Here is a 102,761-nt window from a genome sequence, read left to right as displayed (position 1 = left end):
GCCGAGGCCGACTCCCCCCTCCGTCTGTAACGACACGGCGTCCCCGTATATCTGGCCCCCTTTTTCCCCCAGCCGCGGCTCATGTGCCCAGGGGGGAGCGGGGTGACCGCGCCCGCCGAGGCCGCCGAGGCGCCCGTGACCGCCGCTGAGGAGAACGAGATCGCCGAGCCCGTCACCGCCGCCCAGCCCGTAGCCGCCGAGGCCCCCGCTGAGGAGGCGGCGCCGCGTCGCCGCCGCCGGGTGGTGCGCCAGGCCGCGACCGGGTTCTCCGCGCCCGCGCAGACCGAGGCCGAGGCCGAGGCCGACTCCCCGCGCCGCCCGTCCCGGCCCGCCGTGGCCGTGTTCCAGGCGCCGGTGTTCACCGAGCCGAGGTTCCAGACCCCCGAGCGGGCCGCCGCCCAGGCCGCGGCCGAGGCCGCCGAGGTGGAGGAGACCGAGGAGACCGGTACCGAGGGCTACGCGGAGGAGCGCGCCGAGGCCGGCTCGCGCCGCCGCCGTCGCCGCCGCGGTGCCGCCGACGAGCCGCAGGCCGTCGCGCCCGCCGCCGAGGACGAGGAGCCGGAGGAGGCCGAGGAGGCCGCCGAGGACCTCGCCGACGGCGAGGACGGCGACGAGGCCGAGGGCGCCGAGGAGTCCGCCTCCCGTCGCCGTCGCCGCCGGGGCGGCCGCCGCCGTCGCCGTGGCGACGCCGCCGAGGGCGAGGCCGGTGAGGGCACCGACGCCGACGGCGACGACCTGGCCGCCGAGCAGGCCGAGCAGGACGCCGAGGACACCGCCGAGCAGGAGGAGGAGGACGCCGAGGACGCGCACGGCGAGGCGGGCGGTTCCTCCTCCAGCCGGCGCCGGCGCCGCCGCCGTCGTCGCGCCGGGGACACCTCCGCCGACGCCGAGCCGGACGAGGGCGACCCGGAGCGCACGGTCGTCAAGGTCCGTGAGCCCCGCAAGGCCAGCGAGCCGTCCGACGAGGTGCAGTCCATCAAGGGCTCGACCCGTCTGGAGGCCAAGAAGCAGCGCCGCCGGGAAGGCCGCGAGCAGGGCCGCCGCCGCGTCCCGATCATCACCGAGGCCGAGTTCCTGGCCCGCCGTGAGGCCGTCGAGCGCGTGATGGTCGTCCGCCAGCACGGCGAGCGCACCCAGATCGGCGTCCTGGAGGACGGCGTGCTCGTCGAGCACTACGTCAACAAGGAGCAGTCGACCTCGTACGTCGGCAACGTCTACCTGGGCAAGGTCCAGAACGTGCTGCCGTCGATGGAGGCCGCCTTCATCGACATCGGCAAGGGCCGCAACGCGGTCCTGTACGCCGGTGAGGTCAACTTCGAGGCGCTCGGCATGGCCAACGGGCCGCGCCGCATCGAGTCCGCCCTGAAGTCCGGCCAGTCCGTCCTCGTCCAGGTGACGAAGGACCCCATCGGGCACAAGGGCGCCCGTCTGACCAGCCAGGTCTCCCTCCCGGGCCGCTACCTCGTGTACGTCCCCGAGGGCTCCATGACCGGCATCAGCCGGAAGCTGCCCGACACCGAGCGGGCGCGGCTGAAGACCATCCTCAAGAAGATCGTCCCCGAGGACGCGGGCGTCATCGTGCGCACCGCCGCCGAGGGCGCGAGCGAGGACGAGCTGCGCCGGGACGTCGAGCGGCTCCAGGGGCAGTGGGAGGAGATCAAGAAGAAGGCGAAGAACAGCGGCTCCAGCGCGCCCTCGCTGCTCTACGGCGAGCCGGACATGACCGTCCGGGTCGTCCGCGACATCTTCAACGAGGACTTCTCCAAGGTCGTCGTGAGCGGTGACGACGCCTGGTCGACCATCCACGGCTACGTCTCGCACGTCGCGCCCGACCTCGCCGAGCGGCTGTCGAAGTGGACCTCCGAGGTCGACGTCTTCGCCACCTACCGGATCGACGAGCAGCTCGCCAAGGCCCTGGACCGCAAGGTCTGGCTGCCAAGCGGCGGTTCGCTGGTGATCGACCGGACCGAGGCGATGGTCGTCGTCGACGTCAACACCGGCAAGTTCACCGGTCAGGGCGGCAACCTCGAGGAGACCGTCACCAGGAACAACCTGGAGGCGGCCGAGGAGATCGTGCGCCAGCTGCGGCTGCGCGACCTCGGCGGCATCATCGTCATCGACTTCATCGACATGGTGCTCGAGTCCAACCGGGACCTCGTGCTGCGGCGCCTGCTGGAATGCCTGGGCCGCGACCGCACGAAGCACCAGGTCGCCGAGGTGACCTCGCTGGGTCTGGTCCAGATGACCCGCAAGCGCGTCGGCCAGGGCCTGCTGGAGTCCTTCTCCGAGACCTGCGTCCACTGCAACGGCCGCGGCGTCATCGTGCACATGGAGCAGCCGACCGCTGTCGGCGGCGGCGGTGGCGGTGGCGGCAAGCGCAAGAAGCGCGGCCGCGGCGGTGACGGTCAGGAACACGTGCACGAGACCGCCGCCGTGGCGGTGGAGACCGGTGAGGCCGTCGAGCCCGAGGTGGAGACCGCCGTCGAAGTGGCCGCCGAGCTGGCCGAGCCCGTCGCGCTGCCCGGTCCGGACTTCGCGCCGGACGAGGAGCTGTACAGCAGCGTCGCCGAGGCGGAGGCGGCAGCCGGCCGTGGCCGCGGCCGCCGCCGTGCGAGCCGCCGTGCCTCGGCACCGGCCGGTGCGCCGAAGGCCGAGGGCCGTGCGTCCCGCCGGGACGCCGAGCCCGCCGAGGCGCCCACGGCCCAGGCCGTGAGCGCCGTCGAGGAGGCCGTCCGTCCCGTGCGGCCGGAGCCGGCCGCCGAGGCGCTGGCCGAGCCCGCCGCCGTCGAGGACGCGGTCGTGCCGGCCGGGTCCCCGGTCGCCGAGGCGTCCGAGGCCGCCGAGGACGCCGCGCCCAAGGGCCGTACGCGCCGCCGTGCGACCCGCAAGGTGTCGGCGCCCGCCGGTTCCCCCGCGGGGGAGGCGACGGCCGTGGTGACGGTGGCCGAGACCGCGCCCGCGGCCGAGGCACCGGCGGAGCCGGCGGCACCGGCCCAGGAGGCCGCCGCCGACAGCGCCGCCCCGGCCCGTCCGCGCCGCCGTGCCGTGCGCAAGGCCACCGCGCCGACCGCGTCCGAGGAGACGGCCGTCGTGGTCGTCCCGTCGGCCGCGCCGGAGGAGGCGGCTGCGGAGACGGTGGAGCCGGCCGAGCAGGCGGAGCAGGCCGAGGAGGCGGCTCCGGCCAAGAAGGCGGCCCGCAAGACCGCCAAGAAGGCGACCGCGAAGAAGGCGGCCACCAAGACGACCGCGGCCAAGAAGACGGCCGCCAAGAAGACGACGGCCAAGAAGGCGGCCAAGACCGCCAAGACGGCCGCCGCCAAGTCGACGGCGAAGAAGACCACCACGGTCCCCGCCGCCACCGACGAGGGCTGACACACCCGGGACGGGGCCGGTCCACGTGACCGGCCCCACACCCGGCGGGGCCCGGTTTGACCCCCTCGGCCGTGGCCCCGTAACCTTGACCGTCGGCGTGTCGATCGACACGCCACATCCCCGTAAACCCAATTCCTCCCGGGCGCCATGCGGGCCGGGAGAGGTCACCCATGTTGTTGCTGGGCGGCTGGCCTGCGGGGGTGCCGTTCTCGAGTGAAAGAGAGATCCGCGTGTACGCCATCGTGCGCAGCGGTGGTCGCCAGCACAAGGTTGCTGTCGGCGACATCGTTGAGGTTGACAAGATTTCCACCGCCAAGGTTGGCGACACGGTCGAGCTCTCGACCCTGCTCGTTGTCGACGGCGACGCTGTGACCAGCGACCCGTGGGTGCTGGCCGGCATCAAGGTCCAGGCCGAGGTCGTGGACCACCACAAGGGCCAGAAGATCGACATTCTGCGCTACAAGAACAAGACCGGCTACCGCCGTCGTCAGGGCCACCGCCAGCAGTACACGGCGATCAAGGTCACTGAGATCCCCGCGGCTGCGAAGTAAGGGACTGAGAACAGATGGCACACAAGAAGGGCGCATCGTCCACCCGGAACGGTCGCGACTCCAACGCCCAGCGGCTCGGCGTGAAGCGCTTCGGCGGTCAGGTCGTCAACGCGGGTGAGATCCTGGTCCGCCAGCGCGGTACCCACTTCCACCCGGGCGCCGGCGTCGGCCGTGGCGGCGACGACACGCTGTTCGCGCTGCTGCCGGGTGCGGTGGAGTTCGGCACCCACCGCGGCCGCAAGGTCGTGAACATCGTTCCGGTCGCCTGAATCAGCTGATTCTGCACCGAACGCTTGCGTGAGGCGGACCTCACTTCCCGGTCGGGAAGGCGGGTCCGCCTTTCGCTTGTTGACACCCAGACATACCCGTACTTCCTGGAGGCACTGAACCATGACAACCTTCGTGGACCGCGTCGAGCTGCACGTCGCCGCGGGTAACGGAGGCCACGGCTGTGCCTCCGTCCACCGTGAGAAGTTCAAGCCGCTCGGCGGCCCGGACGGCGGCAACGGCGGCCGTGGCGGTGACGTCATCCTGACCGTGGACCAGTCGGTCACCACGCTGCTGGACTACCACCACTCCCCGCACCGCAAGGCCACCAACGGCAAGCCCGGCGAGGGCGGCAACCGCTCCGGCAAGGACGGCCAGGACCTCGTCCTGCCGGTGCCGGACGGCACGGTCGTCCTGGACAAGGCGGGCAACGTGCTCGCCGACCTGGTCGGCCACGGCACCTCGTACATCGCCGCGCAGGGCGGCCGGGGCGGCCTCGGCAACGCGGCGCTGGCGAGCGCCCGCCGCAAGGCGCCCGGTTTCGCGCTGCTCGGCGTGCCCGGCGACCTCCAGGACATCGTCCTGGAGCTGAAGACCGTCGCCGACGTGGCCCTGGTGGGCTACCCCAGCGCCGGCAAGTCCTCGCTGATCTCCGTGCTCAGCGCGGCCAAGCCGAAGATCGCCGACTACCCGTTCACCACCCTGGTCCCCAACCTGGGTGTGGTGACCGCCGGTTCGACCGTCTACACCATCGCCGACGTGCCCGGTCTGATCCCCGGCGCCAGCCAGGGCCGGGGCCTCGGCCTGGAGTTCCTGCGGCACGTGGAACGGTGCAGCGTGCTGGTGCACGTGCTGGACACCGCGACCCTGGAGTCCGAGCGCGACCCGGTCTCCGACCTCGACATCATCGAGGAGGAGCTGCGCCAGTACGGCGGCCTGGACAACCGGCCCCGGATCGTGGTCCTGAACAAGGTCGACGTGCCGGACGGCAAGGACCTCGCCGAGATGGTCCGCCCCGACCTGGAGGCACGCGGCTACCGCGTCTTCGAGGTGTCGGCGGTGGCCCACATCGGACTGCGGGAGCTGACCTTCGCCCTCGGCGAGCTGGTCGCGAACGCGCGCGCCGCGAAGCCCAAGGAGGAGGCGACGCGCATCGTCATCCGGCCCAAGGCCGTGGACGACACGGGCTTCACGGTCACCCGCGAGGAGGTCGGCGGCGAGCCGCTGTTCCGGGTGCGCGGCGAGAAGCCGGAGCGCTGGGTGCGGCAGACGGACTTCAACAACGACGAGGCCGTCGGCTACCTCGCCGACCGCCTCAACCGCCTCGGGGTCGAGGAGCAGCTGATGAAGGCGGGCGCCCGCAACGGCGACGGCGTCGCCATCGGACCCGAGGAGAACGCGGTCGTCTTCGACTGGGAGCCGACGGTCATGGCGGGCGCGGAGATGCTCGGCCGCCGTGGCGAGGACCACCGCTTCGACGCGCCCCGGCCCGCGACCCAGCGCCGGCGCGACAAGCAGGCCGAGCGGGACGAGGCACTGAACGAGTTCGGTGACTTCGACCCGTTCCAGTAAGAGCCGCCGTGACTCCGTGAATCAGGTGTGAAAACAGTGAGCGGCCCGGGTGCTAATGCACTTCCGGGCCGCTCTCGTGTTTCCGGCCGCCGTGAATCGGGCCGCTTAGCGAGTAGCGGCTCGTAAAGCGGGTAATAGCGATGGCGAATTTCCCTGCAATGGGTGCCCGGTGGGCGCCGTCCGCCGCCGCCGTGACCGCGCACCGCGGGCCGCCGCACCACGCTCGGGGCAGCCCGGCACCCGGCTCCCCGGCACCCCCGGGTAAGAACCGGCTACCACCGGCGCAACTCCTGTGGACTTACTCACAGGAATTCCACGGCCGTTCACGGAACCCGCCGCCCAAGGGCCAGGTGTACAAGGTGAATGACGGGTGGCGCCCACATATGCAGGGGACGTCACTCACCTTGCACTGCGGTTACCCGAAGTGGGACGATTTCACGGTTCCCTGTCGCCCCAAGGTAGGTCAGCCTGTGTCAGAGCACATAGCCAAGCCCCGAACCACCGCAGTGATCCTGGCCGGTGGCACCGGCCAGCGGGTGGGCCTGTCGATCCCCAAGCAGCTGCTGAAGATCGCCGGCAAGGCAGTCATCGAGCACACCCTGACCACCTTCGAGAACGCCGACTCGATCGACGACATCATCGTGCTGATGGCGCCCGGCTACGTGCCGGACATCGAGAAGATCGTCGCCAAGGCCGGGTTCACCAAGGTCAAGAAGGTCATCGAGGGCGGCTCGACGCGGAACGAGACCACCGAGCGCGCCATCTCGGCCCTCCGGGAGGGCCTGGCCGAGGGCGAGGACCTCAACGTCCTCTTCCACGACGCCGTTCGCCCCCTGCTCTCGCAGCGCGTCATCGACGACTGCGTGACCGCCCTGGAGCGCTACCAGGCGGTGGACGTCGCCATCCCGTCCGCGGACACCATCATCGTCACGCGCACGCACGGCGAGGACGGCGAGTTCATCACCGAGATCCCGGACCGCTCCCGGCTGCGTCGCGGCCAGACCCCGCAGGCCTTCAAGCTGTCCACCGTCCGCCGCGCCTACGAGGTGGCCGCCGGCGACCCCAACTTCCAGGCCACGGACGACTGCTCGGTCGTGCTCAAGTACCTGCCGGACGTGCCGATCCACGTCGTCGCGGGTGACGAGTACAACATGAAGGTGACCCAGCCGGTCGACGTCTTCATCGCCGACAAGCTCTTCCAGCTCGCCTCCACCGCGGCGCCCGAGCAGAACGGCGACGAGGCCTACCGCGAACTGCTCACCGGCAAGACCGTCGTGGTCTTCGGCGGCTCGTACGGCATCGGCAAGGACATCGCCGAACTCGCCGAGTCCTACGGCGCCACGGTCTACCCGCTGGGCCGTTCCACCACCGGCACCCACGTGGAGAACCCGGAGGAGGTCGACGACGCGCTGTCCAAGGCGTACGCGGAGACCGGCCGGATCGACTACGTCGTCAACACCGCGGGCGTGCTGCGCATCGGCAAGCTCGCCGAGACCGACAACGCCACCATCGAGGAGGCGCTGAAGGTCAACTACCTGGCGCCGGTGCAGATCGCCCGCTCCTCCTACAAGTACCTGGCCGAGTCCAAGGGCCAGTTGCTGCTCTACACCTCCAGCAGCTACACCCGCGGCCGCGCCGAGTACAGCCTCTACTCCTCCACCAAGGCCGCCATGGTGAACCTCACCCAGGCGCTGTCCGACGAGTGGGCCGCCGAGGGCATCCGGGTCAACTGCATCAACCCCGAGCGCACCGCGACCCCGATGCGCACCAAGGCGTTCGGCCAGGAGCCGGCGAGCTCCCTGCTCTCCTCCGAGGCCGTCGCCCGCACCTCCCTCGACGTGCTGCTGTCGGAGCTGACCGGTCACGTCATCGACGTCCGCCAGCAGGACCCGACGGCCGGCGCCGCCAAGGCCTCCGGCTTCGAGCAGGCTCTCGCCTCCGTCCTTGACCGTCAGGACGGCGTGTAATAATCGGTTCAATTAGCTTCGTGGAATTCAGGCCTCTCCGGGTACCCGTGCAACGGGTATTCGCAGGGGCCTGAATCCTTAGACGCGAATTACCAATTTACCCCCACACCTCTGGCAATTTTGAACAAAACCGGCACTCCCCCTCCCAGAGCAGGTTTCTCCGTGATATCCACCGCTATTCGCGTCGCCCGGGTGGGCAGCGCGGCCGAACTGGCCGCGGCGGCTCTCATGATCCTGGGCTTCCCGGTGCTCATGCTGGCCGCGCTCGTCCCGAGCGTTCCCGCCTTCGCGGCCGCGGCCGCCGTGACGTACCTGGCGGACCACTATCTCCACCGCAGGAACAGCTACCTGATCAACCGCCTCAGCAAGGTCCGGGCGGGCCTGTCGATCCGGTTCCTGATCCGGCAGCTGCTGCTGATCCTGCTGCTGGCCCGGCTGTCCCTCGCGGACAACCTGATCTTCTACGGCGCGGTCGCCTGCTTCATCGCCTTCTACGGTCTCCAGGCCCCGCACGGCGCCCTGGTCACCCTGATCCGTAACCGCCGCCGGATGCCGGTCGCCACCCGCAACATCGACCTCAAGTCGCGCATCCGCATCCCGGACGCCCCGCCGCGCGTGCTGCTGCACCGCTCCGCGGAGAAGATCCTGCACCTCGACCTGTTCGCGGTCGTCGGCATCCTGGTCTCGGCGGCCCTCGACGACTCCGCCGTCGGGTTCGTGGGCATCGGCCTCACCATCGCCCTGGGCTGCCTGTACGTCGTCGGGCTCGTGCCGTACGTGCGCGGCGCGAAGACCCCGCCGAGGGCCGACGCCGTGCTCGCCGCCGTCGACGACTGGCTGGGTGTCTACAAGCCGGAGACGGTCCTGTACTTCTCCGGCTCCAAGGACTCCGCGTACCAGGTCAACATGTGGCTGGAGACGATGGAGCAGCTGGACACCCGGCCGCTGATCATCCTGCGCGAGCGCGCCATCCTGAACAACCTCGCGCCCACCACGGTCCCCGTCGTCTGCGTGCCCGGAGGGGTGCACCTGATGAACATGGACCTGTCGACCGTGCGCGTCGCCCTGTACGCCGCCAACGTCGGCAAGAACATCCACCTGCTGCGCGTGCCCACCATGAAGCACGTCTTCATCGGCCACGGCGACAGCGACAAGCTGGCCAGCGTCAACCCGTACAGCAAGGTGTACGACGAGGTGTGGACCGCCGGCCGCGCGGGCCGCGACCGCTACGCCATCGCCGACGTCGGCGTCCGCGACGACGACATCGTCGAGGTCGGCCGCCCGCAGCTCGCCCCCATCCAGAGCCGGCAGGGCGTGCCCGACGGACGCGTCCCGACCGTGCTCTACGCGCCGACCTGGGAGGGCTGGGACGGCAACCCCGGCAACACCTCGATCGTGCTGGCCGGCGAGAACATCGTGCGGAAGCTGGTCACGGCCGACCCGCCGGTCCGCGTCCTGTACAAGCCGCACCCCTTCACCGGCACCGTCAGCGCCGAGGCCGGCGCCGCGCACCGGCGCATCACCGCCCTGGTCGAGAAGGCCGCCGCCGAGCGCGCCGCCGACGCCCGCTTCACCGCCGACACCGCCGCCCAGACCGCGGCCGGGGCGGAGCTCCAGCGGGTCGAGGCCCGTCTCGCCGAGCTGGCCGCGGCCGGCGGCGACAAGGGCGACGAGGCCGAGGCCACCCGTGACGGGATCGTCGACGTGCAGCGGCACGAGGAGATCGCCCGGCTGCGCGCCGAGTGGAACGACGCCTACTGGCGCTCCTTCCCCTCGTTCGAGCACCGGGTGATCACGGGCGCCGAGCCCCGCCTGTACGACTGCTTCAACGTCTCGGACGGCATGGTCTCCGACATCTCCTCCGTGGTCTCCGACTTCATCGCGAGCGGCAAGCCGTACGCGGTCACCGACTCCGCCGAACTCGGCGTGGAGGAGTTCAAGCGGCAGAACACGGCGGTCCGCGCCGCGACCATCCTGTCCAACAGCGCCGCCGAGCTGGGCGCGCTGCTGGACGCCGTGCGCGACCCGTCCGGCGACCCGCTGGCCGAGGACCGCGGCGAGCTCAAGCGCTATCTGCTGGGCCCGGACGAGCCCGCCTCCATCGACCAGTTCAACGCCGCGGTCGCCCACCTGGGCAGGAAGGCCGAGGCCCGCAACGTGGGCCAGGAGTCCCGGACGGGCGCGGCCAACGCCGACCCCGCCGAGACGGCCGAGCTGACCAACGCGCTGCCGGGCCAGCGGGGCGCGTCCGCCGGTGAGACGGACGGCGTGGCGGCCGGCTGACACGGACACCCGCCCGCAGCGACAGGGCCGGCCCCCGGGAGAGATCCCGGGGGCCGGCCCTTTTCCGTGGGCCCACGGCCGTTCAGGTTTCTTGCCGCGCCCTCTTACCGCGGCGGTGGCCCGGGGCTGAGCAACTCTTACGGACCGTGCGTACTGTCCGATGGCGCCGGTCGGCGGTATCGGCAGCCGCCCGCACCCCCCGGACCGCTGTGACGTACGCCACTCATCATCGGGCGTCAGGCAACCGCCTCAGCGGGGGACCCGTCTAACAAGGTGAGATTGAGCAGATACGGGTGGAATATTCTGTTGGCGAGGGGGAAACGTGACCGTCGAGACGCAGCCTGATGTCAGTGTGATCATCGGGGCGTACGAGGCGATGCCCTACCTGGTCGAGTGTCTGGCGTCCGTCGAGGCGCAGACCATCGACCCGGCCCGCATGGAGGTCATCGCCGTCGACGACGGCTCCACGGACGGCACGGGGGAGTACCTGGAGGAGTTCGCGGCCCGCGCCCCCATGCCGGTCACCGTCATCCGGCAGGACAACTCCGGCGGCCCCAGCGGCCCGCGCAACGTCGGCCTCGACAAGGCGGCCGGACGCTACGTCTTCTTCCTCGACGCCGACGACCGGCTCGGCCCCGAGGCCCTGGAGCGCATGGTCGCCATGGCCGACCGGAACGGCACCGACGTCGTCCTCGGCCGGGTCGAGGGCATCAACCGCGTCCCCCCGAAGTCCATGTGGGGCAAGACGCTCGACCGGACCGACGTCCACTCCTCCAACATCAAGTTCACGCTGAGCGCGCAGAAACTCTTCCGCCGCACCCTGCTGGACCGGCACGGCATGCGCTTCGACGAGTCCCTGTGGACCGGCGAGGACGCGCTCTTCACCATGGAGGCGTACCTGCGGGCCGACGGCGTCTCCGTGCTCGCCGACTACACCTGCTACTACCTGGTGGGCCGTGAGGACGGCAAACACGTGACGAAGAGCGGCGGTTACACGCTCCGCTTCGACTCCGCGCGCGCCCTGATGCGGCTGATCGCCGACATGGTCCCGGCGGGCGCCCGGCGCGACAGCCTGATGGTCCGGCCCTTCCTCATCACCCTGCTGCCGCAGTTCGGGCCGAAGTTCCTCAAGGACGACGAGCACGTCCGCCGGCACAAGCTCGAACTGGCCAAGCCGCTCATGGACGCCTACTGGACGCCCGAGGTGGCCCGCCGGCTCCGGGTGCACGAACGGCTGCGGCTGCACCTGGTCCACCGGCAGCGCGCCGATCTGCTGGTGGACGTCGTGGAGTTCGTGAGGGCGAAGAAGCAGGCGGCTGCCGTCCTGGAACGGCGCGGGACCCGGCTGTACCTCGTCTACCCGCACTTCCGCTCCGCGGCGGCCGGCGTCCCCGACCACGTCTACCTCGCCGAACCCCGCGAGGCCCGCGCCTTCGACGGCTACCGGGAGGCCGCCGCCAACTCCTTCCTGCGCAGGGCGCTGCGCAAGGTCCGGCGGATGCTGCCGAGCGCGGGATTCGGCACGGCGGCGGCCTGAACGGCGGTGCCCGGCGCGGCTACGGGCGGCCCGACTGCAGCGCCCGGCCCACCACCCGGCGGGCCCGCCGGTAGACGGAGGCCGCCGGGGCGGGCACCGTGCCCTGCACCTTCCTGGCCCGCGCCAGCTCCCGCCGCAACTGGGTGTTGTCCTGGCTCAGTTCGCTGACCCGGGTGTGCAGCCAGCCGAACCGGCTGCTGAGCGAGGCGAGGTCGGCGTCGTTCCAGGGGCGCACCCCGGGCGGGAAGGACAGCGACGCCATCCGCTCCTCGAAGGCCGCACCGCCGTCGCCGTGCGTGAAGGTGTTCCGCAGCCCGTTCTTGTCGAGGAACCCGACGAACCGGTCGAAGCGCTCGCGGTGGTTGCCGGTCAGCCCGCCGAAGTCGGCCTGCTCGTACAGCCGGGCCGGGTCGGCCGCCTCCGGGTCCTTGGCGACCTTGTCCAGCCGCTGGTGCGGGATCTCGAAGTACCGGCACAGCTCCAGCGTGCGCGAGTCCCCGCACAGCACCGTCGCCGGCGTGCCCGCGAGCAGCGCCGCGATGTTGCCGTGGATGCGCGAGCCGAAGGAGAAGTCGAAGGGCCGCAGCTCGTCGATCCAGGTGACCGGGTCGACGTACACCCGCACCTTGTCCTCCCGGTACATCGGGTGGTCCGGGTGCGTCGGCATCGCCGTCACCAGGGCGTTCGGGTCGCTGAGGTCCCGCCAGTGCAGCTGCCGCGCGTCGCTGAGGTTCTGCCCCACGAAGCGCAGGTTCGGGTACCGCTCGTGGGTGCGGCCGATGATCCGGCCGAGCCCCTGCTTCTTCACCGCGCTGTGCGAGCCGTTGATCGCGATCCGCGACTCGGCGGTCAGCCCGGGCACCCGCTTGCGGACGTCGAGGGTGCTGCCGTACAGGAACAGCGACGGGCAGCCGATCACCTCCACGTCACGGAAGCCCATGTCGCGCAGGTACTGCTCGGTGAACTCCCCGCGCACCCCGATCGAGGCGCTGCGCTCCAGCACCGCCGAGCAGAACTCGCGCACCGTCGGCTCGATCTGCCGCAGCCGCGCCGGGTCGTAGCTCACGCCGGTCTGCGCGCCGACGCCGAGCACCACGACCGGGATCCTCAGCCGTGTGATCAGCCGGGTGAGGCGCTTCAGGGCGTTCTCGAAGGAGGGCCGGAAGGCGTTGGCGAGCGGTACGACGAACGCGTCGAACTCCGCGTTGATCCGCGCGGCGGCGGCCACCTCGGTGCGCCCGCCGTTGGAGACGACCTCGGTGTCCGGTGTCTCCAGGATCTTGTGCGCCGCGTCCTGGAAGATCAGGTTGCCCGCGTTGGTGGCCATCACGTCCTGGTGGAGAGCCTCCTCCACGGTGTAGACGTCGTAGGGGCTCTTGCCGGATCTGAGCAGGATGCGCTTCACGGGGGGAACGGTAGGAGACACGATCTTCACGTTATGTTTGAGCAGGCTTTAATTTCTATAAGCAACCAACACAACCTTTTTGCCATACGCATCCCGTCACCGAACGGCTACGGAGCGGCCGTCCGGAGGGTGGACCGGTGCGCACCCCCCCGGCCCCCTTCGCGTAGATTGCCGCACAGGCAGCCGGAACCGCGCGAGGGGACAGCAGGCAAGGTGGCTAGGGCAAGGCAGGCCGTGGGCGAGGCCCGCAGGATCGTCGTCAAGGTGGGCTCCTCGTCGCTGACCACCGCCGCCGGCGGCCTGGACGCCGACCGCGTCGACGCGCTGGTCGACGTCCTGGCCAAGAGCCGCAGCGGCGGGGAGCGGGAGGTCGTCCTCGTCTCCTCCGGAGCGATCGCCGCCGGCCTGGCCCCGCTCGGCCTGCGCCGCCGCCCCAAGGACCTGGCCCGCCAGCAGGCCGCCGCCAGCGTCGGCCAGGGCCTGCTCGTCGCCCGCTACACGGCCTCGTTCGCCCGCTACGGCGTCCGCGTCGGCCAGGTGCTGCTCACCAGCGACGACATGAGCCGCCGCGCCCACCACCGCAACGCCTCCCGCACCCTGGACAAACTGCTGGCCATGGGCGCCTTCCCGATCGTCAACGAGAACGACACCGTCGCCACCGACGAGATCCGCTTCGGCGACAACGACCGTCTCGCCGCGCTCGTCGCCCACCTCGTCCACGCCGACCTGCTGGTGCTCCTCTCCGACGTCGACGGTGTCTACGACGGTGACCCCAGCAGGCCGGGCACCTCGCGGATAGCCGAGGTGCGCGGCCCCGCGGACCTCGCCGCGGTCGAGATCGGCAGCGCCGGCAAGGCGGGCGTCGGCACCGGCGGCATGGTCACCAAGGTCGAGGCCGCCGGGATCGCCGCGGCCGCCGGCATCCCCGTGGTGCTGACCAGCGCCGTCCACGCGGCCGAGGCCCTGGTCGGCGGTGACACCGGCACCTACTTCCGCCCCACCGGCAAGCGCTCGGCGGACCGGCTGCTGTGGCTGCAGCACGCCTCCACGCCGCAGGGCTCCCTCACCCTGGACGACGGCGCCGTCCGCGCGGTCGTCGAGCGGCGCACGTCCCTGCTGCCCGCCGGGATCGCCGCCGTCGACGGCGAGTTCAGCGCCGGCGACCCCGTGGAGCTGCGCGACGGCAGCGGACGCGCGGTCGCCCGCGGCCTCGTCAACTTCGACGCCAGGGAGATCCCCCAGCTGATCGGCCGCTCCACCCGGGAGCTGGCGCGCGAACTGGGCCCCGCGTACGAACGCGAGGTCGTACACAGGGACGACCTGGTGCTACTGCACTCGCAACACTCGTAAAACCGCCGGTAAAACGGGACGTAAGGACGGCCCCCGCTGGGGGACGTTCCGTAAAACCGCCACGCGGAGCCCTGCGGCCTGCTCAACTTTGTCTCAGAGGCAGTCGAAGGCAGGTTCCGACAGGTTCCGTCGAGGGGCATAGCGTGAAGGAGGCCGTCGTGAGACGAGTGCGCCCTGGGGCGGCGTCCCGCGGTGCTCTGACGAGCGTCGCGGCCGGGGACACCTACCAGGACTACGAGGAACCCAAGGACCTGCCCCGCCTGTGGCACGTCACCCTCAGCGTCTCCGGCGACAAGGTCCCGCTGCCGGACCTGCGACGCGCCCTCGAACAGCTCGCCCACGACCATCCCTTCCTGCTGACCAGCAGATACGCGAGCGACCACGCCGAGATCCGGTACTGGGAGGAGGCCCGCGACCTGCACGACGCGGCCGCCGTCGCCCTGCGCCTGTGGGGCGAGCACCGGCAGACCGCCGGGCTGCCGGCCTGGGAGATCGTCGGTCTCGAGGTCATCGACCGGGAGACCTACCACCAGCGGATCGCCGAGGGATACGGTCCGGCGCCCGCGACACCGGTCGGCATCCACCCCTTCTGACGCCCCGCCCCGGGCCCGGCCCGCGCCACGAGCGTCCCTTTTCACCCGTCTCGCGGTGTGGGACGACGGCTGAACGGCCCCGGGCCGCGCACTACCCTTCCCCCATGACCACGCTCTCGCCGTACGACTCCATGTCCCCGGTCACCCAGGCCGCCTACCGGGCCAGGGCCGCCGCCGCCGACCTCGCGCCGCTCCCGCGCGCCGCCAAGGACGACGCGCTGCTCGCGGTGGCCGACGCCCTGGAGGTCAGGACCGGCGAGATCGTCGAGGCCAACGCCGAGGACGTGGCCAAGGCCCGGGAGAACGGCACCAGCGAGGCCATCGTCGACCGGCTCACCCTCACCCCCGAGCGGGTCCGCGCCATCGCCTCCGACGTCCGCGACGTCGCGAAGCTGCCCGACCCGGTCGGCGAGGTCGTCCGCGGCTCCACCCTGCCCAACGGCATCGACCTGCGCCAGGTCCGCGTGCCGCTCGGCGTGGTCGGCATCATCTACGAGGCCCGCCCCAACGTCACCGTGGACGCCGCCGCCCTCTGCCTGAAGTCCGGCAACGCCGTCCTGCTGCGCGGCTCCGCCTCCGCCTACGCGTCGAACACCGCACTGGTCCGGGTCGTCCGGGACGCCGTCGGCGGCGCCGGGCTGCCCGCCGACGCCGTCCAGCTCGTGCCCGGCGAGAGCCGCGACTCCGTGCGCGAGCTGATGCGCGCCCGCGGGCTCGTCGACGTGCTGATCCCGCGCGGCGGCGCCTCCCTGATCCGGACCGTGGTCAGCGAGTCCACCGTCCCCGTCATCGAGACCGGCACCGGCAACTGCCACGTCTACGTCGACGCCCAGGCCGACATCGACATGGCCATCGACATCCTGATCAACTCCAAGGCCCACCGGGTCAGCGTCTGCAACGCCGCCGAGACCCTCCTGGTCCACCAGGACATCGCCCCCGCGTTCCTGCCGCGCGCCCTCGACGCCCTCGCCGAGGCCGGGGTCACCGTGCACGCCGACGAGCGGGTGCTCGCCTTCGCCGAAGGCTCCAAGGCCACCGTGGTCGAGGCCACCCCCGAGGACTGGGAGACGGAGTACCTCTCGTACGACATCGCCGCCGCCGTCGTGGACTCCCTCGACAAGGCCGTCGAGCACATCCGGCTGTGGACCTCCGGCCACACCGAGGCCATCGTCACCACCTCGCAGCAGGCGGCCCGCCGCTTCACCCAGCTGGTCGACTCCACCACCGTCGCCGTGAACGCCTCCACCCGCTTCACCGACGGCGGCCAGTTCGGCTTCGGCGCCGAGATCGGCATCTCCACCCAGAAGCTGCACGCCCGCGGCCCCATGGGCCTTCCGGAGCTGACCAGCACGAAGTACATCGTCACCGGCGACGGTCACGTGCGCCGCTGACGGACTGGCGCGAAGCCGTCTCAGCAGCCGGATGAATTTCCATACCGTCTGCCCAAATTGACCCCCCAGGTCTACTCTGGACCCCGTGCCGGAGGACGTGGGGGGCACGCCGTTTCCCGACGGCTGGGACCCCGACGACGACCACGACCACGGGGTGTCGGACGAAGAGTTCGCCTCCGTGGTCTTCGACGAGGCCTTCGTACGGGCGGCCGTGGTGCACGAGCCGACCGCCGTCGAGCGCCTCCTGGCCGCCGCGCAGGCCAGAGCCGAGGCGTCCGAGGCCGAAGCCCGCCGGGCCCACGCCAGAGGCGAGCGCTACGACGACGGGTACGGCTCCGAGACGACCGAATTCGGTCATGATCGGGGCGACGAGCTCGACGACACCTACTTCCTCGGCGACGACCGCCGTGGCGTCTTCGGCCCCCACGGCAAGCAGGCCCGCTGGCACCGGGCCGTCGCCTGGGTCCTCGCCCTCGTGATGGGCGTCGGCATGGTCGCGCTGGCCTTCGCCGCGGTCTACCGCGGCGCCTCCTCGAACACCCGCGACCGGGTGCCCTCGCCCGCCTCGTCCGGCCTGGAACAGGGCGCGGCCTCACCCCCCTCCGCCTCCGCCGACACCGCGCAGCCGGCGGTGTCGGCGGTCCCGCGATCCCCCTGAACAGGCGCACACGGATGTGGTGAGAACCTGTCAGAAGTTGTCGAGCGGCCGGGCGTTTACCCGAGGCTCGTGAGACCTACCCTGAAAGTATGGGCGGGCCTGGAGACCCACCGGAGGGGACACCCGAGGGCGGCCCCGGCGGTGCGGAGGACGAATACCGATCCGTCGTCTTCGACGAGTCGTTCGTCCGCGCTGCCCGCATACAGGAGTACTCGGCCCACGAGCGCATGGCCGACCACACGCCGGCCGTACGCCGCCGCACCCACCTGCGCCGGGGGCTGACCCGGCAGATCCTGATCCTCGCCGTGCTGATCGCCGTCGCCTTCGGCACCGCGATATACATGGGCGTCCGCCACCCCTACAGCTCCCCGGGGACCCGGCGCCCCGTCGAGGCCCTGCGGATGACCGTCATCCCGCTCGTCCCGCAGGGCAAGGTGCCCGGCGCGGCCGACGCCGAGTACCTGTACGCGCACAGCCCCGCCGCACAGTTCGAGGTCGGCGCCACCGGCATCCCGCTGCCCGCCACCCGCAGCACCGCGCACTTCTCCGACAGCCAGGTCACGGCCGCGCTGAGCACCGCCCGGGACTACCTCGTCCGCACCTCGCTCGACCCCGGCGTGCTCACCGGCCGCAAGGTCCGCCCGGCCCGGTCGCTGCTCGACTCCGACCAGCTCGACCAGTTCGACCGCAGCTTCGACCACCCCGCGGCGGACGGCCGGCACGCGCCCACCGGCTGGCTGGTCCGCCTCGACCCCTCCCGCGTGCGGCTGGCCGACGAAAGGATCCGCGTCCAGGGCACCCTGGAGGCCACCGAGGCCGACTCCTCCACCCTGGAGGTAGGCGCCCACACGATCTTCGTCTACGCCCTGCGCCCGGCGGGCGCCGCCGCCACGGCCTCCGCGTCCCTGTTCACCGTCCGCCGCGATCTGACCTTCCGCTTCGACCGCGACGACCTGCGCCTGGGCGCGCTCCAGGTGGTCGCCTCCTCCGCCCAGGCCGGCCCCATGTCCTGCGCCGAGGACGCCACCTCCTACCTGCGCCCCCTGCTCTCCGGGCAGACCGCCCGGGCGGGCGGCCCGGCGGGCACCGACCCCTTCGCGGCCGACAGCGCCACCGCCCTGTGCGGCACGCTGGCCGCCGAGGCGCAGCCGAAGGTCTGAGCGTCGTCCGAGCGCCTCCGGGCGGCAGGCGGGCCCCCGGGACGCGATGCGGTCGGGTCAGGAGGCGGGCGGCGTGTCCCGCGGGCCCTCCCCGTCCTGCGCGTCCTGCCCGCCCCGCGGGTCGTCCTTGGACGGCGGGGCGCTGCGGAAGCCGTCGAAGCCGCGCCGGACCCGGCCGCCCAGGTCACCCGCACCGCCCGCGAGATCCGTCACCAGCTTCATCAGCGGGTCCTTGGAGTCCTTCACGTCCCCGGCGTAGCTCGCCGCGGACTCGCGGAAGGAGTCACCGACCGAGGTGTCCTTGTCCTCGCTGCGCCGCGGGTAGTGCCCGTCCATGATCCGCTGGTGGTCCCGCGACTCGGCCCACTTCTTCAGCTCGGCCGCCCGGACGGTGGCGAAGGGATGCGAGCGGGGCAGCACGTTCAAAATCTTCAGCACGGAGTCGCGTAGATCGCCGCCGGCCTCGTACTCCTCGGCCTGCTCCAGGAACGCGTCCACGTTCATCTCGTGCAGGTGGTTGCCGCCCGCCATCTTCATCAGGCCGCGCATCGAGGCCCGCAGGTCCTGCCCCACCAGCAGCCCCGCCCGGTCGGCGGACAGCTCCGACTTGCGGAACCACTCCCGCAGCGCCGTCACGATCGCCATGACCGCCAGGTTCCCCAGCGGGATCCAGGCGACCTTCAGCGCCAGCGTCGTCAGGAACAGCAGGACCGTGCGGTACACCGAGTGCCCGGACAGGGCGTGTCCCACCTCGTGCCCGACGACCGCCCGCATCTCCTCCTCGTCGAGCAGCTCGACCAGTCCCGTGGTGACCACGATGATCGGCTCGTCGAGCCCGATGCACATCGCGTTCGGCTGCGGGTCCTGCGTGACGTACATCGGCGGGACCTTCTCCAGGTCCAGGATGTAGCAGGCGTCCAGCAGCATGGTGTGCAGATGGGCGAACTGCCGCTCCGAGACCCGTACCGAGTCGGACAGGAACAGCAGTCTCAGGCTGCGCTCCGGCAGCAGCCCGCTGAGCGCCTTGAACACCGTGTCGAATCCGCTGAGCTTGCGCAGCGCCACCAGGGCCGACCGGTCGGCCGGGTGCTCGTACGCGCGCGAGGAGATCCCCGGGAAGCGCCTGCGCTGCCTGCTCGGCACGCGCTCGTGCCCGGTCCGCTCGCGGCCGTCGTCCGACATGTCTTCCCCCATGTGCGTGTGTGAGTGCCCGCTGTCCGTGCCCCCGAGGCAGGGGCCAGCCTAGGCGGAGATACCGTGGACGGGCAGTACAGCCGAAGGAGTCCACATCATGGAGCACCACCCCGCAGCCGCCCGGCTGACCGAGGCCGCCGCCGCCGTCCAACAGCACGGGTCGGGGAATCTGCTCCGGATCGTCATCGTCGTGATGATCCTCGGGTGCGTACTGACCGCCTGGTTCCTGCTGCGCGGGTACAAGCAGAAGGACGACTGAGCGGCGCCGAAGGTTCCCCGGGGGCGGTCCGGCGGGCCCGCGCCGCGCACCGGTGGCGGAGTCGGGGTGATCGCCGGCGGACCGGCCGCATACGATGAGGCGACATCTTTATCCCGCCCACACGCGATTGGTCCTGCCGAAGATGAGCTTCCACCGCGCCGCCGCCCAGTTGGTCACCATCGCCGAGGAGCACGGCGGCAACCACGACAGCCTCAACCCGGCCATCACCGGCGGGGGCGCCCTGGTCATCCTGCTGCTGCTCCTGTGGATCACCACCCGCTTCAACCGCGACCGCTGACCCGGGACACCGTCCCCGGCCAGGGCCCTCAGGCCGGGCCGGTAGGGTCTGCACGCATGGGAGAGCAGGACATGCCTACCGGTCCGGCGCACGAGAGGGCCGCACGCGCGGCCGGCACCGCCGTCGGCGCCGCCGGCAACGCCGATCCGGGGGCCGGCACGGTGAAGACTCCGGCGTACGGGCCGGGCAACGGCCCCGCCCACACGGGCAAGCGCCGCCTCGGCGTCATGGGCGGAACGTTCGACCCGATCCACCACGGGCACCTCGTGGCCGCCAGCGAGGTCGCGGCCCGGTTCCAGCTGGACGAGGTGGTGTTCGTGCCCACCGGCCAGCCGTGGCAGAAGTCCCACCGCAGCGTGTCCCCGGCCGAGGACCGCTACCTCATGACGGTCATCGCCACCGCCGAGAACCCGCAGTTCTCCGTCAGCCGTATCGACATCGACCGCGGCGGCCCCACCTACACCGTGGACACCCTGCGCGACCTGCGGGCCCTCAACCCCGACACCGACCTCTTCTTCATCACCGGCGCCGACGCCCTCGCCCAGCTGCTGACCTGGCGGGACTCGGAGGAGCTGTTCTCCCTCGCGCACTTCATCGGCGTCACCCGGCCCGGACACCAGCTCACGAACCCGGGCCTGCCGGAGGGCGGCGTCTCGCTCGTCGAGGTCCCGGCGCTGGCCATCTCCTCCACGGACTGCCGTGCGAGAGTCGCCAAGGGGGACCCCATCTGGTACATGGTGCCGGACGGGGTCGTGCGTTACATCGACAAGCGCGAGCTGTACCGCGGCGAGTGAGCCGAGAGGGGCACCGGTGAACGACCGATACGACACGGGTGACGCCGGCTACGGCGCCGCACCGTACGAACTCGTCGGCTACGACGAGCACGGCCAGCCCGTGTACCGCCAGATCCCGGCACAGCAGGCGCCGCAGCACGAGCAGCCCTACGACCCGTACGGCCGGCAGGGCTACGGCTACGACCCGTACGCCACGGGCGCCGGACAGCAGCAGACCCCGGCCTACGACCCGTACGACACCGGTCAGCAGCCGGCCGCGGCGCCCGGCTACGACCCCTACGGCGCCGGGAACCCCTACGACCCCTACGGCACCGGCGCGCATCCCGCCGCCACCCCCTACGACCCCTACGGCCAGACGGCCCCCGACGGCCGGCAGCAGCCCCGCGGCGCCGAGCAGACCGCGTACATCCCGCAGCAGGCCGGCCCCGCCGACCGGGCGCGGCACCCGGGCGGGCACGAGGACGACCACGCGGGGCCGGAGGGACCGGACGGACCGACCGGACCGGGGGCACCGGAGGACGGTGACCGGGACTACCGCACCGAGCAGTTCGCGTTCGTGGAGGACCCGGACGGTGACTCCGAGGACGTCATCGACTGGCTGAAGTTCACCGAGAACCGCACCGAGCGCCGCGAGGAGGCCCGCCGGCGCGCCCGCGCGCGGGTCGTCGCCCTGGTCGTCGTCCTGGCCCTCGTCGCCGTCGGCGGGGTCGGCTGGCTCTGGTACACCGGGAAGCTGCCCGGTCTGTCCTCGTCCGGCTCGGGGACGGGCGCGGGGTCGACGCCGGTGAGCGCCCAGAAGCGCGACGTGATCGTCGTCCACCTGCACAACACCGGCAAGGGCGGCACCTCCACGGCGCTGCTGGTGGACAACACCACCACCCAGCAGGGCACCACCGTCCTGCTGCCCAACTCCCTGGCCGTGTCCGGCGACGACGGCACCGCCACCACCCTCGCCAAGTCGGTCGACGACGACGGCGCCTCCGGCACCCGCGACCAGCTCGACACCGTCCTCGGCACCGACATCCAGGGCAGCTGGCGGCTGGACACCCCCTACCTGCAGAACCTCGTCGACCTGGTCGGCAACATCGACCTGGACACCAACGCCGACGTGCCCGACCCGTCCGCCAAGAAGAAGGGCGCCGCGCCCCTCGTCCACCAGGGCAAGGCCCAGACCCTCAGCGGCAAGATGGCCGTCGCCTACGCCACCTACCGCGCCCCCGGTGAGGCCCAGAACGCCCAGCTCGAGCGGTTCGGCCAGGTCATGCAGGGCGTGCTGCGCAAGCTCTCCTCCGATCCGTCGGCCGCCACGACCACCGTGCAGACCCTCGCGCAGATCCTCGACCCGCCGCTGACCGACAAGGACCTCGGCACCTTCCTCGCCCGGCTCGCCGACCTCGCCAAGGGCGGCGACTACCGCACCGCCCTGCTGCCCGTGCAGCCCGACGGCACGCTCACCGCCCGGACCGGCGACAGCGTGGTGAAGGACATCCTCGGCGGCACGGCCAAGAGTCCCGACGCGGGTTCCGCGGTCCGGGTCTCCGTCCAGAACGCCACCGGTGTGAAGGACGACACCGAGAAGGCCCGCGTGGTCCTCCTCAACGGCGGCTTCACCTTCCTGGAGGGCGGTACCGCCTCCGGCACGCAGAGCGCGTCCAAGGTGCTCTACACCGACGCCGCCGACAAGGCGAACGCCTCCGAGGTCGCCAAGACGCTGGGGCTGCCCGCGTCCGCCGTGGCCAAGGGCAGCGTCTCCTCCGGCGCCGACGTGTCGGTCGTCCTCGGCGGCGACTACAAGCCGTCCGCCTCCTGACAGCGGCCGGGGCACCCCAGGTGATGCGGTAATCACGTGGGGTGCCCCAGGCGGTCCGTGAGACCCTTGATGTCAAGTGACCCCTTGACGGAAAGCCGTGTAGTGACCGCCACCGATCGTTCCCTTGAGCTCATCAACACCGCCGCCCAGGCGGCGGCCGACAAGCTCGCCCACGACGTCATCGCCTACGACGTCAGCGACGTGCTGTCCATCACGGACGCATTCCTGCTGGCCTCGGCCCCGAACGACCGCCAGGTCAGGGCGATCGTCGACGAGATCGAGGAGCGCCTGCTGAAGGAGCTGGGCGCCAAGCCGGTACGCCGTGAGGGCGACCGGGAGTCCCGCTGGATCCTCCTCGACTACATCGACATCGTCGTGCACGTCCAGCACAGCGAGGAGCGTGTCTTCTACGCCCTGGAGCGGCTGTGGAAGGACTGCCCCGAGCTGAAGCTGCCCGCCGACGCCGAGGCCACCCGAGGCAAGGCCGAGGAGCACCAGCGGCTGCGGGACGCCGAGGCCGCCGAGGAGCCGGACGGGGAGTGGCGATGAGCTCCACCGGCGAGGTGGGCGACCGCAGGGGCCGCGGCCGCCGCATCATCCTGTGGCGGCACGGCCAGACCTCGTGGAACGTGGAGCGCCGCTTCCAGGGCACCACGGACGTCGAGCTGACCGAGACCGGCATCGGGCAGGCCCGCCGGGCCGCCCGGCTGCTCGCCTCCCTGGGGCCCGACGCGATCGTCGCCTCGGACCTGAGGCGCGCCGCGGACACCGCCGCCGAGCTGGCCGCCCTCACCGGTCTGCCCATCACCCGCGACGAGGGCCTGCGCGAGACCTACGCGGGCGTCTGGCAGGGGCTGACGCACCAGGAGATCCTCGCCAGGCACGGCGAGGAGTACACCGCCTGGAAGCGCGGCGAGGCGGTCCGCCGCGGCGGCGGCGAACTGGAGACCGAGGTCGCCGACCGGGCCGCTCCGGTCGTGCTGCGGCACGCCGACAAGCTGCCCGAGGACGGCACCCTCGTGGTGGTCAGCCACGGCGGCACCATCCGCACCACCATCGGCCGGCTGCTCGGGCTCGAGGCCCGGGACTGGGAGAGCCTCGGCGGCCTCTCGAACTGCTGCTGGTCCGTGCTCGGCGAGGGCGCCCGCGGCTGGCGCCTGCTGGAGCACAACGCGGGCACCCTGCCGGAGCCCGTCCTCGGCGACGACGACTGAGTCCCCCCGGAAGCCCGCCGTTCCGGACCCGGGGACCCGGATTTCACTTTCCGGCAGGTCGCAGGCTAAAGTTCTTCTTGTTCGCCCCGCCGAGCGGGAAGAACACCCGGGGCTATAGCTCAGTTGGTAGAGCGCCTGCATGGCATGCAGGAGGTCAGGAGTTCAATTCTCCTTAGCTCCACTGATCGCCACTCCCGAGTGGCAGAAGATCGGTGAAGAGGATCCCGTCCCTCCAGGGGGACGGGATCTTCTGCGTTCCGACGGTGGATGATCTCGGCCCTCTCTTGAGTCGCCCGGGCCCCGCCGGCGTATAGCTCTGTGGAGGCGTTCCCGGCGAGCGTGCGGCCCCGGCCGCGACGGCCGTCGCGGGGGGCCGTGTCCGGACTGGTACTGAGGCGTCGCTGACCGTATTGGCCCGGCCGTGGCAGAATCAAACGGCCGGAAGGGGGCGCGGCCCGACGGGAGGGAGTAGCGATGCCTGCGAGCATCCTTGAGGAGGTCGGCCACCTCCTCGGTGCGGCGTTGATACGGGACACGACCACCCGGCTCCGCTGCCCTTCCTGCGGTTCCGCGCACGTGGCGCAGGTTCTCGGGGACAACGGCGGGATCTCCTACGTGTGCACGGCCTGCGGCCACAGCTGGAGCTGATCGATGGGTGCACACAGGCGGAAGTGCGACTGGTGCGGGAGTGGTACACCCATCGTCCGTGACATGGAGCCGATCAACCCCGACTACCAGTACTGGTGCGAGGAATGCGCGCGGGCGCTGATCATAAAAGGCGACCCGATCGAGACCTACCGTGAGCTGGAGGGCGAGCCGATCTACGGCCGTCTGCTCGAGGAGCACTGCACGCTCAAGAGGTTCTACTCCTTCGTCACCGCCTGACGCGCGGGGGAGCGCGGCCGGGACACCGGGAGCGATGCCCGGGTGAGGACGAGGAACAGCGCACCGGCTCCCGCGTAGAGCGCCGACAGGGCCGACTGCGCCACCGTCAGGTGCAGTTCGGGTCGCCCCGTGCCGTGCGGCACCCACCAGGGGACGTAGGAGCAGAAGACCAGCGCCGTGCCCACGGCGGCCGCCCGGTGTCCCCGGGTCCACAGCAGCGCCACGACCGGCACGCACCACACCCAGTGGTGCGTCCACGACACCGGGCTGATCAGCAGCGCCGTGACCGCGCAGGCGCAGACGGCCCAGGCCCGCGCACCCCGCAACTCCGCCGCCACCGCCACGGCGAGGCCCAGGGCCGCTACCACGGCCGCGACGGCGAGCCAGGGCGTCCCGGGGTCCGGGGTGTGCGACAGGCGCGCCAGGACGCCGCGCAGGGCCTGGTTGGCGGTGGCCTCCGGATGCCCGGCCCGGTCCGGGCGGAACGCGACGTCCGTCCAGTACCGCCACGAGTCGTACGGCAGCGCGGCCGCGGCGAGCAGTGTCGCCCCGGCGAACGCCGTGGCCGCCCCGCGCGCGTGCCGTAGCCACGGCCCTCCCCGTCCGCCGCCTCTGCGGGCCGTGACGCCCGTGGCGAGCAGGAACGCGGGGAACAGCGCGGGCGTCAGCTTGATCGCGGCGGCGAGGCCGAGCCCCGCGCCGGCCCAGCGGCCGCACCGGCCGGCCGGGTGGCGCGCGAGATCCCACAGGACCAGGACGGCCAGCAGCAGGTTGACCTGGCCGTAACGCACGGTCGTCCACACCGGCTCGCACCACACGGCCGCCGCGGCCACCCACCAGACGCTCTCCACGCGCGCGTGGCCGACGAGTCTCAGCGACAGCCGTACGAAGACCACCAGCAGCGCGAGGTTCCCGGCCGTCGCCAGCGTGCGCAGGACCGTCGTGCCCGGCAGGGTCAGGGCCGTGAACAGCAGCGCCGCGAACGGCGGGTAGGTGGGAGGCAGGTGCGCCGCGGTCGCCCGCAGCGCGTACAGGTCGCCTCCCGCGCGGACGGCGGCGCCCTCGGCCCGGTAGACCATCAGATCGACCATCGTCACGTGCGCGGCCCGCTGGGCCAGCCAGAACGCCGCGAACGACAGCAGGCACGCGCCCACGGCCACCGGCAGCCGGCGCCGGTCTCCGGAGAACGCGGTCACGGTCACGAAAGGGGACATTAGCGCCTGTACGCAGGCAGACCGGAAACCGATTTGGTGGAGCACCCCGGGGACCGTGTAATGTTGGCATCGCCGCCGGGGAAACCGGGCGGAACACCACAAGGGGCTATAGCTCAGTTGGTAGAGCGCCTGCATGGCATGCAGGAGGTCAGGAGTTCAATTCTCCTTAGCTCCACAGAAATCGAAGGCGGATCATCCTGACGGATGGTCCGCCTTCGGCGTGTTCCACGCCACATGGTCCCGGTGCCGTTTCCGGCGTCCGTCGGCCGTGCGGCGCGACGGCGGGTCGTCCGCTGTGGGGTGACCCGCCGTCGGTTCGCTCAGCGTCCGAGGGCGCGGCGGCCGCGGCCCTGGGACAGGACGGGCAGGTTGCGCGCGGGCGCCTGCCCGCGCGTGTCCTCCTCGATGCGCAGCGCCAGCGCCGGGCAGCGGCGCACCGCGCGCAGCGCCTTCGCCTCCGCGTAGCGCGGCACCTGTGCCTGCGCCACGGTCGGGAATCCGTCGGCGCCCAGTTCGAAGACCTCGGGCAGGATGTCGGCGCACAGTCCGTGGCCCCGGCAGAGCGTCCAGTCGACGTAGATCTTCTGACGGCTGTTGCCGGTCTCCTCGGGCTCTCCGCCGCCCGGGATGCCCGTCGGGGCCCTGCCGCCCTCGAAGAGCGGCAGGACGCCCTCCACGGGCCGTCCGCAGCCGTTGCCGAGGACGTGGGCGGCCAGGTCGTCGGTGAACGCCTTGATGGTCGACTCCAGGAACATCGCCGAGCCGTCCGGGTGCGAACACGCCCCGCGCCGCTTGACGTTCTTGGCGACCTGCTTCAGCGCCTCCAGGGCGGCGGGCCCGCCGCCGTTGAGGATGTCCTCCAGGCCGCGCGCCGCCGCGGGCAGTCCGAGGTAGCAGGGGCCGCACTGGCCGGCGCTCTCCTCGGCCAGCCACTGGGCCACCCGCAGCGACTCGCCCAGCGGGCAGGTGTCCTGAGTGATCGGCAGGATCGCGCCGGCGCCCAGGGCGCCGCCCACCGCGTCCAGGGAGTTGCGCGAGACGATGGCCTCGTTGACCGTGGCCGCGTCGATCCACTTGCCGTGGTAGCCGCCGGTGAGCACGCCCTGCGGCACCGGCGGGGCGCCGGCGAGCTGGAGCACGTAGCGCAGCGGCACGCCCGTGGGCACCTCGATCACCATCGGGCGGGCGACCGCGCCGGAGACCGTCAGCATGACGGTGCCCGGCTCGTCGTACAGGCCGGTGTTGCCGTAGCGCTCCGGGCCGATCCGGGCGGCGATGGCGAGCTGGGCGAACGTCTCCGCGTTGGACAGCAGCGTGGGCGCCCCGCCGACACCGCTCTGCGAGGCGCTGATCTTGCGGCCGGGCGGGATCGCCGGGCCGCCGTCGACCGAGCGGATCAGCGACGCGGCGGCGCCGGTGACCATGCGCACCGGGTTGCGCTGCACCCACGCGCGCAGTGCCGACCGGCGGCTGTTGCTCAGGCCGCGCTCGGCGAGCGCGGCCTCCATGGAGCGCTGCGTGGACTCCCGGGTGACCCCGATCACGAGCGTGCGGGCGCCGAGGGCCTCCGCGCACAGCAGCGCGCCGTCCAGGATGAGGTGCGGGGCGCGGTTGATGAGCACCGTGTCCTTGCGGCAGGCCGGTTCGTCCTCACTGCCGTTGACGACGACGACCGGCCGCACGCCCCGCTTGATCGCCGTCTCGGCGACCGAGCGCAGCTTCTTGTGGAAGGGGAAGCCCGCGCCGCCGCGCCCCTTGAGGTTGATGCGCTCGGCGAGCTGGGCGAGCTGTTCGCCGCCGAGCGGGTCGAGCGGCCCGTGCACCTTGAGGTGCATGGGCAGGTCGAGCCGCTCCACAAGGTCGAAGCCCGACGTGAGCACGGGAAGACCGACCACGCGGACTTCGGGTACGTCGGGCAGGGCCTCGTTCACCTATAGCCTCCGGAAGGCGTGTTCCAGGGTTCGCCCGAACCCGGTGCGTCGTACGAGGCGCCGGGGTTTGTCTCGGTGGCGGGACCGCCGTTGAACGTGTCGTTCGAGTTGTACGTCCCATAGCGGTTGTTCGTCTCACCGGTGTCGTACATGTCACTCCGGCCGTAGCCGGCGGTGCCCGGATTGCCGTAGGCCGGGATGTTGTATCCGGTGTCCTGGAGCGGGTCGTACGCCGACGGCGGAGCCTCGCCGACCGGCGGCGGCGACGGGATCGGCCAGCTGCCCGAGGGGCTGGACGGGCCGTCCACGCGCGGCATCGCCTCCGTGGCCTGCAGATCGATCGGCATCTCCATGCGCGTCGTCGGTCCGGGCGCGAACGGCTGCTGGGAGCCGGGGGTCTGCACCGCGCGGTAGGCCGCGGCGAATCCGGACGCCGGCTCGCCGGCCGGGGCCATCGGGGTCTGGTACAGCGGCGCGGAGGCGCGGGGCGGGGCCTCGGCGGGACGCCTCGGCTCGCGCCGGCCCTCGAAGCCCTGGGGGCCGGACTCGGCGACCCGCGACCGGCTCGCCTCCAGGTCGTCGATGCCGGGCCGCTCGGAGCTGCCCAGGAGGGCGACGAGCCGGTCGGCGACCTTGCGCTTGACGGGGCGCGGGGCGGACCGCAGCGCGAGGGCGCCCATGACGCCCAGCAGGGAGAGGCTGTAGAGGATCGTGAAGATCGGCTTCGCCTGGCGGCCCGCGTAAAGGCCGTGGACCAGCGCGGCGCACCAGGCCGGGTAGGCCAGCATGTGCATCGCCCGCCAGCGGGCGGCGACGGGGGCCGGGGCGGCGAAGTTGCTGCGCAGGGCGCCGGTGACGCCGACGAAGACCATCAGCAGGCCCGCGAGCGAGCCCAGGCCGATGAGGCCGCCGATCCCGGTGACGCCCAGGGAGAACGGGATGACCGCGGCGATCACCTGGGTGTGACCGAGCGCGATCTTGGTGGTGATGTGCAGCAGCAGGAACGCGATCGAGGCGACCGCGGTCGTCCGGTGCACCGCCTGGCCGACGATCCGCTGGCGCGTGTTCAGGAAGATCCGGTCCTGGGCGAACAGGCCCCAGATCACCGAGCAGCTGAGCGAGACCAGGGACAGCACGCCCGCGCCGAAGTTCAGGAACTCGCGGAACTGGCTGCCTCCGACCAGCACGATCACGGGTATGAGCAGCAGGACGACAGCGGACGCCACCCCGTAGGCCGACCGGCCGGGTTTCGGGAGCGAGCTGTTACTACGACGAGTGTTCATGGGGGCAACTCCGAGCAGTTTCGGGAAAGCGGTCCCGCTGCCGAACTCTAAGTGGAGCCATACCGATCAGTACGAGCTTTGAGTTATTGCGTTGTTATCAAAGGACAATGCGACCGTGTCGATGTCCCTTAGTGGCTGTTACGCGAAGTAATCCTTGACCTTCGTTCAGTTCTGGTCGGGTTTCTGGCATGTCCACAAGGCATACGGAAGCGCGTCGCGGCTTGCTCAAGGCCTGCGGTACCCTAGCGCCATGCGTGCCGTACGCCTTCTGCTTAGCGGGCCGCGCTGATCAGTACCGACCCCCGGTCGAACCGAGAGGTCGGCATCGGCGCGGCGTCCCCTCCTGTGCGAGGGGCTTTTTCGTTTCTTCAGATGACACAGCCGCAGGCAGAGACGATCGATGGAGCTTTGAGGATCATGAGCGAGACGAACCCCGCTGCCACCGCTGCGGCGTCGGCGGACGCCGCGCCGCACCGCTACACGGCCGCCCTGGCCGCCGACATCGAGGCACGCTGGCAGGACTTCTGGGACGCCGACGGCACCTACGGCGCGCCCAACCCCGAGGGTGATCTGGCGGGCGACCCGGAGCTGGTCGCGAAGCCCAAGAAGTACATCATGGACATGTTCCCGTACCCCTCGGGCGCGGGTCTGCACGTGGGCCACCCCCTGGGCTACATCGCCACCGACGTCTACGCCCGGTTCCAGCGCATGACCGGCCACAACGTCCTGCACACCCTCGGCTTCGACGCCTTCGGCCTGCCCGCCGAGCAGTACGCCGTGCAGACCGGCACGCACCCGCGCGTGTCCACCGAGGCCAACATCGAGAACATGAAGGCCCAGCTGCGCCGGCTGGGTCTGGGCCACGACAAGCGCCGCTCGTTCGCCACGATCGACCCGGACTACTACAAGTGGACCCAGTGGATCTTCCTGCAGATCTTCAACTCCTGGTACGACGAGGAGGCCGGCAGGGCCCGACCGATCGCCGAGCTGATCGCCGCGTTCGAGTCCGGTGAGCGGCCGGTCCCGGGCACCACGCGCGCGTGGAGCGAGCTGAGCGAGGGCGAGCGCGCCGACGTCCTGGGCGAGTACCGCCTGGCCTACGCCTCCGACGCGCCGGTCAACTGGTGCCCCGGCCTGGGCACCGTGCTGGCCAACGAGGAGGTCACCGCCGAGGGCCGGTCCGAACGCGGCAACTTCCCGGTCTTCAAGGCCAAGCTGCGCCAGTGGAACATGCGCATCACCGCCTACGCCGACCGCCTGCTGGAGGACCTGGAGGAGCTGGACTGGCCCGAGGCCATCAAGCTGCAGCAGCGCAACTGGATCGGCCGCAGCGAGGGCGCCCGCGTCGACTTCCCGATCGACGGCGAGAACATCACGGTCTTCACGACCCGCCCGGACACCCTGTTCGGCGCCACCTACATGGTGCTGGCGCCCGAGCACCCGCTGGTCGAGAAGTTCACCCCCGAGGCCTGGCCCGAGGGCACGCACGACGTGTGGACCGGCGGCCACGCCACCCCGTCCGAGGCCGTCGCCGCCTACCGCGCGCAGGCCGCCTCGAAGTCCGACGTGGAGCGGCAGGCCGAGGCCAAGGACAAGACCGGTGTCTTCATCGGCGCCTACGCCACCAACCCGGTCAACGGCGAGCGCGTGCCGGTCTTCATCGCCGACTACGTGCTGATGGGCTACGGCACCGGCGCGATCATGGCCGTCCCCGCCGGCGACCAGCGCGACTTCGAGTTCGCGCGCGCCTTCGAGCTGCCGATCCACTGCATCGTCGAGCCGACCGACGGCCGCGGCACCGACACCGCCACGTGGGAGAACGCCTTCTCGTCCTACGACGCGAAGATCATCAACTCGTCCAACGACGAGGTCACGCTGGACGGCCTGGGCGTCGCCGAGGCCAAGGCGCGCATCACCGAGTGGATGCAGAGCCGCGGCGTCGGCGAGGGCACCGTCAACTTCCGCCTGCGCGACTGGCTGTTCAGCCGCCAGCGCTACTGGGGCGAGCCCTTCCCGATCGTCTACGACGAGGACGGCGTCGCCCACGCGCTGCCCGAGTCGATGCTGCCGCTGGAACTGCCCGAGGTCGAGGACTACAGCCCGCGCACGTTCGACCCGGACGACGCCGACACCCACCCCGAGACGCCGCTGTCGCGCAACGAGGACTGGGTCAACGTCACCCTGGACCTGGGCGACGGGCCGCGCAAGTACCGCCGCGAGACCAACACCATGCCCAACTGGGCCGGTTCCTGCTGGTACGAGTTCCGCTACCTGGACCCGCACAACGACCGGAAGCTGGTCGACCCCGAGATCGAGCGGTACTGGATGGGCCCGCGCGAGGGCCAGCCGCACGGCGGCGTGGACCTGTACGTCGGCGGCGCCGAGCACGCCGTGCTGCACCTGCTGTACGCGCGCTTCTGGTCCAAGGTCCTGTACGACCTGGGGCACGTCTCCTCGGCCGAGCCGTTCCACAAGCTGTTCAACCAGGGCATGATCCAGGCCTACGTCTACCGCGACAGCCGGGGTATCGCGGTGCCGGCCGCCGAGGTGGAGGAGCGCGACGGCGACTACTACTACCAGGGCGAGAAGGTCAGCCGCCTGCTGGGCAAGATGGGCAAGTCGCTGAAGAACGCGGTGACCCCGGACGAGATCGCCGCCGAGTACGGCGCCGACACCCTGCGCCTGTACGAGATGGCCATGGGCCCGCTGGACGTCTCCCGGCCCTGGGACACGCGCGCGGTCGTCGGCCAGTTCCGGCTGCTGCAGCGGCTGTGGCGCAACGTCGTCGACGAGGACTCCGGCGAGGTGACCGTCACCGGCGCCGAGCCCGACGAGGACACCCTGCGCGCCCTGCACAAGGCGATCGACGGCGTGCGCCAGGACCTGGAGGGCCTGCGCTTCAACACCGCCATCGCCAAGGTCACCGAGCTGAACAACCACCTGACCAAGGCCGGTACCGCGGTGCCGCGCCAGGTCGCCGAGCCGCTGGTGCTGATGATCGCCCCGCTGGCCCCGCACATCGCCGAGGAGCTGTGGCGCAGGCTGGGCCACACCGACTCGGTCGTCCACCAGGACTTCCCGGTCGCCGACCCGCGCTACGTGGTGGACGAGACCGTGACCTGTGTCGTGCAGGTCAAGGGCAAGGTCAAGGCCCGCCTGGAAGTGCCGCCGGCCATCTCCGACGAGGAGCTGGAGAAGGCCGCCCTGGCCGACGAGAAGGTCGTCGCGGCCCTGGGCGGCGCGGCGATCCGCAAGGTCATCGTGCGGGCCCCGAAGCTGGTGAACATCGTCACGGGCTGACCGTGCGTCCCCGCGGGACGGCCCCGGCACACAGGGGACACCAGGTGTGCCGGGCGTCGGGGTAGTCCCCTACGGGCAGGTTCGGGGTTCTTCCGGAACCCGGGGCCTGCCCGCTGCGTTTACCGTGGAGAGGCGACGGCTTGTGCCGCGCCGGTCGGAGGAGGAGCGTCATGGAAGCAGTGATCACCGTGTTCGCCCTGATCTTCCTGGCGTTCATCGGCGTGGGCACCTACGTCACGATCAAGGCCGTCGGCGCCGCCAAACGCGGAGTGGACCGCACGATCGCGCAGGCCAGGCGCACGGTCGAGGACCACACCCTGCGCGCCAAATCCTTCGCCCAGATCGGCCCGGCCGGTGAGATCGCCCAGCTCCGGCTCACCCTGCGCACCTCGATGCGGGCCACCCAGGACGCGCTGTACGCGGGCGCGGTGGAGGACGAGTCGCTGAAGGAGTCCCTCGGCCTCTTCGAGCGGCTCAGCGTGCACGGGCGCGAACTGGACGCCGATCTCAAACGACTGGAGTCCGAGCCGGACCGGGCCGCCCTCGCCGAGCTGCTGCCCGAACTGCACCGCCGCACCGAGCGCATCACCAAGGCCGCCGACTCCCTGCGCTGGGCCGCCCGTGACCGGGCCCGCCGCTTCTCCGACGACGACCTGGACTCCCTGAGCACCCAGATCGACGTCGAGGCGGGCGCCCTGCGGCACTGGACCACGCCGGAACCCGCGTCCTCGCCGTGGCCCGACGCCCCGGCACCCTCCACCGCCGCGGAGCGGCCGGCACCCGCGATCACCCCGCCCGTGCAGCGTCCCACCCCCTCCTGGCAGAAGAAGCCGCGCCCCGAGAGCACCACATGACGGACCCGTTCCCGGTCCGGCGGGCAGGGGCCGGGCTGCCGCACGGCGACCACGGCAGGTAACCTCCAGCTCATGTCCCGCCATGTCGCGATCGTCACCGATTCAACGGCCTACCTGCCGCCGCGGACGATGGAGCGCCACGGCATCACCGCGGTGCCCCTGACCGTGGTCCTCGGAAACCAGGCGCTCGAAGAGGGCACCGAGATCTCGACCCGTTCCCTGGCCCAGGCGTTGCAGAAGCGCCGCCCGGTCACCACCTCCCGCCCCAGCCCCCAGGTCTTCGCGGAGACGTACCGTCAGGTCGCCGAGTCCGGAGCGAGCGGCATCGTCTCCCTCCACCTGTCCGCCGAACTGTCCGGCACCCACGACGCGGCGGTCCTGGCGGCACGTGAGGCACCGGTGCCGGTACGGGTGGTGGACACCGGGATGGTCGCCATGGCCCTGGGCTTCTGCGCGCTCGCCGCGGCCGAGGCGGCGGAGGCCGGCGGCACCGTGGACGAGGCCGTGACGGCCGCCGAGAAGCGGGCCGCGGGAACCACCGCCTACTTCTACGTCGACACCCTCGACTATCTGCGCCGCGGCGGCCGGATCGGCGCCGCACAGGCCCTGCTCGGCTCCGCACTCGCGGTCAAGCCGCTGCTCCAGCTCGACGGCGGCCGCATCGAACTCCTCGAGAAGGTCCGTACGGCGTCCAAGGCCATCGCCCGCCTCGAAGAGATCGCCGCCGACCGGGCGGGCGGCGCCGACGTCGACATCGCCGTCCACCACCTCGCCGCCCCCGACCGGGCCTCCGCCCTGGCCGACCGGCTGCGGGACCGGGTCCCTGCCCTGGCCGACCTCCATGTCAGCGAAGTCGGAGCGGTGATCGGGGCCCACACCGGCCCCGGACTGCTGGGCGTGGTCGTCTCCCCTCGCTGACACCGGCTCTCCGGGCTGCCGCCCCTCACTCGTGCGAGTGGCGAAGTTTTCCACAAGCCGCCCGGTATCCCCGGGAATTGACCAAGATCATCGCGAATCGGCGGGATGCCCCATCCTCGTCGCATGGCACTTCGATCACGCTCCCGCACAGCCCTCCCGACCAGCGGACCCGGCCGCGGCCCGGCCTCCGACGGCCGCTTCCGCCGGCGCCCGCCCGACCGCCATCGCGCCCGGCACCGCGGCCCCGCCCCGGCGGAGGAACTGCGCCGCCGCGCGGAACTCCTCTTCGGCGAACGCACCGTGGAATGGGGGGAGTCGGGCAAGGCTCCACCGGAGGGACGGCCGGACGGCCCACCGGTCAGGCGGTCGGACGGCCTGCTGGACAGGCGGTCGGACCGGCCGCTGCTCAGGCGGTCGGGCGGGCGGCCGGACGGGGGAACGGCCGCGGGTGCGCCGACCGTGGCGGGGACCGGCACCGTGAGGGGGCTCGGGGATGCGACGGGCCCGGTGACCCGGACGGAGGCGGGGACTGCCAGCGAGGTGGCTCCCGGACCGGACGCGACAACGGCTTCGGCGCCTGGTCGGCACCCGGGCGGGGCGCACCCGGGGGAGGACCACTCGGAGACGGCCGACTCCCTCGTGCCCGTGCCGAGCCTGCGCGACCGGGCGGGGCTCGCCCTGCGGGAGCGGCTGCCGGTGTGGGTGCAGGCGCGCTGTGGGATGGAACGGCGGGGAGTGGTCGCGCTCGCCGTGGTGCTCATGGTGGCGGCGGTGCTCGCCGTCCAGCACTTCTGGACCGGCCGGACGCAGACCGTGAGCGCTCCCCAAGTGGTACGGGCGCAGACACCGTTCAGCGAACGGGACGCGGATGGGGGCGGGGGCATGAACGGGGGCTCGGGCGCCAAGGCCGCCCGGGCACCGGGTACGTCGGTCACGCCGGGCGGGGAGATCGTCGTCGACGTGGGCGGCAAGGTCCGCAGGCCCGGCATCCGGCGGCTGCCGGCCGGCTCGCGGGTGGCCGACGCGCTGCGGGCGGCGGGCGGAGTACGGCCGGGCGTGAGCACCGACGGCCTCAACCGGGCCCGCTTCCTGGTGGACGGCGAGCAGGTGCTGGTCGGTGCCACCGCGGGGGCGGCGGTCCCGCCGGGGCCGGGCGGCGGCGCGGGCTCCGGCTCAGGACCGGCGGGCCCGGGCCCGGCGGCGCCGGTCTCGCTCAACACGGCGACCGCCGACCAGCTCGACACCCTGCCCGGAGTCGGCCCCGTGCTGGCCCAGCACATCATCGACTACCGCACCCGCCACGGCGGCTTCCGCTCGGTGGAGGAACTGCGGCAGGTCAACGGCATCGGCGACCGTCGCTACCGCGATCTGCGGCCCATGGTGCGGCCATGAGCACCGGCCCCGGCCCCAGCGCCCCGGCCGCGGCCGACCTGCGCCTGGTGCCTCCCGCGCTGGCCGCCTGGGCGACGGCCGCCCTGGTCATCGACGCACCACCGCGCTGGAGCGCGGGAGTCGCGGCCGTCGGCCTGATCACCGGTGCCGCTCTGCTGGGGGTCCGCCGGTGGGGGAGGCCGGACCGGACGCCCACCCGGCCCGGCTGGGTCCGCGCCCCGCTCGCCGCCGTGCTGCTGTGCGTGGCGGCGGCGGCCGCCTCGGCCGGGCTGCACGGCGCGGACCTGCGGCGCGGGCCGGTACCGGAGGCGGCGCGGCGGTTCGCGACCATCACCGCCGAGGTCGAGCTGACCGGCGACCCCTGGCCGAGCCGGCCCCGGGTGCGCGGCGACCACGCGGCGCCGGTGGCGGTCCTGGCCCGGGCGGAGGTGCGCCGCGTGGAGGAGGTGGAGGGGGTGGCGGGGAGGGAGGGGAGGGACGGAGCCGCAGTCGGAACACGGACCCCCGTACTGCTGGTCATCGACGCGGACGTCCCGGCACCCCGGGCACCACCCGCCGGCGCGGCAGCAAAGGACTCGATGGCCGCACCGGACGAGCCCGCAGCGCTCAAGACGACGGCCGCCCCCGACGCCCCCTACGAACCCGGCGTGCCGCACGCGGCCGGTGCCGCGCGTCAGGCATGGCTCGGGCTGCTGCCCACCACCCGGTTGCGGATCGTCGCCCGGCCGGCGCCCGCTCTGAGCGGCGGCGACCGGAGCGCGGCCGTGCTGCGGGTGCGCGCGGACCCCCGGCCGGAGGTGGTCGCAGGACCGAGCGGGCCGCAGCGGCTGGCCGGTGGGCTCAGGGCCGGGCTGCGGGACGCGACCGAGGGGCTGCCCGCGGACGCCCGGGCGCTGCTCCCCGGACTGGTCGTCGGCGACACCTCGCGGATCACGCCCGAACTGGACGAGGCGTTCAAGGAGACGGACCTCGCGCACACGCTCGCCGTGTCCGGCAGCAACCTCACGATCCTGCTCGCCCTGCTCGTCGGACCGCCCGGCCTCGCCCAGCGCGCCGAGCGCCGCGGCCTCGCCCCGCGCCTCGGACTGCCGTTGCGGGCCACCGCCCTCCTGGCCGGTGCCCTCACGCTCGCGTTCGTCGTCGTCTGCCGGCCCGACCCGAGCGTGCTGCGAGCCGCCGCCTGCGGCTCGGTGGCCCTGCTCGCCCTGGCGACCGGGCGCCGCAGATCGCTCGTCCCGGCGCTGGCCGCGGCCGTGCTCCTGCTGGTGCTCTACGACCCCTGGCTGGCCCGCAGTTACGGCTTCCTGCTCTCCGTGCTGGCCACCGGCGCGCTGCTCCTGACGGCACCGGGCTGGAGCGAGGCGCTGCGGCGGCGGGGGGTGCCCGCGCGGCTCGCCGAGGCGCTGGCCGCGGCCGCCGCGGCGCAGGCCGTGTGCGCACCGGTCGTGGCGGTGCTGTCGGCACGCGTGAGCCTGGTGGCGGTGCCCTGCAACCTGCTGGCGGAGGCGGCCGTCGCTCCCGCCACCGTGCTGGGGTTCGCGGCGCTGGCCACGGCACCGGTGGCGATGCCGGTGGCCAGAGGGCTCGCCTGGTGCGCCGGTTGGCCGGCCGGCTGGATCGCGCGGGTCGCCCGGACCGGTGCCGCGTTGCCCGGTGGGGGAGTGGACTGGTCGGGGAGTTGGGCCGGGGCCCTGCTCCTCGCCGCGGTCACCGGGGCCGTCGTCCTGGCCGGCCGGCGGCTGTCGCGGCACCCCTGGTGGTGCGGTGCGCTGGGGGTGCTGTTCCTGCTGGTGGTGGTGCGGCCGGCGCCGCTGGCCCGGGTGGTCACCGGCTGGCCGCCGCCGGGCTGGCGGTACGCGATGTGCGACGTCGGGCAGGGCGACGCGACCGTGCTGTCGGCCGGTGAGGGGGCCGGGGTGGTCGTGGACACCGGACCCGACCCCGGACGGGTCGACCGCTGTCTGCGGAAGCTGGGCATCACGCAGGTTCCCCTGGTCGTCCTGACCCACTTCCACGCCGACCACGTCGCGGGGCTGCCCGGTGTCCTGCGCGGCCGCTCGGTGGCCGCGATCGAGACCACGGACTTCGAGGAACCGGCCGACCAGGTCGCGTTCGTACGGAAGGAGGCGGCCGAGCGGCACATCCCACTCACCCGGGCCGCGGCCGGGGAGGAGCGGCGCACCGGACCGGTGACCTGGCGGGTGCTGTGGCCGCCCGCCGCCCCCGCACCGGGTCAGGCCCCGGCGGTGGAACCGGACGGACCGAACGACGCCAGTGTGGCCCTGCTGGTCCGGACCGGCGGACTGCGGCTGCTGCTGCTCGGGGACCTCGAACCCCCGTCCCAGCAGGCCCTGGCGCACTCACCGGCCGCGGCCGGGCTGGCGGGGGTGGACGTGCTGAAGGTGGCCCACCACGGCTCCGCCTACCAGGACCCGGACCTGATACGGCTGGCCGCTCCCCGGGTGGCGCTCATCTCCTGCGGCGCCGACAACCCCTACGGTCATCCGGCGCCGGCGACCGTGGCCGCGCTGCGGGCGGGCGGGGCGACGGTCCTGCGCACCGACCGGGACGGAGCGCTCGCGATCGGCGGAGGCGGGGGCGCAGGCGCGGACGGGGGCGGCGACGGAGGCGGCCGTGGCGGCGCGGCGGACCGGGAGGTGCGGGTCACGAGAGACTGAGCGTGAGCCCGCGGGTGACGAGAGACCGACCGTGAGCCCCCGGCCGGCGCCCGGCCCGAGACTGCCCCTGGTACCCCTGGCACCACTGGCAAGCCGCGACTTCGCCGAGACTGGGAGCATGAACTCAGGACAGGCAGACGCCTATCTCCGCCGGCTCGGTGTCACCCGCCCGCGGCGTCCCACCACCGAGGCCCTGCGCGCGCTGCACCTGCGCCATCTGCGGACGGTGCCCTTCGAGAACCTGTCCATCCACCTCGGAGAGGAGATCGTGCTGGAGGAGAAGCGGCTGCTGGACAAGGTGGTCGAGGGGCGGCGGGGCGGGTTCTGCTACGAACTCAACGGCGCGTTCGGGGCGTTGCTCACCGCCCTCGGCTACGAGGTCCGGCTGCTCGCGGCGCGGGTCCACTGGGACGGAGGACGGCTCGGCATCCCTTACGACCACCTCGCGCTGCGGGTGGGGACGGCGGACGGCGGTGACTGGCTCGCCGACGTCGGGTTCGGGGCGCACAGTCACTGGCCGCTGGCCTTCGCGGAACGCGGGGAGCAGCCGGACCCCGGCGGGGTGTTCCGGGTGGCGGAGGCCGGTCCCGACGACGCCGGGGTGCTCGGCGGCGGCGAGGGGGTCCCGGCCGACGGCGCGGACCTGGACGTCGTGCGCGACGGCAGGCCGCAGTACCGGCTGGAGACGCGGCCGCGCGCCCTCGAGGACTTCGCGGCGGGCGCCTGGTGGCACAGCACATCGCCGCAGTCCCACTTCACCCGCTCGCTGGTCTGCTCGCGGGTGACGGAGGACGGCGGGCGGATCACCCTCGCCGGGCGGACGCTGACGACGACGGCGCCCGGCGGCCGGAAGGAGGCCCGGGAGCTGGGCACGGACGAGGAGGTGCTCATGGTGTACCGGGACCGGTTCGGGATCGAGCTCGACGGGGTCCCGGCCGTGCGGAGCCGTGACCGGGGAGGGGTGCGGATCACGTGAGCCCGGCCGGTCCGGCACGGGACCGGGGAGGGTCCCGTGCCGGACCGGCCGGGTGGGTCACGCGGCTTCCCGCCAGCTGGTCGGATGGGTGTAGGCCGGGCGGCGCCAGGCCGCGAGCGGCGTGACCGGGGCGGGCATCGGCTCGGGGGAGTTCAGGGCGAGGAGGACGACGGCGAGGGCGGCGAGTTCGGACTCGTCGGCGGTGCCGCGGACCACGCGGAACAGCGGTTCGCCGGACGGGGAGGGTGACATACGGTCTCCTTCGCGAGGGGCTGCGGGGTGTGCCTCACTGGGGCTGGTTGCCGTGCTTGCGGGCGGGCAGGTCGGCGTGTTTGGTGCGGAGCATCGCCAGGGCGGAGGCGAGCACCACACGGGTCTCGGCGGGGTCGATGACGTCGTCGACCAGACCGCGTTCGGCCGCGTAGTACGGGTGCATCAGCTCCGAGCGGTATTCCTTGATCTTCTGTTCGCGGACCGCTTCCGGGGTGGCCGAGGCGGCGATGTCGCGGCGGAAGATGACGTTGGCTGCGCCCTCCGCGCCCATGACCGCGATCTCGTTCGTCGGCCACGCCAGCGTCAGGTCGGCGCCGATCGACTGGGAGTCCATGACGATGTAGGCACCGCCGTAGGCCTTGCGCAGGATCAGCGAGATGCGGGGCACGGTCGCGTTGCAGTAGGCGTAGAGGAGCTTGGCGCCGTGGCGGATGATGCCGCCGTGCTCCTGGTCGACGCCGGGGAGGAAGCCCGGGACGTCGACCAGCGTGATCAGCGGGATGTTGAAGGCGTCGCAGAACTGCACGAAGCGGGCCGCCTTCTCGCTCGCCCCGATGTCCAGCACTCCGGCGAGGGACTGGGGCTGGTTCGCGACCAGGCCGACGACATGGCCGTCGAGGCGGGCCAGTGCGCACAGCACGTTGGCCGACCACCGCTCGTGGATCTCCAGATACTCGCCGTTGTCGACGATCTCCTCGATCACACGGCGCATGTCGTAGGGCCGGTTGCCGTCCGCCGGGACCAGGTCGAGCAGGGCCTCGGTGCGCCGTTCGGCCGGGTCGCCGGTCGCGGCGACCGGAGGGGCCTCACGGTTGTTCTGCGGCAGCGTCGAGAGGAGGTAGCGCACCTCGGCGATGCAGGTCTCCTCGTCGTCGTACGCGAAGTGGCACACGCCGGAGGTCTCGGCGTGGACGTCGGCGCCGCCCAGGCCGTTCTGGGTGATCTCCTCGCCGGTGACCGCCTTGACGACGTCCGGGCCCGTGATGAACATCTGCGACGTCTCGCGGACCATGAACACGAAGTCGGTGAGCGCCGGGCTGTAGGCCGCGCCGCCGGCGCACGGACCCAGCATCACCGAGATCTGCGGGATGACACCCGAGGCCTTCGTGTTGCGCTGGAAGATGCCGCCGTAGCCGGCGAGCGCCGAGACGCCCTCCTGGATGCGGGCGCCCGCGCCGTCGTTCAGGGAGACCAGGGGCGCCCCGGCCGCGATGGCCATGTCCATGATCTTGTGGATCTTGGTCGCGTGGGCCTCGCCCAGCGCGCCACCGAAGATCCGGAAGTCGTGCGCGTACACGAAGACCGTGCGGCCCTCGACCGTGCCCCAGCCGGTGATCACACCGTCGGTGTAGGGCTTCTTGGCCTCCAGGCCGAACCCGGTCGCCCGGTGCCGGCGGAGCTGCTCGACCTCCTGGAAGGATCCCGGGTCCAGGAGCAGCTCGATGCGCTCCCGAGCCGTCAGCTTGCCCTTGGCGTGCTGCGCCTCGGTCGCCTTCTCGCCGGGGCCCGCCACAGCCTGTGCGCGGATCCCGTGCAGCTCGGCCACCCTCGCGGCGGTGGTCACCGTCGTACTCATAGTTTCTCCGTCCCTCCTGTGTCCGCCCCGGCCGAGGCGAAGGCCCGGGCCGGGGCCAGGGCCGAGGCCGCGAACCAGGTCATTGGCGTGCCGCCCGCGTCCGTACCGTGTCCAGGAGCGTGGCCTGTTCCAGGCACTCCGCCGCGGCGGCGTCGCCGACCCCGCCGGAGCGGGCGGCCTCGACGAACGCCCGCACGGTCGCGGCCACCTGGTCGTGCGGTGCGAGGGTCAGCTCGCGCGAGCCGGCGCCGTCCGTCACCCACACCGTCGGGCTGTGGCCGGCGGGTGGGGTGAACGCGCTCTCGACGCGGATCCGGCCTTCGCTGCCCCAGAGTTCGTACGCCGACCGGTACGCGTGCTCCATGCCGAAGGCGAGCTGTCCGAGCACGCCCTTCGGGGTCCGCACGAGGACCGCGCCGGACGTCTCCACCGCCGAGCCGTCCGAGTGCTCCAGAGCCGCACCGACCACGTCGAGGCCGGTGCCGAGGAAGTGCAGGGCGGCCCGGACCGGGTAGTAGCCGATGTCGAGCAGGGCCCCGCCGCCGAGTTCGGGCCGGTGGCGGATGTTGCCGGCCGGCAGTGGTGGAACGGCGAACACCGCGCTGAACGCGCGAAGTTCACCGATCGTCCCGGCGGCGACGAGTTCGCGCACCACCGCGTGCTGCGGATGGTGGACGAACATGACGTTCTCCATCAGGGCCAGCCCCGACGCGCGGGCCAGTTCGAGGAGTTCGGCGGTGGTGTGCGCGTGCGCGGTGAGTGGCTTCTCCGCGAGGACGTGCTTGCCCGCGGCGAGCGCGCGGCGCGCCCACTCGGCGTGCAGGGAGACGGGCAGCGGGACGTAGACGGCGTCCACGTCGGGCCGGTCCAGGACCGCCTCGTACGACGTGACCGCCGCGCAGCCGTAAAGGCCCGCCACCTCCCGTGCCCGCTCGCCGCTCCGGCTCGCCACAGCGGTCAGCTCCACGTCCGGATCCGCCGAGAGGGCGGGCAGGACACGGCGGCGGGCGATGTCCGCGGTGCCGAGGACGGCGACGCGCAGCGGACGTTCAGTCATGTGATCGGGTTTCCAGGGAGTCGAGGCCGGCGGCGTCCGTGGTCGGGGACATCGCGTTCAGGCAGGCGAGCAGGGTCCTGGCCTGCACGTTGACGTAGTGGCCGTGCTTGACCAGTTCGGAGAGCTGGCCGACCGTCACCCACTGGTAGCCGGCGGGCGGCAGCATCGGCGCCTCGGACTCGTCCGCCTCGATGACCAGATAGCGGTTCTCGGCGTAGAGGAAGCGGCCGCCCTCCTCGGAGTGGACGGCGTCGTAGCGGATGCGGTCCGGGGCGGCGGAGAGCACCAGGTCGAGGAAGGGCGGCCGGACCGGGATCCCCGCGAAGTTGTCCGGCGAGGCCTGTACGGTCGGCGCGAGCTCCACGGTGTCGAGGAAGCCGCCCTCGACCTTCGCGTTGGCCAGGACGTGCAGGACGCCGCCGAAGGAGCGGGTGAGGAAGGCGGCGATACCCCGGCTTGACGGCTCGATCAGCGGCTGGGTCCAGCTGGTGACCTCGCGGTTGCCGGCCTGCACCTCGACGGCGACGACGTCGAACCAGCGGCCGTCGTCCTTGCCGATCCGGGCCTCGTCGCGGGTCCAGCCGGGCACCTCGGCGAGCGGGATGCGCTCGGCCCGGACGTCGTAGCGGGAACGCTCGGAGGTGAACCAGGACAGCAGGTCCACGTCGGTGAGCAGCGCGCCGGCCTCCGGGTCGCGGGAGCGGGCGAGGGCGTGCGCGAAGCCGTCCTCGGCGGGCAGCTCGGGACGGTACGCCGGCAGGCAGGCCAGCACGGTCCGCGAGTCCATGTTGACCAGGTTGTCGTGGTGCAGCAGCTCGTTGAGCTGCCCGAGGGTGAGCCAGCAGAAGTCCTCGTCGAGCGGGACGTCGCCGTCCACCTCGACGATCATGTTGCGGTTGCTCTTGTGGAAGAACCACGAACCGTGCTCGGACTGCAGCACGTCGGCGAGGACCCGGCCGCGCTCGGGACCGGTGAAGTACTGGATGTACTTGACGTCCGTGCCCTTGTGGACCTTGGTGTAGTTGCTGCGGGTGGCCTGCACGGTGGGGGAGAGCTGGAGCAGGTTGCGGTTGCCCGGCTCCATCTTGGCCTGCATCAGGAAGTGCAGGACGCCGTCGAACTCCTTGACCAGGATGCCCAGGATGCCGACCTCGGGCTGCTTGATGATCGGCTGGTACCACTCCCGGTGCGGGCCGTCGTCGGCGGTGACGTGCAGGCCCTCGACGCTGAAGAAGCGGCCGCTCGCGTGCACCAGGTTGCCGGTGTCCGGCTCGAAGGACCAGCCGCGCAGCTTCGAGAAGGGGATGCGCTCGACGCTGAAGCGGCCCGCCTTCCCGCGGCCGGCGAACCAGTCGTGGAAGGCGCCGGTGGTCATGTGTCCCGCCGTGGCCGCCGAGGACGCCGCGATCCGGTCGGCCACCGAGGCCGGCTCGCGAGGCTGGACCACGGACAGCGGGCGCGTCAACTCCATGAGTATCGACGACATGTACGGTCTCTCCTTGTCAAGGACGTGAGGGGCTGGGCAACGCGGGGGATCGGCGGGTGCGGGAGCGGACGGCTCCGTGTGTCACCGGCCGGCGAGGAACTCACGGACGGACGCGACCATGTAGTCGGTCATCTCGTCGGTGAGGCCGGGATAGACGCCGATCCAGAAGGTCTGCTCGGTGATGATGTCCGAGTTGGTGAGGTCGCCGACCACCCGGTGCGGCACGTCCTGGTAGGCGGGCTGCCGGGTGAGGTTGCCCGCGAACAGGTTGCGGGTGCCGATCTTGCGGGACTCCAGGAAGTCCACCAGCTCCTTGCGGGTGAACGGCGCGTCGGGGGCGACCGTGATCACGAACCCGAACCAGCTGGGTTCGCTGTTCAGCGTGGCCTCCGGCAGGATCAGGTGCGGGGCGCCGTCGAGGCCCTCGCGCAGCCGGCTCCAGTTGTGACGGCGGGCGGCGGTGAACGCGTCGACCTTGGCCAGCTGGGTCAGCCCGAGTGCGGCCTGCAGGTCGGTGGCCTTCAGGTTGTAACCCACGTGCGAGTAGATGTACTTGTGGTCGTACCCGGCCGGCAGGCTGCCCAGCTGGTACTCGAACCGCTTGAAGCAGCGGTTGTTCTCGCCGGGCTCGCACCAGCAGTCGCGGCCCCAGTCCCGCATCGACTCGACGATCCGGGCGAGCGCGAGGTTCGAGGTGAGCACACAGCCGCCCTCGCCCATGGTGAGGTGGTGCGCCGGGTAGAAGCTGACGGTCGTCAGGTCACCGAAGGTGCCGGTGAGACGGCCGTCGTGCAGGGAGCCGACGGCGTCGCAGTTGTCCTCGATGAGGAAGAGGTCGTTCTCCTCGGCGATGCGCGCGACGTCGGCGACCTCGAAGGGGTTGCCGAGCGCGTGCGCGATCATGATGGCGCGGGTCTTCGGACCGACCGCGGCCTTGATGCGCTCGGCCGTGGTGTTGTACGTCTTCAGCTCGACGTCGACGAAGACGGGCACGAGGCCGTTTTGGATGATCGGGTTGACGGTCGTGGGGAAGCCCGCGGCGACCGTGACGACCTCGTCGCCGGGGCGGAGCCGGCGGTCCTCCAGATGCGGCGAGGTGAGGGCCGACAGGGCGAGCAGGTTCGCCGACGAGCCGGAGTTCACCAGATGGGCCTTGCGGTGCTTCATGTAGCGGGCGAAGCGCGACTCGAACCGGCGGGAGTGGGTGCCGGCCGCGATCTTCATGTCGAGGGCCGCCTCCACGAGGGCGGCCCGGTCCTCGGGGCCGAGCACCGCGCCGGACGGCCAGATCTCGTCGACGCCGGGACGGAAGACCTGCGACGACTCCTTCTCCAGGTGGTAGTCGCGCACCTGACTCAGTATCCGTGCCTTCGTGTCACTCATCTTGGTTCTGCCTCCCTGGAGAGTCCGGCACGTGGCCGTCAGCGGTGGGCCGATGCGGACATCGTGGGCGCCGCTGCTTGAACGGCACTGGACAACAGGTCGTGCAGCGACTCGTCGAGGCCGGTGCGGGGCCGCCAGCCGAGCAGGGTGCGGGCGAGGGTGACGTCCATGCGCTGCCACTCGGCCTCCGGGGGCCGGCCGCCCGCGACGGGAGCCTCCACGATCCGGACGCCGCGACCGTCCGCCGAGGCCATGCGGCCGACCAGGTCACGCACCGAAACCGCCCGTCCGCCACCGATGTTGACGACCCGTCCGGTCGCCTCGGACGCCGCGGCGCGCACCACCGCGTCGGCGACGTCCCGCACGTCCACGAAGTCGCGGTGGGCGAGCAGCGGCGCGAGCCGCAGGGGCTCGGTGGACCCGGACGCCAGGTGCGCGGCGACCATCCCGAGCAGGCTGAGCGGGGAGGTGCCGGGGCCCGACACGTTCGACACGCGCAGTACGAGCCCGTCGGTGCCGGAGGCGAGCAGGGCCCGCGCCCCGGCCAGTTTCGACCGCCCGTACGGGGTGACGGGCGCCGTCGGGGTGGTCTCGGTGATCGCGGTGCGCGACACCGGACCGTACTCGTGCACCGAGCCCAGCTGGATCAGCCGGGGCGGCCCGGCCTCGACCAGGCGCCGCACCAGGTCCCGGTTGCCCAGGTCCATCTCTTCCTCGGTGACGCCCCAGACCGCGCCGGCCGCGTTCACCACCACGTCGGCGCGGTGGCGCCGGACCAGCTCCGCGATACGGGCGGGCTCGGCCCGCACCAGGTCGAGCTCGTGGATCTCGTACGGGGTGGCCGTGGACCGGGCCGTACGGGCCACGCCCGCCACCCGCCAGCCCGCCGCCGCGAAGGCGCGGCACACGTGCCCGCCCACGAACCCCGAGGCGCCCAGCACCAGTACCGCGCGCCCGTCCTGTGACCGTCGATCGATCGCCGACACCGTCCCCGCCTTCCCAGTCGTCAGTGGAGGGCGGCACTGTGGCGGGTCCCGCTAGGGCACGGCTGGACCCGTCGCCCCCGGCGCCACCGAGAATCGAGTAGGGCCCCCTACCGTGCCGCGGCATGAGGATCGAAGAGACCGCTGTGCCGGACGCGTACCGCATCATGCCGAGGCTGCTGCCGGACCCGCGCGGCAGCTTCCACGAGTCCTACCGGTACGACCGGCTCGAAGCCGAGACCGGACACTCCTTCCTGCCCCGGCAGGTCAACTACTCCGCGTCCGCCCGCAACACGATCCGCGGGCTGCACGGCGTGGCCATCCCGCCGGGGCAGGCCAAGCTGGTCAGCTGTGTGCGCGGGGTGCTGCTCGACGTGGTGGTCGACGTGCGGGTGGGCTCGCCCACCTTCGGGAGGTACGACTGCACCGTGCTGGACGCCCGCAGCGGGCGGGCGGTGTTCGTGGCGGAGGGCCTGGCGCACGGCTTCGTCGCGCTCACCGACGACACGTGCATCAGCTACCTCTGCTCCACGGAGTACGTGCCGGGCACGCAGCTCGACCTGCGGGCGCTCGACCCGGAGCTGGGCCTGCCGTGGGCCAAGTGGCTCACCGGGGAGCCGCTGCTCTCGGAGAAGGACGCGAACGCGGTGACCGTCGCCGAGGCCGCGGCGCTCGGCATGCTGCCGTCGTACAAGCAGTGCCTGGAGCTGTACGGGAAGCAAGGGCGGCAGGCCGCGTAGGGCGCCGTGCGCCCCGCGCGCTCCCGCACACACCACACAGGGCCGAGGCCCGCCCCGATGCGTCGGAGGCGGGCCTCGGCCCTGTGTGCGCCGGTCAGGCGGCCCGGGTGAACGTCTCCAGCCGGATGCCCAGCGACGCCAGGGCCGCCGACGGGGACTGCCCGGCGTTCCCGCGGGCGGCCACGTAGCCGTCGGGGCGGACCAGCAGCCAGTCGCCCGCGCGCAGACCGAGGTCGGCGGCGACCGACGGGTCGGACAGGCACAGGGTGCGCGGCTGCCCCTCCGCCGCGGAGCCGTGGGTGAGCAGCAGCCATTCCGGACGGCGCAGTTCGGCCAGCACCCGCTGCCACTCCGGCGAGCCGCCGGCGCGGGCCGCGTCGACCCGGGCGAGCCGGTCGCCGGGCCGGACCGGCCGGGCGGACGGGTCCCCGAGGGTGAGGGGACCGGCGCCGTAGCCGAGGCCGAGGGCCGACATACCACCCATGATCTTGCGCTGGATCCGGCCCTTGAGGGGCGGGATGTTGCGCAGCACGGTGAAGGCGGTGCGCAGGAACGCCGCCGCCTTGCGGCTGCGCAGCTGGACCAGCAGGGTGGCGACCTTGGTGGTGCGCAGCAGCTCCGCCCCGACCGGCACCCGTTCGGCGCCGTAGGAGTCGAGGAGCGAGTCCCTCGCCTCGCCGCGCAGGACCGCCGCCAGCTTCCAGGAGAGGTTCACCGCGTCCTGAACCCCGGTGTTCATCCCCTGCCCGGAGGCGGGGCTGTGGACGTGCGCGGCGTCGCCCGCGAGCAGCACCCGGCCCACGCGCATCTGCGGGATCATGCGCTGCTGGATCGTGAAGACGGACACCCAGCCGGGCAGTTCGACCCGGGCGGGCTGCCCGGTGCCGGCGCGGATCTTCGCGGCGAAGCGGTCCGCGACCATCCGGTCGTCCCCGCCGTACGACGTCTCCGCGGTGTCGAGCAGGCGCCACTTGCCCTCGTCGGGGAACGGCACCATCATCACCGTGCCACGAGGGGTGCGCATCCAGTGGATGCTGTCCCTCGGCAGGTCGCAGTCGACGACCGCGTCCGCGATCAGCCAGGTCTCGCTCGACTCGCCCTGCAGCTTCAGGCCGAGCTGCTTGCGGATGGTGCTGTGGCCGCCGTCGGCGCCGACCAGCCAGCCGGCGGTGACGGTCTCGGCGCGGCCGTCGGGGCCGGTGAGGTGGGCGCGTACGCCGTCCTCCCCCAGATCCTCGAAGCGGTCGAGCCGCACCCCCCACTCGACGGTGACACCGTGCCGGGCCGACGCGTCGCGCAGCACCTGCTCGGTGATCACCTGGTCGACCATCAGCGTGAACGGGAAGCGGGTCGGCAGCCGGCTGTAGTCCGTGTCGAAGCGGATCAGCCGGCGGCCGTTCTGGTGCAGCGTGAAGTGCTCGACGCGCTGGCCACGCGGCAGCAGGTCGTCCAGGACGCCCATCTGGTCGTACGTCTCCAGGGTGCGGGCGTGCGTGGCCAGCGCCCTGCTGGTGGTGGCCGGGCCGGGCGCCGCGTCCACCAGGCGGACCCGCACCCCCTGCCGGGCCAGCTCGTGGGCGGCGCTCAGCCCGACCGGGCCGGCGCCGACCACGAGTACCTGGGGGGCGGTCCCCGTCATCGCCGGTCCTCCCCGGCGCCGTGCTTGACCGCCTTCCACCAGCCGGGGTTGTCCCGGTACCAGTCGACCGTGGCGGCGAGGCCCTCCTCGAAGGTGACGCGGGGCGTGTAGCCCAGCTCCTCGCGGATCTTGGACTCGTCGAGCGAGTAGCGCAGGTCGTGGCCCTTGCGGTCGGCGACCCGCACCACCCGGGACCAATCGTTGCCCGTCAGTTCGAGCAGCCGCTCGGTGATCTGCCGGTTCGTCTGCTCGTTGCCGCCGCCCACGTTGTAGATCTCGCCGGCCCGGCCCCGGGTCAGCACGAGCTGGATCGCCCGGCAGTGGTCGTCGACGTGCAGCCACTCGCGGATGTTGGCGCCCTCGCCGTACAGCGGGACCGTCTCGCCCTCCAGCAGGTTGGTGACGAAGCGCGGGATCAGCTTCTCCGGGTGCTGGTACGGCCCGTAGTTGTTGGAGCAGCGGGTGACCGAGACGTTCAGGCCGTGGGTGCGCCAGTAGGCGCGGGCGATCAGGTCGGAGCCGGCCTTGGACGCCGCGTAGGGGGAGTTGGGCAGCAGCGGCCACTCCTCCGTCCAGGAGCCCTCGTCGATGGTGCCGTACACCTCGTCGGTGGAGACGTGCACGACCCGCTCCACGCCCGTGCGCAGGGCCGCCTCCATGACGTTCTGCGTGCCGCCCACGTTGGTGGCGACGAACTCCGCGGCCGACTCCAGGGAGCGGTCCACGTGCGACTCGGCCGCGAAGTGCACCACCGCGTCGTGGCCCGCGAACAGGCCGAGCAACGCCGGCAGATCGCAGATGTCACCCTCGACGAACGTCAGCCGCGGGTGGGCGGCGGGCAGGTTGTCACGGTTGCCGGCGTAGGTCAGCTTGTCGAGGACGGTGACCTCGGCGTCCTCGTAGCCCTCGTAACCGCCGTCCAGAAGCGTGCGGACGTAGTGCGAACCGATGAAGCCCGCACCGCCAGTGACCAGGATCTTCTTGCTCATGCCGCGACCTCCACGCGGGTGTGGTCGCCGACCACCAGGCGGTGGTGGCGCTCTTCCAGTTGGGCGCCGGTGACGGCGGCGGACCGGCCCAGCAGCGAGCCGCGCAGCCCGCGCACGCCGGAGACCGAGGCGCCGTCCAGCGCGATGGAGTGGTCCAGATGGGCGTCGGTCAGGACGCAGTCCCGGCCGATCGAGGTGTACGGGCCGACGTGACTGTCCTCCAGGAGGGTGCCCGCGCCGATCACCACCGGGCCCACCACGAACGAGCGGACGACCCGGGCCCCGGGCTCCAGGACGACGTTGCCGATCAGCACCGTGTCCTCGTCGGTCTCGCCCTCGACCCGGCGCGTCACGCCGTCCAGGAGCATCCGGTTGCACTCCAGGACGTCCTCGACCCGGCCGGTGTCCTTCCAGTAGCCGGCGTACTCCTGGGCCCGCACGGTCCGGCCGTCGGTCACCAGCCACTGGATGGCGTCGGTGATCTCCAGCTCGCCCCGGGCGCTCGGCTCGATCGAGTCGACGGCCTCGTGCACGGCCGGGGTGAAGAAGTACACGCCGATCAGCGCCAGGTTGGAGCGCGGGACCGGGGGCTTCTCCACCAGCCGCTCCACCACGCCGTCCGCGTCGACCTCGGCGACCCCGAAGGCGCGCGGGTCCTCGACCTGCGCGACCAGGACCTGGGCGGCGGGGCGCAGGGCGCGGAACTCGGCGGCCGCCTCCTGGATGCCCTCGGGCAGCATGTTGTCGCCGAGGTACATCACGAAGTCGTCGTCGCCGAGGAACCCGCGGGCCAGCTGCACGGTCTGCGCGAGACCGGCCGGGCGGTCCTGCGGGATGTACGTGATGCGCACACCCAGGCGGGAGCCGTCGCCGAGCGCGTCCGCGATCTCGGTGGCGTGGTTGCCGACGATGATGCCGATCTCGGTGACGCCGATGTCGCGGATGTTGTCCAGGACGTGCTCCAGGACCGGCTTGTTGGCGATCGGGATGAGCTGTTTGGGCATGGAGTAGCTGAACGGGCGCAGCCGGGATCCCGTTCCGCCGGCCAGCACAAGAGCCTTCATGGGGGCCTCTTCCGTGGAGTTCGGTGTGACAGTCATGGGTCAGGCGGCCGCCGGCGCCGGACGGCGGGCGGGTCGGTGCAGGGCTTCCACGAGTTCCGCGAACCGGTCGGTGGCGGAGTCGAGCAGGTCGCCCATGGCCTCGGCCCGCTCGGCGTGCACGAAGAAGCTCTCGGCGACGGCGGCCGGCTTCATCGACATCAGGACGGGGCGCAGGCCGTAGTCGAGGGCGAGTACATGGGCGAGGGAGCCGCCGGTGGCCAGCGGCAGAACGACCTTGCCGTCCAGGGCGAACTGGGGCAGCAGGTCCAGGTAGGCCTTCAGCAGGCCGGAGTACCCGGCCTTGTACACGGGTGTCGCGAGGACCACCGCGTCGGCCTCGGCGAACCGCCGCGCGGCGGCGGCGACGCCCGGGTGAGAGGTGTCGGCGGCCAGGAGTTCGGCGGCCGGCAGGGTGCGTACGGCGAGCACGTCGACCAGGTGACCGCGTGCGCCGAGCCGTTCGGCGGCGCGGGTGAGCACCCGGTGGGTGAGCGAGACGGGCGACGGGCTGCCGGACACGGCGAGGATCGTCGGCACGGGGGACCTCCTGAGGTCAGCGGGCCGCCACGAGCTCGGCGGCCCGCGCGGCGTCACGGCGTACGGCGTCGAGCAGCTCCAGCGAGCCGAGCACCTGCTCCGCGTCCGGCACGAAGTCCACCAGGCAGGCGATCTCGTCGACGCCGGCGGCGCGCACCCTGCGGGCCGTCTCGACGCACTCCTCGACCGAGCCGATCAGGGAGTTGCCGGACAGGTAGCGGTTGACGCCCAGCTCGGCCAGTTTCCGCTGGGCGCGGGCCGCGGACAGCACGTCCCGGCCCTCCTTGTCGCCGCTCATCCGGCCGCCCGCCTGGACGGCGCCGGCCTCCAGGTCGATGGCGGACAGCAGGTAGTCGCGCAGGGCCCCGCCGCCGGTCTCACGGGCCTGCCCGGACGTCTCGGCCACGTAGGTGTGCATCATCACGGTGACCGTGCCGGGGCCCGGAAGACCGGCCTCGGCGCGGGCCGCGCGGTACAGGGCGACCTTGTCGGCCAGCGACTCGACGTTCTGGTTCTCCAGATGGGTGAGGATGTTGCAGCCGAGCCGGCCCGCCTGGACGAAGGTGCCCTCGCTGCGGGACGCGGTGATCCACACCGGCAGTTCCCGCTGCACCGGGCGCGGGTACAGCGGCAGCGAGGCCTCGTCGCCGAGCGGGGTGGTGCCGCTCCAGCGACCGGTGCGCCAGGCCTCGCGGATGTCCGTCACGTCCTTGACCATCTGCTCGCGCCGCGTCTCGTACTTCCCGGGCGCGATGACGAAGTCGTTGACGTTCCAGCCGGACCCCACCGAGATCCCCACCCGGCCGCCGGAGATGCCGTCCACCACGGCGAAGTCCTCGACGATCCGCGACGCCGGGTGCAGCGGGGTGACCACGCTGCCCGCCCGGATGTGGATCCGCCGGGTCGTGGCGGCGATGGCGGCCGAGGTGACGGCCGGGTTCGGGAAGGCGCCGCCGAAGCGGTGGAAATGGCGCTCGGGCGTCGACACGAAGCCGAAGCCGAGCTCGTCGGCGCGGCGCGCCGCGTCCAGCATCAGCCGGTAGGTGTCCTCGGACCGGTCGCCGACCGCGGCGAAGAAGAAGACGCCGAGGTCCAGCGGGCGACCGCCGGGTGCTGCGCCGCCGGAGCCGCCGGACTGCCGGGATTCCGCGTTCATCCTGTGCTGCCTCCTTCCCCGTCGGACGTCGTCGCGGCGGGGTCGTCGTCTTCATGGGGCTTGCTGCCGCGGTCACCATCGGACCGGCTCCTCGCAGCGGACTTGAGCGCGGGCAGGCCGCCGTGGTGCGAGAGCGGCTCCACCGGAGGTCGAGCGGGGGCGGTGACGCTGGCCGGGACCGACCTCCGCTCCGACGGACCCGATCGCCCCAAGAGGTTGCCGAATGACGACTCAGACACTGGTGGCCGCCGACACCGTCGACGGCCTGCTCGCCGCGGCGGTCGCCGCCCGGCCCGACGCCCCCGCCGTGCGGGACGCCTCGGGAGCCTGGACCTACGCCGAACTCGACGCCTGGTCACGGGCGTACGCCGACTGGCTCACCGAGGACCGGGGCGTGCGCCGCGGTGACCGGGTGCTGGCCCGGGTCGGCAACGTCCGCGAGTTCACCGCCCTGCTCTTCGGCGCGCTGCGCCGCGGGATCGTCTTCGTCCCGGTCAACCCGGCGATGAAGCGCTTCCACCTGAACACCGTGGTGCCGGACAGCGACCCCGTCCTGCTGGTCGCGCAGGAGGGCGACGACGCCTCCGTCCTGCGGGAGCTGACGGACCGCCCGGTCGTGTCGCTCGCCGAGGCCCGGGCCGGCGCCGAGGAGCGGCTGCGCGGCGGCTCCGGCGCCGGCGCCGCCGAGGACACCGCCCCCGTGCGCCCCGACGACCTCGGCCTGCTGATCTACACCTCCGGCTCCACCTCGGCCCCCAAGGCCGTGGCGAGCCCGCACGCCCCGATCGTCTTCGCGGCCCGCGCCATTCAGGCCCGGCTGGACTACCGGGAGGACGACGTCGTCCTCGCCGCCGTGCCGCTGTCGTTCGACTACGGGCTCTACCAGATCTTCCTCTCGGTGCTCGCGGGCGCCCAGCTGGTGCTGACCGAACCCGACCGCCACGTACGGCTGCTGGGCACCCTGCACGAGCACGGTGTGACCGTCGTACCGCTCGTGCCGTCGCTCGCCGAGATGCTGCTGACCCTCTCCCGCCGCGACCGCCGGGCGGCGCCCCCGGTGCGGCTGTTCACCAACACCGGCGCGGCCCTGACCGCGCCCGTCATCGCCCGGCTGCGCGCCGCCTTCCCGCACGCCCGGGTGTCGCCGATGTTCGGCACCACCGAGTGCAAGCGGATCACCGTCCTCGAACCGGACGGCGACCTGGCCAGGCCCGGCTCGGTCGGCCGCGCCCTGGACGGCACCGAGGTGCTGGTCCTCGACGACGACGGCACCCCGCTGCCGCCCGGCACCGTCGGCGAGATCGTCGTACGCGGCCCGCACGTCATGGCCGGCTACTGGCGCGCTCCCGAGCAGACCGCGCTGCGCTTCCGCCCCGACCCGGTCACCGGCGAGATCACCCTGCACACCGGCGACTACGGCCACCTGGACGCGGACGGCCACCTCTACTTCGAGGGCCGCCGGGACGACCTGTTCAAGCGCAAGGGCGTCCGCATGGGCACCCTCGAGATCGAGACAGCCGCCCTGGACATCCCCGGCGTCACCGCCGCCGCGGCGCTCGCCCCGGCCGACGGCCACGACCTCACCCTGTACGCCGTCACGGAGCTGACCCCCGACGCCGTGCTCGAGCAGCTCGGCGAGCGGCTGGAGGCCGCCAAGGTCCCCGCCGCCTGCCACCCGGTCGACGAGCTGCCCCTCACCCCGAACGGCAAGACCGACAAGCAGCGGCTGCGCCACGAGCGACACGCCCACGCCCCCAAGGAGCAGACATCATGACGACGATCCCGGACCACGACTTCGAGCAGCTGCTGCGCTCCGTCCTGCCGCGGCTGGCCGGCCAGGACCCGATCGACCCGGCCCGCGACCTCAAGGAGGCCGGTCTCGACTCGATGGCGACCATCGAGCTCCTGGTCCGCCTGGAGGACACCTACGGCGTGGAGTTCCCGGAGGAGACCCTCACCGCCGCGACCTTCGCCACCCCGGCGGCGCTGTGGGGCGTGCTCCGCGCCCAGCGTGCCGCCGTCGCCCGCTGAACCGCCCGACCGCACGACGTCCCACCTCTCCACCGCTCGACCCCTCACATCGCAACCCCTCACACAAGGAGAAACACCATGACGCACCTCTTCATCGGCCTCGGTGTCACCGTCGCGCTGATCCTCGCCGCCAAGTTCGTGAGTGACGCCCTGAAGAAGAACCGCGGCTGATCCCCGAACCGAAAGGGCCCCGACCGGAAGATCCGGTCGGGGCCCTTCTCGTCGTGCCGGTCAGGCGCCGGCGGCCAGCCGCTCCAGGTCGGCCACGATCTCCGCCGGGCTCGGCATCGCGGCCATGTCGTCGCGCAGCTCCCGCGCGCTCTTCCGGTACCGGTCGTCGGTGAGGACGTCCGTGACGGCGGCCCGGACCAGCGCCGGGTCGTTCTGCGGCTCCGCCTCGCCGAGCACCCGGGCGGCGCCCGCCGCGGCGAGCAGCTCGGCCGACGCGAACTGGTCGACGAGCTGCGGCAGGACGACCTGCGGCAGCCCGAAGTGGCAGCCGGTCATGGTGGTGTTGGCGCCGCCGTGGTGGATCAGCGCGTCGCAGTCCCGCAGGAAGAGGTTGAGCGGCACCGGCTCGACCACCCGCACGTTGTCCGGGAGCCGGCCGAAGCCCTCGTGGTACTCGGGAGCGGCGGTGACGACCGCCTGCACGCGGGTGAGCCCCTCGAACGACTCGATGATCGTGCGGAACAACCCGCTGCCGTTGAGCACCAGCGTCTGGTTGCCCAGGCAGACCGCCACCCGGCGCACTCCCTCCGGCGCCGGGACGCGCAGCCACTCGGGCACGGTGCCCACGCCGTTGTAGGGGACGTGGCCGAGGGGGCTGCCCGGCGGGGCGGTCGGATGGCGCAGGGCCGGCGGGCACGGGTCGAGGAGCAGGTCGGGGTCGGGCAGACCGTCGAGGCCGAGCCGGACGCAGGTGCCGTGCAGGAAGTTGCGGGCGGAGGCGCGGGACGGGCCGCTGAGCGGGTCGACGCCCCAGCGCACCTGCACCGACGGCACCCCGAGCACCGCGGCGACGACCGGCCCCGCCAGCTCCAGCTGCTCGGAGACGACGAGGTCGGGACGCCAGTCGCGGGCGAACTCCAGGTAGGAGCCCAGCAGATACCGGGCGTGGGTCTCCCACAGCTTGGTGGTGCCCGCCATCTTCTCCGGCGGGGTGGGCCCCATCAGTTCCAGCGGGCGCACCCCGGGCGGCAGATGGCGCTGGAGGACGTCCAGGCCGTGGAACCGGTCGCCGATGTCGACGGCCGTGATCCCCGCCGCGCGGGCCGCGTCGGTGACATCAGGCTGGGCGGCCACCGTCACCTCGTGGCCCGCCCCCTTCAGTGCCCAGGCCAGCGGGACCAACGGGGTGAAGTGGGTCGGAAAGGGGGTGCTCAGCATCAGTACGCGCATCTTCTCGTGCCTCCTCGGCGGCTTCGTTGAGTTCGTCGACGTTGACCTCGCCCATCAGCAGTGCGGTGATCAGGGCGAGCAGCAGCAGTCCGGCGGCGGTCAGCAGGACCGTGCCGGTGGCGTGGGCGAAGGCGGCCCGCACCAGGTGCCGGACGGCGGGCGGGAGCCCGGCGAGGCGGGCCGCGGCGGCATCGGGGTCGGCGATCCCGGAGGCCTTGGCGGACGAGGCGAACCGGGCGCTCAGGACCGCGCCGAGCACGCTGCCGCCGATCGTGGTCCCCAGCATGGTGGCGAACCGCGAGGTGGTGGTGACCACGCCGAGCTGCTCGGGGTCGGCCGCCGACTGGGTCATGAACAGGGCGATCTGGGTGACCCCGCCGAGGCCGGCGCCGAGCAGCACCAGCAGCACGTCCAGCTGCCACAGGGGAGCGTCGGCCACGGTCAGGGCGAGCCCGGCGGTCGCGGCGACCGCCGTCGCCGTGGTGCCGATCAGGACGGGCCGGCAGCGTCCGGTGCGGGCGATGACCCGGCCCCAGACGACGAAGACCAGGACCACGCCGACGGCGAGCGGGATCAGGTGCAGCCCGACGGCGTCGAGGTCCACCCCCCGCACGATGTTCAGGTAGTTGATGAGGAACACCGGCAGGGACAGCAGCGCGAACCCGCCCACGAACTGCAGGATGGCGGCGGGCCGGAACACCCGGTCCCTGAACAGGGTCAGCGGCATCAGCGGGTCCGCCGCCTTCAGCTGGCGGACCGCGAAGAACACGAACATCATCAGGCCGCCGTAGAAGTAGGGCACCACCGAGCCCGAGAACGAGTGCTGCTCGCCGTAGGTCTTGACGCCGAGCAGCAGCGCGCAGGTGGCGGAGGCGACCAGGACCGAACCGAAGAAGTCGACCGGCTGCCGGGTCCCCCGCACGTTCAGCCGCAGCGCCCAGGTGATGCCGGCGAGCGCGAGCCCGGCGAGCGGCACGTTGAGCAGGAAGATCCACCGCCAGGACAGCTCCTGGCTGAGCGGGCCGCCGATCGCGGGGCCCGCGACGATGCCCGCCGCGATCAGCGCGCCGCCCGTGTTCGAGCGCCCCGCGCGGGTCTTGGGCGGGTACAGCGTGGCGATCACGATCAGCGTCATGCTCATCAGGCCGCCGCCGCCGAGCCCCTGCACGGCACGGAAGAAGATCAGCTGGGTCAGCGACTGCGCGCTCGCGCACAGCGCGGAACCGGCCAGGAACGTGACCAGCGCGGTGAGGTAGATCCGACGCGGCCCGTAGCTGTCGCTCAGCCTGCCGTACAGCGGCTGGGCGGCGGTCGCGGCGAGCAGATAGGACGTGATCAGCCAGGGGAAGCGGTCGATACCGTGGGCCGGGTCGAGGTCGCGCACGATCGGCAGGACGGCGGAGGAGACGATGGAGCCGTCGAGCAGGGCCAGGGTCATGGTCGCCATCGCGCACACGATGAACACCAGCACCTGGACGTCGGTCATGCCGTGCGGGTTGGGCTCCTTCGCCGGTTTCTCCGCCCGCGCCACGGGCGCCTCCACGGTCATGCCGGCACCCCCTGCCGGGCCGCCAGCCGCTCCAGCCGTACGGCGATGTCGGGAGGCGCCGGCATGGCGTCGGTCTCGGCGCGCACGGCGGCCGCGTCCGCGCGGTGGGCGGGCTCCTCGAGCAGCGCCCGTACGGCGTCGGCCAGCCGGGCCGGGTCGTTCTGGAGCTCCGCCGAGTCCAGCGTCAGCCCTGCGCCCGCGCCCGCGATCCGGTCGCCGGCCACGAAGGCGTCGCCGAGCTGCGGGAGCACCAGCTGCGGAACACCGAGGGCGGCGGCACCCAGCGTGGAGCCGGCGCCACCGTGGTGCACCACCAGGTCGGCCTCCGGGAACAGCGAGCCGGGCGCGGTCAGTTCGGTGTACGTCATCCCGTCCGGAAGGGCGCCGACCGCCTCGCGGTGCCGGGGCGCCGCGGACACCACCGCCTCGACACCGTCCACCCGGCCCAGCACGTCCACCACCCGCCGCAGCAGGCTCGCGCCACCGAGGTCCAGGGTGTGCCCGCCCAGCGCGACGGCCACCCGACGGCCCGGCGGGGTGCGGTACGTCCAGGGGCCGCCCGGCTCCGTGTGGGGGACGGGGCGGATCGGTTCGGCGGCCGGTGCCTCGCGGTCCGCGAGGGACGGCGGCGCCGGGTCGAGCAGCAGGTCGGGCACCGGTACGGAGTCCAGGCCGACCCGCGCGCAGACCGGTTCCTGGTAGAGGCGGACGAAGCCGAGCATGGCCGGGGAGGTCGGGTTGACGCCCCAGCGGTGCTGCACGCTGGGGATGCCGAGGACCGCGCCGATGATCGACCCGGCGAACTCCATGTGCTCGGACAGCACCAGGTCGGCCCGCCACTCGCGGGCCACCTCCAGGTAGTCCGGCAGGAAGTACGGGACGTGGTTGCGCCACACCTGGGCGACCCCGCCGATCTGCTGCCGGTCCGGGCGCCCGGACACCTCGATGGGGCGCTTGCCGGCGGGCCGCCTGCCGCCGCGCAGGTCCTCGGGGTGGAAGGCCTCCCCGAAGGTGACCGTGGCCAGCCCGGCCGCCTCGGCGGCGTCGGTGACGTCGGGCTGGCCGGTCACCAGGATCTCGTGCCCGGCGTCGGCGAGCGCCCGGATCAGGGGCAGCATCGGCAGGAAGTGGGTGTCGACGGGGGTGCTGATGACTAGGACGCGCATCGCAGGTTCTCCAGGTCGCGGACGACGGCGGCGGGGCTCGGCATGGCGGCGACGGAGCGCGCGAGTTCGGCGGCGCCCTTCGCGTGGCGCCCGGCGCCGAGGAGGTGGTCGAGGGCTTCGGCGACGGTCGCCGGGTCGTTCTGCTCGTCGGCGGTGCCGAGCGAGATGGCGGCGTCGGTGGCGGCGAGCAGCTCGCCGCCGGCGAACTGGTCGGCGAGCTGCGGCAGCACGAGCTGCGGGATGCCGGCCCCGGTGGCCGTCATCAGGGTGTTGGCGCCGCCGTGGTGCACGATCGCCGCGCAGCCGCCGAGGAACCCGCTCAGCGGCGCCGGTGAGATCAGCCGCACGTTGGCGGGAACGGGGCCCAGCGCGTCCAGGTACTCGTCCTGGACGGTGAACACGCCCTCGAGGTGCGGGAGCCGGCCGAACGCCTCGATCACCGTGCGGAACAGCGGGATCCCGCCGAGCGCGATCGTCTGCCGGCCCATGGAGACGACGACCCGCGGCTTGTCGCCGGGCCGCCGCAGCCACGCGGGGACGGCCCCGGTGCCGTTGAACGGGACGTGCCGGATCGGGGTCGCCGCCGGCGTGCCCGGGTAGAGCAGCTCCGGCGGCGCCGGGTCGAGGACGACGTCCGGCAGCGGAAGCCCGCCCTCGATGCCGTTGCGGTCGCAGGTGCCCCGCAGGAAGTCGACCGCGGTCTCCCGCATCAGCGGGCTCAGCGGGTCGACGCCCCAGCGGTGCGAGACGACCGGGATCCGCAGGACTCCGCCCACCAGCAGGGCCGCGTAGTCCATCTGCTCCGACACCACCAGGTCGGGCCGGAACTGCCGGGCCACCTCCAGGTAGCGCGGGAACAGGTAACGGGCGTGCAGCACCCACACCTTGGAGCCGATGGCGATCATCTTCGGCGTCGTCGGACCCGCCACCTCGATGGGGCGCCGGTCCGGCGGCAGCGGCGGGCTCAGCAGGTCCTTGGCGTGGAACGCGCGGCCGACGGTGACCGTGGACAGGCCGGCCGACCGGGCCGCCGGGACGATGTCCGGCTGGCCGGCGACGAGCACCTCGTGCCCGGCCCCGCGCAGTGCCCAGGCCAGCGGGACCATCGTCGTGAAGTGGGTGGATTCGGGGGTGCTCAGGATCAGTACGCGCATGAGGGGTCCTCGGGGTCGGCGGGCAGCTCGGTCGGTCCGCGCCGTACCGCCTCGGCGTAGGCGGTCACGACGGCGTCCGCGAGCTCCGCGGGCAGCCGGTCGGTGCGGACCGTGGCGGTCACGTCCGCGCCGCTGCCGCGCAGGCGCACGTCGAGCTCCAGCTCGGTGGACATGACGGGACTGTCGATGCGCAGCAACTCGGCGGTGCAGCGAGGGAGTTCGAACACCGGGGCCGGGTCGTCCTGCATCAGGAAGGTGGGTATGGAGGGCAGTGCCTCGCTGCCGCCGGACCACACCAGGATGTGGTCCAGGGCCGCTCCGCCGAGCTCCATGGCGGCCAGCGACGCGTCGGTGCTCGCCACGGCGCTCGCCAGGGCGTCCGTGTGCGCCGCCGTGTCCGCCGTGCCCGGCGGCCGGAAGCGCAGGTACACCAGGTCGACGCGGCAGGTCACCGCCGTCGCGAGCACACCGCTGCCACGCCGGGCCACGGGGACCTTGACCATGATGTCGCGCTGCCCGCTCAGCTCGCTCAGCACGACGCCGAACAGCGATGCGAGCAGGGCGAAACGGGTGGTGCCGAGGGCCCGGGCCCGGGCGTCCCAGCGGGCGAGCTCCTCGCCCCGCAGGTGCAGGGAGCGGCCGTGCTTGGGTCCCGCCGACCGGGTGCTCCCGGTCCGGCCGGGCAGCCGCAGCGGCTCCGGCTCGTCCAGCAGCTCCTCCCAGAAGGCGCGTTGGGCGGTCAGATCGGCACGGGACAGGGCGCGCCGGTGGTCGGCGGCCATCTGGTCCAGGCTCGCCGCGGGGGCCGGGAAGCGGGGCGCGCGGCCCTCGGCGCGCGCCGCGTAGGCGAACGCGAGGTCGGCGGCGAGGACCGTCTCGGACGCGCCGTCGAAGGCGACGTGGTGGGCGACCAGACCGAAGAGGGTGCGGCCGGTGTCCCGGCTGCGCAGTGCCGCGCACCGCCACACCCGGCCCTCGCCCACGGCCAGCGGGGTGAACGCCGCAGCCAGCCACCGCTCGACCGCGGCCGTCTCGTCCTCGGCGTCCGGGAGGCGCAGGAACTCGGCCGGCGCGGGCCGCTCGGGCAGCACGGCCAGCGCCGTCTGCTCGCGCAGCACGTACCGGGCGTGCAGCGACTGGTGGCGCCGCTGTACGTCACCGGCGGCCAGTTCCAGGGCGGCGAGGTCGACCGGGCCCGACAGCCACCAGGTCAGCCGGCACAGCCCGCCGATACCGGTGCTGTCGTGGGCGCCGGCCCACAGGAAGCCGGCCTGCTGCGGTGGCAGGACGACCTCGCCCGGAGTCTCCTCGGGGCCGGTGCCCGACGGCTCGCCCGCACGCGGGGCGGAGTCCAGCCAGTCCGCGAGGCCCCGCACCGTCGGCGTGCGGAAGAGCTGCGAGAGCTGCACGGCCGCGCCCAGCGCGTCGTCCAGGTGCTGGCACAGCCGGGCCGCGTCCAGCGAGCTGCCGCCGAGTTCGAAGAACGACGCGTGCTCCGGCACGGGACCGGTGCCCAGCACCGTCCGGAACGCCTCGGCGACCGTGCCCGCCGTACCGTCGAGCGCCGGCCCGCCGGAGCCCGGTCCGGCCGGCTGCTCCGTGCGGGCCCGCGCGGCGAGTTCGCGCCGGTCGAGCTTGCCGTTGGCGAGCAGCGGGAAGCGGTCCAGCAGGTGGACATGGCGGGGGACCAGGTACTCCGGGAGCAGCGACGCCAGCCGCTCGCGCAGCTCCTCGGGGCCGGTGCCGCGGTCGTCGGCGCGCGTGTAGAAGAGGGCGAGGCCGTGGTACGAGCCGTCCGGCTTCGGCAGCGGCACGACCGCCGCCCCGGTGACCGTGGGGACCCGCTCGACGGTCCGCTCGACCTCGGCGGGTTCGATCCGGTGGCCGCGGACCTTGATCTGCCGGTCGCCGCGCCCCGTGTAGTGCAGGACGCCCTCGGCGGTGCGGTGGCCCAGGTCGCCCGTGCGGTAGACGCGCCGGCCGCCGACGGTGGTGAAGACCGCCTCGGTCAGCTCCGGCCGGCCGAGGTAGCCGCGGGCCAGGCCGGGGCCGCCGAGGCACAGCTCGCCCGTCTCCCCGGTGGCGCAGACCCGGTCGCCGTCGAGCACCACGATGTCGGTGTGGGCGAGTTCGCGGCCCAGCGGGATCCCGGCGGGGTCGTCGCAGTCCTCTGGGCGGACGTCGTGCGCGGTGACGATCGCCCCGCACTCGACGGGACCGTACACGTTGAGCAGCCGGATGCCGGGGTGCTCGGCCAGGAAGCGGCGGATGCGGGTGGGGGCGGCCCGCTCGCCGCCGACGGCCAGCCACTTCATGCCCGCGAACGCGCCCACGTCGGTGGTGACCAGCATGTTGAACAGCTGGGTCGTCATGAACGCCGCGTTCACGCCGTCCTCGGCGATGAGCGTGCGCAGGGCGCGTGGCACCAGCACCGGCTCGTCGAGCAGCACCGTCGTGCCGCCGGTGAGCAGCATGCTCCAGCAGTCCAGGGTGAAGCCGTCCCAGGTCGGCGGCGCGGTCTGCGGCATCACGGTGCCGGGGCCCAGCTCGGCGAAGGTGTGCTCGTCGAAGAGGCGCACCGCGTTCTCGTGGGTGGAGACCACGCCCTTGGGCGCGCCGCTCGTGCCCGAGGTGAAGAACACCGCGCACGGGTCACCGCCGCTCACCGCCACCGGCGCCGGACGCAGCCCGCGCGCCGCGGTGACCGTCAGGTCCTCGGCGGGCGGCGCCCACGCCGGCACCGGCCAGGCACCGCTTTCGGCCGTGACGAGCAGCGGCGCGTCGAGCTGGCCGATCTGCGTGCGCAGGCGCTCGGCCGGCCAGCGGAGGTCCAGGACGGAGTAGGCGGCCCCGCACTTGAACAGCGCGACCAGGACCGCGATCAGCCGGGTGCCGCGCTCCAGCAGCACCGGCACCAGGTCGCCGGGCCGCACCCCTTGTTCCTGCAGGAGCGCCGCCAGGGTGTCCGAGGCCGCGTCCAGTTCGCGGTACGACACCCGGGCCGGGCCGTGGACGAGCGCGGTCGCCTCCGGGAAGCGGCGGGCCGCGTCCTGGAACAGGGCGTGCATGGTCGCGCCCCGCGTGAACCGGGGCGCCTCGGCTTGCACGGCGGGCGCGAGGAGTTGCACGGTCATCGTCTTCCTGCCTCCGCGGGAGTGGGGACGTCGGTGTGACCGGCTCTCGCGCACTCCTCCAGGAAGCCCACGAGCCGGTCGGGGGTGGGCATCGCGTCGATCTCGGCCCGCAGCGCGCGGGCCCGCTGCCGGTAGGAGGGGCGGGCCAGCAGGCCCCGCAGGGCCGTGCCGACCGCGCCCTCGCCGGCGTCGGCGGGCAGCGCGGTGCCGGCTCCGGAGGCGCTGACGAGATGGGACCAGTGCTCCTGGAAGGCGTTCTGCGGGAGCAGCAGCTGCGGCAGGCCGTGCGTGACGGCGATCAGCCCGCTACCGACACCACCGTGATGCACCAGCGCGTCACAGTGGGCGAGCAGCACGTCCAGCGGGAAGGACTCGACGGCCCGTACTCCGTCCGGGAGTTCGGGCAGGCTCTCCGCCTGGGCCGCGGTGAGGGCGAGGACCACGTCCGCGCCCAGCTCGCGCAGCCCGGCGACGACTTGGTCGCGTACCTCGTCGAGAGCGGTGGTGGTGACCCCGCCGGTGACGCACACCAGCGGCCGGTCGGAGTCCCGCCCGGTGCGCAGCCACGGCGGGAGCGCGGCCGGCCCGGCGAACGGCACGTAGCGCATGTCGGCCCGGCGCACGGGGTGCGGAGGGCGCAGACCCGGCGGGCACGGGTCGATCCAGACGGACGGGCCGACCACCGGGTCGACGCCGAACCGCTCGAAGAGCCGCGCGTACGAGGGCCGCAGGTCGGCGTCGTTCTCGCAGTGCACGCCGAGCGAGACGCCCCAGGTGTGGCCGACGGCCGGGACCTTGACGGCCGCCGCGGCCACCAGGCCCGCGGCGGCGGCGGTGTCGTGGACGACGATGTCGGGCTGCCAGAAGCGGGCGAAGGCGACCAGGTCGTCGGTGAGCGTGTCGGCGACCGCGATCATCTTCTCGACGAGGGTGTCGGCGACGTCGGCGTCCAGGGCACCGGCCGTCCGGTCGGCCGGCCGCAGCCGGCCCGGGCCCAGGGGCAGCCGGCGCGCGGCCACGGCGCCGGCCGCGGCCTCGTCCCCGACGGGCACGGCGACCAGCCCGGCCCGGGTGACCGGTGCCACGCACTGCGGCCGCACCGCCACCCGTACGTCGTGCCCGGCGAGCCGGGAGGCCCAGGCGAGCGGGATGATCCAGGGGATATGGGCCGGGCCGTGACCCACGAACAACACGCGCATCCAGTTGCCTCACTCCATCGCGTCCGGTCAGTGGCAGGGCAAGGGTGCGGCGGGTCACTCGAATGCGGCTCGCGCGCCGTAGGAACGCGAAAGCGCCCGCAAGGGGGTGGCCCCCCTTGCGGGCACTGCGGATCGGCGCAACGCTCAGGCGCGGCGGCCGCCCCTCCGGTAGGCGAAGGCCGCGAAACCGGCCAGGAGAACCGTCCAGGCCGCGAGGACGCCCACTCCGGCGAGGGTGGGAGCCGCGCTGTCGGCGGCGTTCCAGGACAGCTGGGCGTACCGGAAGACCGGGGTGGCCCGGGACACCTGCTGCGCCCAGTGCGGGAAGTTGTCGATCGGGAGCAGCAGGCCGCCGAGCAGCGTCAGCGACAGGTAGGAGACGGTGCCGGCGATCTGCGCGAGCTGAGCCTTGAACAGGTAGCCGATGCCGATGCCGAGCATCGCGAGCGGGGCGATGCCGAACCACAGCAGGAAGAACACCGCGAGCCAGGTGCCGAAGCCGAGGTGGACGCCCCGGTAGAAGACGCCGATCAGCGAGATCACCGTGATCGGCAGGATGGCCAGGCAGGTCGCGACCGCGCCCCGCGCCACCACCACCTGCACCGGGGACAGCGGGGTCAGCCGCAGCTGGCGCAGCCAGCCCAGCGCCCGGTCCTCGGCGATCCCGGTGCCGTTGGTGATCACCACGCCGAGGGCGCCGAAGGCCGCCGCGCCGACCATGGCCTGAGCGAGGGACCGCTGGTCCGGGCCGCCGCCCGCGAAGGTCACGTACATGCCGACCGGCATGACGAGACTCATCATCAGGTAGCCGCCGTTGCGGACGAGCCGCAGGATCTCGAGTCGGATGTAGCCGAGCATCAGAGGCTCCGTCCTTCCGGGGAGGCTTCGCGGTGGCGCGCGCGGTGGGTCAGTGCGATGAAGGCCTCCTCCAGGCCGACGCCCGACACCTCGAGGTCGGTGAAGGCGTCCGCCCGGGCCAGCGCGTGGACGGTCCGGTCGGAGTCGGTGGTGCGCAGGTGCACCCGGCCGCCGTGGAACTCCACCGCGGTGACGCCGGGCAGCAGGTCGTAGCCGTCGCTCGGGCCGCCGCGCGGCGCGAAGCTGACCGTGCGTCCCTCGACCATGCTCTTGATCTGGGAGGTCGTGCCGTCGGCGACCACCCGGCCGGCGGCGATCACGATCACCCGGTCGGCGCTGTCGTCGGCCTCCTCGAGGTAGTGCGTCGAGAACAGCACCGTGTTCCCGCGCCGGGCGTAGCGCTGCATCGCGGCCCACAGTTCGCGCCGCGACTCCACGTCGAGGGCGGCCGTCGGCTCGTCCAGGACCACCAGGTCGGGGTCGCCGGCCAGGGCGAGCGCGAAGCGGACCCGCTGGGCCTGGCCTCCGGAGAGCCGGTCCACCCTCCGGTCGGCGATCTTGGTGAGTTCGGCCAGTTCCAGGACCTCCTGGAGCGGCAGCGGGTCGCGGTACGTCCCGCGTACGAAGTCGACCAGCTCACGGACCGACACCCGGGGAATCATCTTCCCCTCCTGCAGCATCGCGCCCAGGTGGCCGGCGCGCATCGCGAGTTCGGGCTTCTTGCCGAACACCTCGACGGTTCCCTCGTCCGGCGGGAAGAGGCCGAGGAGCATGCCGATGGTGGTGGACTTGCCCGCGCCGTTCGGGCCCAGGAGGGCGACCGTCTCGCCGCGGTGGATCGTCAGGTCGATCCCGTCGACGGCGCGGACGTCGCCGTACGCCTTGACGACGCCCTCGAAGACGACCGCGGGCGGTCCGTGCTGTTCTGCCATGGGGGGTGGCACCTGTTCCCTTTCCTGTACGTGCTGTGTGAGCGGACGCATGTCAGACCAACCCCTCCAGGGTGCGGACCAGTTCGGCGGGGCCGGGGAGGCCCGCGATCTCCTCGCCGACCGCGCGTGCGGCCTTGCGGTAGTGCTCCTCGGTGAGCAGTCCGGCCAGTGCGGCCCGGACCAGCCCGGCGTCCCGCTGCTCCTGCTCCCCGGCGAGGTTGCGCCCGGCGCCGGAGGCCTCCACGAGCCGTCCCGTGGTCTGCAGGAACGGCTTGCCGCCGGGCAGGACCAGCTGCGGCACACCGGAGGCGAAGGACGTCATGCTCGTGCCGCTGCCGCCGTGGTGCACGGTCAGCGCGGTGTGCCGCATCAGCGGGCCGATCGGGAACCGGTCCACCACCTGCACCGTGTCCGGCACGTCGCCGAGCAGGGGGTGGTACTGGGCGTCGATCGGGAACAGCACGTCCACGCCCAGTTCGGCGCAGGCGGACAACGCGTGCCGGAAGCCGGGCGGAAGCTCGCCGGTCTCGGCGAGCAGCCGGCCGTGCCACATGCCGAGGCAGAGCAGGGCACGCGGCCGCTCGGGCCGCCGCACCGCCCAGTCGGGCAGTTCGGCGGTGCCGCAGTAGGGGACGTAGCGGGTCAGCAGCCCGGGGACGTTGTCACCGCCGGGCAGCAGCGAGGCCGGGCTCGGGTCGATGATCAGGGCCGGGCCCGGGAAGCCGTCGGCGCCGAACTCCCGGCTCAGGCCGTCGAGCTGGACCTTGGCCTGGCGCAGCAGCGGGCTGGTGAAGTCGTCGGGACCCCAGCGGTGGACGACCCCGGGCACGCCGAGCGCGGCGGCGGTGATCAGCCCGCCGAACTCGACGGGGTCGGTCACCACCAGGTCCGCCGCCCAGTCCCGGCCGAGCCCGACGAGCTCGTCGATGTAGCCGCCCAGCCGGGTGCGCCAGCGTTCGCCGGCCTCGTCCCACTCGGACGCCGCGCGGCGGTCCATCCCCGCCCGGTCGGGCATGCGGACCGCGCCGGGCCGGGTCAGCCGCTGGCGCAGTTCGCCGCCGCCGACCGGGCGGGTGTCGAGGCCCGCGGCGGCCGCGAACCGCACCAGCTCGGCGTCCCCGGTCACCAGCACCTCGTGCCCGGCGGCGCGCAGCGCCCAGGTCAGCGGCACCATCGGGACGAGATGGCTCGGGACGAGCGCGGTGATCAGGACACGCATGACGCCTCCTCGGCGGATGTGCGGGTGGCCGCCACCAGCTCCTCCAGGTCCGCCACCAGCCGCTCCACCGGCGGGCAGGCGAGGATCTCCCGCCGGACGGCGGCGGCACGGCGCCGGTAGGCCGGTTCGGTGAGCAGGGCGGTGACGGCCGCGGTGACCGTCTCCGCGTCCGCGAAGGGGGCGGGCAGGTCGATGGCGCAGCCGAGCGCGGCACAGCGCTCCGCCGAGTGCGGCTGGTCGTCGTACATGGGGGTGACGAGCATGGGTGTGCCCGAGCGCAGTCCCTCGCGGATGCCGCTGTGGCCGCCGTGGGTGATGAACACGTCGGCGGCCTCCAGCAGGACGTCCTGCGGCACCCACTCGGTGACCAGCCGGACGTGGTCGGGCACCGGCCCGAAGTCCTCGGGGTCGCGACCGACGCCGATCGAGACGACGGCGGTGCAGTCGATGCCGGACAGGGCCTCGATCACCGCGCCCAGCACGGCGTCCGACTTCCCGGGCAGCGACGGTGCGATGGTGCCGATCGACGCGTAGACCACCGGCTTGTCGTCGGGCAGTCCGGCGAGCCAGGGCAGCACCGGGTCGTCACGGCGGAACGGGGTGGTCTGGCGGTAGTGGCGCAGGGTGCGTCCGTCGAGCCCGTCCCCGGTCCAGCTCGCCGGCAGCCAGCTCACCAGGAGGTGGCGGTAGGCGGTGTTGTCGTCCGGGTCGGCGGGCAGGCCGAGTTCGGCGCGCAGCGCGTTCAGCCGGTCGTGGGTGACGGCGGGCGTCAGCAGGTGCGTGGAGCCGCCGGCCACCGCGACGTGCGGGATGCCCAGGGCCTCCGCGGCGAGGTAACCGCCCATCTCCTCGCCCTCGCGGACGATCAGGTCGGGCTTCCACTCCCGGGCGGCGGCGATGATGTCGCGGGCCGCGCGCAGGGCGGGCGCGCCCAGGATGCAGTCGACGAGCCCGTCCTCGTACGCCTCCTGGTCCCCCGACCACAGGCCGGGCGCGATCGCGGCGACGCAGTCCGGGTCGAGGGCCCAGTCGACGCCCGCCGGGAAGAAGGCGAGGCCGTAGCTCTCGCTCTCCCCCCGCATCGACTCGTCGTCGGCGACGGCCACGGTGTGCCCGGCCCGGACCGCCGCCTGGGCCAGGGGGATCAGCAGCCGCAGATGCGACTTGCCCGCATGGGCGGTGAAGAGGATGCGCACGGCGGATCTCCGAGGAGTCGGTGGGGGGTCGGTGCCGGGGCGGTGGGCGTGGCGCGCCCACCCTCCGGTCGTGCATCAGAGCGTGGCGGCAGCGGCTCGGCCGCCGCTCGGGTCCCGCTCGAGCGGCGCTGGAGTCCGCCGCCTACGTCCGTTCCCCTCCCGGACTCCAGCGCGGTTCGAGAGCGTGCGCGGACCTTGGGCGCATGCCGAAACGCCCGAGTTCCGAGCCGGAGGAGTAGCTGGATGCGCTGGAAAGAGGTCTATGTCGCCGGACTCGGCAGCTGGCTGCCCGAACCGGTGCCGGTCGCGGAGTGCGTCGCGGCCGGGGAGTGCGGCCAGGAGTGGATCGACGACTTCGGGTACGAGGCCGTCCGGATCGCCCGCGAGGCGGCCGGCGAGGCCTGGACAGCCCCGCCGGACATGGCCGTCGCCGCGGGCCGTACCGCCCACGAGCGCTCCGGCCTGCCGAAGTCGGCGTACTCCCTGCTGCTGCACGGCAGTACCTGGTTCCAGGGGCTGGACATTTGGCCGGCCGCCTCCTACGTGGCCAAGCGCACCGTCGGCTCCACCGTGCCGGGCCTCGACGTGCAGCAGCGCTGCAACGTCGGCATCAGCGGCCTGGAGCTGGCCGCCGCCCATCTGACGGCCGGGTTCGGCAGCGCGGTGATGCTCACCACCGCCGACCGCTTCGGCGGCCCCGGCGCCGACCGCTGGCGCCTGAGGCACGGCAACGCCTACGCCGACGGCGCCACCGCCACCGTCCTGTCCACCGAGGGCGGCTTCGCCCGGCTGGTGGCGACCGCCACCGTCGCCGACAACACCCTCGAACCGATGGCCCGCGGCGACGAGGAGTTCGCCCCCGTCTCACGCGCCGCCGAACGGCAGATCGACCTCACCGCGCGTGGCGACGCCCACCGGGCCGTCAGCGACGAGACGTTCACCAACATCCGCTTCGGCAAGGTCATGCAGGAGGCCAAGCAGGCCGTCCTGGACGACGCGGGCCTGGAGACCGCCGACCTCGCGTACGTCGTCATCCCGTCCACCGGGCGGATCCAGGGACCCTTCCAGATCCACCACCTGCTCGGGGTCGAGGAGGAGCGGACCACCTGGGAGTTCGCCCGTCGCAGCGGACACATCGGCGCCGGCGACTGGGCCGCGGGGCTCGAACACCTCCTGTGTACGGGGGCGTTGAGCCCGGGCGACCACGTGATGCTCTACGGCGGTGGCGCGGGATACACGATCACCACCGCTGTCCTGGAGATCACCGCCGTCCCCGACTGGGCCACCGCGCCCCGCCGGTGAACCACCCATCCATCACGAGGAGTTGGCACATCCCATGGAGATCGTCGGCAGGGGATTCCTGGCCGGGCATCTGGCGGGCATCAGCGACCACCACCCCGACGTGGTGGCGCTCGCCGCCGGGGTCTCGGCCGCCGGAGACATCCCGCCCGAGCAGTACACGAGGGAGTCGGCCCGGCTCTACGAGACGCTTCGGTACTGCGAGAAGCACGGCAAGCGGCTGGTGTTCTTCTCCACGGCGTCCGCCGGGATGTACTCGGTGCCCGACGCCTCGCCGGGCCGTGAGGACGGGCCGGTCTACCCGGCCACTCCGTACGGCCGCCACAAGCTCTCCCTCGAGGCCGTGGTCAGGTCCTCCGACGTCGAGTACCTGATCCTGCGCCTGTCCCACGTGGTGGGCTTCAACCAGCCCGCGCATCAGTTGCTGCCCGCCCTCGTGCGGCAGCTGTCGAGCGGCCGGATCCACGTGCACCGCGGCGCCCAGCGCGACCTGATCGACGTCGAGGACGTCGTCAAGATCGTGCACACGCTGCTGGTCGACGGCCGCACCCGCGACATCGTCAACGTCGCCTCCGGGCAGGCCCCCCGCATCGAGGACGTCATCGCCCACATGGAGGGCCTGCTCGGCACCAGTGCCGAGAAGACCTATGTGGAGGCCTCCGGCGCCCAGCCCGTCTCCATCGACAAGCTCTGCCGGCTCGTGCCGACCGTGTACGGCCTCGGCTTCGGCCCCGACTACTACCGGTCCGTGCTCGACAAGTACGTCCACGCGTACGTGCCGCAGCCCGCCTGAAGGACCGTCACCTCATCTCGCCCCACCCCACCTCGCCCCACTCATCCACCGAAAGGCACCGAGACATGACCGCCAACGCCCCTGTCGTCGCCGTCGCCCACTTCGTGCTCAAGGACAAGCACAAGCAGAAGGGCGCCGAGTTCGAGAAGGCGTACCAGACCTACAAGGAGGCCGTCTCGCAGCGTGACGGCCTGCTGCGCACCGCCCTGCTGCGGGGCATCTCCGCGCCCGACTCCTTCGTCATCCTCACCTGGTGGCGGGACGCGGAGGCGCACCGCACGGTCGTCGGCGACTGGCAGTTCTTCACCGCCGTCAGCAGCCGGTTCGTCTACCTGGCCTCGATCACCAGCGTGCACGGTCCCGTGCTGGCCGGCGAGAAGGCCGCGGACGGCGTGGGCGAGGCCGAGGCCCCGGCGGCCGACGCCGCCGTCGCGCTGACCACGTTCACCCTGCGCGAGGGCGCCGACCAGCAGGCCTTCGAGGAGTCCTTCCTCGGCCACGTCTCCTTCGTGAAGGCCAACGACGGCTTCCTCGCCCACCAGCTGGTCCACTCCGACCGCGAGACCGGCTCCTACGTCAACATCGGCTGGTGGACCGGGCCGCAGGCCTACGCGCCGGTCCTGCGCAGCCCCGAGATGGCCGCCGACGCGCAGCGCATGGCCGCGCACGCGGAGGTGCAGGGCGGCCTCTACGCCGTCGCCGTGGACACGGCCCGGGAGCGGGTGCCGGCCGCGTAAGGCGCACGAAGAGGGGGCCGGGTCCATGGGACCCGGCCCCCTCTTCGTGTGTCCGGCTACAGCGCGAACAGCTCCTCCGCGACCCGGATGGAGGGGTTGCCGTACGCGACGCTGCGCAGGATCTTCCGGTACAGCGGGGTGTGCCGGACCACCGCGGCCAGGCGGGGCCGCACCCGGGTGGCGAACGTGCCCGTCGACAGCATCGCCTTGCTCTGGACGCCCTGCAGCCGCATCGTGGCCGCGATGTCGGGGGCCCGCAGCCGCTCGAACCGGGACAGGGACTCCGCACCGGTGTCCTCCCGGCGCACCGCCTCGACCAGCACCGGATGGAGCACCACGGCGTCCTGCACGGCCAGGTTGATGCCCTGCGCGCCGATCGGGCTGTGGGTGTGCGCGGCGTCGCCGATCAGCACCAGACCGTCCACGGCCCAGCGCTCGGCACGCCCGGAGAAGACGTCGAGCAGGCTCAGGTCGCGCAGCGAGGTGATCTGGTCGTCGATCAGCTCCGCGTACGCCGGCACCGCCCGCGCCAGTTCGGCCTTGATGTGCCCGAGCCCGGCCCGGGCGACCTCCTGGTACCCCTTGTGCGGCAGCGTCCAGCCGACCTGCACGTTGTCCGGCCACGACCCGTACACCAGGACCGGGCTGGTGCCCGCGCCGCGGAACACCCGCACGTCGTGCCCGGCCTCGCGCCGCGCGCCGCGCAGCTTGAACCAGAGCACGTCCTGGTCGAACGCCTCGGTCCGGCCCGCCTCGATCCCGGCGAGCCGCCGCACCTTGGAGAACCGGCCGTCGGCGCCGACCACCACCTTCGCGCGGAAGACGTGCCCGTCACCGGTCACCCCGGTCACCCGCCCCCCGTCGTCGCGCAGCAGCCCGCCGACCCGGCAGCCGTCGACATACCGGAAGCCGCTGAACCGGGCGCAGTGCAGCAGGAGTTCGGTCAGCAGATGGGACTGGGGGATGGACAGCAGATGGTCGTACGGGGCGGGCAGCGAGCGGTAGTCGATGTCGAGCAGCACCCGGTCCTGCTCCAGGAGCCGGAACCGGGAGTGCTCGTGGCAGCCGCGCGCCCGCGCGTTCTCCAGCACGCCCAGCTGGTCCAGGATCCTCATCGCGCCGGGCTGCAGGATCTCCCCGCGGAACTCCCGCTGGTGCGACCGCGAACGCTCCACCACGCTGACCCGCAGCCCCGACCGGAGCAGCAGCAGCGCCAGGGTGAGGCCGGCAGGCCCGGCGCCGACGACGCAGACGTCCGACTCGATCTCCTCGACGTCCGCCGCCTCGCTCATCGGGCACCCGCGAGCGTGAGCGCGTCCCGCACCCCGGCCTCGGCGAGCCGGCGCACCCGCTCGTGCTCGCCCGTGGCGACGGCCAGCACATCCGCCGTCACCCGCACGCCGCCCGCCTCCTCGGCCAGCCGCCACCGCGTCCGGTACAGCCGCGCGGGCTCGGGCGGCGACAGCGGCTTCTGCACGAGGACGTCGTCGCCGTGCGCGATCTGTACCGCGGGGCCCGTCTCCGTGTCCCCGAACCAGGCGTCGCCGTCCCCGGCGGGCAGCGCCGCCAGCAGCCGACCGCGGACCTCGGCGAGGGAGCCGCCGGCGACCAGCGCCGCGGACTCGGCGCGGATCACGTCCGTGGTGAGCGCGGTGGCGCTCTCCGTCTGCGACTTCAGCGTCCGCATCTGCAGGGCTCCGTGCCGGTCCAGCTCCCCGGCGGTCCCGGCGGGGTCGGCGTCGGTGGTGAACCAGTGCCCGGACTCCACCCGGCAGCCCCCGTCGGGCCGGGACACGAAGTCCCAGGTGCCGCCCAGCTGCCGGATCGGGCCGACGGAGCCCCGCTGCTCGAACACCATGCGCAGCGCCCGCGGGTCCAGGGTGCGCTTCGACGTCCACACGCGCAGCCCGGAGCCGTCGGGCCGCACGGCCCAGAACTTCACCTCGTCGTCCGCGCCCTCGCGGCCGAGCACCTCGGTGTGCGCGATCCAGGGGTAGAGCACCGGCCAGTCGGCGACACCGGTCAGCGCCCGGTAGACGGAGTCGGCGGGGGCGTTGATGTCGACGGTGGCGCGGGTGTGGTGGACCTGCCGTTCGGTACCGGCGAATACGGTCATGAGGGGACCTTTCAGCGGGCGGTCTGGGAAAGGGACGCGGCGCGCAGCATCCGGCTCAGGGTGAGCGCGGGATCGCGGACCACCACCGGGGCGAGGGCCGCGTCGATCCGGTGCAGCAGTTCCGGGTCCAGCGGGGTTCGCAGGGCCGCGAGGTTGCGGGTGATCTGCTCGGGCGCGGACGCGCCGATGACGGCGGTGGCGACCGCCTCGCCGCGCAGCGCCCAGGCGAGGGCGAGCCGGGGGAGCGTGAGACCGGCCTGGCCGGCCAGCTCCGCGGCCCGGGAGACGGCGGTCAGCACCGCGTCGTCCAGGAAGTCGAACCGGCGGATGGAGACCTCGCCGCCGCGCGCGGCCACGGCACGCGAACCGGCCGGAGGCGGCTGCCCGGGCCGGTACTTGCCGGTCAGCACGCCTCCGGCCAGCGGTGACCACACCATCTGCCCGATGCCGAGCGCGGTGCACGCGGGCATCACCTCGGCCTCGATCACCCGCCACAGCAGCGAGTACTGCGGCTGGTTGGCGACCAGCGGCACCCCGAGTTCGCGGGCGAGCACGGCCGCGCGCCCGATCTCGTCGGCGGCCCACTCGGACACGCCGACGCAGCGGACCTTCCCGGCGCGCACGGCGTCGGCGAAGGCCCCCATGGTCTCTTCCAGCGGGGTCGAGTCGTCGTACAGATGCGCCTGGTACAGGTCGACGTGCCCGGTGCCCAGCCGCCGCAGCGACGCGTCCAGGCTCGTGGCGATCCGCCCGGCGGAGAGCGCGCCGGGACCGGGCCCGCCGCCCCTGCCCACCTTGGTGCAGACGACGACGGAGTCCCGGTCCACGCCACGCAGTGCCCGGCCGAGCAGTTCCTCGGCCCGGCCGTCCGCGTAGGCGTCCGCGGTGTCGAAGGTCGTGATGCCGGCGTCCAGCGCGGCGCGTACGCACGCCAGGGCGTTCGCGTCGGCGAGCTGGTTGCCGGCGGTCAGCGAGTTCCCGAACGCGATCCGGCTGACCACCGGCCCGTCCGTGCCGAGTCGGCGGTACTCCATGGGGTCCTCCTGTTCAGACCGCGCCGGCGGCGAGGTCGGCGCGGTTGCCCGCGATCGGCGAGGCGGGCAGCGCGCGCTCCACGAAGGGGGCACGGGCGGCGGCCGCCTGCTCGGCGGAGCGCCAGCGGGTCAGGGCGGTGAAGCCGCCGGGGCGGGCGAACAGCGACTTGGCGACGTCGGCGCCGACGAAGCCGTCGGCCTCCGCGTAGCCGCGGTACTTGCCCGGGTCCTCGTCGGTGAAGAACTCGACGACGAGGTGGTCGCCGTCGCCGGCGCTCGCGCCGTCCAGGCGCAGCACGCCCGCGGACGGGTCGGCGACCACGTCCACGATCCGGTGGAACTCCTCGGCGTGCTCCTTGAACGTGTCGCTCGCGAGCACCGCCTGGAAGTCCTCCGGCTTCTCCCACCAGCCGAAGTTGACGTACACCCCGGGCTGCTCGGTGGAGCGGACCGCCTGGTGGGCGACGAACCCGGGGCGGCCGCGCATCCACTCCACATGGCTGAGGAAACGCTCCTCGAACTCCTCGGCGCGTGCCGGGTCCTTGAGCGTGAAGGTGTTGACGACGGTGAAGTTCATGGTCCCTCCGGGGGGTCAGGCGGGCTGGTGGTTCCTCAGCTGCTCGGCCAGCAGCCGCCGCTGGATCTTTCCGTTGCCGGAGCGCGGGATGGCGTCGAGCGCCATCGCGTCCCGGATGTGCTGGTAGTACGGCAGTGCGTCGTTCACCTCGGCGACCACGTCCCCCAGCGCCGACGGCTCGCGCAGGACGACCAGCGCCCCGGCGACCGCCCCGTGCGCGGTGTCCGGCAGCTCGACCACGACGGCGTCCGCGACCCGCGGGTCGCGCAGCAGGACCCGCTCCACGTCGGACGGCGCGACCAGGAAGTTGTCGCACTTGAAGACGTCCTTGAGCCGGTCCACCAGGAACAGCCGGCCGTCCTCGTCGACGCGTCCCACGTCGCCGGTGCTCAGCCAGCCGTCCGGCTCCAGCCCCGTGCCGTCGGGGCCACCGAGGTAGCCCCGCATGACCTGGGGTCCGCGCAGCTGCACCTCGCCCGCCGAGCCGGCGGGAAGCACGGCCCGGGTGTCGATGTCCACGATCCGGCACTCGGTCCCGGCGACGGGCCGCCCGACCGAACCGTGCACCGGCCGGTCGGGGTCGTCGCTGTGCGTCAGCGGGGAGGTCTCGGCCAGTCCGTACCCCTGGAAGACGGGGACGGAGAACCGCTTCGAGAGCCTGCGGGCCGCGGCGACCGGCAGTCCCGACCCGCCGGACGCGATCCGCCGCAGGGAGCGCACCGACACGCTGTCCAGGTCGGGGTCGGCCGCGAGCCGGGCCAGCCGTACCGGCAGGCTGTAGAGGATCGTCGCACCGCACCGGCCGGCCGTCAGCAGCGCCGCGACCGGCTCCGGCGCACGGCACAGCACCTGGGTGGCACCCGCCGCGACCGCCGAGTTGAGGTGCATCGGGTGGTACGTCGGCAGGTGGTTGAGGGCGACCGTGGCGCCGTCGAGACGGTGGGCGTCGGCGATCTGGGCCGCGTTGACGACGACGTTGCGGTGGCTCAGCCGCACCGCCTTGGGGCGGCCGGTCGTCCCGCTGGTGAACTGCAGCACGGCGGTGTCGCCGGGCCCGGTGCCGGGGTCGGCGGGCGCGCCGGCGCCCGCGGGCAGCGCCCCGATGCGGAGCACCTCCCGCAGCGCGGGCAGCCGGTCGCGTACGGCGGCCAGCCGGGCCTCCAGCGCCGGGTCGACGACGGCGACCGCGGCGCCGCCGAGCGTCAGCACGTGCAGCAGGTCCTCCTCGCGCAGCAGGGGGTTGACCACCGCGACGGTCCGTCCCGCGCGGGCGGCGGCGTGGTAGGCCACCGCGAAGTCCGGGTGCAGGACGGACGCCACCGCCACCACCTCGCCCGCCGCCGTGAGGTCCTGCAGCGCGGCGGCGAAGGAGTCGACGCGCGCGTCGAGCGTCGCGTAGTCCAGCTCCGTGCCGTCGTCGACGATCGCGGGGTGCGCCGGGGCGGCGGCCGCGGCCCGCGCGAGCAACTGGTCGATCCGGTCGGGCAGTTCGTACGGCAGCTCAGCCACGGAGCGCCTCCGCGTGCGCCTTGGCCAGCCTCAGGGTGTTGGTGCTGTTGGTGCTGAGCGCCTTGTGGACGTACTCGCGGGCGTCGGCGACCGTCTTCCCGGCGCCGAGGATCTTCTCCACCGCGGACGGCTTCAGCGTGACCGTGTGCCGGGAGGTGACGCGGACGCCGTCCGTCCCGGGAACGATGGTCCAGCTGCCGGTGTGGGCGGTCATCAGGCCCGGCACGGTGGTCTGCTTGTAGACGATCCGGTCGGGTCCGAACACGACGCGCACCGACTCGGTGGTGTGGGTGGAGCCGTCCCGGGCGCTGGTGTCCATCGCCATGACCTGCACACCCGGCTCGTCCTCGGTCAGGTCCAGGCGGGCCACGTGCGGCAGCCGCTCGGGCCACAGGTCGGCCCGGTCGAGGAAGTCGAACACGTCCTTGCCCTCGGCGGCCATCTCCACGGTGTCCTCGAAGGAGAAGACCAGCTCGTCCAGCTCGCGGTACCGCTCGGCGAGCTCCTTGATGTCGCCCAGCTCGGCCGCGCTGTTGCGGTCCACGGCCGCCGTGATCCACTCGGCGCCGGCCGGGTCGTCGTCGACGGCGGCGAAGTCGTGGTGCAGCTCCAGCAGCGAGGAGCCGCCGTCGACGGGGGAGACCACCCAGGTGCCGCCCATCGCGGCCACCGGCGGGGCGGACACCTCCTGGCGGAACGTGACGGTCAGCGCGGCCGGGTCCAGGGTGCGGCGCGACACCCAGTTCTTGACCGTGCCGTTCGCGAGCGCCCAGATGTGGATGCGCTCGCTGCCCTCGTCCTTCTCCAGGTGCTCGACGTGCACGTTGGGGGCGAAGTACTGGGGCCACTTGGTGACGTCGGCGACGATCCCGTAGACGACCTCGGCGGGCGCGGCCACGGCGATGCTGTGCAGGGTGCGGTGCGGTGTGGTCACGGACACGGATGGACTTCCTTTGCTCGAAAGGGGGGCTCGAAGGGAGGAGGGGCGGGGCACGCGGCTCAGAAGTTGCCGAGGCCGCCGCAGACGTTGAGGGCCTGCGAGGTGATCGAGGCGGCGGTGTCGGAGGCCAGGTAGCCGACCAGGCCGGCCACCTCCTCGGGCGTGGAGTAGCGGCCGAGCGGGATCTTCGCCTGGAACTTGGCGAGGATCTGTTCCTCCGAGGTGTCGTAGGCCGCCGCGTATCCCTCGCGCACGCGCTGCGCCATGGGCGTCTCGACGTAGCCGGGGCAGACGGCGTTCACGGTGATGCCGGTGGGCGCCAGCTCGTTGCCGAGGGCCTTGGTGAAGCCGACCACGCCGTGCTTGGAGGCGGAGTAGGGAGCGCCGAGGACCACGCCCTGCTTGCCCGCCGTGGAGGCGATGTTGATGATCCGGCCCCAGCCGCGCTCCCGCATGCCGCCCTGGGTCAGGACTTCGCGGGTGGCGAGGAAGACGGAGTTGAGGTTGGTCGCGATGACGTCGTTCCACAACTCGTCGGTGATGTCGGCGGTGACGCCGCCGCCGCTGCGCCCGGCGTTGTTGACCAGCACGTCGATCCGGCCGAACGCGCTCACGGCGGCGCCCACCAGCGCCTTCACCGACTCCGGGTCGCGCACGTCGGCGACGGTCCCGTCGGCTTCGTACCCCTCCTCGCGCAGCTGCTTCACGGTCAGCCGCACCGATTCCTCGCCGCGGGCGCAGATGAAGACGGCGTACCCGGCCTCGGCCAGGGTGCGGGCGGCCGCCAGGCCGATGCCGCTGGTGGCGCCGGTGACGAGCGCGGCCTTGCGGTCCTTGAGCTGCTGAGCCATGGGGTCTCTCCTGGGCGTTCGGTGTCGGTGCGCCCCAAGGTGCCGAGCCCCGCTCGAACCGGTGTAGAGCACCGGTGGACGGCCGCCGCTCCAGAACTCCCCGACCGCCGTTCGAGCGCCGACGGCGAGCGTGAACGGCGCCGGGAGGCCCGCAGCGGGACCACCGCAGAGCCACGGCACGACCACCGCAGGAGAGGACCCGTATGACCGTCACCGAGCTGCCGCAGTCCGCCACGGCCGGGCTGTACCAGGAGATCCAGCAGTTCTACGCCCAGCAGATGCACCTGCTCGACGACGGCCGGGTCGAGGAGTGGGCCCGGACCTTCACCGAGGACGGCGTCTTCGCGGCCAACGCCCAGCCCGTCCCGGCCGTCGGCCGCGCCGCGATCACCGAGGCCGCCGCCAAGGCCACCGACGCGTACGCGGCCGCCGGCGTCCAGCGCCGGCACTGGCTCGGTATGGTCTCGGTCGAGTCCGCCACCGGGCAGACGGTCATCGCCCGCTGCTACGCCCTGGTCATCGAGACCCCGCGCGGCGGCCGTCCCGAGATCAAGGCCAGCACCCTGTGCGAGGACCGCATCGTCCGCGCCGACGGCGCCTGGCAGATCCAGGACCGTCAGATCACCCGCGACGACCTCGTCTGACCATCCCCCCAGGGCCGGCCGGCGCCGGCCCTTCCCCCGGCAGTGCCCGCACGCGACTCCCCCGGCGTGCGGGCACTGCTGTGCGCCGTGCGCTGTGCGCTCCGTGCCCTGTCGGGCTGCGCGTTCCGTGCCGTGTGCCCGAGGGGCCGGGGGAGGGCCCGGGAACGCCGCAGGCCGCCGCACCCCGTACGGGATGGGCGGCCTGCGCGCGGGAACGGCTGCCGGCGGGGGCCTATGCGGCCCGGACCGCCGGTGCGGCCCCCAGCTGCTCGTTGATGAACTCCAGCAGCAGCCGCGGCGTGGTCGCCTCGGCCACCGTGTCGTCGGACAGCTGGATCCGGTAGTCGCGCTCGATGACACCGGTCACCTGGAGGACGGCCAGCGAGTCGTAGCCCAGCTCGTCGAAGGGGGTGTCGAGGACGTCGCCGTCCAGGTCGACGCCCTCGTCGACGCCGGCGCACTCACGCAGCAGGTTGGTCAGTTCTTTCAGTTCCATGGAAGTCACCTGTCTGTTGTGGGTATTCAGTCGTCGGCGGTCACGACGGCGGCGGCGTTGAAACCGCCCCTGCCGCGCGCCAGCACGAGCGCCGTGCGCACCGGGCCGCGGCGGACCGCGGTGACCAGGTCGAGGGCGCCGTCGGCCGGTGCCGTGACGTTCACGGTCGGCGGGATCACCGCGTCCCGCACGGACAGCAGCGCGGCGGCCAGGTCGAGCGAGGCGCCGCCCGCCAGCAGCCGGCCGGTCATGGTCTTGGGAGCGGTCACCGGCACCCCGCGCGCGCCGAACAGGGCGGTGAGGGCGTCGGTCTCCTGCCGGTCGAGCTCGGGCACGCCGGCCGCGTCGGCGAACACGACGTCCACGGCGGACGGCGCCAGCGACGCCTCCCCCAGGGCGAGTTCGGCGGCGCGCCGCAGCCCGGGCTCACCACCCCGGCCCGGCGCCGGGTCGAAGGTCGCCGCGTACCCGGCGAGCCGTCCGTACACCCGAGCCCCGCGGGCCCGGGCCGCCTCGGCGTCCTCCAGCACGAGGATCGCGCCGCCCTCGCCGACGACGTACCCGGACGCCTCCGCGTCGAAGGGCAGGTACGCCCGCCCGGGGTCCGCCACCGTGCTCATCCGGCCGCCCGTGAGCTGGGCGGTCCAGCCCCAGGGGCAGATCGCGCCGTCCACGCCGCCGCTGACGATGAGCTTGCTGCCCTTGCGCAGCTGGCGCCGCGCCTGGGCGACGGCGTCGAGCCCGCCCGCCTGCTCGGTGACCAGCACACCGCTCGGCCCGCGCAGCCCGTGCCGGATGGAGATCTGGCCGGTGTTGACGGCGTAGAACCAGGCGTACGACTGGTAGGCGCTGACGTACTGGCCGCCCTTGCTCCACAGCGCCTGCAGCTCGCGCTGCCCGTACTCGAAGCCGCCCGCGGAGGCGGCCGTGACCACACCGGCGGAGTACGGCGGCAGTTCGTCGGGGGAGGCGCCGCTGTCCTCGACGGCCTCCTTGGCCGCGGTGAGGGCGAGGCGGGTCATGTGGTCGGTGGCCGGCAGGAGCCGGCTCGGGATGTGCTCGGCGGGGTCGAAGCCCGGCACCTCGCCCGCCAGCCGCGCCGGGTAGCCGGACGCGTCGAAGCGGGAGACCGGACGGATGCCGCTCTCGCCGGCCAGCGTCGCCCGCCACCACGCCTCGGTACCCAGGCCGTTGGGGGCGGTGACGCCGATGCCGGTGAAGACCGCGGTCGTCGTGGCGAGTGCGGTGGTCATGCGGCCCTACTCTCTGTCGTGCGGTCCGGATGCCCGGGCCTGGTGAGCACGATGGCGCTCTGGAAGCCGCCGAACCCGCTGCCCACGCTGAGCACCGTGTCGATGGTCTTCTCGCGCGCCACGACCGGCGTGTAGTCGAGGTCGCACTTGGGGTCGGCCTCGTGCAGGTTGGCGGTGGGCGGCACCACGCCGTGCTCGATGGCGAGCGCGGACGCCGCGATCTCCAGGGACCCGATGGCGCCGAGCGAGTGCCCGATCATCGACTTGATCGACGACACGGGCGTGGCGTAGGCGTGCTCGCCCAGGCTGCGCTTGAACGCGGCGGTCTCGTGCCGGTCGTTCTGCAGCGTGCCCGAGCCGTGGGCGTTGATGTAGTCGACGGCGGTCCCGGGCAGGCCGGCCTCGTCGAGCGCGACCGTGATCGCCTCGGCCATCTCGGCGCCGTCCGCCCGCAGACCGGTCATGTGGTACGCGTTGGAGCGCGAGGCGAACCCCGCGATCTCGGCGTACATGTGCGCGCCGCGGGCGACGGCCCGCTCGTACTCCTCCAGGACGAAGACGGCGCTGCCCTCGCCCAGGACGAAGCCGTTGCGCGACTTGTCGAAGGGGCGGGAGGCGGTCTCCGCCTCGTCGTTGCGGTTGGAGGTCGCCTTGATGGCGTCGAAGCAGGCGACGGAGATCGGCGAGATCGGCGCCTCGGTGGCCCCGGCGATCATCACATCGGCACTGCCTTCGCGGATCAGCTCGACGGCGTGGCCGACCGAGTCGAGCCCGGAGGTGCAGCCGGTCGACACCACGGCCGTCGGCCCCTGCGCACCGAACTCCCAGGCCACCTCGGCGGCGAAGGAACTCGGCACGAAGCTGTCGTACAGGTGCGGGACGGCCCGCTCGTGGTCCACCAGCCAGGCTTCCCCGTCGTCGCTGACGGCCGCGTACTCGTAGTCGAGGCTGGTGGTGGCGCCGACCGCGCTGCCGATGGTGACACCGGTGCGGAACGGGTCGGTGCCCGCCGGGCCGAGGCCGCTGTCCGAGACCGCCTCGCGGGCGGCGACCAGGGCGAACTGGGCGGCTCGGTCGAGCCGTTCGCCCTGCTCCTCGGTCAGCCCCTGCGCGACCGGGTCGAAGTCGACCTCGGCGGCGATGCGGGACCGGAAGGCCGAGGCGTCGAAGAGCGAGATCGCCCGGGTCGCGGTGCGGCCCTCGGTCAGCAGGGACCAGTACTCCTTGGTGCCGACGCCCCCGGGGGCTACCACACCGATTCCGGTAATGACGACGCGTCGGCTCATCGGGCCTCCTCGGTTCGCGGGTCGCGGGGGATCGCCCCGGGAGAATGCAGCACGGCTGCGTCACCTCTCTGATCGGTCAGCTGTCGCCATGAGTCTCGACGCGGCGTCTTGATCCGCGCTCGACTCGTCTTGGAACGGCCCCCGCAACTCCTCGGCCACCTCGCGCAGCAGCCGCGGCACGGACCGCTCCCGTACGAAGAAGTGGCCGCCCGGCAGGGTCTGGAGCCGGAACCCGGCGTCCGTGTAGTCCGCCCACTCGGCCATGTCGGCCAGCGGCGAGATCGGGTCGTCCCGTCCGGCCAGCGCGGTCAGCGGGGTGCGCAGCCGCGTGGCCGCCCCCGCCCGGCACAGCGACTCGGCGAGCCGCAGGTCGTCCCGCAGGGCCGGCACCACCCGCCGCCGCCACAGCGCGACGTCACGGCCGGCGGCCTCCGCGGGTATCGCGTCCAGATCGACCAGCAGCTCCAGCAGTTGCCGGTCCGCCAGGTCGGCGCTGCGCACCAGGAGATTGCGCAGATGCGGCGGGGGCACGGCCCCGACCACGAGCCGCGCGGGCGGGTGCAGGCCGTCCTTCTCCAAGGCCAGCGTCAGCGCGTGGGCGACGAGACCGCCGAGGCTGTGCCCGTAGAGCAGATACGGCCGGTCCAGCAGCGGCAGGATCAACTCCTGCAGCTCGGTCATGAGTTCGGCGGCGTCCGTTATCCTCGGCTCTCGGGAGCGCGGCCCGCGTCCCGGCAGCAGTACCGGGACCACCTCGGCGGCGTCGCCGAGGTCCCGCTGCCAGCGGGCGAAGGACGAGACACCGGCGCCCGCGTGGTGGAAGCAGAACAGCCAGGGCGCCGCCATCTCCGAACTCGTCCGGAGCCTCATTCCCCGATCAGGGCCACGGCCCGGGTCCAGCCCGCTCCCGCACCGGCGATCTTCACGGGGAAGCAGGACACCCGGAAGCCGTGCGCGGGCAGGGTGTCGAGCTGGGCGAGCCGCTCCACCTGGCAGTACTCGCGGCGCCGCCCGGCGAAGTGGGCCGGCCACAGCACCGAGCGGTCGCCGGTCTCCTGGTAGGCGCGGATCATGTGGCCGAAGGGGGCGTCCAGGCTCCAGGCGTCGGTACCGATGACGCGCACGCCGAGGTCCAGGAGGTGGTCGGTGGCCGGGCCGTCGAGCCCGGCGAAGTCGGTGAAGTACCGCGAGGTGCCGGCGTGCACGGAGGCACCGGTGTGCAGCAGGACGATGTCCAGCGGGCGCGGCACGTATCCCGCGTCGGCGATCGCCTTCTCGATCCGGTCGACGCCGATGACACCGGTGCCGACGTCGCTGACGTCGAGGACCACGGCCGGGCGCAGGAACCAGTCGAGCGGCATCTCGTCGATGTTCCGCGGGCGTCCGTAGGAGCCGACCGAGCCGTAGTGCGAGGGCGCGTCCACATGGGTGCCGGTGTGGCTGGTCAGGGTGAGCGTGTCCAGCGAGAGCAGTTCACCGCCCGGCAGGTCGGCGGGGTCGAAGTCGAGACCGAAGTGCTCCTTCATCTCCGCCGCCATGTGCCGGGCCCCCTCGGCCGGCGTCATGATCTCGTGGACGATCGGGTCCGGCTCCCACCCCGACGCGTCCACGGCGGACGACAGGTCGATGACTCGCAAGGTGAACCCCCAGGTTCGGTAGGAGAGTTTCGGGGGCACCGTGCGGCCACACCCTGGAGGACCGGTCGAGTCGCGCACGCGCCGGGCCGCCCGCCCGCCGGGAAGGGGGCGGGGGGACCGACGGCGTCGCGGCGAGCGCCGCGGTCAGGCGGCGAACAGGTCCAGCGTGCGGCGCCCCGCGGAGGTCGCCGCGTCCAGGAAGGGGTCCCCGGCGAGCACCGCGTGGTGGAGCTGCCGCAGCCGCGTGGAAGGGTCCAGGCCCAGCTCGTCGGCGAGGCCGCGGCGCAGGTTCTGGTACACGTCCAGCGCCTGCCACTGCCGTCCCGACCGGTACAGCGCCACCATGCACTGGGCGTGCAGCCCCTCGTGCAGCGGGTGCCGGGCCGTCAGCGAGGTCAGTTCCGCCAGCAGCTGCATGTGGCGCCCGAGGCGCAGATCGCAGTCGATGCGCTGCTCCAGCACCTCCAGCCGGCTCTGCTCCAGCCGCACCAGCTCGATCTCCAGGAGCGGGCCGAGCCGTACGTCGACCAGGGCCGGCCCGCGCCACATGGCGAGCGCGTCCCGGTACAGGGCGGCGGCCGTGGTGTCGTCGCCCCGGTCGGCCTCGGACCGGGCGGTGGCCACCAGCCGGTCGTACTCGTGCACGTCGACCGCGCCGGGCTGCACCTCGAGCAGGTAGCCGCCGTGCCGGGTGGCCAGCACGTCCCGGGCGCCGTAGGGGCTGTCCGGGCCGAGCGCCTTACCGATCAGCCGGCGCAGCTGGAGGATGTAGGTCTGCAGCGTGGTCAGCGCGCTGCGGGGCATGTCGCCGCCCCAGATCTCCTCCATCAGCGTCGGCACGGGCACGACCTGGTTCGTGTACACGGACAGCAGGGCCAGGATCTGCCGGGGCTTGCCGGCGCTCGGGACGATCGATGTGCCACCTGTTTCGGCCATCAGCGGGCCGAGCACCTTGATCTCCATCGTGGATTCCTCCGGGGTTGGATCCGCCGGACCTCCCCGTCGTATCGGGCCCGGCTGCAACACCCTCCGAAGCTCTCATCGGGGTCCGTTCCCGGCCAGTGCGAGGCTCCTGAACCCGGCATGCGGCTCTCCCCGTGACAGGTGTGAAAGTTTCATGTGCATCGCGTGACCGTGGCACTGGGGAGTCACGGATTCCGGCGGCAGGGTTCTCGGTGTCGGCACGACCGGAAACCGGGTGCCGACGGGGGGGTTCCCCCAACGTCAGCTCACTGACCAAGGGATGGATGTCATGCAGGGGAACATGATTGTCACGGGTGCCGGCCAGGACGACCTCGTCATCGAGGAGTTCGGGCGGAGCGCGATCGTCGGGCAGGTGCCGAGGCTGTGCCTCGGCTGCGGAGTGGCGCTTCCCGAGTCCGCCAAGTCCGCCCAGTACACCGCCTGATGGGCGTCGGCCGGACCGCCGTCCCCCTGCTGGGGTTCAAGCCGCACCTGCGGGTCGAGCAGGTGCCCGGTGAAGCGGTCTACCTGATCTCCGACCAGCGGGTGACCGCCCTGCACGGCCAGCAGATCAGCCGGCTCGCGCCCCTTCTGGACGGCACCCGGCCGCTGGAGCGGATCGCCCGCGACGCCGCGGACACGCTGCCCGCCGGACAGGCGGCCCGGCTGGTGTCCCGGCTGAGCGGCGCCGGACTCCTGTGCAACCGCGCCGAGCGCGTCGTGGAGCCGGAGCGGGCGGCCGAGGAGGCCTACTGGGAGGCGGGCGGCCTGGACGGCGACCGCGCTGCGGCCGCCCGCACGGACGGGACGGTCCAGGTGCTCGCGGTGGGGGGTGTCGACGCCGCCGAACTGTCCGCCTGCCTCGAGGCCGTCGGCCTCGCGACGGCCGAGCCCGGGTACGAGGCGGACGCCGCCCTCGCGGTGGTCCTCTGCGACGACTACCTCGACCCGGCGCTCGCCGCCGTGGACGCCGAGTTCCGCGCGGCCGGCCGGCGCTGGCTGCCGGTGAAGACCGAGGGCACCGAACTGTGGCTGGGTCCGTTCCTCGGCGGCGGGGACGGCCCCTGCTGGTCCTGCCTGGCCGAACGCCTGTGGCGGTCCCGCCCCGTGGAGGCGCACATCCAGCGGATGCTGGGCCGGTCCGGCCCGGTGCCGCGCCCCTCCTGCTCGCTGCCCGCGTCCCGGCTGACGGCGCTGCACCTGGCCGCGCTGGAGGCCGCCAAGTGGCTGGCCGGATACCGGCACGCGAGCCAGCAGGCATTGCGCACCCTCGACAGCCTGACGCTGGCCGGGGAGCAGCATCCGGTGAGCCTGCGCCCGCAGTGCGCGACGTGCGGCGAGCCGGGCATGGCCGCCGCCCAGGTGCAGACCCCCGTGGTGCTGCGCTCCCGGCTCAAGACGGACACCGGCGGCAACGGCCACCGCAGTCTCGGCCCGCGGCAGCTCCTGGACCGCTACGGGCACCTGGTGGACCCGATCACCGGGCTGGTCCGGGACATCACCCGCTATCCGTGCGGTCCGGAGTTCCTCAACTCCTACTGCGCCGGACTCAACCCGGCCGTCGCCGGCCAGGGGATCGGGGCGATCCGCGGCGGGCTGCGCGCCGCCGTGGGCGGCAAGGGGGCCACCGCGCTCCAGGCCCGGGTGAGCGCGCTGGCGGAGGCGCTGGAGCGGCACTCCGGGTACGCGGAGGGCGGCGAGGCGACGGTGCGCGGCAGCTACCACGCGCTCCGGGACCGCGCCGTCCACCCCGACACCGTCCAGCTGTACGACCCGAGGCAGTACGCCGGACGCGCCGAGTGGAACGAGGCCCACGGCCCGTTCCAGTATGTGTGCGAGCCCTTCGACGACGACCGGGAGACGGACTGGACGCCCATGTGGTCGCTGACCGAACGGCGCCGGAAACTGCTGCCGACGGCACTGCTCTACTACGGGGTGCCGCAGCCGCAGGGCGCCTTCACCTGCCTGGCCACCTCCAACGGCACGGCGGCGGGCGGCACCCTGGAGGACGCCGTGCTCCAGGGGTTCCTGGAACTCGTCGAACGCGACGCCCTCGCCCTGTGGTGGTACAACCGCACCCGACACCCCGCGGTGGACCTGGACGCCTTCGACGACCCCTGGATCACCGAACTGCGCCGCGTGCACGCCTCGCTGGGCCGTGAGGTCTGGGTGCTCGACATCACCGCCGACCTCGGCATCCCGGTGATGGCCGCGGTCTCCCGGCGCACCGACGGCGGACCTGAGCACATCATGTTCGGCTTCGGCGCCCACCTCGATCCGCGCGTCGCCCTGCGCCGCGCCCTGACCGAGCTGAACCAGATGATGCCGCACGTCCTCGAGGACGCCCCCGAGTGCATGACCGTCACCCGGGACGCCGATGTCGCCCACTGGCTGCGGACCGCCACCACGGCCGCCCACCCGTACCTGCTGCCGGACGGCTCGTCCCCCACCGGGCCCGACACGCACGCGTACACCCCCCGCGACGATCTGCGAGAGGACATCGAGGCCGCCGTGGCCCTCCTGCGGGAGCACGGGATGGAGCTGCTCGTGCTGGACCAGACACGTCCCGACGTGGGCCTTCCCGTGGTCCGGGTCGTCGTGCCCGGTCTGCGCCCGCACTGGGCCCGGTTCGCCCCGGGCCGTCTCTTCGACGTGCCGGTGGCTCTCGGCAGACGCGCCGAACCCACCCGGTACGAGGACCTCAACCCCGTACCGCTGTTCCTGTAGGCCCGCCGCCCGACCTCACCCCCCGTACACCCGGAAGGACCCCCATGCGCATCGACCGGCTCGCGGCCCCCGAACTCTCGGAGCTGTGGTCGCTGCGCGAGGACGTCACGGTCGGGTTCGACGGCGACGACGTGCTGCTGCGCACGCCGTGGGGCCGGCGTACCGTCCCCCGGCCCGCGCGCTCCGTCCGCGAGGCGCTGCGCCGGATGCTGCTCGGTCCGGTCTCCCTCGCCAACGTGGTCCCCGGATTCCCCGGCTACGACGTCCCCGAGGAGCACTGGGACGACGCGTCCCGGGAGCTGCTCACCGTCCTCGACGCGCACCAGGACGTGGTGGTCCGGCACCTGGCGGTCGGTGCCACCCTGTGCCTGAGCGTGCTGCCCGTGGCGCCCGGGGCCGGCTTCCGCCCGGCGTCGGCGGAGCCGGGCGGCCGGGCGCGGCTGCGGGACGACGTCCTGGCCCGGCGCGAGGGACGCACCACGGTCCTGTACTCCCCGCGCCTGCACCACCGCCTCGAACTGCACGGTCCCGAGGCCGACCGCCTCCTCGACCGGCTGAGCGGCCGTCGCGACGGCACCCCGGCACATCCCCCGCCGGCCGTCGCCCGCGCCGCACGCTGTTACGCGGCCGCCGCCGGACTGCTCGCCGAACGCGTCGCACCCGGCGGCGGACTGCCGCGGTCCGCCCAGGGGCTACTGAACGGTAAAGAAGATTCTTTATGATTCCGAACCGGGACTGTGCTGTGACCAAGCACTGTGGACCATGGGGGAATTTTGGGAATATTCGAAAACGGCCGCGCGGACGGGCAACCCGCGCCGGCCGGCAGTCAGGAACTACCGCCGCGTAAGGCGATAGCCATCACCGCGGTGGTTCTCGTCGGATTCTTCGTCATCGACGGCTCGTACGTCTGGGCCGAACACCCGCCCGCTTGGCAGCTCGGAGCCGCCCTGTTCGGCTTCGCGGCCATCCTCCTGCTGCAACTGGGCCACTCCTTCCCCAGGTTGTTCCCCGTCGCGCCCCGCTACCGGGTCGCGACGTGGGTGCTGCAGGGCCTGCTCGCCTATCTGCCGATCATGCGGTTCGGCGTGGCGTGGGGCGGTATGACGGAGTTCCTGACGGCCTCGGCGGTGCTGGTGTTCTCGGCCGAGATCGGCTGGCCCCTGTTCTGCCTCTGCGTCGTCGGGGACAGCGCGGTCTTCTTCCACTTCGCCGACGGCTGGGCCACGATCGCGTACAACACGACGGAGGCCGTGCTGATCCCGCTGATCGTGATCGGCCTGTCGCGGATGTCGGGCATGATCGTCCACCTGCACCGCTCCCGCGCCGAACTCGCCCGTCTGGCCGTCGACGGCGAACGGCTGCGCTTCGCACGGGACCTGCACGACGTGCTCGGCTACAGCCTCTCGGCGGTCTCCCTCAAGTGCGAACTGGCCTACCGTCTGCTCGCGGACGCCCCGGCGATGGCGCGGGACGAACTGACCGGGGTGCTCCGCACCTCCCGCAAGGCGCTGGCCGACGTGCGGTCGGTGAGCCGGGGGTACCGGGAGATGTCGCTCTCCGGCGAGGCGGACGCGGCCGTGTCGATGCTGGCCGCGGCCGGGATCAGGGCCGACGTGGGCTACGACTGCGGGCAGTTGCCGGGTCCGGTGGACACCGCGCTCGCGGCGGTGCTGCGCGAGGGCCTGACGAACATGCTGCGGCACAGCAAGGCCGAGCACTGCGTGATCAGGGCCGAGGCCCATGACGCCACCGCGCGCCTGAGTGTCGTCAACGACGGCGTCGGACGCGCGTCCCGGGTCGTGCACTCGGTCGCCGACGGGGGGCTCGCCGTCCTGGAACGGCGGATCCGCGCGCTCGGCGGTTCGCTCCGTCACGCACCGGACGCCGACGGCTGGTTCCGCATCGAGGCCGCGGTGCCGCTGAGCGAGCCGGCCCTGCCCGAGCCCGCCTCCTCCCGCCCCGCCCGGCGCGCCGCGTCCGGCGACGACGACGAGGCGCAGGCGTACGAGTGCGTGTACCCGGACATGGTGCCGACGGCGGCCACGGCGATCACCTCCGCCGTCCTCCTCGGCTACTTCGTGGCCTCGGCGGTCCTCGCTCTCTCCTTCGAGCCGGGCCCTGGACGGATGGCCGCGAGCGCGGCCTGGCTCGTGGGCGCCTGCGCCCTTCAGGTCGCCCAGTCGTTCCACTGGCGCCTGCCGTGGTCGGCGTGGTGGGCTGGATGGCCGCGGTACGCGGCGCTCGCACTGCAGGCGGCGTTCCAGTTCGTCCCGTCCCTGCTGTTCGGGATCGAGTGGCTGGGACTGCCCGGCTTCGTCGCGGGCTCCGCCCTCCTCGTGCTGCCCGCTGCCGCCGCCTGGCCGGTGGCCGCCGGCGTCGTCGCGAGCAGCACGCTCACGCTCTACCTCGTCGGCAACGCCACCCAGGACATCATCTACCTGTCCGCCTACGACGTGATCTGCGCACTGGTCGTCTTCGGCCTGTCCCGCATGGCCCAGCTCGCCTTCGAACTGCACTGGTCGCGCGCCGAGATCGCCCGGCTCGCCGTGATCACCGAACGCCTCCGCTTCGCCCGTGACCTGCACGACCTGCTCGGGTTCAGCCTCTCCGCGATCACCCTCAAGTGCGAACTGGTCCGCAGGCTGGCCGAGGACAAGCCGGTGCAGGCCCAGGGGGAACTCACCGAGGTGCTCCAGATCGTCCGGCAGGCGCTGGCCGACGTACGGACGGTGGCGGGCGGCACCCACCGGATGAGCCTGAGCGCGGAGGCCGAGAGCGCGGTGACCATGCTGGCCGGCGTCGGCATCCAGGCACAGGTCCGGCTCCACTGCGGTGAGCTGCCCGGCGACGTCGACACCGTCCTCGCGACCCTGCTGCGGGAGGGGATGACCAACGTCCTGCGGCACAGCCAGGCCAAGCGGTGCCTGATCACCGCCGAGCGCGTGGCGGGGGCGGTACGGCTCTCACTGGTCAACGACGGGGTGCACGGCTCCGGAGAGCCCGTGCTCGACTCCCGTGGCGGCGGGAGCGGCATCGGGAACCTGTCGACGCGCGTGACGGCGGTCGGCGGCTCCCTTTCGGCGGGACCGCGGACGGACGGCTGGTTCGAACTGGCGGCTGAGGTGGAGCTCGCGCCGGCGGGTTAGCGGCGCACCGGGGCGCCGGCCCTGCCCGGCGCCCCTACTGGGCCCGCAGCCAGCCCGCCTCGCGGGCGATGCGGATCGCGTCCACCCGGTTGCGGGCGTTGAGCTTGCTGACGGCCGAGGTCAGGTAGTTGCGCACGGTCCCGGAGGACAGGTGGAGCCGCGAGGCGATGTGGGACGGCTCATGACCCTCCGCCGCGAGTTGCAGGACCTCCTGCTCCCGCCCGGTGAGCGGGGACGGCCCGGAGTCCAGCGTGGCGAGGGCCAGTTGGGGGTCGATGACCCGCTCACCCGCGGCGACCTTGCGGATCGCGTCGCACAGCGCGTCGGGGTCGGAGTCCTTCGGCAGGAAGCCGGAGACGTGGGCCGCCAGGGCCCGCCGCAGGTTCCCGGGTCTGCCCAGGCTGGTGAGGATCAGGGTGCGGCACTCCGGCACGGATTCGTGCAGCGAGGCCGCGGCGGTGATGCCGTCGGTGCCGGGGAGGTCGATGTCGAGAACGGCGACGTCCGGTCGCAGCGCGAGGGCGGTCGGCACGATGTCGGAGCCGGACGACAGCTCCGCCACGATCTCCAGTCCCGCTTCCAGCTGGATCAGCGAGACCAGCGCCTTGCGCAGCATGTGCATGTCCTCGGCTATGAGAACTCGTACCACTCATGCCCCCCGTGTCTCAGTTGAATCAGACTCGGCCAAGTATGCCGCACACGCTGATCGATACGGATGGCCGGAATCAGTAGCTTCGCGACACACCCTTTCGCGACCTCTCCACCGAAGCTCCAGTGGTTCTCCGGCGCTTCTCCGGCCTGCCCTCCCATCCTCCCTGCCACCCCGGCCGCCGACCGGCCGGAGGTGAAGGGAGAGGCGACCGAGATGAACGGATACCGCGGCTTGAAAGGTGTGCTCTGACATGGCCCGATGGAAGCGTCCCGGCCACTGGCGCCGTCGGCTCGGCCGCTGGCTGCGACCGGTGGGACACGCCCTCATGGTCCACGGCGGCGTCGATCTGTACCTCGCGGCGGCGGACAGCACCCGGGCCGGGCTCCGCGGCCTCGGCGACGGCTTCCCGCTGATGGCCGCCGTCGACGCCGACGGCCCGCCGCCCGGCCACCCGGAACGACTGCGCCCCGACCTCCCGCTCAGCCCGCAGGAGATGGACCTCCTGCACGATCTGCTCGACGGGGCGCCGCGGTTCCGCCGATGACCGGACCAGGGCCGACCAGCACGATCGATCGTCAAGTGTTCGTCAAGGACCGGCACGCAGAGTAGGAGTGGACAGGCATTCGCACCGGCGCAGGGGGAGCAGGGTATGACAGCGGCGACGAGCTTCACACGCGCACTGGCACAGCGGTTCTCCGCGAGTGCCGGGGACACCGCGCTGCTCTGCCTGGACGAAACCGGCCGGGCCACCGCCCACGACTACCGCGAACTGGACGCCCGGGCCCGCACCGTGGCCGCAGCGCTGCGCGGGCGCCGGGCCGCGGGCGTCCCGGTCCTGGTCGCCACCGACAGCGGCCCGGACACGGTGGCGGCCCTGCTCGGCTGCCTGTACGCGGGGGCAGTCGCGGTCCCCGTACCCCCACCGGACGCCTCGCGGGCCGCCGCCGAACGCACCGCCGCCATCGCCGCGGAGACCGACGCGCCCCTGCTGCTCACCCACTCCGCGCACGCCCCCGAGTTCTCCCGCCGGCTCGCCGACGCCGGACGCTCCGCGGTCGTGTGCCTCGCGGTCGACCACCTGCCGGCCGCCGCCGCCGACGGGGAGCCGCCCGCCCCCGGCCCCGGGGACACCGCCCTCATCCAGTACACCTCCGGCAGCACCGCCGCCCCGCGCGGCGTCCGTGTCACGCACGCCAACCTGCTCGCCGTCATGCGGGCGCTCCAGGACGCCCTGCGCACGGACCGGACGGCCCGCATCGGCGGCTGGCTGCCGCTCCACCACGACCTGGGCCTCATCGGCCAGCTCCTGCACCCCCTCTGGCTCGGCGCCACCGCGGTCCTCATGCCCCAGAGCCTGTTCGCCGCCGACCCGCTGCGCTGGCTGCGCGAGGTCGCCCGGCACGGCGTCACCGTCACCGCCGCCCCCGACTCGGCGTACGCCCGCTGCCTGGCCGCCGTCACCGACGCCGACCTCGCGGAGCTCGACCTCGGCCGGCTGACGGTCGCCGTCAACGCGTCCGAGCCCGTCTCGGCCGTCACCCAGGACGCCTTCGCACGCCGCTTCGCCGCCGCGGGCCTGCGCACCGGCGCGCTGGTCGCGGGCTACGGCCTCGCCGAGGCGACCCTGCTGGTCAGCGTCGGCGGCCCGGGCCCGGCGCGGACCACCACCGTCGGCGCCGCCGCACTGGACCACGGCACGCTCACCCCTCCCGTCCCGGGCCGTCCGGTGCGCACGGTCGTCGGCTGCGGCCGCCCGGCCCCGGACACCGTGCGCATCGTCGACCCGGACACCTCCGCGGTCCTCACGGACGGAACGGTCGGGGAGATCTGGGTCCGCGGCGCGGCGGTCACGGCCGGATACTGGCGCCGCCCCACGGAGACCGCCGCCGCCTTCGACGCGGTCACCGCCCGCGGCGAACACGGCTTCCTGCGCACCGGCGACCTCGGTGCCCTGTCCGACGGCGAGCTGTACGTCACCGGCCGTATCAAGGACGCCCTCCTGATCGACGGCCGAACCCTGCACCCCCAGGAGGCCGAACGTCAACTGGCGCGCACCGGAGCCCCGTTCGGATCGGCCGTCGTGCTCGCCGCTCCCGCCGAACGGGAGGAGATCGTGGCCATCCAGGAGGTCCACGGCACCGGCTGGAGCACCCGTCAGCTGGCGGACCTGGCCGACCGGGTGCGGGGCCGGCTGCACGGCGAGTTCGGCGCCGACCCCGGCCGGGTGGTCCTGGTCCGCCCCGGCACCGTCCGCCGCACGACCAGCGGCAAGGTCCGCCGCTCCCTGATGCGCGACCTGTACCTGCGCGGCGAGTTGAGGCCGCTGTACGCCCGCGCGGCGGAGGGAGGGCTCAGCCCGTGACCGTGGAACTCCGTGAGCGGGACGACGTCCGCCGCCGGGCCGCCCGCCTCGAACGCCGGCTCGGCGACCCCGGCGACCCCACCAACCCCCTCGGCTTCCGGGCCCTCCTCACCGCCGACGACGCCTGCGAACTCCTGCCGGACGCGGAGGCGTTGCTCGACGACGAGGGGTTCGGCGCGGAGCTGGTCCCGGTCGCGCTGGGCGGCCGGCTGCACGACGCCGAGAGCCTCGTCCACGTGCTGCGCCCCGTCTTCCGCCGCGACGTGGCCCTCGGCTTCGGTTACGGCATCACCTCGCTGTTCGCGGCGGCCCCGGTCTTCGCCGCCGGATCGCCGGCCCAACGCGCCCACGTGGCACGGCTGCTGGCGTCCGGCGGCCGGGCCGCGATCGTGCACCGCTCCCTCGCGCACGGCACCGCGATGCTCCGCGGCGAGGTCGACGCCCTGCCGGACGGCGACGGCTACCTGCTGCGCGGCCGCAAGGACGTCGTCGTCAACGCCGACCGGGCGGGCGCGGTCGTCGCCTACGTCCGGACCGATCCCGCGCCCGGCCCGGCCGCCCACTCGGTGCTGCTGCTCGACCCCGACGCCCTGCGCGGCGACGGGCTCAGACTGCTCGGCCGCCGCCCCACCACCGGCATGCGCGGCTGCCGCTTCGCCGGATACGAGTTCGAGGACTGCCGGGTCTCCGGCGCCGCCCTGGTCGGCGCGGAGGGCGCCGGCGTACGCCTCGCCCTGCGCACCTTCCAGCTCAACCGCACCCTCATCACCGGCGCGGTGATCGCCTCCGTGGACACCGTGCTGCGCTCGGCGCTGCGCACCGCCCTCGCCGCCGGCGCCCTCGGCCGACGGCAGCGCGGCGTCCTGGCGGGCGTGTTCGCGGACCTCCTGGCGAGCGACAGCTGCGCCACCGCCGTACTCCGCGCCCTGTCCCTGCTCCCGGACAGCGCCCATCTGGCCGCAGCCGGACTCAAGTACCTCGTGCCCGACCTGCTCCGCGACGATCTCGAGGAGCTGGCCACGGTGCTCGGCGCCGGCGGCTACAGCCGTGACACCGACCAGGGCATGCTCTCCAAACTGCTGCGCGACCTGCCCGCCGCCGGTCTCGGCCACGCCGGCACCGCCTCCTGCCAGGCCGTCGTCATCCCCCAGCTGCCCCTGCTCGCCCGCACCTCCTGGGGCGTCGAACCCGAGCCCGCCGACGCCCTCTTCGCCCCCGGCGCCCGGGTCCCCGCCCTCGACCTCACCGCCCTCCAGGTGGCCGGCGGCGGCGACTTCCTTGCCGCGGCGCTCGGCGCCGGCGCCGACCGCCTCGCCGGGGACACCGTCCCGGGCCCGTACGGCACCATCCTGCGCACCATGGCCACCGCCTTCCGGGATGCCCTGCGGGAGCTGCGGGACGACTGCCGCGCCGTGGAGCCGGGCGACCGGGCGGCACTCACCGGCCCCGCCATGGCCGCACGCGCCGACCGCCACGCGGTGCTCTGCGTGATCGGGGCCGCCCTCGCCACCTGGGAACGGCACACCGAGGGCTTCCTCGCCGACCCGGCCTGGCTCGTCCTGGCGCTGCACCGGCTGGGCCGCCGGCTCGGCCTCACCCTGCCACCCCTCCCCGCGGACTGCGTCGACCGCGTGATGGAGGAACTGCTGGCGCGCTTCGCCGCCGGCCGCGGTCTCGACCTCCACGACGCGCCCCTGGCGGAAGCAGGTATCCCGTGAACAGTCCCGCCGTAGCGGCGCCCCTCCACATGCCCGGGCCGGACAGCCCGTGGAGCCGGGTCAGGCAGTCCATGGCCTGGCACGGCCACGTCGTCGTCCACGCGTCGTGGCGCGGCTGGCTGCCCGCCACCCTGGCCGACCCCCGGCTGCGCCCGGTGCTCGGCGCCCGCGACTGGCAGCGGCTGCACGCCCTGACCGACCCGCAGGCCCGCGACCGCTTCGCGGCCTCCCGGCTGCTGCTGAAGCACACGGCCGGAGCCGTCCTGCAGACCCCGCCGGACGCGGTGGAACTCGCGTCCAAGGCGGGCGGACGTCCGTATCTGCGGGGCTGCGACCAGATCGAGGTGAGCCTCAGTCACACCGGCGACCTGCTGGTGGTCGGCCTGAACCGGCGCGGCCGGATCGGCGTCGACACCGAGCGGAGCGACCGCCGCATCCAGTACTCGGCGGTCGAGCGCCATGTGTGCACCCCGGCCGAGCGCCGCCGCCTGGCCGCCCTCCCCGAGGAGGAGCAGCAGCGCGACCTCCTGCGCACCTGGGTCCTGAAGGAGGCCTACACCAAGGCGCTCGGGCAGGGCATGCGGATGGGTTTCACCCAGTTCGGCTTCGACCCGGACCACCGCGCGCTGCTCACCCCGACGGGCACCCCGGCCTCGCACGGCGAGTGGTCCTTCGGCACCTTCGGGCTGGACGGCGGCCATCTGATCGGCGTGGCCTGCCACGACGCGGGCTACGGCGACGAGGGCGACACGGCGGTCTCCACCATGCTCGACGAGGGATTCCTCGGCGAGGTCGTCGACCTGGTCGGCCGGACCTCGCGCTGAGCACGGGTGCGCGGGCGTACCGGGGCCGTGCCGCGCGTACCGGACAATGAATCCCGTGAGCGATGTGAGACATGTGCTGGTCCTGCCCGACCGCGACGCCGCGGACGAGGCGGCGGAGGCACTGGGGGAGCGGTTCGGCCTCGACGAGGAACCGCGGATCGTGCGGGACGCGCTGGCGGGGGAGGACGACGCCGAGGACGCCCAGTGGCTGGTGGTGCTGACGGACGAGAAGGAGCGCCTCGACGCGGCGGAGCTGGACTCCTTCGCGGGGGAGTGGGACGGCTGGCGGGAGGAGCCGTGATCCGGCGGCGCGGACGCGTTGTCGGTGCCGCGTGGGATGCTGTCGGTGATGGCCAAGAAGACCACTGACGACGACCTCCTCGCACCCGTCACCCTGGCGGTGGGCCAGGAGGAGCTGCTGCTCGACCGTGCCGTGCGGGAGGTGGTGGCCGCCGCGCGGGCCGCGGACGCCGACACCGATGTGCGGGACCTGACGTCGGACCAGGTGCAGCCCGGCACGCTGGCCGAGCTGACGAGTCCCTCGCTCTTCGCCGAGCGCAAGGTCGTGGTCGTGCGCAACGCGCAGGACCTGTCGGCCGACACGCTCAAGGACGTGAAGGCGTACCTCGGGTCGCCCGCGGAGGAGATCACACTGGTGCTGCTGCACGCGGGCGGTGCGAAGGGCAAAGGGCTGCTCGACGCCGCGCGCAAGGCGGGGGCGCGGGAGGTGGCGTGCCCGAAGATGACCAAGCCGGCGGACCGGCTGGCGTTCGTGCGCGGGGAGTTCCGCGGGTTCGGGCGGTCGGCCACGCCCGAGGCGTGCCAGGCGCTGGTCGACGCGATCGGCAGCGACCTGCGCGAGCTGGCCTCGGCGGCGGCGCAGCTCGTCGCCGACGTCGAGGGGACGATCGACGAGGCCGTCGTCGGGCGCTACTACACCGGCCGTGCCGAGGCCTCCAGCTTCACGGTCGCCGACCGGGCGGTGGAGGGACGTACGGCGGAGGCCCTGGAGGCGCTGCGGTGGTCGCTGGCCACCGGCGTGGCCCCCGTGATGATCACCAGCGCGCTCGCCCAGGGGGTGCGGGCGATCGGGAAGCTGTCGTCGGCGCGCGGTGGCCGGCCCGCCGACCTGGCCCGTGAGCTGGGGATGCCGCCGTGGAAGATCGACCGGGTGCGCCAGCAGATGCGGGGCTGGACGCCGGACGGGGTGGCCGTGGCCCTGCGGGCGGTCGCGGAGGCCGACGCCGGGGTGAAGGGCGGCGGCGACGACCCCGAGTACGCCCTGGAGAAGGCGGTCGTGACCATCGCGCGGGCCGCGCGGTCCCGGGGCCGGGGCTGAGCCGCCCGGCGCGGTGATCCAGTCGCCCCGTGCCTGCCGCGGCGAGGAGAATCGGAGCTGTCAGCCGCACCTCGCCGACGCGTGGAAAGGTGGCGATCGCCATGGCTGAACACCCGCACGCGACCCTCGTCCGCAAGGGGTACGACGCCTTCCTCCGCGTCGACATGGACGCCCTGCGCGGGCTGATGACGGCCGACGTCACGCACCATGTCCCCGGCAGGCACCCGCTGTCCGGGGACTTCAAGGGGCAGGACGCGGTCATCGGCATGTACGAGCGGCTCTTCCAGGAGACCGGCGGCAGCTTCCGCGCGGACCTGCGCGGCGTGTTCGTCGACGGCCGGGGTCACGCCGTCGCGCTGCACCACATCACCGCGGAGCGCGAGGGCAGGCGTCACCACGAGGACGGCTGCCTGGTCCTGCGGATCGTCGGGGACAAGATCACCGACATCGACGAGTGCGTACCGGACCTCGGCAAGTTCGACGACTTCTGGGCCTGAGGCGGCCGCGACGCGGGGAGCATGCCGAAGGCCCCGGCGCCCGCCCTGGGGAAGGGAGGGTGCCGGGGCCTTCGGACCAAGCTGCCGGATCCGCGCCCGCGTGGCGAACGCAGGCCGCGCGCGGATCCTGGGGTGCCGGTCGGGAGCGGATGAGAGAGGGCCCGCTCTGGGTCCTTCCGGCGGTCAGATCAGTAAGGGTCTCAGCCCTTGAGCGCGACGACCTTGGAAGCAAGCGCCGACTTCTTGTTGGCGGCCTGGTTCTTGTGGATGACGCCCTTGGAGACGGCCTTGTCGAGCGCACGCGCGGCAGCGCGCTGCAGCTCGGTGGCCTTCTCGACGTCACCCGCGGCAGCGGCCTCGCGGGCCTTGCGGATCGCGGTCTTCAGGGAGGACTTGACGGCCTTGTTGCGCTGCCGAGCCTTCTCGTTGGTCTTGATCCGCTTGATCTGGGACTTGATGTTCGCCACGAAGGAGCCTTTTCAGGTTCAGGCACGGGGCCGCTCGGGTCCCGTGCCGGTGATCCAAAATTTCTCTGACGTGCCTCGTGCTGAGAGGGCATGAGGCACAGCCATCTACAGTACCAGTGGCCCTGCGAGCGGCCCAAAACGGTCCCCGGTCCCGCCGCGTGGGACCATGGAGACTACGTATCGATCCGACCCGAGGCATAAGGCGCCTCAAGAGACAGGACCCTGCGTGCCCGCGACCCCTAACCATGTGCCCGAGCCGAGCCGTACCGACCCGGCTCTGATCCGCAATTTCTGCATCATCGCGCACATCGACCACGGCAAGTCCACGCTCGCCGACCGGATGCTCCAGCTGACCGGTGTGGTCGAGCAGCGGCAGATGCGTGCTCAGTACCTCGACCGTATGGACATCGAGCGCGAGCGCGGCATCACGATCAAGTCCCAGGCGGTGCGTCTGCCCTGGGCCCCGACCGAGGGCCCCGACCAGGGCACGGCCCACATCCTCAACATGATCGACACCCCGGGGCACGTCGACTTCACCTACGAGGTCTCGCGGTCGCTGGCCGCCTGCGAGGGGACCATCCTCCTCGTCGACGCCGCCCAGGGCATCGAGGCGCAGACCCTCGCCAACCTCTACCTGGCGATGGAGAACGACCTCACGATCATCCCCGTGCTGAACAAGATCGACCTGCCGGCCGCGCAGCCGGAGAAGTTCGCCGAGGAGCTGGCGAACCTGGTCGGCTGCGACCCGGAGGATGTGCTCAAGGTCTCCGCGAAGACCGGTCTCGGCGTTGACGCGCTGCTGAACAAGGTCGTCAAGGAGATCCCGCCGCCGGTCGGTGTCGCCGACGCGCCCGCCCGCGCGATGATCTTCGACTCGGTCTACGACTCCTACCGCGGTGTCGTGACGTACGTGCGTGTCATCGACGGCCAGCTCAACAGGCGCGAGCGCATCCGCATGATGTCGACGGGCGCCACGCACGAGCTGCTGGAGATCGGTGTCACCTCGCCCGAGATGCTGCCGGCCGACGGGCTCGGGGTGGGTGAGGTGGGCTACCTCATCACCGGTGTGAAGGACGTCCGCCAGTCGAAGGTCGGTGACACCGTCACCAGCCAGGCCAAGGGCGCCACCGAGGCGCTCGGCGGTTACAAGGACCCGAAGCCGATGGTCTTCTCGGGTCTGTATCCGCTGGACGGCTCCGACTACCCCGAGCTGCGCGAGGCCCTCGACAAGCTCCAGCTCAACGATGCGGCGCTGGTCTACGAGCCGGAGACGTCCGCGGCCCTCGGCTTCGGCTTCCGCGTCGGCTTCCTCGGCCTGCTGCACCTGGACGTGATCCGGGAGCGGCTGGAGCGCGAGTTCGGGCTCGACCTGATCGCGACCGCGCCGAACGTGGTCTACCGCGTGGTCATGGAGGACGGGACCGAGCACACGGTCACCAACCCCAGCGAGTTCCCCGAGGGCAAGATCGACGAGGTGTACGAGCCGGTCGTGCGCGCCACCATCCTGGCGCCGACCGAGTTCATCGGCTCGATCATGGAGCTGTGCCAGACCCGGCGCGGCACCCTGCTCGGCATGGACTACCTCTCCGAGGACCGGGTCGAGATCCGCTACACCCTCCCGCTCGCGGAGATCGTGTTCGACTTCTTCGACCAGCTGAAGTCCAAGACCCGCGGCTACGCCTCCCTGGACTACGAGCCCACCGGCGAGCAGACGTCGAGCCTCGTCAAGGTCGACATCCTGCTGCACGGCGACAAGGTCGACGCCTTCTCGGCCATCACCCACAAGGACCAGGCGTACGCCTACGGTGTGCGGCTCGTGGCCAAGCTCAAGGAGCTCATCCCGCGGCAGGCCTTCGAGGTGCCGGTCCAGGCCGCCATCGGCTCCCGGGTGATCGCCCGCGAGACCATCCGCGCCATCCGCAAGGACGTCCTCGCCAAGTGCTACGGCGGTGACATCTCCCGCAAGCGGAAGCTGCTGGAGAAGCAGAAGGAAGGCAAGAAGCGGATGAAGATGGTGGGTTCCGTGGAGGTTCCGCAGGAGGCCTTCATCGCGGTGCTCTCCAGCGATGACAGCGCGGGGTCGGCCAAGAGCAAGAAGTAACCGGGGGTAACAACGGGTCGCGTCCGCATTCCGGGCATCGGGGGGCTCGTCGTGCGAAAGTGCGGCGGGCCCCTACGCGTGCGTAGCGTCGCTCTGCGTGGAAAGAGACAGGCCGATGCCCCTTACGCAGCGGGCGGTCGCGCCTTACTCTGATCCCCTGCTCGATAGTTACTCGCGAGTTAAACAAGCGCGCGAACCCCACCGTGAGTCAACCCAGCCGCACCGAGTCAGCCGCACTGTCGCGGGCCCCGGAGGATGTCGTGAGCGACACACAGACCCTGATCGAGAACCGTCCGCCGTCCGTCGCGGCCCTCTTCCTTGAGCGCGTGGCGGCCACACCGGACGCCGAGGCCTACCGCTACCCCTTGCCCTCCACCGGGCAGGGCCCCGACGACTGGAAGTCGCTGAGCTGGGGCGAGGCGGCGCAGCGGGTGTACGCGATCGCGGCCGGCCTGATCGAACTGGGCCTGGGACCGGAGCAGCGGGTGGCGCTGGCGTCCTCCACCCGCGTCGAGTGGATCCTGGCCGACCTCGGCATCATGTGCGCGGGCGGCGCCACCACGACCGTCTACCCGCAGACCAACGCCGACGAGTCGGCGTTCATCCTCGCCGACTCCGAGAGCCGGGTGCTGATCGCCGAGGACGCGGCCCAGGCCGCCAAGGCGGTGGAGAAGCGCGCCGAGCTGCCCGCCCTGACCAAGGTCGTCGTCATCGACCCGGCCGGCGTCGAGACGGACGACTGGGTGACCACGCTCACCGAGCTGGAGCGGCGCGGCACCGCCTACCTGGAGAAGCACCCCCAGCTGATCAAGGAGCGGGTCGGCGCGATCACCAAGGACCAGCTCGCCACCCTCATCTACACCTCCGGCACCACCGGCCGCCCCAAGGGGGTCAGGCTCCCGCACGACAACTGGTCGTACATGGCGAAGGCCATCGCGTCGACCGGCCTGGTCACCATGGACGACGTGCAGTACCTGTGGCTGCCGCTCGCGCACGTCTTCGGCAAGGTGCTCACCTCCGGCCAGATCGAGGTCGGCCACGTCACGGCCGTCGACGGCCGCGTCGACAAGATCATCGAAAACCTGCCGGTGGTGCAGCCGACGTACATGGCGGCCGTGCCGCGGATCTTCGAGAAGGTCTACAACGGCGTCGCGGCCAAGGCCCGCGAGGGCGGCGCGGCCAAGTACAGGATCTTCCAGTGGGCCGCCGAGGTCGCCCGCGAGTACGCCAAGGTCACCCAGGACAACTTCCGCCGCACCGGCACCGCCACCGCTCCGTTCGGGCTCGCCGCCAAGCACAAGGTGGCCGACACCCTCGTCTACGCCAAGCTCCGCGAGGCCTTCGGCGGCCGGCTGCGCGCCTGTGTCTCCGGCGCCTCCGCGCTCGCGCCCGAGATCGGCTACTTCTTCGCCGGCGCCGGCATCCACATCCTGGAGGGCTACGGCCTCACCGAGTCCTCCGCGGCCTCCTTCGTCAACCCGGGCGAGGCGTACCGGACCGGCACGGTCGGCAAGCCGCTGCCCGGCACCGAGGTCCGCATCGCCGACGACGGCGAGATCCTGCTGCGCGGCCCCGGCATCATGGACGGCTACCACCAGCAGCCCGAGAAGACCGCCGAGGTGCTGGAGTCGGACGGCTGGTTCCACACCGGTGACATCGGCGAGCTGTCGCCCGACGGCTACCTGCGCATCACCGACCGCAAGAAGGACCTCATCAAGACCTCCGGCGGCAAGTACGTCGCCCCCGCCGAGGTCGAGGGCCAGTTCAAGGCGGTGTGCCCCTACGTCTCCAACATCCTGGTGCACGGCGCCGACCGGAACTACTGCACCGCGCTCATCGCGCTCGACGAGCCCTCCATCCTGCAGTGGGCCAAGGACAACGGCCTCGAGGGCAGGTCCTACGCCGAGGTCGTCGCCGCGCCGCAGACCGTCGAGATGGTCGAGGGGTACGTCAAGGAGCTCAACGAGGGCCTGCAGCGCTGGCAGACCATCAAGAAGTTCCGGCTGCTGCCGCGCGACCTCGACGTGGAGCACGGCGAGATCACGCCGAGCCTGAAGCTGAAGCGGCCGGTGGTCGAGCGGGAGTACAAGGGCCTGATCGACGAGATGTACGCGGGCACGCGGGAGGCCTGAGCCGGCCGACCGGTCCCGGAGGCCACCCGGCCCTCCGGGACCGGCGCATGCCCGGAACGGATGAAAAGGACCCACCAGCCCCCGACCAGCCCCCACCCGCCCGGGCGGCCCGCGGCGGCGTGGACGGCGGCCGTGTGGTGGCTTTCCGCTCATTTTCCGACCGCCTTCGAGCACACCCGTAGCACAGTTCTCGCGGGCGGCTGTCCACTTCGGTAACTCAGCGCTTAGGTCCCGGGTCTTTCTGTCACCCTGGCCGCATGGACATGGCTGCGATACCGACGCAGCGGGAGACCGGCTCCCGGGCCTGTGACGCGCCCGCGCACCCCGGCGCGGGCCCGCGCGCCCGGGGGCGTGCCACCCTGCCCGGCAGCCCCCTCGCGCCCGGCTCCGCCCGTGCCCTGCTGCGCGCCGCGTTCGCCGAGTGGGCCGACCAGGGCCTCACCGACCCCGCGACCTCCGCCCGGCTGGCCGAGGACGCCATGGCCGTCGTCGGCGAACTCGTCACCAACGCCGTCCTGCACGCGGGCACCGAGGTGGTGGTCGACTGGCGCCTCGAGGAGACCGGCGCGTTCGTCGTCGAGGTGGAGGACCAGCACCCGGCCCGCGCCCCGCGCGACCCCGGCGGCGAGCCGCCCCAGGAGGCCTCCGAGCACGGGCGCGGACTGCGCCTGGTCGCCACGCTCGCCGAGTCCTGGGGCGTCACCTACCGCACCGACGCCAAGACGGTGTGGGCCCGGCTGCCCGCCGGCGGCCGGGCGCGCCCGCGCCCGCCGGCCGCCGCGCCCGCCCTGGAG

88 protein-coding genes and 2 tRNA genes are annotated in these 102,761 nt (G+C 72.9%); 49 read left to right on the top strand and 41 right to left on the bottom strand.

The window, feature by feature from the left end; genetic code table 11:
- Window positions 1-102 precede the first annotated feature (102 nt).
- The 7 genes from PV343_RS28315 to PV343_RS28285 all read left to right on the top strand — a co-directional run bounded on the left by PV343_RS28315 (window position 103) and on the right by PV343_RS28285 (window position 11,549).
- Window positions 103-3,372: an Rne/Rng family ribonuclease gene (locus tag PV343_RS28315; RefSeq protein WP_319149824.1), complete on the top strand. Its 3,270-nt coding sequence runs from the start codon at window positions 103-105 to the stop codon at window positions 3,370-3,372.
- Window positions 3,373-3,602: 230 nt separating this feature from the next.
- Entirely contained in the window at window positions 3,603-3,923 is a 321-nt protein-coding gene (rplU, locus tag PV343_RS28310) for a 50S ribosomal protein L21 (protein WP_004931419.1), read from the top strand.
- A 14-nt stretch (window positions 3,924-3,937) separates the two neighbouring features.
- A complete protein-coding gene (gene rpmA, locus PV343_RS28305; protein ID WP_030779398.1) occupies window positions 3,938-4,192 on the top strand; it encodes a 50S ribosomal protein L27 in 255 nt (84 codons plus the stop codon).
- Window positions 4,193-4,313: 121 nt separating this feature from the next.
- Complete coding sequence (gene obgE, locus PV343_RS28300) at window positions 4,314-5,762, top strand: GTPase ObgE (RefSeq protein ID WP_319149823.1); 1,449 nt, start codon at window positions 4,314-4,316, stop codon at window positions 5,760-5,762.
- A gap of 470 nt (window positions 5,763-6,232) precedes the next feature.
- The gene (locus PV343_RS28295) at window positions 6,233-7,729 is read left to right on the top strand and encodes a bifunctional cytidylyltransferase/SDR family oxidoreductase (protein WP_319149822.1); all 1,497 of its coding nucleotides are present in this window, start codon (window positions 6,233-6,235) and stop codon (window positions 7,727-7,729) included.
- A 162-nt stretch (window positions 7,730-7,891) separates the two neighbouring features.
- On the top strand, window positions 7,892-10,012 hold the full coding sequence (locus PV343_RS28290) for a hypothetical protein (protein ID WP_319149821.1): 2,121 nt from the start codon (window positions 7,892-7,894) through the stop codon (window positions 10,010-10,012).
- A gap of 376 nt (window positions 10,013-10,388) precedes the next feature.
- Window positions 10,389-11,549 carry a glycosyltransferase family 2 protein gene (locus tag PV343_RS28285; RefSeq protein ID WP_388235916.1) on the top strand — a complete coding sequence of 387 codons (1,161 nt, stop codon included), beginning with the start codon at window positions 10,389-10,391 and terminating at the stop codon, window positions 11,547-11,549.
- A gap of 19 nt (window positions 11,550-11,568) precedes the next feature.
- Here PV343_RS28285 and PV343_RS28280 read toward each other — a convergent pair whose 3' ends face one another.
- Window positions 11,569-12,954 carry a polysaccharide pyruvyl transferase family protein gene (locus PV343_RS28280; RefSeq protein WP_319149819.1) on the bottom strand — a complete coding sequence of 462 codons (1,386 nt, stop codon included), beginning with the start codon at window positions 12,952-12,954 and terminating at the stop codon, window positions 11,569-11,571.
- Between the two features lie 234 nt (window positions 12,955-13,188).
- Here PV343_RS28280 and proB point away from each other — a divergent pair, with 234 nt between their 5' ends.
- From proB to PV343_RS28255, 5 genes are all read left to right on the top strand, one after another.
- Window positions 13,189-14,304, top strand: coding sequence for a glutamate 5-kinase (gene proB, locus PV343_RS28275; RefSeq protein ID WP_319149828.1), 1,116 nt, complete (start codon window positions 13,189-13,191; stop codon window positions 14,302-14,304).
- A gap of 158 nt (window positions 14,305-14,462) precedes the next feature.
- On the top strand, window positions 14,463-14,897 hold the full coding sequence (locus tag PV343_RS28270; RefSeq protein WP_319149818.1) for a hypothetical protein: 435 nt from the start codon (window positions 14,463-14,465) through the stop codon (window positions 14,895-14,897).
- Window positions 14,898-15,001: 104 nt separating this feature from the next.
- The gene (locus PV343_RS28265; protein ID WP_319149817.1) at window positions 15,002-16,288 is read left to right on the top strand and encodes a glutamate-5-semialdehyde dehydrogenase; all 1,287 of its coding nucleotides are present in this window, start codon (window positions 15,002-15,004) and stop codon (window positions 16,286-16,288) included.
- A gap of 85 nt (window positions 16,289-16,373) precedes the next feature.
- Window positions 16,374-16,946: a hypothetical protein gene (locus PV343_RS28260; RefSeq protein ID WP_319149816.1), complete on the top strand. Its 573-nt coding sequence runs from the start codon at window positions 16,374-16,376 to the stop codon at window positions 16,944-16,946.
- A gap of 89 nt (window positions 16,947-17,035) precedes the next feature.
- Window positions 17,036-18,106, top strand: coding sequence for a hypothetical protein (locus PV343_RS28255; RefSeq protein WP_319149815.1), 1,071 nt, complete (start codon window positions 17,036-17,038; stop codon window positions 18,104-18,106).
- Between the two features lie 57 nt (window positions 18,107-18,163).
- On the opposite strand, the gene PV343_RS28250 is transcribed toward PV343_RS28255, so the two are convergent.
- Window positions 18,164-19,288: a M48 family metallopeptidase gene (locus tag PV343_RS28250; protein WP_319149814.1), complete on the bottom strand. Its 1,125-nt coding sequence runs from the start codon at window positions 19,286-19,288 to the stop codon at window positions 18,164-18,166.
- Between the two features lie 109 nt (window positions 19,289-19,397).
- Here PV343_RS28250 and PV343_RS28245 point away from each other — a divergent pair, with 109 nt between their 5' ends.
- The 9 genes from PV343_RS28245 to PV343_RS28205 all read left to right on the top strand — a co-directional run bounded on the left by PV343_RS28245 (window position 19,398) and on the right by PV343_RS28205 (window position 24,560).
- A complete protein-coding gene (locus tag PV343_RS28245) occupies window positions 19,398-19,559 on the top strand; it encodes a hypothetical protein (protein WP_020940008.1) in 162 nt (53 codons plus the stop codon).
- 142 nt (window positions 19,560-19,701) lie between these two features.
- On the top strand, window positions 19,702-19,857 hold the full coding sequence (locus PV343_RS28240; RefSeq protein ID WP_020940007.1) for a hypothetical protein: 156 nt from the start codon (window positions 19,702-19,704) through the stop codon (window positions 19,855-19,857).
- A 56-nt stretch (window positions 19,858-19,913) separates the two neighbouring features.
- Window positions 19,914-20,651, top strand: coding sequence for a nicotinate-nucleotide adenylyltransferase (nadD, locus tag PV343_RS28235; protein ID WP_319149813.1), 738 nt, complete (start codon window positions 19,914-19,916; stop codon window positions 20,649-20,651).
- A gap of 16 nt (window positions 20,652-20,667) precedes the next feature.
- Window positions 20,668-22,461 carry a LytR C-terminal domain-containing protein gene (locus PV343_RS28230; RefSeq protein WP_319149812.1) on the top strand — a complete coding sequence of 598 codons (1,794 nt, stop codon included), beginning with the start codon at window positions 20,668-20,670 and terminating at the stop codon, window positions 22,459-22,461.
- 102 nt (window positions 22,462-22,563) lie between these two features.
- A complete protein-coding gene (rsfS, locus tag PV343_RS28225; RefSeq protein ID WP_319149811.1) occupies window positions 22,564-23,010 on the top strand; it encodes a ribosome silencing factor in 447 nt (148 codons plus the stop codon).
- Window positions 23,007-23,675, top strand: a complete 669-nt coding sequence (locus PV343_RS28220; RefSeq protein ID WP_319149810.1) for a histidine phosphatase family protein — start codon at window positions 23,007-23,009, stop codon at window positions 23,673-23,675. The genes rsfS and PV343_RS28220 overlap by 4 nt, the downstream gene beginning before the upstream one ends.
- 108 nt (window positions 23,676-23,783) lie before the next feature.
- Window positions 23,784-23,856 (top strand) — tRNA-Ala (locus tag PV343_RS28215).
- Window positions 23,857-24,149: 293 nt separating this feature from the next.
- Window positions 24,150-24,323: a hypothetical protein gene (locus PV343_RS28210; RefSeq protein ID WP_319149809.1), complete on the top strand. Its 174-nt coding sequence runs from the start codon at window positions 24,150-24,152 to the stop codon at window positions 24,321-24,323.
- A 3-nt stretch (window positions 24,324-24,326) separates the two neighbouring features.
- A complete protein-coding gene (locus tag PV343_RS28205) occupies window positions 24,327-24,560 on the top strand; it encodes a hypothetical protein (protein WP_006136074.1) in 234 nt (77 codons plus the stop codon).
- On the opposite strand, the gene PV343_RS28200 is transcribed toward PV343_RS28205, so the two are convergent.
- Window positions 24,539-25,762: a glycosyltransferase 87 family protein gene (locus PV343_RS28200; RefSeq protein ID WP_319149808.1), complete on the bottom strand. Its 1,224-nt coding sequence runs from the start codon at window positions 25,760-25,762 to the stop codon at window positions 24,539-24,541. The two genes, PV343_RS28205 and PV343_RS28200, sit on opposite strands and share 22 nt — an antisense overlap.
- 114 nt (window positions 25,763-25,876) lie before the next feature.
- Here PV343_RS28200 and PV343_RS28195 point away from each other — a divergent pair.
- Window positions 25,877-25,949, top strand: a tRNA-Ala gene (locus PV343_RS28195).
- A gap of 145 nt (window positions 25,950-26,094) precedes the next feature.
- Here PV343_RS28195 and PV343_RS28190 read toward each other — a convergent pair.
- Both PV343_RS28190 and PV343_RS28185 read right to left on the bottom strand, forming a co-directional pair.
- Window positions 26,095-27,705 (bottom strand): NADH-ubiquinone oxidoreductase-F iron-sulfur binding region domain-containing protein, encoded by a 1,611-nt coding sequence (locus tag PV343_RS28190; RefSeq protein WP_319149807.1) that lies wholly within the window; start codon window positions 27,703-27,705, stop codon window positions 26,095-26,097.
- A complete protein-coding gene (locus PV343_RS28185) occupies window positions 27,702-28,988 on the bottom strand; it encodes a cytochrome b/b6 domain-containing protein (protein ID WP_319149806.1) in 1,287 nt (428 codons plus the stop codon). Before PV343_RS28185 ends, PV343_RS28190 begins: the two co-directional genes overlap by 4 nt.
- A 417-nt stretch (window positions 28,989-29,405) precedes the next feature.
- Here PV343_RS28185 and leuS point away from each other — a divergent pair, with 417 nt between their 5' ends.
- The 6 genes from leuS to PV343_RS28155 all read left to right on the top strand — a co-directional run bounded on the left by leuS (window position 29,406) and on the right by PV343_RS28155 (window position 39,106).
- Complete coding sequence (leuS, locus tag PV343_RS28180; RefSeq protein ID WP_319149805.1) at window positions 29,406-32,288, top strand: leucine--tRNA ligase; 2,883 nt, start codon at window positions 29,406-29,408, stop codon at window positions 32,286-32,288.
- A 170-nt stretch (window positions 32,289-32,458) separates the two neighbouring features.
- Window positions 32,459-33,142, top strand: a complete 684-nt coding sequence (locus PV343_RS28175; protein WP_319149804.1) for a hypothetical protein — start codon at window positions 32,459-32,461, stop codon at window positions 33,140-33,142.
- 72 nt (window positions 33,143-33,214) lie between these two features.
- Window positions 33,215-34,060, top strand: coding sequence for a DegV family protein (locus PV343_RS28170; RefSeq protein ID WP_319149803.1), 846 nt, complete (start codon window positions 33,215-33,217; stop codon window positions 34,058-34,060).
- Window positions 34,061-34,705: 645 nt separating this feature from the next.
- Window positions 34,706-35,452 carry a helix-hairpin-helix domain-containing protein gene (locus tag PV343_RS40460; RefSeq protein WP_415923518.1) on the top strand — a complete coding sequence of 249 codons (747 nt, stop codon included), beginning with the start codon at window positions 34,706-34,708 and terminating at the stop codon, window positions 35,450-35,452.
- On the top strand, window positions 35,449-38,130 hold the full coding sequence (locus PV343_RS28160; RefSeq protein ID WP_319149801.1) for a ComEC/Rec2 family competence protein: 2,682 nt from the start codon (window positions 35,449-35,451) through the stop codon (window positions 38,128-38,130). Before PV343_RS40460 ends, PV343_RS28160 begins: the two co-directional genes overlap by 4 nt.
- Window positions 38,131-38,248: 118 nt before the next feature.
- A complete protein-coding gene (locus tag PV343_RS28155; RefSeq protein WP_319149800.1) occupies window positions 38,249-39,106 on the top strand; it encodes an arylamine N-acetyltransferase in 858 nt (285 codons plus the stop codon).
- A gap of 57 nt (window positions 39,107-39,163) precedes the next feature.
- Here PV343_RS28155 and PV343_RS28150 read toward each other — a convergent pair whose 3' ends face one another.
- The 6 genes from PV343_RS28150 to PV343_RS28125 all read right to left on the bottom strand — a co-directional run bounded on the left by PV343_RS28150 (window position 39,164) and on the right by PV343_RS28125 (window position 45,867).
- Window positions 39,164-39,358, bottom strand: coding sequence for an acyl-CoA carboxylase epsilon subunit (locus PV343_RS28150; RefSeq protein ID WP_319149799.1), 195 nt, complete (start codon window positions 39,356-39,358; stop codon window positions 39,164-39,166).
- Window positions 39,359-39,392: 34 nt separating this feature from the next.
- Complete coding sequence (locus tag PV343_RS28145) at window positions 39,393-40,925, bottom strand: acyl-CoA carboxylase subunit beta (RefSeq protein WP_319149827.1); 1,533 nt, start codon at window positions 40,923-40,925, stop codon at window positions 39,393-39,395.
- Window positions 40,926-41,034: 109 nt separating this feature from the next.
- On the bottom strand, window positions 41,035-42,012 hold the full coding sequence (locus PV343_RS28140) for a Gfo/Idh/MocA family protein (RefSeq protein ID WP_319149798.1): 978 nt from the start codon (window positions 42,010-42,012) through the stop codon (window positions 41,035-41,037).
- Window positions 42,005-43,498 carry an NDP-hexose 2,3-dehydratase family protein gene (locus PV343_RS28135; RefSeq protein ID WP_319149797.1) on the bottom strand — a complete coding sequence of 498 codons (1,494 nt, stop codon included), beginning with the start codon at window positions 43,496-43,498 and terminating at the stop codon, window positions 42,005-42,007. The genes PV343_RS28140 and PV343_RS28135 overlap by 8 nt, the downstream gene beginning before the upstream one ends.
- Window positions 43,499-43,579: 81 nt before the next feature.
- Entirely contained in the window at window positions 43,580-44,881 is a 1,302-nt protein-coding gene (gene rfbH, locus PV343_RS28130; RefSeq protein WP_319149796.1) for a lipopolysaccharide biosynthesis protein RfbH, read from the bottom strand.
- Between the two features lie 38 nt (window positions 44,882-44,919).
- Window positions 44,920-45,867, bottom strand: coding sequence for an NAD-dependent epimerase/dehydratase family protein (locus PV343_RS28125; protein ID WP_319149795.1), 948 nt, complete (start codon window positions 45,865-45,867; stop codon window positions 44,920-44,922).
- Window positions 45,868-45,989: 122 nt separating this feature from the next.
- Between PV343_RS28125 and PV343_RS28120 the strand changes: the two genes are divergently transcribed.
- Window positions 45,990-46,604 (top strand): dTDP-4-dehydrorhamnose 3,5-epimerase family protein, encoded by a 615-nt coding sequence (locus PV343_RS28120; RefSeq protein WP_319149794.1) that lies wholly within the window; start codon window positions 45,990-45,992, stop codon window positions 46,602-46,604.
- Window positions 46,605-46,698: 94 nt separating this feature from the next.
- Here PV343_RS28120 and PV343_RS28115 read toward each other — a convergent pair whose 3' ends face one another.
- The 5 genes from PV343_RS28115 to PV343_RS28095 are packed head-to-tail and all read right to left on the bottom strand — an operon-like array spanning window position 46,699 to window position 52,028.
- Window positions 46,699-48,243, bottom strand: coding sequence for an FAD-dependent oxidoreductase (locus PV343_RS28115; RefSeq protein WP_319149793.1), 1,545 nt, complete (start codon window positions 48,241-48,243; stop codon window positions 46,699-46,701).
- On the bottom strand, window positions 48,240-49,232 hold the full coding sequence (gene rfbB, locus PV343_RS28110; protein WP_319149792.1) for a dTDP-glucose 4,6-dehydratase: 993 nt from the start codon (window positions 49,230-49,232) through the stop codon (window positions 48,240-48,242). The genes PV343_RS28115 and rfbB overlap by 4 nt, the downstream gene beginning before the upstream one ends.
- Complete coding sequence (locus PV343_RS28105) at window positions 49,229-50,296, bottom strand: glucose-1-phosphate thymidylyltransferase (RefSeq protein ID WP_319149791.1); 1,068 nt, start codon at window positions 50,294-50,296, stop codon at window positions 49,229-49,231. The genes rfbB and PV343_RS28105 overlap by 4 nt, the downstream gene beginning before the upstream one ends.
- 39 nt (window positions 50,297-50,335) lie before the next feature.
- A complete protein-coding gene (ssuE, locus tag PV343_RS28100) occupies window positions 50,336-50,872 on the bottom strand; it encodes an NADPH-dependent FMN reductase (RefSeq protein ID WP_319149790.1) in 537 nt (178 codons plus the stop codon).
- A 16-nt stretch (window positions 50,873-50,888) separates the two neighbouring features.
- Window positions 50,889-52,028 (bottom strand): MupA/Atu3671 family FMN-dependent luciferase-like monooxygenase, encoded by a 1,140-nt coding sequence (locus PV343_RS28095; protein ID WP_319149789.1) that lies wholly within the window; start codon window positions 52,026-52,028, stop codon window positions 50,889-50,891.
- A 223-nt stretch (window positions 52,029-52,251) separates the two neighbouring features.
- On the opposite strand from PV343_RS28095, the gene PV343_RS28090 reads away from it, so the two are divergent.
- Together PV343_RS28090 and PV343_RS28085 are read left to right on the top strand one after the other, a co-directional pair.
- On the top strand, window positions 52,252-53,802 hold the full coding sequence (locus PV343_RS28090) for a class I adenylate-forming enzyme family protein (RefSeq protein WP_319149788.1): 1,551 nt from the start codon (window positions 52,252-52,254) through the stop codon (window positions 53,800-53,802).
- Window positions 53,799-54,059, top strand: a complete 261-nt coding sequence (locus tag PV343_RS28085; RefSeq protein WP_133921213.1) for an acyl carrier protein — start codon at window positions 53,799-53,801, stop codon at window positions 54,057-54,059. The genes PV343_RS28090 and PV343_RS28085 overlap by 4 nt, the downstream gene beginning before the upstream one ends.
- Window positions 54,060-54,290: 231 nt before the next feature.
- Here the strand turns inward: PV343_RS28085 and PV343_RS28080 are convergent, their stop codons facing one another.
- From PV343_RS28080 to PV343_RS28035, 10 genes are all read right to left on the bottom strand, one after another.
- Window positions 54,291-55,460, bottom strand: coding sequence for a nucleotide disphospho-sugar-binding domain-containing protein (locus PV343_RS28080; protein ID WP_319149786.1), 1,170 nt, complete (start codon window positions 55,458-55,460; stop codon window positions 54,291-54,293).
- Window positions 55,348-57,009, bottom strand: a complete 1,662-nt coding sequence (locus tag PV343_RS28075; protein ID WP_319149785.1) for an MFS transporter — start codon at window positions 57,007-57,009, stop codon at window positions 55,348-55,350. The genes PV343_RS28080 and PV343_RS28075 overlap by 113 nt, the downstream gene beginning before the upstream one ends.
- The gene (locus PV343_RS28070; RefSeq protein WP_319149783.1) at window positions 57,006-58,175 is read right to left on the bottom strand and encodes a nucleotide disphospho-sugar-binding domain-containing protein; all 1,170 of its coding nucleotides are present in this window, start codon (window positions 58,173-58,175) and stop codon (window positions 57,006-57,008) included. Before PV343_RS28070 ends, PV343_RS28075 begins: the two co-directional genes overlap by 4 nt.
- Window positions 58,163-59,329 carry a nucleotide disphospho-sugar-binding domain-containing protein gene (locus PV343_RS28065; protein ID WP_319149782.1) on the bottom strand — a complete coding sequence of 389 codons (1,167 nt, stop codon included), beginning with the start codon at window positions 59,327-59,329 and terminating at the stop codon, window positions 58,163-58,165. Before PV343_RS28065 ends, PV343_RS28070 begins: the two co-directional genes overlap by 13 nt.
- On the bottom strand, window positions 59,317-62,463 hold the full coding sequence (locus tag PV343_RS28060) for an amino acid adenylation domain-containing protein (protein ID WP_319149781.1): 3,147 nt from the start codon (window positions 62,461-62,463) through the stop codon (window positions 59,317-59,319). Before PV343_RS28060 ends, PV343_RS28065 begins: the two co-directional genes overlap by 13 nt.
- A complete protein-coding gene (locus PV343_RS28055) occupies window positions 62,460-63,662 on the bottom strand; it encodes a nucleotide disphospho-sugar-binding domain-containing protein (RefSeq protein WP_319149780.1) in 1,203 nt (400 codons plus the stop codon). Before PV343_RS28055 ends, PV343_RS28060 begins: the two co-directional genes overlap by 4 nt.
- A gap of 144 nt (window positions 63,663-63,806) precedes the next feature.
- A complete protein-coding gene (locus PV343_RS28050) occupies window positions 63,807-64,520 on the bottom strand; it encodes an ABC transporter permease (protein ID WP_319149779.1) in 714 nt (237 codons plus the stop codon).
- Window positions 64,520-65,452 (bottom strand): ABC transporter ATP-binding protein, encoded by a 933-nt coding sequence (locus PV343_RS28045; protein WP_319149777.1) that lies wholly within the window; start codon window positions 65,450-65,452, stop codon window positions 64,520-64,522. Before PV343_RS28045 ends, PV343_RS28050 begins: the two co-directional genes overlap by 1 nt.
- 52 nt (window positions 65,453-65,504) lie before the next feature.
- Complete coding sequence (locus PV343_RS28040; protein WP_319149776.1) at window positions 65,505-66,671, bottom strand: nucleotide disphospho-sugar-binding domain-containing protein; 1,167 nt, start codon at window positions 66,669-66,671, stop codon at window positions 65,505-65,507.
- Window positions 66,659-67,867 carry a glycosyltransferase gene (locus tag PV343_RS28035; protein WP_319149775.1) on the bottom strand — a complete coding sequence of 403 codons (1,209 nt, stop codon included), beginning with the start codon at window positions 67,865-67,867 and terminating at the stop codon, window positions 66,659-66,661. The genes PV343_RS28040 and PV343_RS28035 overlap by 13 nt, the downstream gene beginning before the upstream one ends.
- A gap of 243 nt (window positions 67,868-68,110) precedes the next feature.
- Here PV343_RS28035 and PV343_RS28030 point away from each other — a divergent pair, with 243 nt between their 5' ends.
- The 3 genes from PV343_RS28030 (at window position 68,111) to PV343_RS28020 (ending at window position 70,696) form a co-directional block, all read left to right on the top strand.
- Complete coding sequence (locus PV343_RS28030; protein WP_319149774.1) at window positions 68,111-69,169, top strand: ketoacyl-ACP synthase III family protein; 1,059 nt, start codon at window positions 68,111-68,113, stop codon at window positions 69,167-69,169.
- A 34-nt stretch (window positions 69,170-69,203) separates the two neighbouring features.
- Window positions 69,204-69,959 carry an NAD-dependent epimerase/dehydratase family protein gene (locus PV343_RS28025; protein ID WP_319149773.1) on the top strand — a complete coding sequence of 252 codons (756 nt, stop codon included), beginning with the start codon at window positions 69,204-69,206 and terminating at the stop codon, window positions 69,957-69,959.
- A gap of 65 nt (window positions 69,960-70,024) precedes the next feature.
- Complete coding sequence (locus PV343_RS28020) at window positions 70,025-70,696, top strand: antibiotic biosynthesis monooxygenase (RefSeq protein WP_319149772.1); 672 nt, start codon at window positions 70,025-70,027, stop codon at window positions 70,694-70,696.
- Between the two features lie 56 nt (window positions 70,697-70,752).
- Here PV343_RS28020 and PV343_RS28015 read toward each other — a convergent pair whose 3' ends face one another.
- Genes PV343_RS28015 through fabG form a run of 7 tightly spaced genes read right to left on the bottom strand, consistent with a single transcriptional unit; the run spans window position 70,753 to window position 77,723 of the window.
- Window positions 70,753-71,988, bottom strand: a complete 1,236-nt coding sequence (locus PV343_RS28015) for an FAD-dependent monooxygenase (RefSeq protein WP_319149771.1) — start codon at window positions 71,986-71,988, stop codon at window positions 70,753-70,755.
- On the bottom strand, window positions 71,985-72,812 hold the full coding sequence (locus PV343_RS28010; protein WP_319149770.1) for an SRPBCC family protein: 828 nt from the start codon (window positions 72,810-72,812) through the stop codon (window positions 71,985-71,987). Before PV343_RS28010 ends, PV343_RS28015 begins: the two co-directional genes overlap by 4 nt.
- Before the next feature lie 11 nt (window positions 72,813-72,823).
- A complete protein-coding gene (locus PV343_RS28005) occupies window positions 72,824-73,846 on the bottom strand; it encodes an aldo/keto reductase (RefSeq protein ID WP_319149769.1) in 1,023 nt (340 codons plus the stop codon).
- A 13-nt stretch (window positions 73,847-73,859) separates the two neighbouring features.
- A complete protein-coding gene (locus PV343_RS28000; protein WP_319149768.1) occupies window positions 73,860-74,423 on the bottom strand; it encodes an antibiotic biosynthesis monooxygenase family protein in 564 nt (187 codons plus the stop codon).
- Window positions 74,424-74,438: 15 nt separating this feature from the next.
- A complete protein-coding gene (locus PV343_RS27995) occupies window positions 74,439-75,932 on the bottom strand; it encodes a class I adenylate-forming enzyme family protein (protein ID WP_319149767.1) in 1,494 nt (497 codons plus the stop codon).
- Window positions 75,925-76,872, bottom strand: a complete 948-nt coding sequence (locus tag PV343_RS27990; protein ID WP_319149766.1) for an aromatase/cyclase — start codon at window positions 76,870-76,872, stop codon at window positions 75,925-75,927. The genes PV343_RS27995 and PV343_RS27990 overlap by 8 nt, the downstream gene beginning before the upstream one ends.
- Before the next feature lie 59 nt (window positions 76,873-76,931).
- The gene (fabG, locus tag PV343_RS27985) at window positions 76,932-77,723 is read right to left on the bottom strand and encodes a 3-oxoacyl-ACP reductase FabG (RefSeq protein ID WP_319149765.1); all 792 of its coding nucleotides are present in this window, start codon (window positions 77,721-77,723) and stop codon (window positions 76,932-76,934) included.
- 203 nt (window positions 77,724-77,926) lie between these two features.
- Here fabG and PV343_RS27980 point away from each other — a divergent pair, with 203 nt between their 5' ends.
- Window positions 77,927-78,367, top strand: a complete 441-nt coding sequence (locus PV343_RS27980) for a nuclear transport factor 2 family protein (RefSeq protein ID WP_319149764.1) — start codon at window positions 77,927-77,929, stop codon at window positions 78,365-78,367.
- Between the two features lie 232 nt (window positions 78,368-78,599).
- Here PV343_RS27980 and PV343_RS27975 read toward each other — a convergent pair whose 3' ends face one another.
- The 6 genes from PV343_RS27975 to PV343_RS27950 all read right to left on the bottom strand — a co-directional run bounded on the left by PV343_RS27975 (window position 78,600) and on the right by PV343_RS27950 (window position 84,002).
- Window positions 78,600-78,863, bottom strand: coding sequence for an acyl carrier protein (locus PV343_RS27975; protein ID WP_319149763.1), 264 nt, complete (start codon window positions 78,861-78,863; stop codon window positions 78,600-78,602).
- Between the two features lie 26 nt (window positions 78,864-78,889).
- Window positions 78,890-80,116 carry a ketosynthase chain-length factor gene (locus PV343_RS27970; protein ID WP_319149762.1) on the bottom strand — a complete coding sequence of 409 codons (1,227 nt, stop codon included), beginning with the start codon at window positions 80,114-80,116 and terminating at the stop codon, window positions 78,890-78,892.
- On the bottom strand, window positions 80,113-81,402 hold the full coding sequence (locus tag PV343_RS27965) for a beta-ketoacyl-[acyl-carrier-protein] synthase family protein (protein WP_319149761.1): 1,290 nt from the start codon (window positions 81,400-81,402) through the stop codon (window positions 80,113-80,115). Before PV343_RS27965 ends, PV343_RS27970 begins: the two co-directional genes overlap by 4 nt.
- Before the next feature lie 60 nt (window positions 81,403-81,462).
- Window positions 81,463-82,272 carry a thioesterase II family protein gene (locus PV343_RS27960; RefSeq protein ID WP_319149760.1) on the bottom strand — a complete coding sequence of 270 codons (810 nt, stop codon included), beginning with the start codon at window positions 82,270-82,272 and terminating at the stop codon, window positions 81,463-81,465.
- Window positions 82,269-83,039 (bottom strand): cyclase family protein, encoded by a 771-nt coding sequence (locus tag PV343_RS27955; RefSeq protein WP_319149826.1) that lies wholly within the window; start codon window positions 83,037-83,039, stop codon window positions 82,269-82,271. Before PV343_RS27955 ends, PV343_RS27960 begins: the two co-directional genes overlap by 4 nt.
- Window positions 83,040-83,183: 144 nt before the next feature.
- The gene (locus PV343_RS27950; protein WP_319149759.1) at window positions 83,184-84,002 is read right to left on the bottom strand and encodes an AfsR/SARP family transcriptional regulator; all 819 of its coding nucleotides are present in this window, start codon (window positions 84,000-84,002) and stop codon (window positions 83,184-83,186) included.
- A 301-nt stretch (window positions 84,003-84,303) separates the two neighbouring features.
- Between PV343_RS27950 and PV343_RS27945 the strand changes: the two genes are divergently transcribed.
- From PV343_RS27945 to PV343_RS27930, 4 genes are all read left to right on the top strand, one after another.
- A complete protein-coding gene (locus tag PV343_RS27945) occupies window positions 84,304-84,447 on the top strand; it encodes a hypothetical protein (RefSeq protein ID WP_319149758.1) in 144 nt (47 codons plus the stop codon).
- Window positions 84,447-86,729, top strand: coding sequence for a TOMM precursor leader peptide-binding protein (locus PV343_RS27940; RefSeq protein ID WP_319149757.1), 2,283 nt, complete (start codon window positions 84,447-84,449; stop codon window positions 86,727-86,729). The genes PV343_RS27945 and PV343_RS27940 overlap by 1 nt, the downstream gene beginning before the upstream one ends.
- Window positions 86,730-86,773: 44 nt before the next feature.
- Window positions 86,774-87,451, top strand: coding sequence for a hypothetical protein (locus PV343_RS27935; protein WP_319149756.1), 678 nt, complete (start codon window positions 86,774-86,776; stop codon window positions 87,449-87,451).
- A 144-nt stretch (window positions 87,452-87,595) separates the two neighbouring features.
- The gene (locus tag PV343_RS27930) at window positions 87,596-89,875 is read left to right on the top strand and encodes a sensor histidine kinase (RefSeq protein WP_319149755.1); all 2,280 of its coding nucleotides are present in this window, start codon (window positions 87,596-87,598) and stop codon (window positions 89,873-89,875) included.
- A gap of 34 nt (window positions 89,876-89,909) precedes the next feature.
- Here the strand turns inward: PV343_RS27930 and PV343_RS27925 are convergent, their stop codons facing one another.
- A complete protein-coding gene (locus tag PV343_RS27925; protein WP_319149754.1) occupies window positions 89,910-90,524 on the bottom strand; it encodes a DNA-binding response regulator in 615 nt (204 codons plus the stop codon).
- A 253-nt stretch (window positions 90,525-90,777) separates the two neighbouring features.
- On the opposite strand from PV343_RS27925, the gene PV343_RS27920 reads away from it, so the two are divergent.
- The 7 genes from PV343_RS27920 to PV343_RS27890 all read left to right on the top strand — a co-directional run bounded on the left by PV343_RS27920 (window position 90,778) and on the right by PV343_RS27890 (window position 97,267).
- On the top strand, window positions 90,778-91,071 hold the full coding sequence (locus PV343_RS27920) for a DUF6059 family protein (RefSeq protein WP_319149753.1): 294 nt from the start codon (window positions 90,778-90,780) through the stop codon (window positions 91,069-91,071).
- A 105-nt stretch (window positions 91,072-91,176) separates the two neighbouring features.
- Complete coding sequence (locus PV343_RS27915; protein WP_319149752.1) at window positions 91,177-92,889, top strand: AMP-binding protein; 1,713 nt, start codon at window positions 91,177-91,179, stop codon at window positions 92,887-92,889.
- Window positions 92,886-94,607, top strand: a complete 1,722-nt coding sequence (locus PV343_RS27910) for an acyl-CoA dehydrogenase (RefSeq protein WP_319149751.1) — start codon at window positions 92,886-92,888, stop codon at window positions 94,605-94,607. The genes PV343_RS27915 and PV343_RS27910 overlap by 4 nt, the downstream gene beginning before the upstream one ends.
- Window positions 94,604-95,431: a 4'-phosphopantetheinyl transferase family protein gene (locus PV343_RS27905; RefSeq protein WP_319149749.1), complete on the top strand. Its 828-nt coding sequence runs from the start codon at window positions 94,604-94,606 to the stop codon at window positions 95,429-95,431. Before PV343_RS27910 ends, PV343_RS27905 begins: the two co-directional genes overlap by 4 nt.
- A gap of 55 nt (window positions 95,432-95,486) precedes the next feature.
- Complete coding sequence (locus PV343_RS27900) at window positions 95,487-95,732, top strand: hypothetical protein (protein ID WP_319149748.1); 246 nt, start codon at window positions 95,487-95,489, stop codon at window positions 95,730-95,732.
- Between the two features lie 48 nt (window positions 95,733-95,780).
- Complete coding sequence (holA, locus tag PV343_RS27895) at window positions 95,781-96,770, top strand: DNA polymerase III subunit delta (RefSeq protein ID WP_319149747.1); 990 nt, start codon at window positions 95,781-95,783, stop codon at window positions 96,768-96,770.
- Between the two features lie 101 nt (window positions 96,771-96,871).
- Complete coding sequence (locus PV343_RS27890; protein WP_319149746.1) at window positions 96,872-97,267, top strand: nuclear transport factor 2 family protein; 396 nt, start codon at window positions 96,872-96,874, stop codon at window positions 97,265-97,267.
- A gap of 200 nt (window positions 97,268-97,467) precedes the next feature.
- Here PV343_RS27890 and rpsT read toward each other — a convergent pair whose 3' ends face one another.
- Window positions 97,468-97,734: a 30S ribosomal protein S20 gene (rpsT, locus tag PV343_RS27885; RefSeq protein WP_133921250.1), complete on the bottom strand. Its 267-nt coding sequence runs from the start codon at window positions 97,732-97,734 to the stop codon at window positions 97,468-97,470.
- A 226-nt stretch (window positions 97,735-97,960) separates the two neighbouring features.
- Between rpsT and lepA the strand changes: the two genes are divergently transcribed.
- The 3 genes from lepA to PV343_RS27870 all read left to right on the top strand — a co-directional run.
- Window positions 97,961-99,835 carry a translation elongation factor 4 gene (gene lepA, locus PV343_RS27880; RefSeq protein ID WP_020939940.1) on the top strand — a complete coding sequence of 625 codons (1,875 nt, stop codon included), beginning with the start codon at window positions 97,961-97,963 and terminating at the stop codon, window positions 99,833-99,835.
- A gap of 260 nt (window positions 99,836-100,095) precedes the next feature.
- Window positions 100,096-101,967, top strand: a complete 1,872-nt coding sequence (locus tag PV343_RS27875; RefSeq protein WP_319149745.1) for an AMP-dependent synthetase/ligase — start codon at window positions 100,096-100,098, stop codon at window positions 101,965-101,967.
- A 263-nt stretch (window positions 101,968-102,230) separates the two neighbouring features.
- On the top strand, window positions 102,231-102,761 hold a 531-nt coding region (locus PV343_RS27870), incomplete at its 3' end, for an ATP-binding protein (protein WP_319149825.1).

Origin of the sequence: Streptomyces sp. WI03-4A, assembly GCF_033792105.1 — a bacterium.
GTDB classification, from domain to species: Bacteria; Actinomycetota; Actinomycetes; order Streptomycetales; family Streptomycetaceae; genus Streptomyces; species Streptomyces collinus_A.
This window is presented reverse-complemented; position numbering and strand designations above follow the sequence as displayed.

Excerpts from the sequence above, each read along its gene's own strand:
- rpmA (WP_030779398.1), top strand. The coding sequence starts at position 3,938 with ATGGCACACAAGAAGGGCGCATCGTCCACCCGGAACGGTCGCGACTCC.
- obgE (WP_319149823.1), top strand. The coding sequence starts at position 4,314 with ATGACAACCTTCGTGGACCGCGTCGAGCTGCACGTCGCCGCGGGTAAC.
- PV343_RS28285 (WP_388235916.1), top strand. The coding sequence starts at position 10,389 with ATGCCCTACCTGGTCGAGTGTCTGGCGTCCGTCGAGGCGCAGACCATC.
- PV343_RS28265 (WP_319149817.1), top strand. The coding sequence starts at position 15,002 with ATGACCACGCTCTCGCCGTACGACTCCATGTCCCCGGTCACCCAGGCC.
- PV343_RS28255 (WP_319149815.1), top strand. The coding sequence starts at position 17,036 with ATGGGCGGGCCTGGAGACCCACCGGAGGGGACACCCGAGGGCGGCCCC.
- PV343_RS28250 (WP_319149814.1), bottom strand. The coding sequence starts at position 19,288 with ATGTCGGACGACGGCCGCGAGCGGACCGGGCACGAGCGCGTGCCGAGC.
- PV343_RS28245 (WP_020940008.1), top strand. The coding sequence starts at position 19,398 with ATGGAGCACCACCCCGCAGCCGCCCGGCTGACCGAGGCCGCCGCCGCC.
- PV343_RS28240 (WP_020940007.1), top strand. The coding sequence starts at position 19,702 with ATGAGCTTCCACCGCGCCGCCGCCCAGTTGGTCACCATCGCCGAGGAG.
- nadD (WP_319149813.1), top strand. The coding sequence starts at position 19,914 with ATGGGAGAGCAGGACATGCCTACCGGTCCGGCGCACGAGAGGGCCGCA.
- PV343_RS28220 (WP_319149810.1), top strand. The coding sequence starts at position 23,007 with ATGAGCTCCACCGGCGAGGTGGGCGACCGCAGGGGCCGCGGCCGCCGC.
- PV343_RS28210 (WP_319149809.1), top strand. The coding sequence starts at position 24,150 with ATGCCTGCGAGCATCCTTGAGGAGGTCGGCCACCTCCTCGGTGCGGCG.
- PV343_RS28205 (WP_006136074.1), top strand. The coding sequence starts at position 24,327 with ATGGGTGCACACAGGCGGAAGTGCGACTGGTGCGGGAGTGGTACACCC.
- PV343_RS28185 (WP_319149806.1), bottom strand. The coding sequence starts at position 28,988 with ATGAACACTCGTCGTAGTAACAGCTCGCTCCCGAAACCCGGCCGGTCG.
- leuS (WP_319149805.1), top strand. The coding sequence starts at position 29,406 with ATGAGCGAGACGAACCCCGCTGCCACCGCTGCGGCGTCGGCGGACGCC.
- PV343_RS28175 (WP_319149804.1), top strand. The coding sequence starts at position 32,459 with ATGGAAGCAGTGATCACCGTGTTCGCCCTGATCTTCCTGGCGTTCATC.
- PV343_RS28170 (WP_319149803.1), top strand. The coding sequence starts at position 33,215 with ATGTCCCGCCATGTCGCGATCGTCACCGATTCAACGGCCTACCTGCCG.
- PV343_RS28160 (WP_319149801.1), top strand. The coding sequence starts at position 35,449 with ATGAGCACCGGCCCCGGCCCCAGCGCCCCGGCCGCGGCCGACCTGCGC.
- PV343_RS28155 (WP_319149800.1), top strand. The coding sequence starts at position 38,249 with ATGAACTCAGGACAGGCAGACGCCTATCTCCGCCGGCTCGGTGTCACC.
- PV343_RS28150 (WP_319149799.1), bottom strand. The coding sequence starts at position 39,358 with ATGTCACCCTCCCCGTCCGGCGAACCGCTGTTCCGCGTGGTCCGCGGC.
- PV343_RS28140 (WP_319149798.1), bottom strand. The coding sequence starts at position 42,012 with ATGACTGAACGTCCGCTGCGCGTCGCCGTCCTCGGCACCGCGGACATC.
- PV343_RS28135 (WP_319149797.1), bottom strand. The coding sequence starts at position 43,498 with ATGTCGTCGATACTCATGGAGTTGACGCGCCCGCTGTCCGTGGTCCAG.
- rfbH (WP_319149796.1), bottom strand. The coding sequence starts at position 44,881 with ATGAGTGACACGAAGGCACGGATACTGAGTCAGGTGCGCGACTACCAC.
- PV343_RS28120 (WP_319149794.1), top strand. The coding sequence starts at position 45,990 with ATGAGGATCGAAGAGACCGCTGTGCCGGACGCGTACCGCATCATGCCG.
- PV343_RS28115 (WP_319149793.1), bottom strand. The coding sequence starts at position 48,243 with ATGACGGGGACCGCCCCCCAGGTACTCGTGGTCGGCGCCGGCCCGGTC.
- rfbB (WP_319149792.1), bottom strand. The coding sequence starts at position 49,232 with ATGAGCAAGAAGATCCTGGTCACTGGCGGTGCGGGCTTCATCGGTTCG.
- PV343_RS28105 (WP_319149791.1), bottom strand. The coding sequence starts at position 50,296 with ATGAAGGCTCTTGTGCTGGCCGGCGGAACGGGATCCCGGCTGCGCCCG.
- PV343_RS28095 (WP_319149789.1), bottom strand. The coding sequence starts at position 52,028 with ATGAACGCGGAATCCCGGCAGTCCGGCGGCTCCGGCGGCGCAGCACCC.
- PV343_RS28090 (WP_319149788.1), top strand. The coding sequence starts at position 52,252 with ATGACGACTCAGACACTGGTGGCCGCCGACACCGTCGACGGCCTGCTC.
- PV343_RS28085 (WP_133921213.1), top strand. The coding sequence starts at position 53,799 with ATGACGACGATCCCGGACCACGACTTCGAGCAGCTGCTGCGCTCCGTC.
- PV343_RS28080 (WP_319149786.1), bottom strand. The coding sequence starts at position 55,460 with ATGCGCGTACTGATGCTGAGCACCCCCTTTCCGACCCACTTCACCCCG.
- PV343_RS28075 (WP_319149785.1), bottom strand. The coding sequence starts at position 57,009 with ATGACCGTGGAGGCGCCCGTGGCGCGGGCGGAGAAACCGGCGAAGGAG.
- PV343_RS28070 (WP_319149783.1), bottom strand. The coding sequence starts at position 58,175 with ATGCGCGTCCTAGTCATCAGCACCCCCGTCGACACCCACTTCCTGCCG.
- PV343_RS28065 (WP_319149782.1), bottom strand. The coding sequence starts at position 59,329 with ATGCGCGTACTGATCCTGAGCACCCCCGAATCCACCCACTTCACGACG.
- PV343_RS28060 (WP_319149781.1), bottom strand. The coding sequence starts at position 62,463 with ATGACCGTGCAACTCCTCGCGCCCGCCGTGCAAGCCGAGGCGCCCCGG.
- PV343_RS28055 (WP_319149780.1), bottom strand. The coding sequence starts at position 63,662 with ATGCGCGTGTTGTTCGTGGGTCACGGCCCGGCCCATATCCCCTGGATC.
- PV343_RS28050 (WP_319149779.1), bottom strand. The coding sequence starts at position 64,520 with ATGCTCGGCTACATCCGACTCGAGATCCTGCGGCTCGTCCGCAACGGC.
- PV343_RS28045 (WP_319149777.1), bottom strand. The coding sequence starts at position 65,452 with ATGGCAGAACAGCACGGACCGCCCGCGGTCGTCTTCGAGGGCGTCGTC.
- PV343_RS28040 (WP_319149776.1), bottom strand. The coding sequence starts at position 66,671 with ATGCGTGTCCTGATCACCGCGCTCGTCCCGAGCCATCTCGTCCCGATG.
- PV343_RS28030 (WP_319149774.1), top strand. The coding sequence starts at position 68,111 with ATGCGCTGGAAAGAGGTCTATGTCGCCGGACTCGGCAGCTGGCTGCCC.
- PV343_RS28025 (WP_319149773.1), top strand. The coding sequence starts at position 69,204 with ATGGAGATCGTCGGCAGGGGATTCCTGGCCGGGCATCTGGCGGGCATC.
- PV343_RS28020 (WP_319149772.1), top strand. The coding sequence starts at position 70,025 with ATGACCGCCAACGCCCCTGTCGTCGCCGTCGCCCACTTCGTGCTCAAG.
- PV343_RS28015 (WP_319149771.1), bottom strand. The coding sequence starts at position 71,988 with ATGAGCGAGGCGGCGGACGTCGAGGAGATCGAGTCGGACGTCTGCGTC.
- PV343_RS28010 (WP_319149770.1), bottom strand. The coding sequence starts at position 72,812 with ATGACCGTATTCGCCGGTACCGAACGGCAGGTCCACCACACCCGCGCC.
- PV343_RS28005 (WP_319149769.1), bottom strand. The coding sequence starts at position 73,846 with ATGGAGTACCGCCGACTCGGCACGGACGGGCCGGTGGTCAGCCGGATC.
- PV343_RS28000 (WP_319149768.1), bottom strand. The coding sequence starts at position 74,423 with ATGAACTTCACCGTCGTCAACACCTTCACGCTCAAGGACCCGGCACGC.
- fabG (WP_319149765.1), bottom strand. The coding sequence starts at position 77,723 with ATGGCTCAGCAGCTCAAGGACCGCAAGGCCGCGCTCGTCACCGGCGCC.
- PV343_RS27980 (WP_319149764.1), top strand. The coding sequence starts at position 77,927 with ATGACCGTCACCGAGCTGCCGCAGTCCGCCACGGCCGGGCTGTACCAG.
- PV343_RS27975 (WP_319149763.1), bottom strand. The coding sequence starts at position 78,863 with ATGGAACTGAAAGAACTGACCAACCTGCTGCGTGAGTGCGCCGGCGTC.
- PV343_RS27970 (WP_319149762.1), bottom strand. The coding sequence starts at position 80,116 with ATGACCACCGCACTCGCCACGACGACCGCGGTCTTCACCGGCATCGGC.
- PV343_RS27965 (WP_319149761.1), bottom strand. The coding sequence starts at position 81,402 with ATGAGCCGACGCGTCGTCATTACCGGAATCGGTGTGGTAGCCCCCGGG.
- PV343_RS27960 (WP_319149760.1), bottom strand. The coding sequence starts at position 82,272 with ATGAGGCTCCGGACGAGTTCGGAGATGGCGGCGCCCTGGCTGTTCTGC.
- PV343_RS27950 (WP_319149759.1), bottom strand. The coding sequence starts at position 84,002 with ATGGAGATCAAGGTGCTCGGCCCGCTGATGGCCGAAACAGGTGGCACA.
- PV343_RS27945 (WP_319149758.1), top strand. The coding sequence starts at position 84,304 with ATGATTGTCACGGGTGCCGGCCAGGACGACCTCGTCATCGAGGAGTTC.
- PV343_RS27940 (WP_319149757.1), top strand. The coding sequence starts at position 84,447 with ATGGGCGTCGGCCGGACCGCCGTCCCCCTGCTGGGGTTCAAGCCGCAC.
- PV343_RS27935 (WP_319149756.1), top strand. The coding sequence starts at position 86,774 with ATGCGCATCGACCGGCTCGCGGCCCCCGAACTCTCGGAGCTGTGGTCG.
- PV343_RS27920 (WP_319149753.1), top strand. The coding sequence starts at position 90,778 with ATGGCCCGATGGAAGCGTCCCGGCCACTGGCGCCGTCGGCTCGGCCGC.
- PV343_RS27915 (WP_319149752.1), top strand. The coding sequence starts at position 91,177 with ATGACAGCGGCGACGAGCTTCACACGCGCACTGGCACAGCGGTTCTCC.
- holA (WP_319149747.1), top strand. The coding sequence starts at position 95,781 with ATGGCCAAGAAGACCACTGACGACGACCTCCTCGCACCCGTCACCCTG.
- PV343_RS27890 (WP_319149746.1), top strand. The coding sequence starts at position 96,872 with ATGGCTGAACACCCGCACGCGACCCTCGTCCGCAAGGGGTACGACGCC.